This is a genomic window from Pseudomonas sp. Teo4, from assembly GCF_034387475.1.
In the GTDB taxonomy this organism is placed as follows: Bacteria; Pseudomonadota; Gammaproteobacteria; order Pseudomonadales; family Pseudomonadaceae; genus Aquipseudomonas.
The window spans coordinates 1707956-1823298 of record NZ_JAXCIL010000001.1; the positions used below are offsets into that span (position 1 = coordinate 1707956).

Below are 115343 nucleotides of genomic sequence, written 5' to 3' on the forward strand. Positions count from 1 at the left end.
GCGCGCTGGCTGGCGTGCCGATGCTACTCAAGGACCTCAACACTTACCTGACTGGCACCCGCACCACCAACGGTTCGCGCTTGCTTGCACAGGCGCCTGTGGCCGAACACAGCAGCACCGTCACCCAGCGCTACGAGCAGGCCGGCATGCTGATTTTTGGCAAGACGGCCAGCCCGGAATTCGGTTTGACCACCACCACCGAATCGGCGCAGTGGGGGGCCACCCGCAACCCTTGGAACCTTGCCTACAGCGCTGGAGGGTCGTCCGGTGGCGCCGCCGCGGCGGTAGCGGCGGGCATCGTGCCTGCTGCCCACGCCACCGACGGCGGTGGCTCGATCCGCATTCCGGCGTCGTACTGCGGGGTGTTCGGCCTCAAGCCCACACGCTATCGAACCCCGCAGGGGCCAAGCAGTTACGAAGGCTGGTTCGGCGCCAGTTGCGGTCATGTGGTGTCGCGCAGTGTGCGTGACTCGGCGCTACTGCTCGATATCAGCCATGGTCACGAGCCGGGCAGCCCTTACTGGCTGGCGCCGCTGCAGGGAAGTTTTGTCGAGCAAATGAACCGTGACCCAGAGCGTTTGCGCATTGGCCTGATCAGCCGTGGCATGACCGGGGTCGCACTGGACCCGGACGTGCAGCGTGTACTCGATGAAACCGTGGCGCTTTTGTGCAACCTGGGGCACGAGGTTGAGCTGGTCGACCTGCCGATCGACGCCGGCCAGGTGTTCAGCGCCCATGGCGCGGTGACCTCGACCACGCTGTTGACCGCCGTCAAGGACCGTGAAGCCGCCATGGGCTGCAGCATGGAAGAAGAGCATTTGGAGCCGATCAGCCGTTTTCTGCTGGCCAACGCCCGCAACACCACGGCGGAAACCTTGTTCCGTGCCCGGCGCGCCTTCGAGAGCATCGGCCAGCAAATGGAGCTGATGCTCAGCCGCTACGACCTGTTACTGTCGCCGGTCACCGCCAGCCTGACGCCGAAGCTGGAGCTGCTCAGCCTGCAGAATAGCTACGAAGACTACACCCGCGAGATCGTCGGCAGCGTGGCCTACACCGTGTTGGCCAATGTCAGCGGGCAGCCCTCGATGTCGGTGCCATCGGGCCTTGGTCGCGAGCGTTTGCCGATCGGCATGATGTTCACCGCCGGGCGTTGCCGTGAAGGGTTGCTGCTGAGCCTGGCACGGCAATTGGAACAAAGCCGACCTTGGGCGCATTTGCGCGCGCCGTTGTAAACCCGTGAGGGCGTCGTCCGTGAAGGGCGGCGCCCGCCGCTTGAGCCCGATCATTTGCGAGATTGCACCGATGAATACGCCACTCGGACCGTTGCGCCGACACTACACGTTGTTCCTGTTGTTCGTGGTATCCGCTGTAAGCCTGATCGACCGCCAGATCATGGGCGTGGTGATCGAGCCGATCAAACAGGAGTTCAATGCCACCGACACGCAGATGGGCCTGCTCACCGGGCTGGCCTTCGCCGTCGTCTACTGCCTGTTTTCCCTTGGCATGGGACGCTATGCCGATCGCAATAACCGACGCAACCTGATCAGCGCCTGCTGCGCGGTGTGGAGTTTCATGACCCTGCTGTGTGGCATGGCCACGGGCTTCTGGACCCTTGCGCTGGCTCGCTTGGGCGTGGCGGTGGGCGAGTCTGGTAGCGGCGCGGCGTCGATGTCGGTGATTGCCGACCTCTACCGCCCAGCCCAGCGGCCCAAGGCAATCAGCGTGTTCATGCTGGCGCCGCCGATTGGCACTCTGTTGGGGCTAAGTGTTGGCGCCTGGATCACTTACTACCATGGCTGGCGCGAGGCTTTCATCTGGATGGCGGTACCTGGATTGGTGGCGGCGCTTCTGCTGCGCCTTACCGGTAGCGAGCCTTTGCGCGGCCACTGGGAGGCCATGCGCGGCACCGCGCACGAGGGCCAGGGTGAAAGTGCTTGGCGGGTGATCCTTGACGCTTGCCGTAATGGCCCCTACCTGAGCATCGTCGTGGCCGGTGCCTTGCTGGCGTTCGCCGGTTACGCCTTTGGTATCTGGAGTTCGGCGTTTCTGGTGCGCAGCCACGGCCTGTCGATCAAGGATGCTGGCGCGATCATGGGGCTGGCGGCCGGGCCTGGCGCGATCATTGGTTCGCTGTCCAGCGGCTGGCTGACCGCTCACCTGGCCCGTCGCGACGTGCGTTGGCAATTGGGCATTCCGATCATCGGTGCCTTGCTCGCCATGCCGTTGGCCATTGCCTCCGTGCTATTTCCGGCAACCGACCCCTGGACCCTTGGCAGCCTTGTGGTGCCAAGGGCCACACCGTTCATTTTCGGTATGTCGGTGTTCGGCATGTGGTGGATGGCGCCCAGCTACACCGCCGTGGCGCAGATGGTTGCGCCGGGCCGGCGTGCCACACTGATCGCCTTTTTCAACTTCGGCATCATGGCCCTGGGGGCTGGTCTGGGGCCTTTGGTTACCGGCATGCTCAGCGATGCCTTGACCCCAAGCCTGGGTAGCGACGCGCTGCGCTGGGCGCTGGTGGCAAGCACCGGGGCCTATGCACTGGCAGCTTTGTTGCTGATGCGCACGCTGGGAGGGTATGCCCGCAGTTCCCAGGCACAGATGACGCAGGCGTTGGCCGGGTAGAGGTAAAAAGAGATTTGGGCCGCTTTGCGGCCCAATGACACCGAGCTCAGGCGCTCTTGCCCACTTGCTCCAGCGCTGTATCCAGCGTGGCAAGCATTTCATCTGCCTCGGCTTTACCCAGGGTCAATGCCGGGCTCAGGCACAGAGTGTTGTTGAAGTTGGCAAACGAGCGGTTGGTGCGGCTGATGATCAGCCCCCGGGCCATGCACGCCGCGGCAACCTGCATGGCGACTTTCTCGTTGACCGGCTCGCGGGTCTCGCGGTCGGCGACCAGTTCCAGTCCCAGGAACAGCCCCTTGCCACGCACATCGCCAATCAGCGGGTGCTTTTCTTTCAGCGCCAACAAGCCGGCCATGAGGTATTCGCCCATGTGTGCGGCGTTCTCCAGCAGGCCTTCCTGTTCGATGATGCGCAGGTTCTCCAGTGCCGCCGCCGGCCCTGCGGTGCAGCCACCGAAGGTGCTGATATCGCGGAAGTAGGCCGCACGGTCATCGCTTTCACCCCGGAACAGCTCGAACACCGCCTCGGTGGTGACGGTGCAGGAGATGGCGGCGTAGCCCGAGGCGACGCCTTTGGCCATGGTCACGATATCCGGTTGGATACCGTAATGCTGGTAGGCAAACCAGGTGCCGGTGCGGCCCAGGCCGCAGACCACTTCGTCGATGTGCAGGAGGATGTCGTACTTGCGGCACAGTGCCTGTACCGCCTGGAAGTAACCGGCAGGGGGCGGAATTACACCGCCGCCTGCGGTGATTGGCTCCAGCACCAGGGCGCCGATAGTCTCGGGGCCTTCGCGCAGGATCACGGTTTCAATGGCCTGGGCAGCCAGTTCGCCGTAGTTGTCCACCTCGCCAAACTGGCTGCGGTATTCGCAGCAGTGGGGCACTTCGACGAAGCCTGGGGTGAACGGGCCGTACTGCATGCGCCGCTCTTCCTGGCCAGTGGAGCTGAGGCAAGTGATGGTGGTGCCGTGGTAGTCGCGCTCGCGGTAGAGGATCTTGGTCTTCTGCCCGCCATATTTGCGGTGGGCGATCTGGCGCACCATTTTGTAGGCTTTTTCGTTGGCTTCGGAGCCGGAGTTGGAGAAGTAAACGCGGCTCATGCCCGGCATCTTGGCGATCAGGGCTTCGGCGAAACGCGCTGCCACTGGCGTGCCGGCGGTGCCGGCGAAGTAGTTGAGCTGTACCAGTTGGTCGCGCACCGCATCGGCGATGGCCTGCCGACCATAGCCGACATTCACGCACCAGACGCCACCGGACGTGGCATCGAGGTAGCGGCGGCCTTGGGCATCCCATACGTGCAGGCCTTCACCGCGCACCATCATCGGTGGCGCGGCAGTGTCGAAGTTCTGGTGCTGGGTAAGGTGGTGCCAGACATGCTGGCGGTCGAGTTCCTGCAGGGAGGCGAATTCGGTCATTGACGGGCTTCCTTGGTGGGGTAGGTGGGGCTATTTATTGGCGGTGAATGGCGAAGTTGTTCCAGGCCTGGGTAACCGGCATCAGTTCAAGGCTGTTGACGTTGAGGTGGGCGGGCTGGTTGAGGATCCACAGGATGGTTTCAGCGATATCGGCTGGCTGTATGGCATGGGCGCCTTGATAGATGCTGTCGTAGCGGGCCTGATCGCCGCCGAAGCGCACCAGCGAGAACTCGCTTTCGCACAATCCGGGTTCCAGGTTGGTGACGCGCACGCCGGTGCCTTGCAGGTCGCAGCGCAGGTTCAGCGAAAACTGGCGGACGAAGGCTTTGCTGGCGCCGTACACGTGGCTGCCGGGGTAGGGCCAGTTGCCTGCGATGGAGCCGAGGTTGACGATGCCGGCGCCTGCGCCGTGGGCAATCAACCGCGGCAGCAGAAGGCGGGTGCTGTAGAGCAGGCCTTTGATATTGGTGTCGACCATGGTGTCCCACTGGTCGAGGTCGCAGTCCTGGGCGGCATCGGTGCCCAAGGCCAGGCCGGCGTTGTTGACCAGCCCGCGCAGACGGCTGAAACGCTCGGGCAAGCTGGCGATGGCGGCTTGCATGGCGCTGCGGTCGCGTACATCGAGCACCAGCGGCAGCACGTCGGTTTTCGCCGACAGTGTGTCGGCCAGATGCAGCAGGCGTTCCTGGCGGCGGCCGGTGATGATCAGCGACCAGCCAGCCTCGGCGAAGCGCCGCGCGCAGGCTTCGCCAAACCCTGAGGTGGCACCGGTAATGAAAACGGTAGGTTGCATCGGTAGTTCTCCATTTGGGTCAGTATTCGATGGGTCAGTGTTGCCACCAGCCGAGCAGGCCCAGGCTGGCGAGAATCAGCAGCAGCCACTGAGTGCCCAGGGCTGCGGTATGCGGGGTGACAATGCGAAACAGGCGCTGGCCGAGCAGCAGGCCGAGGGTGAGGGCGGGCAGCAACCACAACGCCTGACTGAAGGTGGCGTACGACAGCGAGCCGTGCACCGCCAGGCCGGCCAGGGCGGCCAAGTCGACAGCGCAGAAGAACAGGATCAACGTTGCCCGCAGCACGCTGGGGCTCAGACGTAATTGGCTGAGGCAGGCCACCAGTAGCGGCCCACCGATGGAGAAGGCCGCGATCAATGCTCCACTGATGCCACCTACCAGGCTGAGCGTGAATGGGCCTCGACCGATAGGCAGACGAATGCGGGCCAAGCCGACAAGGGCTAAACCACCCACCAGCAGATAGACGCAGAAGGTCAGCCAATGCGGGTCGCTGTCAGCAAGCAGAAGCAAGCCGCAGGGAACGCCGAGCATCGCGGCCAGTAGCAGGCAACGCAGTAGTGGCAGATCAGCCTCTTGCCAGGCACGCCCCAGCAACAGGGCACTGCTGGCTATTTCCAGGCAAAGGATAAGCGGGACTGCCTGCTCCAGCGGCATCAGCAGGATCAAACCGACCACCGACACGGCGGCAAAGCCGAAGCCGGTGAGCCCTCGCACGATAGCGGCGAAGAACACGCACAGGCTGGTCAGGACGAGGGGCTGTTCAGCGATCACGGGCGACTCCAGTGGGCGGTTGCCGCCACTCTAGTCGTGCGCCCGAAACGTCCCTAGGTCCAGATCGCCTTGGTCATGGTGCCAGTTGCAAGCGGCGCATTTCCTCCCAGGCCGCACCCAGGGCGGCGATTCCCGGCTCGATCTGCGCCTCGTTGATGGCGCCGTAGCCGAGGCGGAAGAAGCGCGTTGGCGGTTGCGGGCCGAGGAAGTGGATGTCGCCCGGTTCGATCAGCACACCACGTTTGGCCGCCAGCCGCTGCAGTTGCCAGGCGTTGAAATCGGCAGGGCCTTCGACCCACAGCGCCGAACCGCCGGCCAGGCCGCTGGTCTGGCAGTCCGGCAAGTGTTCGGCCAGCGCACGACTGATGCGTTTCCACTTGCGCGACAGGCTCTCGCGCAGGCGGGCCAGGTGCGCGTCGTAATGCCCCATGGCCAGAAACAGCGCCAGCATGCGCTGGTTGTTGGCCGGCGGGTGGCGGTACTGGTAGCGGCGCAGCGCACGCAGTTCGTGAATCAGCTCGGGGGCGGCGACGATGAAGCCAAGACGGATTCCGGGCAGCAGGCCCTTGGTCAGGCTACCCAGATAGATGACGCGACCGCTGTCATCGAAGCTCTTTAGTGCCGGGTGATTGCCGCCGAGGTGATTGTGCTCGCTGTCATAGTCGTCTTCGATGACCAGCAGGTCCTGCTGACGCGCCTGCTCCAGCAGGGCCATGCGCCGATACACGGGCATGGTCACGCCGGTGGGCGACTGATGGCTGGGGGTGCAGAAGATCATCTCGCAGCCTTGCAATTGCTCGTCCACCACCAGCCCCTGACGGTCGATACGCAGCGGGCGAAGCGTGCAGCCGGCCAGTTGCAGGATGTTGCGGGCATCGACATAGCCTGGGTCCTCAAGCCCGACCACTTGCCCTGGCCGCCCCAGCAAGCAGCTGAGCATGTACAGCGAGCTTTGCGTTCCGACAGTGATGAGAATTTCCCCTTCGCTGGCCTTGATGCCCCGTCGGGGCAGTACGCGCTGGAGGATCTGCTCCACCAGCAGGGGGTCGTCCATCATCACCTGGTCGTCGACCCAACTGCGCATGTGTGCGCCGCTGGCTGCAATTCGCCCGCAGTCGCGCCAGCGGGAGGCGGTTTGTTCGTCGTGCTCGACCTGGCCGTAGATGAAGGGGTAGCGGTAGTCACGCCAGTTACGTGGTTTGACAATCGCCTTGAGCGCGGAAGGTTGCTGTTGCAGCCGAGTTGCCCAGTCTGGTGCGTGTTCCGGGCGTTCGACATGCCCGTGTGCGCGCGAAGAAAGGCTGACATTGAGCTGCTGACGGAGGAATTTTTCGTTGATGAAATAGCCGCGGCGGTCGGACGGGATCAGGAAGCTGTCCTGCACCAGATTGTCGTAGACCAACACCACGGTGTTGCGCGACACCTTCAACAGCTTGCTCAGCGCGCGGGAGGAGGGGAGTGCATCACCGGGCGGCAAGGCACCGTCGAGGATCGCTTGCAGCAGGTTTTCCCGAAGTTGCTCCTGCAGGCTTCGGCCACTGACGAAAGGGCGGAAATAGCGTTCCAGCATAGGGCAGGGTCCATGGTCGTTGCACTAATGGGGAGCGGCGGCGAACACCAGAAAAGCTTCCGTCACCATGGCGGTGCGCACGCGCGCTGCCATGGCGGAACTGGCTCTACGCTTCCCGCTGTCTGGATCTAAAGCAAGGTCCGGGCCGGCACTAAGATCGCATGGCACCTCACTGCACCTTTCTGGAGAAACCGCCATGCTGAAGAACCTGCACCGTTTGTTGTTGGCGCCTGCCGTGGTCTTGTCATTGGGGCTGTCCGCCGCAGCCCACGCGGAAACCGTCACCATCGGCATACAGAGCATGTATGCCCCATGGAAGAACGCGATTGCCGAGCAGGCATTCGAGAAGGCCACCGGCTGGGATATCCAGTGGCGCAATTTCGACAGCGGCGGTGATGTGATGATGGCCATGGCGTCTGGCGACGTGCAGATCGGGGTGGCCGGCAGCAGCCCGATTGCCTCGGCGGTCAGCCGTGGCGTTGGCATCGAGGTGTTCTGGGTGCTCGACAACATCGCCAACGCCGAAGCGCTGGTGGTGCGCAACGGCAGCGGCATCAACGCGCCGCAGGACCTGGCCGGCAAGACGCTGGCGGTTCCCTTCGTTTCCACCACCCACTTCCATACGCTGTTTGCCCTGGAGCAGTTCGGCCTGGTCGGCAAGGTCAAGGTCATCAACCTGCAACCTTCAGACATTCCCGCCGCCTGGGAACGTGGCGACATCGACGCAGCGTTCATCTGGGACCCGGCGCTAGGCAAGCTCAAGCAAAGCGGCAAGGTGCTGATCAGTTCCGGCACCCTCAGCAGCTGGGGCAAGGCGACCTTCGAAGCACTGGTGGCAGACAAGAACTTTGCCGCCAAACATGCCGACGGCATGGCCGCGTTTACCAAAGTACTGCAAAGCAGCACTGCCGATTACGTGAAAGCCCCTGAAACCTGGGATGCAGCCTCGCCGAAGGTTGCCAACGTCGCACGCATTTCCGGCGGCAAGCCCGAAGAAGTGCCGTCGGTGCTCGCGCTTTACGAGTTTCCGCTAGCCGCCGACCAGGCCAGCCCCACGTGGCTTGGCGGCGGCAAGGATGGCGGTGCGGCCAAGGCCTTGGCGGCCACCGCCGAATTCCTCAAGGCACAAAAGAAAGTCCCGGCAGTGCTGCCTGACTACAGCGTTGCCATCAATGCAAGCTTCGTCGACGCGGCGAAGTGATAGTCGAGGCTGCCTTCACGCGAGGGCAGCCTTCACTTTCCAAGGGGAATCCTGATGAGCCATAACCTGAAAATTCATGATGTGTCCGTGGTCTACCCAAGCCAGCAGGGCGGCCAACCGGTTACAGCGTTGTCCGGCGTCAACCTGACTATCGAACGCGGCGATTTCGTCATGGCCCTGGGGGCTTCCGGTTGCGGCAAGACCACCTTGTTGAACCTGATGGCGGGGTTCATCCGTCCGAGCAGCGGTGTCCTGACCTTGGGCGAGTATCACGGCCAGGTACCTCAGCAGATCGAGCCTGGCGCTCAGTTGCGCGACCAGATTACCGGGCCCGGCGCCGAGCGAGGTGTCGTATTCCAAAAGCACGCCCTGATGCCCTGGCTCAACGTGATCGACAACGTTGCTCTGGGCCTGAAGTTTCGTGGCGTTGGCCAGCGGGAGCGGGAGGAGAGGGCGATGCACTTTCTGCAGCTGACCGGCCTGGCGGATTTTCGCAACCATGCCATCTATCAACTGTCGGGCGGTATGCAACAGCGTGTTGGTATCGCCCGGGCGCTGACCAACGACCCGCACATGCTGCTGCTCGACGAGCCGCTCGGCGCGCTGGATGCTCTGACGCGCGAACGTCTGCAGGAGCTGCTGCTGGATATCTGGCAGAGCACCGGCAAGATGATGTTCTTCATTACGCATGACGTTGAGGAAGCGCTGTTCCTGGGCACGCGCCTGATCATCATGTCGCCACGCCCTGGGCGGATCACCCATGAATTCAAGCTGGACTTCGGCCGACGTTTCCTGGAATGCCGTGATGCGCGACAGGTTAAATCCATGCCTGATTTCATCGCACTGCGTGAGCAGGTGCTGGGCATCATCCACGGCGAAGAGGAAGCGGCATGAGCCAGTTCAACATGAATCAGCACAAGGCCGTTCAACGCACCTTGCAAGCGTTGCGGCGCGGACAATCGGCCAAACCGGGCGAACAGTATGGCGCGCCGGGCAATGGTTCGAGCCTCGCGCTCAGTTGCCTGACGGTGGCGGCGTTCATCGCACTGTGGTTTGCCGCCACCAACCTGGGTTGGGTCAAGCCGTTGTTCTTGCCGAGCCCACAAGCAGTATGGGACCAGCTGGTCGCAGTGTCGCAGGACGGCTTTGCCGACGCGTCGCTGGCGACCCATATCGGCTGGAGTGCGCTCAGGGTATTCAGCGCTTTCGCGCTGGCAGTGGTAACGGCGATTCCGCTGGGTATCCTGATGGGGGTTAATCGGGTAGCGCGGGGTATCTTCGACCCGTTGGTGGAGTTCTACCGGCCGCTGCCGCCGCTGGCGTATCTGCCACTGGTGGTGATATGGATGGGCATTGGCGAAGGTTCAAAGGTGCTGCTGATCTACCTGGCGATGTTTGCACCGTTGGCGCTCAGTGCCAGAGCAGGGGTACGCTCGGTGGCCATCGAACAGATCCATGCCGCGTATTCGATGGGAGCCAGCCGGGGCCAGGTGTTGCGGCATGTGATCATGCCAGCGGCGCTACCCGAGATGCTCACCGGCATGCGCATCGCAATTGGTTTCGGTTGGACGACCCTGGTGGCCGCTGAAATGGTTGCGGCCACGGCGGGGCTGGGGTTCATGGTGCTCAGCGCGTCCAAGTTCATGGTCACAGAGGTGGTGATCATGGGTATTCTGGTGATTGGCTTGATGGCGTTGCTGTTCGACTTTGGCATGCGCTGGCTGGAGCGCAGACTAGTGCCTTGGAAAGGCCGGGTGTGAGGCGGTGAGGGCGCCTGAGTACCGCACCATAATATAACTAAACTAAATGAATATTTAGCATAGTTATGCGTAAATCGCATATTGTGCAAGGGGAAGGTGACGAGCTGACCGTGCCATCAGACCAGCGCATTCCTTGCCTTTTACGCTGTGCTCCAGAACCTCAAAGCCATGGTACTGCAACTATGTGTAGTGCCATGGCCAGTCCAGGCTGGCATGGTACAGGGGTTTGGCTCTGGCATGGGCCGCTGGTGAAAATCATTACTGCTCCAAGTGGTGCATGTCTTCGGAACGAAGCAAACACTCAACGCGGGTCGTCGGGTTTTAGAGGGAAAAGCTACGCCAGGCCAGCATGCCTGCGAACGCTTGATCAAGGGCTACCGTACCGATGCCTGCCCAAACTCATTGTGGCTTTCCTTGACGTGTGCTTTGCACGAGGCAATCGTTCGTGCAAGCGCGTCCACGCAACGGGCTTGTCAGTAGCACAACCCAAATCAAGTGCATGCGAATTGGGTTGTAGCCGCGCATGGAATTGTTCAAACGAACTACGTTCGATGTGCCGTGTAGCTGAGCACGGGTCGAAAGGTTGGCGTCGTACAACGAGATGGTCTGATCCGCTGACAGGTGATCAAACATTCTTCGATGCCATTGCATGTGAAATAGACGCAGCGCCTAACATTGACTGACCCGGGTTCAGTATGAGGTGGTTTCTGGAGCTCCTGTCTGCAAATCCATCCATGCACGGCTCCGCTAGCTCCATACGAAACTACGCATAATGCATATTATGTTAAATGACGTATTATCAGAGACGGCGCTTCCCGCCATCCGCTCCACTAAAACCGTCATCAGCCAATAAGCTCCTCGGCAATCTGCACCAATTGCCCTCCAACCCTATCCTTCAAAACCTCGATGAACCGAGTGATCTTCGCATCGACAAACTGTCGCGATGTGTACACCGCATACACGTTGCGCTCCTGGGTAAAGTAATCGGGCAACACGCGCACCAGTTTTCCCGACCGCAAATCATCGATGGCTGCGAACCCCGCCAACAAGCCAACACCCGATCCACCCCTGACGGCGACAGCCATGGCCTCCATGTCATTCACGCTGAAACTCGGCCCGCTTGGGATGAACGTTGCATCGCCTAGTCGACTCTTGAGCTGCCATTCGTCCCGCGCGTAATCCACGGTACTCAGCAAAAGACAGTGATGATCCACAAGGTCTGCAGGTGTCTCGGGCGCTCCATGGCTGGCGAGGTAATCTGGCGATGCGACCAACACGCAGTGACTGACTCCGATTTTCTGGCTGACGTAACTGGAGTCCGGCAACACCCTGGCGATCTGGATCGAGACGTCCAGTTGGTCTTCCAGCAGGTTTGGCATGCGCTGGGACAGCATCAAATCAACGGTCACCTCGCCAAATGCCTTGCGGTACTCCAGCGCCGCTGCAGTCACAAGGTGTCGGGCGAGCCCCGGCACACAATGTACGCGTAGCGTTCCGCGCGGTTGGAGCAATGCGCTGCTCGCTTCGGCCTCGGCATTTTCCAGCTCGGCCAGGATGGCCGTGCAGCGTTCATAGAAACGCTTGCCCGCATCGGTGACCGACAAACGCCGGGTGGAGCGCTGTAGCAGGCGCGTATCGAGCATCTGCTCCAGCGCCGACACTGCTCGCGACACATTCCCGACCGTGGAGTCGAGGTGGTTGGCCACCGCCGTGAAACTGCCCATCTCAACCACCTTCACGAACACCGACATATTAGAAAACTTGTCCATCGCCCTCTTCCCAGGTGTCGGCTCATTCACCCGCCACTGTGTGCAAATGGCTGCTCTTTGGGAAGCGATTTTACCTCTGGCCACAACAATCATTCCCTCATGCTGGGCTAAATCCACACAGGCGACCTCCATAGACTGGATTGCACGGGCCAAAACCCAAGCCCAGTGCAGCCCAACCAGAGACTCCTATGAAGGCCAAAGCCATGAACACTCCCTATGACGCGCTTTATCTCTTTATCGGTGGCGAATGGATCGACGCCGAAGGCCGCAATACTGCGACCGTGACCAACCCGGCAACCGAAGAAATCATTGGCCTGGTTCCGCTGGCCACAGCTGCGGAGCTGGACCTGGCACTCGATACGGCGCAACAGGGCTTCGAGCGTTGGCGCAACACGGTTCCAGCAGAGCGTGCGCGAATCTTGAAACGCGCTGCCGATCTCATCCTGGCGCGTGCCCCGCACATTGCCGCCCAGATGACGATTGAGGAAGGAAAGCCGATTGGCGAGGCCATGGACGAGGTTACCCGGGCGGCGGAATATTTCGAGTGGTTCGCCGAAAGCGCCCGGCGCATCGATGGCCGTGTGGTACCAGCCAACCGCCCCGGTGTGCTGCAACTGGTCAAGCGCCAGCCTGTAGGCCCCGTGGCTGCTTTCACCCCCTGGAATTTCCCGGCAATTACGCCGGCGCGCAAATTGTCTGCCGCGCTTGCCGCCGGTTGCAGTGTCATTCTCAAACCTGGTGAGGAAAGCCCCTCCACTGCCCTTGCCCTTGCTCGTGCCTTGGATGATGCTGGGCTGCCGAAAGGTGTGCTGCAGGTCGTGTTTGGCGTGCCTGATGAGGTCTCAAGTCAGTTGATCGCTTCGCCGATTATTCGCAAGGTCACCTTCACAGGCTCCGTGCCGATTGGCCGTCTGTTGTCCAGCCGTGCAGCCGAAGGCGTGAAGCCGATCACGCTCGAGCTGGGTGGCCATGGCCCAGTGCTGGTGTTCGACGATGCCGACGTGGAACGGGCCGCTGTGGAAGGTGTGGCCAACCGGTTCCGCGGTACCGGCCAGGTCTGTATTTCTTCAACCCGTTTCCTGGTTCAGCGTGGCGTCTACCCGCAATTCGTCGAACAGTTCGTGGCCGCGACCAAAGCGCTGAGGGTTGGCAACGGCATGCACCCTCATACGCAAGTCGGGCCACTCGCCAACCTGCGGCAGCTGAACAAGATGGAAGAACTGGTGGCAGATGCTGTCGCCAAGGGTGCGCAGGTACTGGCCGGCGGTGAGGCCTTGCCAGGGCCGGGTTTCTTCTTCGCGCCGACGGTATTGGCCGACGTGCCGATGGAGGCTCGAATCATGCACGAAGAACCGTTCGGCCCTATCGCTATCCTGATGCCGTTCGACGGGCTGGCTGATGGCTTGGCTGAGGCAAATCGCCTGCCCTATGGCCTGTCGGCCTATGCGTTCACCACCAACGCGCGGACAGCCATCGATGTTGCCGATGGTTTGGAGGCCGGCATGATCGGGATCAATCAATACCGCATCGTCGCCACAGAGCTTCCCTTCGGCGGCATCAAAGAGAGCGGTCACGGTTCGGAAGGCGGCATCGAAGGTATCGAGCACTACCTTACCAACAAATTCATCAGCCAGGTTTGAGGAACAGCCCCCATGACAGGTCTCAACTTTACAATCCCTCGTGAGGCGGCCAGGGCTTTCACGCCGAAACTCTCGGAATTCATTGACTCGACGCTTTACCCGCAAATCTGGGGCGACGCCTCTTTGTCACCACGCGACCGGAGCTTCATCACCGTCGCGGCACTGATTGCTGGTGGTCACTCCGATGAGTTGCCGGCCCATCTGCGGCGCGCTGTTGCCAACGGCATTACGCGTGAGGAGCTTGCTGGAGCCATTACCCACCTCTCCTTCTATGCAGGATTTCCTGCAGCGATCACTGCATCTGCGATCGCCCATTCCACGCTCGTCGACTCGGAGCCTTTGAAGCCATGAAAGCGATCACCTTTGAAACCTTTGGCGGCCCTGAAGTACTCCAGGTGAGTGATGTGCCCGTGCCGGAAGCCCGCCCCGCCGACCTGTTGGTACGCGTCCACGCTGCCGGCGTCAACCGAGCTGATTTAACTCATCGTACCGGTGGCTATGGACGCCCCAATTTCGGCGACTCGCTGATCATCGGCCTGGAAATATCGGGTGAGGTTATCGAGGTTGGCAGTGAGGTGTCAGGCTATCAAGTCGGCGATCGCGTGATGGGGGTTGTGGGTGGCGGCGCCTATGCAGAAATCGCGCGTATCGATTACCGTATGGCGATGCCGATTCCTGCCGATCTCGACTACGTGCATGCTGCAGCGATCCCGGAGGTCTTTGTGACCGCTCACGAGGCGATGATCCACCTGGCGAAGCTGAAGCCAGGCGAGTCGGTACTCATCCATGCCGCTGCTGGCGGCGTTGGTTCGGCAGCTGTGCAGCTTGCTTACGCCACAGGCGCCAAGGTCTTCGCCACCGCCGAGGTTGGAAAACTGTCCCGGGTGGAGAATCTGGGTGCTGATTTCAGCATCGATTACAAAACGCAGGACTTCGCCCAGGTCGTCGCGCAGCACACGGATGGGGAAGGCGTGGATGTCATTATCGACTTCGTCGGGGAGCCGTATTTCACCCATAACCTTCAGTCACTCGCCAAAGGAGGTCGCCTGGTACAGGTCGGCATCCTGGGTGGAGGCGGTGAAGTGAGCCTCAAGCTGGAAGACGTTCTTTACCGCCACTTGCAGATCATCGGCACGGTGATGAAGTCACGCACGCAGTCTGAAAAGCATGCGATGGTCAGGCGTTTTCGCGAACATTGGCTCGATCGTTTCGAGGGAGGAGGCAGTCTCGAGCCAGTGGTCGATAGCACCTTCCCATTGGCACGAGCCGCGGATGCTCATCGGAAAATGGAGGCATCACTCAATGTCGGCAAGATCATTCTGACAATGCCGTCAGTCACCTGATTCGGTTTCCTTCACTCAGCTTTCACGGAGGTTGGGAGACTCTGCAGCCATCCCTACGTGTGATAGAAGCTCCATTGCCCGCCGCAGCGGGCTTTCTTTTGTCCGCAGGCTCTACCTGTCTGATCTTACTTATCACATTGATGCACGCTTGAGCAGGTCGGCCGACACCGCCCTACATGAGTACCACGCCCCGCCTGTGACTCGTGACGACACTAAGTGCGGTTGCAATGAGCAAGAACACGGCACTCGCAATGAAGGTAGCCTGATAACCCATCCCGTCGTACAGAACCCCGCCTGCAGTTGCACCAGCAGTAATCGCCAGCTGAATTGCCGCGACCATCAATCCTCCACCGGCTTCTGCATTGTGCGGCAACGCTTTGGCCAACCAGGTGAACCACCCAACAGGTGCACAAGTCGCGACCAGCCCCCACAGCCCTAGAAGTGCGGCCACTGGAACGACCCAGCTACCAACCGAGATGACGGCAAATGCGATAGCGGTCATGATCAAAGGTATCCCCACCAAAAGCCGGTTCAGGTTTCGGCTAACGAAAGAGCCGACCAACATGGTGCCTAGTAACCCTGCGGCACCGATGATCAACAGCAGAAGCGAGAGCGTGGGCACATCGACATGCGTGACCGTTTCAAGGAAGGGTCGCAGGTATGTAAAGAGTGTGAACTGACCCATGAAGAGGAAAGCAACTGCAGCCATGCCGAGAGCGACTTTGCTGTCTCCCAGCAAACGCAACGAGCCGGTGGCCGATACTTGAGTCCGCTCACTTGGCATGGCCGGCAGTGTGAGTGCTTGCCAGATCAACGCCAATGCGGCCAATGGCACGACGCAAAAAAATGCCCCTCTCCAGCCAATCATGCCGCCCAGGTAGCTTCCAACAGGCGCCGCAATTGCCGTAGCCAACGCAGTACCGCCTTGCATAACGGCAATGGCCTTCGGAACGAGCGTTTCAGGTGCGATGCGCATCATTACTGCAGTGGACATCGACCAGTAACCACCAATGGCAACCCCAAGTACGGCGCGCCCTACCATCAAGGTGAGGTAGTTCGGAGCAAAGGCCACCATCCCACCCGAAACCAGCATGAGCACCGTTGTGGCCAGCAGGACAGGCTTGCGGTCGATCCCCTGAGTCATGGTGGCCAGCAATAGGCTGGTGATTACAGCAAAGAATCCCGAGATGGAAATGGCCTGTCCGGCCTGGCCCTCAGTCAGAGACAAGTCGGATGCAATCGGCGTGAGCAAGCTCACCGGGAGGAACTCAGACGCCACTAAAGCGAATGCACAGAGTGACATCGCCAGAACAGCGCTCCAGACCTGACGACTTGAGTGTTGAAGGGATATTGCCGGGCTGCTCATGGTGGTTCTCGTTGTACCGATTTCAAAAGACACGGATGCCCAAGCCCAACGTGCGGCAGCTGAGCCTGATAAACGACATCAATTACTTGAGGTTTTCGCGGAAGAAAGTCGTCAGCTTGCTGAAGGGGATCAGCTCGACGCGGTCGTACAGATCCACATGGCCAGCACCTGGGACGATCACCAGTTCCTTGGGTTCACCGGCAAGGCGATAGGCCTCTTCGCTGAACTCACGGGAATGAGCGTCTTCCCCGGCGATGAACAGCATGGGGCGTGGCGAGATCGTCTCGATGTCATTGAACGGATAGAAGTTCATGAACCTGACATTGCTGGTCAGGGTGGGGTGCGTGGTCAGAAGCGGCGACGACCCTTTGGGGGTGAACTCACCACGTGGTGTGCGGTAGAAGTCGTAAAACTCCCGCTCGATGGCATTAGAGCTATCCGTCAACTGATCAACCGTGCCACTGGTGTATTGGGTTTCACCACCTGAAAACTCGACATCACGCTGGGCAACTGCTGCGGCGATAGCCTGCTTGCGCTGCTCGACTGTGACAGCATGCTTGAGCCCATTGCGATTCGCGGCGCCCATGTCGTACATGCTGACTGTGGCAATCGCTTTCATGCGTGGATCGATTTTCGCCGCACTGATGGCAAAGCTGCCGCTGCCGCAGATACCCAGCACGCCAATACGGTTGCGATCAACGAAACCTTTGGCACCGAGATAGTCGACCGCTGCACTGAAGTCTTCGGCATAGATGTCCGGCGATACCAGGTTACGCGGGCGGCCCTCGCTTTCCCCCCAGAACGACAGATCAATGGCCAAGGTGATAAAGCCCTGCTCCGCCAGCTTCTGCGCGTAGAGATTCGAGCTTTGCTCTTTGACCGCTCCCATGGGGTGGCCGACGATGATGGCGGGATATCGAGTGTTGGGGCTCATGTTTTTGGGAACGAACAGGTTGCCGACCGTGTTCATCTGAAACTGGTTTTTGAAGGAAACCCGTTCGAGTGAAACCTGTTCACTCTTGTAGAAATTGTTGGCCCCATGGGACATGTCAGCGGCTCCCGCAGTGAGTGAGCTGGCCATCAAGGCAAACGCTACGAACAAAGATTTCATGCACATATTCCTGTCTGCTCGAAATGGAAGTGGTACGAGAAGCCTTCGCAACTGAAAAGTCTGGCCATCTCGATTGCCACCCATCTTCCTCGCGAAAACCGGTGCATCAGTAGAGCAAACGGGTAGTTTTCTTGCCTAAACATCCAGCTCTTCCCACCGGACATGGACAGATAACGCGACGTGGAAGTAGTGTTCTCGCACACGATGATCGGAACCTTTGCCATGACCATCACTGCACCAGAGAGCTCAAGCCCGCACCCAATGGCCACGCTATGCAGGGTCATCGGTGCCTACGCGCCCACTGCTGGAGATTTCTCGACAAACATTGCAGACCTGAGTGTCTACCGGCGCATCGCTCCAGCCCTGCCGATCACCTGCATCGTCGAGCCGAGCATCGTGCTAGTCGTGCAAGGCGCCAAGGAAATGGTCATTGGCAGCGACGTTTTTCCCTACGACACCACCCGTTTCCTGGTCACCTCACTGAACATCCCCGCCAACTCGGCGGTGACGGTGGCCAGCGATGCAGCGCCCTGTCTTGGCTTGGTGTTCAAGCTTGACTTGCGCACGCTGGCGGAACTGATCGCGCAAGATGGGCGTCTTCCCGTAAGCGGACAGTCCTTCCACACCAGTGCTGGGGTTGGTGAACTGAGTCCAAAATTGTTGGAGAGCTTCGCCCGTCTGATTCAGCTGCTAGAAGAACCGGAGGCGATTCCCGTTCTCTGGCCGCTGATTCAGCGAGAGATCCACTATCGGTTGCTGTTGAGCGACCAGGCACCTCTGTTGCGCTATATCGCCTCCGTAGGCAGCAAGGGGCATCGAATTGCCAAGGCTATCGACTGGATGAAGCTGAATTACGCCGCGCCTTTACGAGTGGACGAGCTGGCCTCCCGGGTACAGATGGGGCTCTCCACCTTCCATCAGCATTTCCGCCAACTCACCGCCATGAGCCCGCTGCAGTACCAGAAGTGGCTGAGATTGAACGAGGCAAAAAGGTTGATGCTCAACGAGCACATGGATGCTGCGACTGCCGCCTTCAGGGTCGGCTATGAGAGCCCCTCGCAGTTCAGCCGCGAATATGGACGCCAGTTCGGCATTCCGCCCAAACGCGATATCGCGGAGCTGCGACTAAGTGCAGAAAGATCAGCTGCCACTACCCCTGGCATGCTCTGAACTTCAACTCACATGAAGTCGACCAATCGGCAGAATTGATAACCCCAAAGGACTGGGTCAGGTACTCGGAACCAGTAACGTCCAGATTCAATTTTCCGAGCCCTGAGGAGCCGGAGACGAATCTGAGGTTGAACTGGTACGCCTCGCAAAGAGCGCCGCCAACGCTGGCGAGCCCGCCAGGGATCACGCAAGCATCCCTTTGACGTCAAAACGCCTGGAGCAGGCCCAAATGGTCCGGCATATCTCGCCACGCAGCACCCGAGCAGAGCACCCAGAGCACGCCATCAAGCATCAGACGGTCGCTTAAAGGTACCAACCTGTATCCGACACATGCTCATTCGTCTGTTGTATATTCGCCGATAACATCCATGACTGTGACCTTATGAGCCAATCAGAGAACCGTGCAACCGTACTAGCGCGATTTCCAGAGGATTCCCGCGAGGCGGCAAACCTGCTCAAGCAAGCTGTACCACTAATGGTTCGTCACAACATTCCACCTAACCCCGTGCACTATGCGCTCTGGTACACCTACAGCAAGGGCCAGGATCCAGAGCTCATTCGCCGCCTGGATCACACTGTCGAAAATTTTGACAGTTTCCCACCTGATTCTGCTGCTCAGCTTTTCCGTGAATACATCATTCGCGATGAGCTGGAGGACGCGCGCGCGGGGCAGCAGCAAGCCATTGATCTGGTTGACGACATGGAGCGCGATGTCTCGCGCAGTGTGAAGGGAAGCCTCGATTTTCAGGAGAGCCTCGGGCACTGCCGGAGAAAGCTTGACGATCCGTTCAGCGAAAGGTTGCCAGACATTCTGAGCGAGTTGCAGCACAGCACTCAGCTTATGCAGGATCAGCAAGCACTGTTCCTCTCCCAGCTACGCACTGCCCAAAATGAAATCCAGAGCCTGAGAGACAAACTCGAGCGTGCACAACTGGCCGCGACTCAGGACAGCCTGACACAACTGCTCAATCGAAGCGCTTTCACGCGGATGCTAGAGCATGCCCTGACCGACTCTCCGCAGCATCTCGCCCTCGTCATGCTGGATATTGATCACTTCAAGCAGTTCAACGATCAATACGGCCACCCACTGGGAGACCGGGTTCTCCAGCATGTCGGCCAGGTACTGCATAACGCACTGCCTCCTCAGGCCGTTGCGGCGCGCTATGGCGGTGAAGAGTTCTGCATCATTCTGCAGAAATGCACCGACATCACTACCGCCCATACCTTCGCGGAGCAATTGCGGCTGAAAATCCAGAAGTTAAGAATCACCGTGCGTAACACCGACAAGGTACTCGATACAGTTACCGCATCCTTTGGTGTTGCTTTTGCCGAGATGGGTGACACTCTGGAAAGCCTGCTGACTCGTGCCGATGACGCGCTTTACCAGGCCAAACGCAACGGGCGAAACCAAGTCAATTGGTAGCCTGAAATGTCATTCGCAGTGCCATTGGCAGAGGTCAATGGCCTCGTGCTGGTTGAGTCATGAGGGCATTTATCGCACCCTGTTTACTCCCTCCTGGGCCGAACAAAGCCTACTTCGCAGAGTACATCTTGCACGTACCCTGCTCCACCAGCATTGCCGACAAGGGAGAGCCAGAACGCCTGTTGGCCATGTCATTTATTTGAATTACGCTTGCAACCCAAGCAAAGCTTCTATTGCTCTCGACAGAGGCGTGGTTGCCGGGAACTGTAATGGCAACCACCGAGGGCACGGTGCTCAGTGCGTGAAGTGAGGCAGCCCCTCATGAACTGCCCGTGCAGGCACGTGGCAATTCGAACAGGTCCGCCAATACGCCGCTGCGCTTCACCTTGCGCCCTTCTGCGGCAGCGTCGTACACCACCAGCAGCCCAGGTTCCTCTCCTTTCCCCGTCACCAACAGGGTCATGCCTTCGGCATGATCACTGCCGTCGCCGTATGGTATGTCCAGTACCCGCTGCAACTCGCTGGAAGGCACTAGCGCCTCGTCGTTGGGTGAGCAACCGCCGCGCCAGCGGAACACGCTCACGGGCCCATCCAGATCCAGGGTAGGCCCTGCAAGTATCAGTAGATCGCCACCCTGCACGCACAGCTCGCGGATACCCAGCCCGCCAAGCTGGAGAAAGTGCTTGCGGTAGCGCCGCGCGTTCGGCCCAATGGCCTTGAGGCTCAAAGAACGACCATCCTCCTTGACCGCCAGCTCCAGTACCACCGCCCAACCACGCAAAACTGGTCCACGCAGGCCGAGGAAGATTCGCCCATCCACCACGGCGAGGCCTTCGATGTCGAAGCCATTGTCCTTGCCCGGGATTGCCAGGAATGGTCCAAGATGCTTGTCATTTCGCAGTGCTTCGGTCAGTTCGTCGCCCAGTTCGTTACCTTGCAGCCGTGCGGCATGCAGCATCTTGCCGTTCCGATTGACAGTTTTTTCCAGGCTGCACCCTTTGTCGTCGCCCATGGGAATGCGCGCCAACAGGTAGCGATTGCCGTCTCGACTGACCTTGGCCAGTTGCTTTCTGGCTTTGCCCTGTCCGTCCTTCAGTTTCGGGTTCTTGCGCTTGCGGCTGTGCGAGCCCACCAACCACAGGTATCCGCCATCTTGCCTTTGGCCAGGTCATTGAGATCGGTATCGAACTGCAACATTACGGATGACGACTTGCCCATGATCTATGGCCTCGATTGCCAGCCCCTTATGGAGATGCCTTCGCCACCAACCGCTCCAGGGTGTCCTGATCCAACTGACCAGTGTAGACGCTCTGCCCTGCCGCCTTGCGCCTGCGAAGCTCCGCCAACACGCTCCTTATTGCTCCCAACCGCTGCTTGGACGGAAAAGACCACTGGCGCTATCGAAAACCTGTTTGCCAAGTGAGCCATTGCGCTGGGCCTCTTTCAATGCGCCCTGTAACGCAAGACACCGCTCCGGGTACTTATCGGCCCCTATCTTGCAGAGCAGCTCAAGCTGGTCCTTGACCGCCCCCGCTCTGGCAAGCGCGTCTTTTACCTGCGGTTTGGTGCCCCGCCCCTGGTGGTGAATATCAGCGATAGCTGCGCAAATCAGATCCGAAGCGCCATTGAGGCCGTACCACAGGCTATAGGCATTGCGCATGCGTCGCATGAGGATCTGTGCTGCCAGATTCACCTGGAGGTGGTTGAATGCATCGTCGCTATTAGCCAGATGGACAAGACGGGCCGCCGCGTTCAGCTCGGCATCGTCCACTTTCGTGGCGTCGGCGTTCAGGTACTGCATGAAGTCCCTCAGGTTCAGCTCGCTCGGTCTGGCCGGGCGCGGATACTCGTTTTCCAGGTTCATGCGGTGCTCGCCCACCACTTTATGCAACTTGCCATCCACGACCTTGAGCTCCGGAAACAGCGCCTGGAATCCAGGATGCTCGGCTGCCAGCCGACGTAGAAGCAAAATCAGATTGTCCCGCGGCGTGTGCGCCGCCATCTGGAAGAAGCCAAACGTGAAAGCCGCCCGATCGTAACTGTTCAAACGGTTGAAATATCCATCGCTTTCTCCGGCAGCAATAATCCCCAGGATTGCCGCGACCGATCCGTACTCCTCGATATACTTGCCCGTTTCATAGCGCCGTCCGTAGACTTTTGAGGACGGCTGAGTCAGACCGCGCAATCCGCCATACCGAGTTTCCCGTCCAAGGTAGAATTCCGCTTGGCCAGAATAGGTCACAAAATAATCGTTGCGGGTTTCGCTCACCGGGACCTTGCGCAGCGTGAAGGTTGCGCCAGCCGGCACTTGATGGGCTGCAGGCAACGGTGGTGCCAGCGCTAGCCCTTGCTCGATCTCAGGCGCCTCGGCCCCCGGAGGAAGGCTGCCAAAGTACAATGCCTGGTTGCCACCGTAGGTTGCCTTGAAACGATCGAGAAAGGCCGCCGGCTCCTGCTTGACAACCTTGTCCGCGACGTTGGAGTAGTTGTAGATGAATCCGTTGCTGAAGATTCCGACATGTTTCTTCGGTACGTTGCGCATGACATGTTTGCTGAAGTCGACATTCGCCCGATCAGTGACAAACACCAGGCACATCCCCTGAGGTTGATGGCCCCACGGACCCACTTGCGGACACCGTTCAAAAAGCTCCTGCACGCGCAGGCAGGCACCGCGCTGTTTACCGCGCATGTGATCACGACAGGTATATCCACTGTCGATGTTCAGTACGTGGCAGACAAAATGGGCACAGTGGTTGTCATCCGAGTCGGTGAAGCCATTGCGACAGAAATCAGAGATTGTCATGCCAAGCGTTGTTTCAAGCTTCATGAAAAAATCTCCCGCTGATGAGTTTGACTGAACGAGTTGCGGGCGCGGATTTCGTGTTCGATCTTCAGCCGGACGATCATCCGCCGCCACGCACGGTGGCGGTCCAGCCAGGGGCAACACGAGACATCGGCATACCTCAGATCTGGTGTTTCTCGGCTCCTTCCCTGCTGCGATGCTGGCGACACGCGACAACCGAGGGCACTGCGGATGAGGTATTTAAGTAATGGCAGGTTACAATTACATGTGGGGAAAATAGCGTGGCGCTGGCACAGCCATTGGCGTCGACAAATGAGACAAGCGAATGTTCAGAAACTGCCACGGTGCAGGGAATGGATTTAATTCTGGCGCTCGACTGCCTGCACGTCTGCCACGTTTGATGCTCTATTTCATATTGATAGATTGGTAATCGCTCGGGATTGAGAAGTTGCTCGATAGGCCAGCCCAACACACTGGCGGGCAAGTATCGTAGTGGGATCAACAAGTGCCACGGTATTTCCATTCAAATCGTAGGCATCACAGTGGCTCAGCACGAGGGGTAGCTCGGTACAGCCTAAAATCAACACTTCAGCCCCTGCCTCGACGAGATGCTCCGCAGCTAGCTGCAGTTGCTCTCGACAAAGCCCATCCGTGAAGCCAGCCTTGATACCGCGCTCACCATAGATGGAGTCCATAACCAACTTCTGATAGTCCGGAGCGGGCACCATGATCTGCAGGCCGGCGGCGTTCGCAGCACAGTGATAGACCTGGCTTTGCACCGTGCCAGACGTCGCCAGCAGTCCGATGACTTTCTTTGAGCCGTAGGATTTCTTGATCCAGGTGACCGTCTCGGTGAGCATGTTCACGATTGGAATCCGCAGATGTCCCTGAATGCGCTCGACAAACGCGTGAGCGGTGTTACAGGGAATCGCGATGGCATTAGCACCGGCGCTCTCCAAGCGTTTGCACGTCGCGTACATGGCCATTGTCGGATCAGTTTCATCGCGTAGCAGGTGAGCAGTTCGATCTGGGATCTGAGGATTTTGCTCAACCACCATCTTGATGTGGTCCTGATCTCGCCCTGCCGGTGTGTTGGCGACCACCTTCCCCATAAAATCAACAGTCGCAGCTGGGCCCACACCGCCTACGATCCCGAGTTTGAACGGCAGGATGGGAGGATGGCTTCCTTCCTGAGTGGCGTACGATGCGTAGATCTCGTTTACATCGAGCACAGCAACACCTCGCCGTTGCAAATCTGCGCACACTAGCGAGAGTTCTGTCATCCCTGGGATTACGATCGAAGCGCCTTGCCCCTGCACTGAAAGACACGCTTGGTGAACGGACTCCAGTGGCAATCCCTCAAGGTAGCCGTCCTTGATGCCGTTGACGCCGTACATTGCCTCCATCAACGCAGCCTGCGCGTGGTCATCGGGATAGACCACAGTGAAATCGGCCCCCAGTGCACGCTCAAGCAATCCAGAATGCCTCACGTAGTCCGAAGCCAGCACGCCAAGTGTACTGCCAGCCGGGGCGACTCGGTGGATGTGCTGCACCAGTGCATCCATCATGTCCAACACTGGAATGCCAATTTCTTCCTGGATCTCCGCCCTGAAAGTATGGCTCGCGAAACACGGCAGCAGGATTGCATCGACCCCACTTTCCTCAAATGACTTACAGACCTGGTACACGTAGAACTTCCGAGAGGTCATGTTGGCCTGGGCATCCAGGGGCAACAACACATCCTTGAACGGGTGTTGCTCGAAAATGAAATGGAAACGCCCTTGGTTTTCCAGTACCGCGCGGGATTTCACAAGCTTATAGAAGAGATCGCCGCCGGCAAGCATCCCTAGACCGCCAACGATGCCCAGCTTTCGAACGACGGTATTTTGATCTGCAGTCATTTTGGCTTTCATGGACAAGTCTCTTAAGCAGCGGTCGCAGGGCGGTCTGGAGCAAGGTGGTGGCTGGAGGTATCTTCATTTCCTTCGGGGTCGTAAAGAGGTTCAGACTTCGCAATTACTGCTGTCGCGATACTGTTGCCTACGACGTTGGTCGCGGTGCGGGCCATGTCGAGGAACTGGTCGATACCGATAATTAGCAGCAGCCCAGCTTCGGGCAGGTTGAACATCGGCAAGGTCGCGGCCACAACGACCACCGAAGCACGGGCCACACCGGCCATACCTTTGCTGGTGATCATCAAGGTGAGCAAAATCAACAATTGTTGTGTGAAGCTCAAGTCGATGTTGTAGGCCTGGGCGATGAACATGATGGCGAACGCCTGGTACATCATCGAACCATCGAGGTTGAACGAGTAGCCCAGGGGCAGCACGAAACTGGAGACACGCTTCGGTGCACCAAATTTCTCCAACGCTTCCATTGTCTTGGGGTAAGCAGACTCGCTACTTGCGGTCGAGAATGCCAGCAGAATGGGCTCACGGATAAGCTTGCCGAGGGTGAAGACTGATTTTCCCAAGAACAGGTAGCCGGCGCCGAACAGCACGGCCCAGAGGATCAGAATGCCCAGGTAAAACTCAGCGATGAGTTTGCCGTAGTCGACCAACAGGCCCAGTCCCTGGGTGGTGATGGCAGAGGCTATCGCTGCAAAAACCCCAATCGGTGCAAAAGCCATCACATAGTCCGTTATGCGGAACATTACTTTTGCCAGTTCATCAATGCAGTCGACGATCTTGGTGTAACCCGCTCGCTTGACGCCGGCCAGCGCAAAGCCGAAGAACAGCGAAAAAACAACAATCTGCAGGATCTCGTTATTGGCCATTGCCTCCGCAATACTTCGTGGAAACACATGACTGATAAAGACCTTCAAGCTGAAGTCACCTGTGTTCACAGGAGCAGCTGTCGCTGAAACGTGCTGTGCAGCATCCAAGTTGAGACCAACGCCAGGGCTGAAGAGGTTGACCAAGCCCATACCGATTATCAGCGAGATAACCGAAGCTGTTACGAACCAAGCCATGGCGCGCATGCCGATACGCCCAACTGATCGCGAACTGCCCATGCTCGCAATACCACCAACCAAGGTCGCGAATACTAATGGCGCGATGATCATTTTGATCAAGCGCAGAAATATATCCGTAATCATGGAAAAGTACGATGCAATGTCCTTTGCCGCCTGCTCGCTTCCTGCGAACTCATGACACGCCCACCCCGCTAGCACACCCAACACAATGCCAATAGCGATACGACGCGGAAGCTTGTTTTTCTTCACGAAGATTTCCTCAAGTTATTTTTTACTTTTTCTACTTGGCAGGAGACAAAAGATTGAAAGTTAACCCTCTTATGGGGTTGGCTTAAAGCTTACAACTCATTTGATATCGACTTGATGAGTATTCAGGCTGGGGTTATGCGTTTTCGGAATAGTTTTGAAGCGTGCGCTCCGAAGCGATGCGCATTTGCTTAAAATGCTATCGGGAAACGGAGGAAAAAATGCAGATCAAGTGGTTCGAAGACCTGATGGCAATCGCCGAATGGAAGAATTTTTCGCGCGCTGCTGAGGTTCGCTGCGTCACACAGTCGGCGCTGTCCAGAAGAATTCGTTCACTTGAAGAATGGGTGGGCGTCGAACTGGTCGATCGGGGCACCTACCCCGTGCAGCTTACCCCCGCAGGGCAGGTGTTCTGTGACGAGGCACGCCATGTGCTAGATGGGCTGCTGGCTGTGCGCGCCAATCTGAGAAATGTCGAACGGATGCCAGGGCGTTCGATTCAAATCACCGCAGGGCACAGTCTCTCCATGACCTTCCTGCCCAAATGGCTTACTCAATTTCAGAGGCACAACGAGCGGTTCAATGCCCGGGTCGTGGCAGCCAACATCCATGATGCTGTGATAGCGCTTGAGGAAGGCAATTGTGACCTGATGATCGTCTACCATCACCCGCTAGCGCCCATATCACTGGATCCCCAGCGGTTCGGTAGCCTTACCCTCGGCCACGATGCCTTTATCCCCCTTAGCGCCCCTGACACCGACGGCAAGCCACTTTATCAGCTGGGTCAGCAGCATCAACCCGTGCCCCACCTGGCTTACACTGCCACCACATTTTTGGGGCGAGTGGAAGACGTGGTCATTCAGAATGCCCCTCAGAAAGCTCAGCTTGAACGATGCTATGAAGCGGATATGGCGATGCTATTGGTAAGAATGGCTGTTGAGGGTTATGGCGTTGCCTGGCTCCCGCACAGCGCGGTCGCTGACGAGCTTGAGCGTGGACTTCTTGTGCCGGCAGGAGGGGCGCAGTGGAGCACGCAGTTGGAGATTCGCTCCTATTGCTCCAATGCGAATCAGAACTCAACCATGCGCAGCTTGTGGAGCACACTTGAACTGGCATCTCGGAACTCCGCCAGCTCGTAAAAATGTCCACCGACTTCCCTCCTCCATCAGGATGGCCAAGGCAAGACCGCTAAAGCTGGCACTTGCGCAGACCAGCCCCGTCGCCCCCATCAACGACGAGCCCAGCGCTGCCCTCTCAGGCGTGAGGAAGGGGCGTTGTCCCTTCCTTTCGCAGATCGACAGGGTCAGATCTGTGCCTGCCCACCATCCACGAACAATTCAGCTCCGTTCACGAAACTTGAGTCGTCACTGGCAAGGAACACTGCCGCGTTGGCGATCTCGATAGGCTCACCTACTCGCCCCAGCGGCACCTGCGAAGCCAGGTAGTCGAGCAACCCTTGCTGCTGTGCCGCATCCGGGCCGGCCAAATCGACCAGGCCAGGGGTGCGGGTCGCACCCGGGCTGAGGGTGTTGACCCTGACTGCGCGATCCTTCAAGTCCAAAATCCAGCTACGGGCAAAGGCGCGTACAGCTGCCTTGGATGCCGAGTAAACGCTGAACGCGGCAGTACCGGAACTGCCAGCAGTGGAGCCCGTGAGGATGATAGAGGCGTTTTGTGCCAGCAACGGCAAAGCCTTCTGCACAGTAAACAGCACGCCTTTCACATTGCGGTCGAAAGTATCGTCGTAGTGCGCCTCGGTGATCTCACCCAAAGGCAGCATGGAGCCTCCGCCGGCGTTGGCGAACAGCACGTCGAGCCGCCCATGGTTCTGATTGATGCGAGCGTACAAAGCATCGAGCTGTTCGAGTTTCGTGGAGTCGACGGCAATACCGGTGGCGTTGCCCACCAGCTCCACCGCCTTGTCCAATTCAGCCTGGCGGCGGCCGGTGATGTAAACGTGGGCGCCCTCTTCAGCAAAGCGTTTAGCTGTCGCCAGGCCGATGCCAGTGGTGCCACCAGTGACCAGTGCGATTTTGCCTTCAAGTTTCTTGCTCATGATGTTTCTCCCGTCGGGGTTGCGATTTGGTGTGGGAGAAGCGTATCGACTGCCGCTGACTTTCAAAATAGAATCATTTGAAAGCCATCATTGCAGAAATGAAATGCCAAGAATTCCAGATTTTGAAGGCCTGGCGATGTTCGCCAAAGTGGCTGAAGAGGGCTCTTATGCGGCTGCCGCCAGGGCCATGGGCGTGTCGGTGCCCACCGTGTCACGAGCGGTGGCGCGCCTGGAGGAACGTCTGGGTGGTCGCTTGTTCAACCGTACATCACGCCAACTCTCAATGACCGAGTTTGGTCAGCGAATGGTTGATCAGGCCAGTGCGCTGTATCGCCAGGCCGAAGAAATGGAAAGCGAAGCCCAAGAACTGTCGGTACAGCCGCGAGGGTTGGTGCGGCTGGCTGTGCCCATGTCGTTCGGCTTGCGCTGGGTTGCACCGTTACTCCCTGATTTGCTGGCGCGCTACCCAGGATTGGAGCTCGACCTGCACCTGTCGGATTCAACCGTCGACCTGATCGCCGATGGCTTTGATGCGGCATTGCGCATCGCTGCCCTCCCCGATTCTTCGCTGGTGGCTCGGCGGATTTGTTCGGTCACTCAGTACCTGGTGGCCGCCCCATCGTATCTGGCCCAGCATGGTCATCCAGCCCATCCACGTGAATTGCTCGCTCATGGGTGCATGAGCTACGCCTATCGAGCGCGCAGTCAGGTATGGCGCTTCACCCACGGTGATGGCAGTGAGCAGGATGTAACACCGCGCGGCCCGCTACGTGTCACCAACGCTGATGCCTTGATCGCGCCGTTGCTGGCCGGGGTGGCGATCGCTGAGCTTCCGGAGTTCATCGCCGCCGAATATCTGGCCGATGGACGATTGGAGCACATCCTGCCTGAGTGGCAAATGACGCAAGGCGGTCTGTATTTCTTGACCCCATCAGCGCGCGCACGACCAAGAAAGGTTCAAGCCCTTTCTGACTTCTTTGCTGAACGCCTTTCAAACCCAGGCTGGCGGGAGTAAGCCCTAAACTGGTGCTTGAAGAGCCCCACGCCCCCTCACTAACGTGCTAAGCACTTGGTAATAGAACGAATTTTAGCGACGCAACAGTGCTATCGAACGACGTGCACACCGCAAAATATTGCCTATCGTAAACAGTCTCCACCGGACGAGGAGCGCTTTGCCATGGACATCGATAACCTGTTTGCGCAGCTGCACAGTCTACCCAGCATTCCCCAAGTTGCCCTGGAACTGCTCCAGCAGTTCGACAACCCTCACGAAAGCCTGGAAAAGGTGGCGCGCAGCATCGAGCGCGACCCGGTGATCGCCGCCAAGGTGCTACGCCTGGCAAACTCGGCGCGCTTCAAGGGTGCGCGCGAATCGGCCAGCATCGAAGACGCCGCCATGCGCTTGGGCTTGAACGTGCTGCGCACCCTGGTGCTGGCCTCGGCCGTGACCGGGGCGTTCAAGTCGGCGCCGGGCTTCGACCTCAAGGTGTTCTGGGGTCGCAGCTTTCAGGTTGCCAGCATCAGCCGCCTGCTGGCCCGTCAGTGCGGGCTCGACGGTGAAGTGGCGTTCACCTGCGGGGTCATGCACAACATCGGCGAGTTGTTGATCCAGACCGGCGCCCCGGACTACGCCGCGCGCATCAAGGGTGCCAGCGGCACTGCCAGCCGTGCTGCCAGCGAAACCCAGCAACTGGGGTTTGGCTACCCGGAAGTCGGCGCGGAACTGGGCAAGCGCTGGAACCTGCCGTTGACCATCCAGTCGGCCATCCGCTACCAGGCCCACCCGCACCAAGCCCCTGCTGGCCAGCCCTATGCGCGGATCATCGCCCAAGCCATGGAAATCTGCGATGCGCTGGAGCAACACGGCGGGCCAAATGCCGAGGCGCACAGTTCCCTGGGTGGCCCTCTGTTCGAGGGCGTCGACCTCGACGCGTTGTTCGACAAGCTGCCCCAGGTGCTGGAACAGGACAAGGCCTTCGCCGACTTCCTGGCCTGAACGTCCTGGGTGCTGCACACCTGGCTGGCCCCATGCCGGATGTCCGATCGCTACACCATCGGTCACCTGCGGCATGAAAATACATCGACGGTGTTAACAGCTACGGGCGTGGCCCCACACCACGCCCAACACCCCAGAACCAGGAGGGACCAGTACCATGACCGCCGTTAAGCTACACCCAGCGATCGACCGAGGTATTCAGGCGGAGCAACCTGGCTTCAGCGGAGGCACTCTGCAGTGCCTGTGCCCGACCGACAAGGTTGAAGTCGCCATCAACGCGCAAACGCTGCACAACCATGCCTGTGGCTGCACCAAGTGCTGGAAGCCTGCAGGCGCGACCTTCTCGGTAGTGGCAGTGGTCCCACGCGACAAAGTCAGCGTGCTGGCCCATGGCGAGAAGCTCCAGGTGGTGGACCCCAATGCAGTGATCCAGCGCCACGCTTGCCGTGACTGTGGTGCACACCTGTTCGGCCGCATCGAGAACACCGGCCACGCCTTCTACGGCCTTGACTTCGTGCATACCGAGCTGTCGCCGCAAACCGGCTGGTCTGCGCCCGCCTTTGCCGCGTTCGTGTCCTCGGTGATCGAAAGCGGCACGCCGCCGACACAGATGGCAGCGATTCGCGGACGCCTGCGCGAACTGGGCCTGGAGCCCTATGATTGCCTGTCGCCCCCACTCATGGATGCACTGGCCGCTCATGCCGCCAAACAAAAAGGCACCTTCCGCGAAGCCTGACGCCCTGCCCTGGCGTCGATGCGACCACCCGCCTCGACGCCAGCCATGGTGCTATCGCTGCTCCCGAACGAACTCGATGAATGCCTTCAATGCAGCAGGTACCTGACGCCGGCTTGGGTAGTACAAGTGCAGTCCCGGATAGTAATGACACCAATCATCGAGCACCTTGCGCAGCTGGCCGCGTTCCAGGTGGTCCTTGACCATGTCTTCGAACACATAGGCCAGGCCAAGGCCGTGCAAGGCAGGCTCCAGCATCAGGCTGACATCGCCGAGCACCAGAGGCCCCTGCACATCGACGTCCAACCGAACGCCGCCACGCTCGAACTCCCACCGATAAAGTGCGCCACCGGCAAAGCGATGACCGATACAAGGTAACTGCTTCAAGTCCTGTGGATGCTGCGGTACGCCATGCCGATCGAAGAACTCGGGTGACCCCACCACGACCGATCGCAGGTAAGGGCCAATGGGCAGTGAGACCATGTCGGCCTGCAGCCGCTCCCCCAGGCGCACGCCTGCATCGAACCCGGTACCCACCATGTCCACCAGCGCATCGTCACTGACGATTTCCAGGCGCACGTCCGGGTAGGCCACCAGAAAACGATTGGCCAGTGGTAACAGCGCAAGCTCAACCGCCGCCCGCCCAGCCGTTATGCGCAGGTTACCCGACGGCTTGTCGCGAAAACTGTTGAGGTCTTCCAGTGCGTCGGCTATGTCACGAAACGCAGGCTCAAGCCGCTGGTAAAGGCGCTCCCCGGCCTCGGTAAGCGCCACGCTGCGTGTGGTGCGGTTGAACAGGCGCACATCCAGTCGGGTTTCCAGGGTTCGCAGGGCATGGCTCAAGGCCGAAGGCGTCAGGCCCAGTTCGACCGCCGCACGGCTGAAGTTCAGGTGGCGGGCGATGCACAGGAAAAGCGACAGGTCGGCAGTGCTGGTCGGCTTCATTGCTGAAATTCACTCAAAGGCCCATGTCATATTCTTGGGATTATCACAGGAATGCACAGATCTTAAAGTTTGCTCACCCCATCGAAAAGGCCCGCATGGTGCAGGCCCGATACAGGAGGAGTTGACATGCGTACCTGGCTCATTACTGGCGCTTCCCGTGGTTTCGGCACCCTCATCGCCCAACAGGCCCTGGCCGCTGGCGACGCGGTCATCGCCACCGCGCGCAATCCGCAAGACATTGAAACTCGCCTCGGCCAACACCCCAACCTGCTCGCCGTGCGCCTGGATGTCACCCGCGAAGACGAAGCCCATGCGGCGGTCAGTGCCGGCATCAAACGCTTCGGTCGCATCGACGTGCTGGTCAACAATGCAGGGTTTGGCGTGCTGGGCGCTGTCGAGGAAACCAGCGCCAGCGAGACCGAGCGCCTGTTCGCCACCAACGTGTTCGGCGTGCTCAACGTGACACGTGCGGTATTGCCCCATATGCGTCGCCAGCGCAGCGGGCATGTGATCAACATCTCGTCGCTCGGTGGCTACCAGGCTTACATGGGCTGGGGGGTATATGGCTCGACCAAGTTCGCCGTCGAAGGCATCAGTGAAGCGATGCATCAGGAACTGGCCCCGCTGGGGATCAAGGTTACCGTGGTCGAGCCGGGCTTTTTCCGGACCGACTTCCTGGATGACCAATCGCTGGTGAAGACCGCTCTGGAGCTTGCGGACTACGACGCCACCGTCGGCGCCATGCGCAACCATGCCGAGGCTGCCAACCATGCTCAGCCCGGTAACCCCGAGAAGTTGGCAGAGGCCTTGCTGACCTTGGTCAATGCATCCAATCCCCCCCTGCGCCTGGCCCTGGGCAGCGACGCGGTCGCGCGTATCGAAGCCAAGCACCGTGTGGTCGAGCAAGAGTTGGCGCAATGGCGGGCGCTGTCCCTCTCCACCGACTTCGCTGCGTAATCGTTGCAGGCCCACACAATCTGAACCGGGACACCGGTTCAGATTGTGTGCTTACCGGGGTCGCCGACGAGCGGGCTGGAACACGACATCCTAGTAACTTGCATAATGAAAGTTACAGTGGAATAGTATCTCCATCCAGACACCGCACCCCAAGGCCGCCGTCATGAAAAAAGCCAGCTTTCAACCCATGCCCTGCCCTGTGGCACGGGCGCTTGAGCAGATCGGTGATGGCTGGAGCCTGTTGATTCTGCGCGACGCGTTCTACGGCCTGCGCCGTTTCGACGAGTTCCAGCACAGCCTGGGTATCGCCACCAACACCCTCACACGCCGGCTCAACGATCTGGTCACGGCAGGCTTGCTCGAACGCTGCCCCTACCAGACCAACCCTCCCCGTTTCGAGTACCTGCTCACCGACGCCGGTCGCGACCTGCGCCCGGTGATCCTGACCTTGATGGCCTGGGGGGCCAAGCATGCTGCCGGCTCGGAGAAGGTCTATCTCGCCGATGAGCACACCGGCTTGCCCGTCGCACTAACGCTGATGGACGCCAATACCGGCAAACCCATCACCGTTGAAGACCATCGAGTACGCATCAAACCCGATGCCGACCCACTGACCCACTGGCGCGCCGAAACCGGCAAGGCCCACCGCCAGGGCAGCACTTCGGCAAGCCCCCTCCCCACCCTGACCTCATCCGAGGGCTGACCATCATGAACGCTCGCGTCGACATGCCGCCCGGCCCGGTCGAAAGCACCGACACCGTCGCCAAAAGAACCCTGGGTAGAAAGACAGCCCTGCGCATGGCCGCATTGCTGCTCGCGGTGATGGGCGGTGCGGCCTATGCCAGTCATTGGTGGGCCAGCGGGCGCTTCATCGAAGACACCGAAGATGCCTACGTAGGTGCGGACGTAACGGTGATCAGTGCCAAGGTTCCCGGCTACATCACCGAGGTCGCTGTCGCCGACAACCAGTTCGTCAACGCCGGCGATCTCCTGGCCCGCATCGATGCCCGTGACTACAAGGCAGCACTGGCAAAAGCCGATGGCGCCGTCGCGGCGCAGCGCGCCCGTCTTGCCAATCTGGACGCGGTCGAACAGCTTCAGCATGCGGTCATCAGCCAGGCCAAAGCACAGATCGATGCACGCAGTGCCGAGGCACAACGCGCCTTGAACGACAAAGTCCGCTACCAGAACCTGGTAAACAGCCAGGCGGTTTCGGTGCAAAGCGCGCAACGCGTCGAGGCGGACTGGAAAACCGCGCAAGCTGATCGTGTGCATGCCCAAGCGGGCTTGCAGGCCGCGCATCAACAGCTGGCGGTGATCGACACGCAACGCGAGCAAGCCCGGGCGGCATTGGCCCAGGCAGAAGCGGACAGGGAACAGGCCCAACTCAATATCGGCTACACCGAACTGCGCGCGCCGGTGGACGGCTACGTCGGCAACCGCAGGGCCAAGGTCGGCGCCTACGCCGCAGCCGGCAGCCAGTTGATCTCGGTAGTGCCCGCCCATGGGTTGTGGGTGGATGCCAACTTCAAGGAAGACCAGCTTGCACGCATGCAAGTGGGTCAGGCCGTCAGCGTGTCTGCGGACATTCTGCCCGGTCGCACCTTCCACGGCCGTGTCGAGAGCATCGCCCCCGCCACCGGCGCACAGTTCAGCGTACTGCCGCCGGAAAACGCCACGGGCAACTTCACCAAGATCGTCCAGCGTGTACCGGTGCGGGTTCGCCTCGAAGGCAGCGATGCCGACTTCGGCGCGTTGCGCCCAGGGCTTTCGGTGATCGCCGAAATCGACACCAAAGCGCAACCACAAGCAAACGTTGCAGCGGCAGGCCGGCCGTGAACAGCGAACTGCCGGTGTTGACCCCTGCCCAGAAGGTGGCCGCCTTCGCCACCATGTGTGTCGGAATGTTCATTGCCCTGATCGACATCCAGATCGTTTCGGCTTCGCTCAAGGACATCGGCGGCGGGCTATCTGCCGGCGTGGATGAAACCGCCTGGGTACAAACGGCCTATCTGATCGCCGAAATCATCGTGATTCCCCTGTCCGGCTGGCTGTCGCGGGTGATGAGCACGCGCTGGTTGTTCGCCGCCTCGGCTGCAGGCTTCACCCTGACCAGCCTGCTGTGCGCGATGGCCTGGAACATCCAGAGCATGATCGCCTTTCGTGCGCTGCAAGGGTTTCTGGGCGGGTCGATGATCCCGCTGGTGTTCACCACGGCGTTCATCTACTTCACCGGCAAGCAGCGTGTGATCGCCGCTTCGGTGATTGGCGCCATCGCCTCGCTTGCACCGACCCTGGGCCCTGCCGTGGGCGGCTGGATCACCGACGTTTCGTCCTGGCACTGGTTGTTCTACATCAACCTGGTGCCCGGCATTTTCGTCACCTTTGCCGTGCCGATGCTGGTCAAGGTCGATCACCCCAACTTCAGTTTGCTCAAGGGCGCCGACTACCTGGGCATGGCGCTGATGGCCGCCTTTCTGGGTTGCCTGGAATACACCCTGGAAGAAGGCCCACGCTGGAACTGGTTCAGCGATGCCACGATTACCACCACCGCCTGGGTGGCGGGCTTGTGCGGCGTACTGTTCATCTGGCGCAGCCTGAAAATCGCCGAGCCGGTCGTCGACCTGCGTGCCCTTCGCGACCGCAATTTCGCGTTGGGCTGCCTGTTCTCCTTCATCACCGGGATCGGCATCTTCGCCACCATTTACCTCACACCGCTGTTCCTGGGCCGTGTACGCGGCTATGGCGCACTGGACATTGGCCTTGCCGTGTTTTCCACCGGTGTGTTCCAGCTCCTGGCTATCCCGGTGTACGCCTTTCTTGCCAACCGTGTGGACCTGCGCTGGATCCTGATGCTGGGCCTGGCGCTGTTCGGCGTGTCGATGTGGGACTTCTCGCCCATTACCCATGACTGGGGTGCCAAGGAGCTGCTGCTACCGCAAGCCATTCGTGGCTTTGCCCAACAGATGGCCGTTCCGCCAACCGTGACACTCACCCTGGGCGCGCTCGCGCCAGCACGGCTTAAACTCGCCTCGGGCCTGTTCAACCTGATGCGCAACCTGGGCGGCGCACTCGGGATCGCCGCCTGCGCCACGATCCTCAACGACCGCACCAACCTGCACTTTCAGCGCCTGGCCGAGCACCTGAACACGCGCAACGAAACCATGAACACCTGGCTCGAGCAATGGAGCAGCAACGCCCAGGCGCTGGGCCAGAACAGCCTGGACGCCGAACACACCGCGCTACACCAACTCTGGGCATTGACTTGGCGAGAAGCGCAAACCATGACCTACGCCGACGCGTTCCTGGTGATCATGGTGTGCTTCATAGTCGCAACGGTGCTGGTGCCTTTGATGCGCAAGGTCCAGCCGCCACCGCAACCTTCCGCCGACGCCCATTGATACGTTCTCTCACTCGAGCGTGCGCTGGCCATGCAGGCTGGCATTGGCAGTAGCCGGCCGGCTGTTGACCATGCAGTACAACGCACCGGCCAGCACCAGGCCCATCGCCCAGCTGATATCGGCACCCAACCAGTTGGCAACGAACCCTGTGTAGAACGAAAGCTTCATGAACGGAATCGTACCGATGATGGAAACGGCATAGACTGCCAGGGTCCGCCGGTTGAACCGCCCATAGCGCCCTTTGGGGTCGTACAAGTCACCCACCACATAATGGCCGCGGCACACCCAATAGTAATCCACCAGGTTGATCGCGCTCCAGGGAATCAGCAGGTACAACTGACCGATCAGAATGTCGGCGAAGAACGTGTCGAAGTGGTACTGGGTGGCAATCGCGATCAGTGTTGCTGCAACGCTCAATATCGCCATCACCAAGGCCTTGGCCGATGCGGTGACCTGTTTGAGCTCACCGAACGCACCGAAGATGGTCACCGTGGACATGTAGGCGCTATACAGGCAAAGCACGTTGTACTGAATCACGCCCAGCGCGATCACTGCCAGCGCCAGCGGTGCCCAAGGGCCGAACAACGTCGCAATGGCGGTTGCCGGGTCGTGGCCCAGCGCGGTAGGAATCGCCACGGCGAGCAAAGCACCGAGCGCCATCATGGCGAATGAACCCAATGCGCAACCGCAGTACGTCGTCCAGAAGGTGTCGCGGGTGCGCACGTTGGCCGGAAGGTAACGCGAGTAATCGGCCACGTAAGGGCCGTAACCAAGCGTCCAGGAAGCTGCCTGGGCGATGACCAGGTTGAATGCCGCAAAGGTGAAGCCTGTGCTTGGCGCCGTCGCCGAAGCGGCATCCGCCGGGTGCAGCAGGATCAGCACCATGGCAGCGGCAAACACCAGCGTCGACAGCACGCTCATCCACGCACCCAACCGATGGATCAGTTCATAGCCCACGAAACCGATGACGAAGGTCAGTACCCCGACCAGGACAATGGCCTGGTTGTCGCTCATCGGTATCAGCGCCTTCAGGGCATCGCGCATGAGCACGCCACTGGCGGCCAGAAACAGCACCGCCGCAACGACCATCACCAGCAAGGGAATGGCCGCGCCAAAAACCCCGAACTGCGCCCGGCTCTGGATCATTTGCGGAATGCCCAGGTGCGGCCCCTGGGCCGAATGCGCGGCCATGAACACGGTGCCGATCAGGTTGCCGATCAACAAGCCCAGCAATGTCCAGCCGAAACTCAACCCCGAGGCAATACCCAGGGTGCCGACCATCAAGGCAGTGACCTGGAAATTGGAACTGAACCAGATAGTGAACAAACGCCGGGGGGTGCCGTAACGCTCGTTATGGGGGACAAACTCGATACTGCGCTTTTCCAGCTTCACGACCGCCTCCTGATTCATTTTGGTGATTATCAGTTGGCTTCCGATAGCTTTTCGGCCTGTTAACGAACGTCTCATAGCTAGTAGCGCCATGCACCGACGCAATGACCAACGGCTACTACGCCTTGGCGCCGATCCTCGACGGTTTGGCCGCGGATTGTCTAAGATGCAACCTTTACCGTTTCAGCATGTTTCAATAAGGAACCCGATGTCTGTTCACCAAGCGCCACCGCTAACACCCAGCAAATCCACGGCTGCCAAGATGGAAGCCGCTCTGGCACTGGGGAGTTTCGCCATTGGCACCGGCGAGTTCGCCATCATGGGGCTGATGCCCGATATCGCCAGCAACCTGCAGTTGAGCGAACCCCAGGTGGGCCACGCCATCAGCGCTTACGCCCTTGGCGTGATGGTCGGTGCACCGACATTGGCCATTCTGGGTGCCAAGCTGCTGCGCAAGCACATGCTGCTGTGGCTGATGGTGCTCTATGCCATCGGCAACCTGGCCACGGCATTTGCCCCATCGTTCTCCAGCCTGGTCGCCTTCCGTTTCATCAGCGGCCTTCCCCATGGCGCGTATTTCGGTATTGCGGCGGTAGTGGTTTCCAGCATGGTGCCGACCGACCAGCGTGCCAGTGCGGTGGCGCGGGTCATGATGGGGCTTACCTTGGCCATGTTGCTGGGCAACCCCGTCGCCACATTCCTCGGGCAATTCTTCGGCTGGCGCTCTGCTTTTGTGCTGGTCGGGCTGATCGCCCTGTGCACCATCGCCATGGTCTGGCGCTTCGTGCCCCAACGTCATGATGAGGTACGCAGCGACCCACGCAAGGAACTGCAGGCCTTCCGACTGCCTCAGGTATGGATGGCACTGGCCATCGCCTCGATCGGCTTTGCCGGCATGTTCTGTGTGTTCAGCTACCTGGCACCGACCATGCTGGAAGTTACCCGCGTGGCGCCGCAGTGGATTCCGTTTGGCCTGGCTGCATTCGGCCTTGGCGGCATCATCGGCAACATCGCTGGCGGCAAACTGTTCGACCGTTTGCAGTTCCGCGCCGTGGGGCTGGTGCTGGTGTGGTCGATGGCGGTGCTGGTGTTCTTCTCGTTCGCCGCAAGCTCGCTGTGGTCGTTGCTGCTGGGCATCGGCCTGGTCGGCACCATGATCGCATTGGCCGCGCCGCTGCAGATCCGCCTGATGGATATCGCCCACGAAGCGCCAAGCCTGGCGGCGGCGTCGAACCATGCAGCCTTCAACCTGGCCAACGCCCTCGGCCCCTGGTTTGGCGGTATGGCGATCACGGCGGGGCTGGGCTGGACGAGCACGGGCTATATCGGTGCGGCTGCTGCACTGGCTGGCTTGGTGATCTACCTCTGTGCGCGTCGCATGAAAGGCGGGCACTGAAAGGGAGTACAGATGGCCGTGGGGTTTCCCACGGCCTTTTAGGTATACTCCGGCGCCCTAGAGTCAACGTACCTTGCGCCATGAAAAAACTGTTGTACGTCATAACCTTAGCCTTCTCGGCCATCCCCAGCGCCTTCGCCACTCCCCCGGCGACTTTCACCGAAGCCAAAGTCGTCGCCAAGCAGAAGGTCTACCTTGACCAGGCCAGCAGCGCCATGGGTGATCTCTACTGTGGCTGCAAATGGACCTGGGTCGGCAAGTCCGGCGGTCGCATCGACGCCGCCTCCTGCGGTTACGAAACCCGCAAGCAGCAAAACCGCGCCGAGCGCACCGAGTGGGAACACATCGTCCCGGCCTATACATTCGGCCATCAGCGCCAGTGCTGGCAAAACGGCGGGCGTGAACAGTGCGTGGACACCGACCCGATCTTCCGCGCAATGGAGGCCGACCTGTTCAACCTCTACCCGGCGGTGGGCGAAGTTAACGGCGACCGCAGCAACTTCAACTACGGCATGGCTTCGGGGGTCGCCCCGCAGTATGGCCAGTGCACCACCAAGGTCGACTTCCAGCAAAAGTCCGCCGAGCCCCGCGACGAGGTCAAAGGCCTGGTTGCCCGCACCACCTTCTACATGTTCGATCGCTACAAGCTGAACATGTCGCGTCAGCAGCAACAGCTGCTCATGGCCTGGGACAAACAGCACCCGGTGTCTGCCTGGGAAAAAGAGCGCAACGCCCGCATCGCACGGATCATGGGGCACGCCAATCCCTTCGTGACGGGCGAGCGGACATGGTCGCTGGGCTACAAGCCGCTCGGTGATGGTGTGGTCGCGTCAGGTGCCCCGAAAGCCGCCCCCGCCAAGGCCGCCGAGCGCACGGTTGCCAGCGCCGCAACTGCCGGCGCGATCCTTGGCAACCGCAACAGCCATGTGTATCACCTCGCCGCTGGTTGCCCTGGCTACGCTCAGGTCTCGCAGAAAAACCAGGTGTCGTTCGAGTCCGAAGCCCAGGCACAAGCTGCCGGGTATCGCAAAGCGGGCAACTGCAAGTAACCGCAAACACCTTGAGGCCGTGCGCAGGCATTGCCTCAAGGTGCTTTATGCCAACTGCAACAATGCCTCTTCCACCGCGGCCACCGTCTGGTTGCCTGCTGCGCCCGACAGCCGCCATGCCGCGATGGTCACCCCCAACGGCACCACCTGGCCGAGTGGCGCCACCAGTTCACCGCGATCGAGAAAAGGCTGAACAAGGCTCCTGCGCCCGATCAGCACACCCGCCCCCAGCAAGGCCTGCTGCACCGCAATCGAATACAGTGAAAACCCCGGGCCCTGGGCCACGAACTGCTGCTCGGGCATGACCGCGCCCGACCACACATCCCAGTCGCGCCAACCCACATCCTTGATGCAACGTACCTTCATCAGGTCGCTGGGTGCGCTGATCTGAGCCGCCAGCGCCGGCGTGCAGACCGGGAAGATATCCTCCTGCGCAACCACCCTTTGCCCGCGCAGCACCTGCTCGGTATAGAACAGGCAGAGGTCGTAAGGGCTGCGCTTGAGGTTCGGTGGCTCATCGATTGCCGTGACCGAAATTTCGACTGGCGCCAGCAATTCGGTCAGACGTGGCAGGCGCGGGCCGATCCACAACTGCGCCAGGGCCGGTGAAGTGACGATATGCACCCGCTGCGGCGCCGCCAATCGACGAAGGCTTCGGGCGGCTTCTTCCACGGCGTCGAAGGCCGCGGTGAATTGTGCCTTAACGCTTTCGCCCAACGGCGTCAGCCTCACGCCCTTGGCATGACGCTCGAACAACGCCGCGCCGTACTGGGTTTCCAGGGTCTTGACCAGCGCGGCAATCGCACCAGGCGTTACCTTCAACTCATGGGCTGCCCGGGCGAACCCGCCAAGACGCGCCGATGCTTCGAACGCACGCAGCGCATTGAGCTGCAGGGTGTGCCGGGTTGGGGAATCAAGTGACATGTCATGAGCCTTATTTTTTCTAGGCCTAATATTCCAGAAAACTGCGTTGTGACCAAGCCCCTCGGGTTTTACCTTGGCGTTACGGACGGCAGCACTTCCCCGTCCAGGCCACAACAAACAAGGACTTCACATGCACTATCAAAGTGGGAAGCAGGCGTTCCTCCAGGGCGCCCACAACGTTCTCCCATTGACCACCGGCGTCATTCCGTTCGGCCTGATCACGGGCGTGACCGCTGTCGAGATGGGTATGTCGCCCCTCGATATCATGGGCATGACCCTGCTCTTCTATTCAGGCTCCGCGCAAATGGTGGTGCTGCAACTGATCCAGAACAGCGCGCTGCCATTGACCATGGTGGTCACGGCATTGGTGATCAACCTGCGTTTCCTGATGTACAGCGCCGCGCTCGCGCCCCATTTGAGCAGCCTGCCCCGTCGCCGCACCTGGCCCCTGTCGTACCTGCTGTCCGACCAGTCGTTCGCCCTGTGCAGCCTGAAGCTGGCGTCGGGCGAGTTGGGCCCGTTCGCCTTTCCCTATTACGCCGGCACCGCGATCACCATGTGGTTCGGCTGGAACCTGGCGGTGTTGGGTGGCGTGTTCCTCGGCACCGGCATTCCCGACTCTTGGTCGCTGGGTTTTGCCATTCCGTTGTCGTTCCTGGCCATTCTGGTCCCCAGCATCCGTAACCCGGCCACGATAGGCGCGGCAGTCGCCGGCGGGGTATTGGCGGTGCTGGCCATCGACCTGCCCTACAACCTCGGTTTGCTGGTCGCCTCGTTGGGTGGCGTGCTGTGTGGGCTGGCCATAGAGCATCTGCGTAAAGAGGCCCCCGTTGCCCAGGCAGATCACGTAAAACCGGAGGCACAATGAGCGAATTGGCGATGTGGACCACCTTCGTGCTGGTCGGCGCAGGCACCTTTGCGATTCGCCTGTCTTTCATCGAGTTCTATGGCGCCTTGCGCATTCCCCCGCTGTTCAGACGTGCGCTGGCTTATGTGCCCGCCAGCGTGCTGGCCGCGCTGGTACTGCCGGCCGTGGTCTACCAGGACCGACACGCACCGCTGGACTGGAGCAACCCGCAAATACCGGCGGCGGTGGTCGCCGGCCTGGTCGCCTGGCGCACGCGCAGCACATTGCTGACCCTGGCCGCAGGCATGGGGGCGTTGTGGCTGTTCAGGAATTGGGGGCTGTAGCCTGGCGCAGGGTTGCCATGACCGCGACCACCAGCGCCAGGTTGACCAGTGCCAGGCTACACAGGGTGATCAATATGCCCATGGCGCCGAAATGCTCGAACAGGTAGCCGCCCACCAATGGCGTCAGCGCCTGCCCGATCAGCGAAGGCCGGGACATCCGCCCCATCAGCAGTACGTATTGTGAAGGCGGCAGCAACGCCAAGGGCAGCAACCCACGTACGATCGCCCGCAGGCCGTTGCCGCAGCCGAAAATCAACAAGCCCAGCGCCGTCGCCCCAGGCGCCAGCGCCACCAGTATCAGCCCCAGCGCCACCAAGCCCGAGCTGAACAACGCGGTCCAGATCGGATGGCGCTTGCCGGCCAATATCTGCAGCACCCGCGAGGCCACCTGGCTGGGCCCGAGCATGGCGGCCAGGCCAATGGCGGCGGTCAATGAATGGCCCAGGCCCTGGAGTATCGAGACCAGTTGCACCGCCACCGCGGTCATGATGATTGCGCCAATGGCGAAAATGGTGGTCAGCAGCAGGTACAAACGCCGATCAACCGCCGTGTCGTCTGCTGCGGCTGTTGCCTTGCGCTGCTGTTGCTGCCCGCCGGCTGGCAGCACTTTCCAATACAGCGGGGCCACCACCAGGAGCAACAACATGGCATAGGCCACGCAAGCCTCCCGCCAGCCGAGCTGCTCGATGAGCACGGCCACCGCTGGCCACGACAAGGTCGAGGCAAAGCCTGAAATCAACGTAATGCCGGTAATTGCGCGCCCTGCCCGTTCGCCATACAACGCGCCCAGGGTCGCGAACAGGGTTTCATAAAGCCCCATGGCCATGCCAATGCCAATCACCACCCAGGCTAAAAGAAATACCCACAGTGTGTGGCTCGCAGCCATGACCAACAGGCCCGCCGCAACCACGGCACCACTGCCGGCCAACTGCACTCGCCCACCATGGCGGGCCACCAGCCGGCTGGATATCGGCGCCAGCAACGCGGCGACCATCAGGCCCAGCGACAGCGCACCATAGACCCACTGGCTGGCCCAGCCGGTTTCCCGCATGATCGGCTCGCCCATGACGGCCAGCAGAAAGAAAGACCCACCCCAAACCAGAATCTGCAGCGCGCCCAGGCAAAAAATGCCCCAGGCGCCAGGCAATCGAGCATCCGCGTTCACATCAAGACCTTGTACAAAAAAACAGAAAAGCGTCGGGCCTAAAGCATGTGGCCAGACCAGATACCTTTATCGACCAGTTCGGCCGCAAGCGCCACGAAGGTGTCGCCGACATAGCGCGTTGCCGGGCTGACCCGGCGATCTGCCGGCGACACCATTACCAGTTTGCGCATCGGTAGCGGGTCCACCAGGGGCGCGGCGCAGAGGGTTGCGTTCTGCACATGCCCATAGATGGACGCCAGCGGCAACGCGGTCAGGCCAAAGCCATTGCGCACCAGGTCGATCATCGCGCCGAAGGAGTCCGCTTCGATACTGGCCGAGATCTCGATCCCCGCCTGTGCGGCGCAGTCATCCATGATCTTGCGCAAGCCATGGCGCGCGCTCGGCAGTACCAGTTGCGCATCAGCCAGGGTCTTGAACGCAACCGGCTGGTCCATCGTCAAACCCGCCTCGGGCGGCCCCACCAGCACCAGGTTCTCCATCATTACCGGCACGATGCGCAAGGTATGACGCGGTTCCAGGTCATAGGAAATCGCCAGCTCCAGCTCGCCGCGCTGCAACCAGTCCAGCAGGTAGCCACTGAAGGCCGATGAGAAACGAATGGAGAGCTCCGGGTGGGCTTCGCGGATGCGCTTGACCAACGGCACCGTGACGATCTCGGCAATGGTCGGCGTGGTGCCGATGGCCACTGCGCCCCGGAAACGGCCATCGCCACCGCCCACCGAACTGCGGATCGCCTCCAGCTCCTGCATGATCCGGCTGGCGTGCTGCAGCACTTCACGACCGGCCTCGGTAATCACCATGCCCCGCCCGTGGCGTTCGAACAGGTAGACGCCAAGTTCTTTTTCCAGCTGGCGGATCTGCCGGCTCAAGGCCGGTTGCGCAATGTGCAGACGGTCCGATGCCTTGCTCAGGCTGCCCAGCTCGGCCACATGAATCAGGGTTTTGAGTTGAACAACGTCCATAAACGCCATCGGTTGGTTGCCAGGAAACAGCAGTCTAAACAGACCGCCCCGCATCAGCTATAGAATCTCGGCATATCAGGTAGTGCACCAGCCCTCTTATTGCAGCGCCAGCGCTGGGGTAGCGTGAACACAGGTCGAGCGCTCGACGCTCGATCCCCTTACAACAATAAGACCAGAGGGCTACACCATGTCACCGCAACCCAACCGTGCTCGTGCCATTCTGGGAGCCTGCTCGGGCAACCTGGTCGAGTGGTACGACTTCTTCATCTATGCCTACACCGCGATCTACTTCGCCTCATCGTTCTTCCCCAAAGGCGACACCACCACACAATTGCTGGCCACTGCGGGCGTGTTCGCCGTCGGCTTCTTCATGCGCCCGCTGGGTGGCTGGATCTTCGGCTGGCTGGCCGACACCCGCGGGCGCAAGGTGTCGATGATCATTTCGGTGTTCATGATGTGCGGCGGTTCGCTGCTGATCGCACTGATGCCCACCTACGAAACGGTCGGCATCGCCGCGCCGATCATGCTGGTGGTGGCGCGCCTGATCCAGGGCCTGTCGGTTGGCGCCGAATACGGCACCGGGGCCACCTACATCAGTGAAATCGCCACGCCTGGGCGTCGCTGCTTCTATGGTTCGTTCCAGTACTTCACCATCATCGCCGGGCAATTACTGGCGTTGTTCACCGTGGTGGCACTGCAACAGACCCTGAGCGATGAGGAACTGCGTGCATGGGGCTGGCGCATACCGTTCTTCATCGGCGCCCTGAGTGCAGTGGTGGTGGTATACCTGCGCCGTTCGATGCACGAAACCGCCTCGAAAAAAGACATGCACCGCGAGGGCGCGGGCTCGCTGCGCGGGATGTTCAAGCACAAGCGCGCCGTCGCCCTGGTGCTGGCCTTCACCATCGGTGGCTCGCTGTACTTCTACACCTACACTACCTACATGCAGAAGTTCCTGGTGATCTCCGCCGGCTTCGACGCCGAAACCGTAAGCTTCATCATGACCTCGGCGCTGATCGGCTTCATGTTGTGCCAACCGCTGTTCGGGCTGATGGCCGACCGCCTCGGCATCAAGACGCACATGTTGCTGTTCTCCGGGCTCGGCATCCTGGTCGTGATTCCTTTGCTGTTCGCCCTGCAGCGCACGAACAGCCCGTGGATGGCGTTCGCCCTGGTCTTCGGCGGCTTGCTGATCGCCTCGCTGTACACACCCATCGCCGGTATCGTCAAAGCCGAGCTGTTCCCGCCGGCCGTGCGCGCCCTGGGGGTCGGTTTCCCGTATGCCATCGGCAATGCGACGTTTGGCGGCACAGCGGAGTACGTGGCGCTTTCTTTCCGCGCCGAAGGCGTGGAGAGCTACTTCTTCTTTTACGTTGCGGCAGTGCTCTGCGTGACCTTCATCGCCTCGGTACTGATGCCCAACCTCACCCGTCACGGCTATATCAGTGGCGATGGCAAGGTCGAGGAACACACCGGGCTACCGGTGGCCAAGTCGGCAGTCGCCCAGGCCTGATCCCCTCTTTCTCAGGATCTGCGCAATCCCTGTGGGAGCCGGCTTGCCGGCGATGCAGGCAACCCGGTGCATGGCACCGGCCTCGCCGGTGATCGCTGGCAAGCCGGCTCCCACAAAAGCCCCCGGTAATTCAATTTTGAGCTATGCCGAGCAGGCATATCTCAAAGAGAAAAAAGGTAGTCGTCCTGCCCCCGCTTCGCCCCCATGATGGCTGAAAACAAAAGCAACACGGGAGACACCCATGTCATCGCAAGAAGTTGAACAATCCTGGCAAGAAGACGTGTTCCGCGTCCTCAAGGCCCACGATGTGAAACACGTCGTGTTCGTTCCGGATGCTGGCCACAGCGCAGCCATCCGCATGTCGTACCAAGACCCCGACATCAAGGCCGTGGTCCTGACCACCGAAGAAGAAGGCATTGGCTACCTGGCCGGCGCCTGGCTCGGTGGCGAGCGCGGCGCCCTACTCATGCAGTCCAGCGGCGTCGGCAACTGCATCAACACCCTGGCCTTGCAGAACTGCGCCGGCTTCCCCTTGCTGATGGTGGTCACCATGCGTGGCGACTGGGCCGAGTTCAACGCCTGGCAGAACCCCATGGGCCAGGCCACCGAAGCCTCGCTGCAACTGATGAAGGTGATGACCTGGCGCGCCGACAAGCCCGAGGACGTTGCCCCGCTGCTGCACGGCGCCGCCACCATGGCGTTCAACGGTGATTCCGCCACTGCCCTGCTGCTTGGCCAGCGCCTGATCGGAGAAAAGAAATGGGTCAAGTAAGCGCCAACCACACCCTCTGCCGCCGCGAAGTGGTGCGCACCCTGCTGGCCGATCGCGACGACCTGTTGGTGGTCACCGGCCTGGGTTCGGCCTCCTACGATGTGATGGCTGCCGGCGACCATGACAACAACTACTACCTGTGGGCCGCCATGGGCAGCGCCATCACCGTCGGCCTGGGCCTGGCCAACGCCCAGCCGGACAAGTCGGTGGTGGTCATCACCGGCGACGGCGAACTGCTGATGGGCTTCGGCGCGCTGGCCACGGTCGCCCTGCAAAAACCGCAGAACCTGACCATCGTGGTGCTGGACAACGGCCACTTCGGTGAAACCGGCATGCAGGTCAGCCACGCCGGCTTCGGCATCCAGCTCGACCAGGTCGCGCACACCTGCGGTTTCAGCTGGACCAACGAAATACGCGACATCGAAGGCGTGCACGACCTGCGCGAGCGCTTCGCCACCCGCCAGGGCGTGAAGCTGGCCACGGTCAAGATCAAGGCAGAAAACCCGCCGCGGGTGCTGCCGCCACGTGACGGCCACTACATCAAGAATCGCTTCCGCGCAGCCCTGGGCTTTCAGCCGACCTGACCGCCCGCCTGGAGAACAACAATGAGCGACTACAACAGCGAAGAACTCAATGCCATCCGTGAAGGCGTGCGCGCCCTGTGTGGCGACTTTCCTGCCGAGTACTGGCGCAAGATCGATGAAGAAAAGGGCTTCCCCGAGGCCTTCGTCAAGGCTATGACTGAAGCGGGCTGGTTGTCGGCGATGATTCCCGAACAATACGGCGGCTCGGGCCTTGGCCTGGCCGAAGCGTCGGTGATTCTCGAAGAGGTCAACCGCTGCGGCGGTAACTCCGGCACCATCCACGGCCAGATGTACAACATGTTCACCTTGCTGCGTAACGGCAGCGACGAACAGAAGCGCTACTACCTGCCAAAACTCGCCAGCGGCGAGCTGCGCCTGCAGTCGATGGGCGTCACCGAACCCACCACCGGCACCGACACCACCAAGATCAAGACCACCGCCGTGCGCAAGGGCGACAAGTACGTTATCAATGGCCAGAAAGTGTGGATCTCACGCATCCAGCATTCCGACCTGATGATCCTGCTGGCCCGCACCACGCCGCTGGCCGAGGTCACCAAGAAGTCCGAAGGCATGTCGATCTTCCTGGTAGACCTGCGCGAGGCCATCGGCAATGGCCTGACCGTGCAGCCCATCGCCAACATGGTCAACCATGAAACCAACGAGCTGTTCTTCGACAACCTGGAAATTCCGGCCAGCAGCCTGATCGGCGAGGAAGGCAAAGGCTTCCGGTACATCCTCGACGGCCTCAACGCCGAGCGCACGCTGATCGCCGCCGAATGCATAGGCGATGGCCGCTGGTTCATCGAAAAGTCCGCCCAGTACGCCCGCGACCGCGTGGTGTTTGGCCGCCCGATCGGTCAGAACCAGGGCGTACAGTTCCCGATCGCCGAAGCCCACATCGAGATCGAGGCCGCCGACCTGATGCGCTGGCAGGCCTGCGAGCAGTACGACAGCGGCAAGAACGCAGGTGCCGCCGCCAACATGGCCAAGTACCTGGCGGCCAAGGCCAGCTGGGAGGCGGCCAACGCCTGCCTGCAGACTCACGGTGGCTTCGGCTTTGCCAATGAATACGACGTCGAGCGCAAGTTCCGCGAAACCCGGCTGTACCAGGTGGCGCCGATCTCGACCAACCTGATCCTGTCCTACGTCGCCGAGCACCTGCTCGAACTGCCACGTTCGTTCTAAACACTGCACATGACTTATTGAGTTGGCAGAGACCTGTGGGAGCGGCTTTAGCCGCGAACACCGGCGTAGCCGGTGCCAGCCACCGCGTCGCCAGCTTCGCGGCTGAAGCCGCTCCCACAAGGTACGCGACAGCATTGGAGGCTTTATGCCAGATCCCATACGCCCCCTCGACGGCATTACCGTCATCAGCCTCGAACACGCCATAGCCGCGCCCTTCTGCACTCGCCAGCTTGCCGACCTGGGCGCCCGGGTAATCAAAGTCGAACGGCCAGGTGTCGGCGACTTTGCCCGTGGCTACGACCAACGCGTCAACGGCCTGGCCTCGCATTTCGTCTGGACCAACCGCTCCAAGGAAAGCCTGTGCCTGGACCTGAAACAGGACATCGCTGCGGACATCCTCGACCAGTTGCTGGAGCAGGCCGATGTGCTGGTGCAGAACCTGGCACCGGGCGCAGCGGCGCGCTTGGGGCTTTCATTCGACACCCTGCACGAACGCTTCCCGCGCCTGATCGTCTGCGACATTTCGGGCTATGGCGCAGGCGGGCCGTACGAACAGAAGAAAGCCTACGACCTGCTGATTCAGAGCGAGGGCGGTTTCCTGTCGGTGACAGGCGGCGCGGGTGACGACCAGATGGCCAAGGCCGGCAACTCCATCGCCGACATCGCCGCTGGCATGTATGGCTATACCGGCGTGCTTTCGGCCTTGTTGCTGCGCGAGCGAACCGGCCAAGGCAGCCGGGTCGAAGTGTCGATGCTCGAAAGCCTGGCGGAATGGATGAGCTACCCGCTGTACTACGCCTACGACGGCGCCAGCCCGCCGCCTCGCGCCGGGGCGGCCCATGCGACCATCTACCCTTATGGCCCCTTCCCTGTGGGTGACGGCAACACGGTAATGCTGGGGCTGCAGAACGAGCGCGAATGGCGGGCTTTCTGCGAGCGGGTGCTACACCAGCCAGCATTGGCTGACGATGAGCGCTTCGCGGCCAATTTCAAGCGGGTGGCAAACCGCGAAGTGCTGCGTGCGCTAATCATTCAGGCCTTCGCTACGCTGGACTTCGACACGGTCATCACTCGGCTCGACGACGCGGGTATTGCCAATGCTCGGGTCAACGACATGCAGGGCGTCTGGCAACACCCGCAGTTGCAGGCGCGTGAGCGCTGGCGGCGGGTCGAGACGGCCCAGGGCAGCATTCCAAGCCTGCTGCCGCCAGCCTCCAGCAATGCCTTCAGCCCGCGCATGGACCCGGTTCCGGCCCTGGGCCAACACAGCGCCAGCATTCTTTCGGAGCTGGGGCTGTCCAACGAACGCATTCATGAACTGCGCGCTGACGGGGTTATCTGACCCCACTCTCTGAAAAAGGACGCCAACAATGACAACACAAGACGTCAACGCCTGGGTGGGCCGCAGCGAAACCTGCAACGACCGCATCACCCACAACCTGGTCAAGCGCATCGCCGCCACCTTGGGCGAAACACCGCCCGCCCCTGGCGAGGCCTTGCCGCTGCTTTGGCACTGGGCGTTTTTCCAGGACCCTGTCGAAGCCGCAGGCTTGGGCAGCGACGGTCACCCCGCGCGCGGTGGTTTCCTGCCGCCGGCGCAGAACCGCAACCGCATGTGGGCCGGCAGCCGTCTGGAATTCGTCACCCCGTTGCGTGTGGAAGCCGAGGTCTCCCGGCAGTCCACATTGCTCAAGGTGGAAGAAAAGCAAGGCCGGACCGGTTCCCTGCTGTTCGTCACGGTACGTCACGAGTATGTCCAGGATGCCCGCACGGCATTGATCGAAGAACAGGACATCGTCTACCGCGAGCCGACCCCACCCAAGCTCGGCGGCACCGATACCGCACCTTCAGGGGACTGGCAGGAAACGGTGACGCCGGATGCCACCCTGCTGTTCCGCTACTCGGCCGTCACCTTCAATGGCCATCGCATTCACTATGACTGGCCCTATGTCACCGAAACCGAAGGCTACCCAGGCCTGGTGGTCCATGGCCCACTGATCGCGACCTTGAGCTTGCGCGCTTTCCAGCGCGCCAACCCAGCAGCGCTGGTACGCCGCTTTGCGTTTCGCGGTCTGCGCCCGCTTATTTCGCCAGCGCCCTTCGCGGTCGGCGGACGTCTGCTGGAAAGCGGCAAGGCTCAGGTCTGGGCAACTGCTGCCGAAGGCATGGCGCAGGCCGGCGAAGTCGACTTCGACCTGGAGTGTTCACAATGACCAGTACGCTCGTCAGATCTGCCCTGTTCGTCCCTGCCACGCGGCCGGAACGCATTCCCAAGGCCCTGGCCAGTGGTGCCGACCGGGTAATCGTCGACCTGGAGGATGCCGTCGAGGAATCGGCCAAAGCTCAGGCACGTGACAACCTGGCCGCCTTCCTCACCGAGTATCCGGATGCCAGGGTGCTGGTTCGGGTCAACGCTCCCGGGCACTGGGCTCACGAGACCGACCTCGACCTGTGCCGTCAGCACGCGGCTGTTGCCGGGGTTCTGCTGCCCAAAGCAGAAACTGCCGAGCAGATACGCCGAGCACATGCCACGGGCAAACCGGTTTGGCCGATCATCGAGAGTGCCCTTGGCTTGGTAGCCCTGTCCCAGCTGGCCTCCACTCAGGGCGTCGAGCGGTTGTCGTTCGGCAGCCTCGACCTGGGCCTGGACCTGAATCTGCGTGAAGGCAGCGAAGCCGCCGCCCAAGTGTTGGGCCACGCCCGTTACGCCGTGCTGCTGCACAGCCGGGCCGCCGGCCTGGCGGCGCCACTGGATGGCGTATACCCAGCCATCCAGGATGTCGAAGGCCTGTATCGTCATACCCAGTTCGCCCGCGACATGGGCTTTGGCGGCGCGCTGTGCATTCATCCGAGCCAGGTTGCTGTCATTCACCAAGCGTTGCGTCCCTCGGCGGCCGAGCTGGACTGGGCACAGCGCGTCATCGCCGGCGCAGCTGCCGGTGCTGGCGTGTTTACCCTGGACGGGCAGATGGTCGACGCCCCGGTGATTCTGCGCGCCCGTGCACTGCTGGCGTTTGCCGACCCGAAAAACCAGCCTCAGGGCTGATCGAGGAGCATAAATGCCTAGCTTGACGCCCCCCAGGCTCTGCCGGCCAAAGCCTGAAACCACGAGCGCCAGCGCCGACGCCCTGTTGCTTGTGGCAGGCGAGTTGATGGCCGAAGTGGGTTATGGCGCCATGACCATGCGCCAGCTGGCCGCACGGGTGGGCGTGCAGGCTGGCAGCCTCTACCACCATGTGGCGAGCAAGCAGGACCTGTTGCTGGATGTATTGCTGGCGGTGGTTGCGCAGCGCCTGGACGCCTGGCAGCGAAGTCGATACTCACGGAGCCTGCAGGGTTACCTGCGCTTCATGCTGGCGCGCCAGCGCTCACACCCTGCCGAGGAACTGCTGCTGCGCCATGAGTCACGTCACCTGCAAGCGCAGCAACGTCCATGGCTGAACGAAGCCCTCGAGCGCCTGCACCAGCCCTTGCGACAGGTCATCGAAAAGGCGCATCTGGGCACACGGGATGCGGGATGCGTCACCCAAGCGATCCTGAGCCTGCTCGATACCGCCGATGGTTTGCGACACCGCGAACCCCAGGTGCCGGAAACCTGGATAGAAGCCTGGGTCGTGGGCATGAGCCAGGCCGTGCTGCACGCGCAAGCGCCACGGCCGCTGCCTGCATGACCTGGCGCTTCGAAAAATGCCATCCGTCGCCTGCCTGTATCAGCCATGAAACACGTCAAGCACGGGGGTTTGACAGACACACGAGCGCTGTCTAGACCCACAAGGACCGATCCCCCATTTTGCTGTTGGCCGATCCTCAATTCACCGAGGTAAACGCCATGCTCGACATCATCGATTGTCCCAATTCCCTGACTTCCAAAATACCGACCCTGCGCACCAACGGGGTCAAGGTCGTCATTCGTTACTACAACCACAAGAACTCAAGAATATTTCCAACCAAGTGCCTCGAACCGGCTGAAGCCGCTGCCCTGGATGAAGCAGGCATTGCCCTGGCAACGGTATTCGAGCAGCGGGCGGGCGCTGGCGGGCATGTCGAGGATTTTGGTACCGCCAACGGCACACGCGATGGCACACGGGCCAAGGAACTTGCCAAGCGCCTGCGCCAGCCTGAAGGTTCAGCGATCTATTTCGCCGTGGACTGGGATTTTGTGAAAGCGGCAGAGCTGAGCGAGGTTGAAGCCTATTTCCATGCGGTCAACGGGGCCCTCAATGGCGATTACCGCGTCGGTGTGTACGGCTCCGGAAAGGTAGCGGCACATTTGCTCGACAATTCGCTGGCCTCGCTGGTTTGGCTATCCGGGTCGCTTGGCTGGTCGGGAACACGACAAATGCTGGCGACCGACCGTTGGGCGCTGTTCCAGAAGGCACTGGAGCGCAACGAGGCCGGCATCAGCCACGACGGAAACATAGCAAGCCCGGCATTCAGCGACTTCGGGCAATTCCACCTGGGCGGCGCGAACGCGCCTGAGATCGGCCAACCTGCCTCCACGCCGTTGGCGCTCATGCGTGTAACAGCCCGCTCGGGACTCAACCTGCGTCGAGGACCTGGGCGCGAATTCACCGACATCGACACATTACCGCTGAATACAGTCGTGCGGGCATTGGGCCGAAACGGGGACTGGATCAAGGTTGATCGCGAGGGTGACGGTGTCGCCGAAGGCTTCATGTTTGCCGAGTTCCTCGCGCCTGTCGCAGGTGGCCTACCGCTTCCTGCGCCCACGGGCAGCCAACCACTCGACATTGCCCTCGCCGAGCTGGCAGCTGGCATCGCAGAGGTCCCGGGCCCCGGCAACAATCCCCGCATACTGCTTTACCACTCCACCACAACGCTGCACGCCACTCAGGACAGCGTGGCCTGGTGTTCTTCGTTCGTGAACTACTGCGTCACCCAGGCAGGCATGCACGGCACCAACAGCGCGGGCGCCCAGTCGTGGCATACCTCGGATTGGGGCATTGACGTCACCCAATCACCCCACAAAGGCGACATCGTCGTCTTCAGTCGCACCGGGGGTGGCGCTAGCCCCGGAAGCGGCCATGTCGGATTCTGGCTTGACTCAGGTGGCGGCATGATCAAGGTGCTGGGAGGCAACCAGGGGGACCGGGTATCGATAGACACCTTCCCCGAGAAAGGTAAAAAGGGCCCCTTCACCTACAAGCTGCTATCCATTCGCAGAGGATAAGCGGCAGCACAGGCATGTAATCATGCCGCGGAGTACATCTGTACTCCACGCGCTACAAGCAGGCAGTGAAGCCCTCAATCGAAAGTTACGAGCACATCAGCGCTGCGTCCAGAAGTCTGCCTTTGTCATACCAGGCATCGCGTTGGTAAGCGGAAAACTGATGCTGAGTTCCAGACGGGCGAATTTCGACGAGTCCGGTGGACTGCTTGGGATCGGTACTTTCGAGGAACAGTGCCAACGCGTTGTTTTCTTCGCGCATGAACGCCTTCTCACCTGCCGGCAGCTCACTCTGCACACACTTAATGTAGTCGGGCGGGCTTTTCGTCGTGGTGCCGGCCACATTGTCGTGCCCCATGCGAATGTCCGGATCATGGGCGCACCCCGTCACCAGCAACGCTGCAAACAGCGGAACCAGTGCACGGCGGGTAATTGAAAGGGATGGGCGAAGGCTGGACGTGCGTTTCATGTGGCAATCTCCGACGCGCCCCGATATGAAGGTCAAAGTCCGGCGGATACAGCCCTTTTTTGTTGTGGGGTCATCAAGCTCAGCCGGGTCAGTTTAGCCCCGCGCACAGGCCGGCCATAGGCAGGTTCGCTATAGGGGTTATGCAGGTCGTCGGCCCAAGCCGAGCACACATTGATCCGTATTGATCATTAATGCATGCGAACAATGCACTTATCATATCAATGACCCTGCCGCACCATGCTCCTCAATAAGAACCGTGCGCCGCGTCCAGGCGGTGCACGTCATAAAAGCGGTGGAGTACAGGTAATGACAGCAGCAATCCCCTCCGGGCGCTCACGCGCCAGCGCAATCTTTCGGGTGACTTCGGGCAACTTCCTCGAGCAGTTCGACTTCTTCCTCTTCGGCTTCTACGCCACCCAGATCGCCTCGGTATTTTTCCCTGCCAGCAGTGAATTCGCTTCCCTGATGATGACCTTCGCCGTATTCGGCGCAGGCTTTCTCATGCGTCCGCTGGGCGCAGTGGTGCTGGGCGCCTATATCGATGAGGTGGGCAGGCGCAAAGGCCTGATCGTCACCCTGTCGATCATGGCCAGCGGCACGATCCTGATCGTGCTGGTCCCCGGCTACGAAACCATTGGCCTACTGGCCCCGGCCCTGGTGCTGGTCGGCCGCCTGCTGCAAGGCTTCTCGGCAGGCGCCGAACTGGGCGGCGTATCGGTGTACCTGGCGGAAATCGCCACGCCGGGCAACAAAGGCTTTTTCACCAGTTGGCAATCGGCCAGCCAGCAGGTGGCGATCATTGTTGCTGCAGCCTTGGGCTACGCCCTGAATCAATGGATGGCACCGGCCATGATTGCCGACTGGGGCTGGCGGATTCCGTTCTTCGTCGGCTGCCTGATCGTGCCGTTCATCTTCCTCCTGCGGCGTAACCTGGAAGAGTCCGAAGAGTATGCAGCGCGTAAACACCGCCCGGCCATGGCCGAGGTATTCCGTACCCTGGTGCAGCACTGGACGACCGTGGTCGCCGGCATGCTGATGGTGGCGCTGACCACCACCGCGTTCTACCTGATCACCGTGTACGCACCCACCTTCGGCAAGACCGTGTTGCACCTGAGCACCTCCGACGCCCTATTGGTGACGTTGCTGGTGGGGGTGTCGAACTTCATCTGGCTGCCGCTGGGTGGTGCTTTGTCCGACCGCATCGGCCGCCGGCCGGTGCTGATCGCCATGACCCTGCTGACCCTGGCGACGGCCTACCCGGTGCTCACCTACCTGGTGAACGCGCCAAGCTTCGCCCACATGCTGGAAGTGCTGTTGTGGTTGTCGTTCCTTTACGGCCTGTACAACGGCGCGATGATCGCCGCGCTCACGGAAATCATGCCGGTCGAAGTGCGGGTCGCCGGTTTCTCTCTGGCCTACAGCCTGGCAACCGCTGTCTTTGGCGGCTTCACCCCGGCCATTTCGACGTTCCTGATCCAGTACACCTCGGACAAGGCCGCCCCCGGCTACTGGATGAGTTTCGCCGCGCTCTGCGCGCTGTGCGCGACGCTCTACCTGTACCGCCGTTCGTCCGGCCGCCTGCAACCGGCGATGTCCTGAGCCAGCCCTTTTCGCGAGCGAGAACATGAACAGACTATTCAAACAGGCAGCCTTCGCCTTGCTGGCCACCTTTGGCCTTGGCAACGTAGCTCAGGCTGAAAACCTACGCGTCATGACCTCCGGTGGCTTCACCGCCGCCTACAAAGTGCTCGGCCCGACTTTTGCCCAGGCCAGCGGCAACACCTTGGACACGGTGCTGGGCCCGTCGATGGGCAAAGCGCCCGAGGCGATCCCCAATCGTCTGGCCCGTGGCGAAAAGGCCGATGTGGTGATCATGGTCGGCTATGCGCTGGACGAGCTGATTCGCCAAGGCAAGGTCGACCCGGCTTCGCGGGTGGAACTGGCCGACTCGCGCATCGGCCTGGTGGTGCGCGCAGGCGCACATAAACCCGATATCAGCACGGTGGAAGGCTTGAAGAAAACCTTGCTGGACGCGAAATCCGTGGCCTATTCGGATAGCGCCAGTGGCGTGTACATCGAAAACCAGTTGTTCAAGCGCCTTGGGATCGAGGACCAGCTCAAGCCAAAAGCTACGATGGTGCCGAAAATTCCAGTGGGCACCGTGGTTGCCAGCGGCGACTATCAACTGGGCTTTCAGCAGGTCAGCGAATTGCTGCCTGTGCCAGGCGTAAGCTTTGTGGCCAAGCTGCCGGAAGCGGTGCAGTCAGTCACCCGTTTCGCCGCCGGTATTCCGGTCGACGCCCAACACCCGACGCAAGCCAAGGCCCTGCTACAGTACCTCGCCTCCCCGGCCGTCCAGGCGCAAGTGCAGGCCACCGGCCTGGACTCGGTCAGCCGCTGACCTGAGCCTTCATTTCCACCACCAGGCGCTCAAGCGCCAATGCCGCCGGGGTCAGCGTGCGACCCCGGCGTTTTATCAGCCCGACACTGCGCATCACCTGGGGTTCGATCAACGCAACCCGTGTCAGGATCGGGTGATCGGTGGCCGGCATGGCCATCAGCGGCACGGCGGCAATGCCCAGGCCGGCCTCCACCAACCCGATCATCGTCGTCACGTGCCGGGTCTCGCAGATGCTCTGACGTTGCGGCACGATGCCGCTGAGCGCCTGATCAAGCAGAAAGCGATTGCCCGAGGTACGGCCCAGCGAGATGTAGTCCTGCTGGTAAAACTCCTCCCAGGTCACACTGGCGCGTCCCGCCAACGGGTGATCACGGCGACAGGCCAAGACATAGGTTTCCTGCACCAGCGGCTCGAACTCGACATCGGCCTCCAGCGTACCCATGAAACTCAGGCCGAAATCCGCCTCGCCATCGACCACGGCGCTCAATACATCGTGGGCGCTGGCATCCAGCACCTTGACCTTGATGCGCGGAAATTGCTGGTGGTAGTGCGCGACCACCCGCGGCATGAAGTAATAGGCCGCTGACGGCACGCAGGCGATGGTGACGTGGCCAAGGCGGTTCGACGCCACTTCGCTGATGCCCAGCAAGGCGCTGTCCAGGTCGTCCAACAAGCGCTCGACACTGGGCATGAAGCCACGCCCGGCCTGGGTCAGGCTGACTTTGCGGGTAGTGCGTTCGAACAGCCGGACACCCAGCGCGTCTTCAAGCTTCTCGATGCGCCGGCTCAGGGCAGGCTGGGAGATCCGCACGGTTTCGGCGGCTTTGCGGAAACTGCCGTGGTCCACCAGCGCGCGGAAGGCTTGCAGGTCGTTGAGGTCGAAATTGATGGCCATAGGCACGCACTCAGGAACAGGCAGATTGATACGCCTATTCTATGAGTGCAGCCAATTAATGCAAAATGTAACAGAGCAGAATCAGTCCAGGCCTTCAAGCAGGCCGTCGGCGCGCAGGACCTCGGCAATCACCGAATCGTCGACCGCATACACCCCTCGCGACGCCTTCCACACCAGTTTCTTCTGCTGCAGCGCGATCAGCGCCTGCTGCACGCCGGGCACCTCGACCTGAACGTCGTCCGCTTCGATGCCCGCCAGTGCCATGGCCTTGCCATACAGCGCCATGGTCGGCGCCTCGAAGGGCGCGTAGTCATCGCCCTTCACACTCATCACCCGAATCACCGCCGACTGGATCGGGGTCAGGCTGTGAATCACCTTCCTGAGGTTCGCATTCAGCTCATCGGCCTGGGCACGCACAAGCTCGGCAAAGCGCGCGGGTATCGCGTCGGGTTCGATGACGAAATCGAAGCGGATCTCGTCTGCCGCCGCTCCCAGCAGCTCGGGGCGAAAGCCGCTTTCCTTGAAGAGCTGGAACACGTGCGCGGGGTCGAGCGCTCCAGCAAGGTCGACGTTGGCGCAGAACCAGTCGATGAAGTCTTGGTCCAGGGTCGGGAACTGCACCATAGATGCGCCGAAAAATGCCTGGTCCTTACTGTTACGCAGCATCGCCAGCTTGTCCCGGTTCGAGCCTGTGCAGACTACACGCAGGCCATGGTGCCGGGAGCTGTTGAGCTCGTCCCTGGCCGCCTTGAGCGCAAACAGCGCGGCCACGCCTTCGTCCGTGGTGATCGCATGCTGCGCTTCGTCGATCATCAGGACGATGATCTTCTTCGACTCGTCGGACAGTGCCACCAGCGCGGCGGTCAAGTCGATGTCCTTGCCCAGGCCAATCTTGTCCAGGCTGAAATTCAAGCCGCCAACCACCACCTTCTCCATGCCCGACGACCTGGCCAGCCGGGTGATGAACCCCTCGTTTCGCCCGACGGCTTCGCGCACTGCCTCGACGATGACAAGCCCCGGGTCTTTTTTCAGGTCTTTCCACAAATCGGCATACAGAACGATCGCCCCGGCTGCCTCCAGGGCGGGACGCAGGTCTTCACGGGCGAAGGTGGATTTACCGGTCCGCCGTGGCGCCGCCAGGAATACGCCCGAGCTGGCCGCACTGCCCACGGCGACCTGCAAAATCAGCTTCGAGAGCCGCGCAGCCAGGGCTGGGCGATGGTAAAGGGTTTCGCTCATTTCGGTCCTTGAACACAGGCCTATAGGAAATTATAGAGCGATTATAGAGCAATTATATAAACCTGTGTTTCGTTCTATAGCCAATTATAGAGCGACTATAGAAAGCATTGCCGCGACAGATAAGAGTACATTCGTACTCCTGCAATATCGACGCTGCAAAAATGGATCCAAAGCGTTAAGGTAGACGCCAGGCAATTCCAACCGCCATGGAGCCCGTCATGACTACCCTCTCCCGCCTCAGCTTGCTGATCCTGATCGTCGGCATGGTTCTGGGCGACATCATCGTGGCCAGTGTGGGCCTGGTGGGACTGTGCGGCGCCGCAGTCTACTTCACACTGCAGCAGGACGCCGAGGTTGAGGCCACCAAGCCCGAGTTCCTCGCTTAGGGAACCGTGTTGCCGATCAAGTTCGCCGGCCCCACGATTGTCGGGCTCTGGTCATACCCCAGGTCGGCGAGCAGCTTGCCTGTCTGGCGAATCAACGCCTTGAAGGATGGTCGCTTTTTGGCTGCGCGCAGTGTCTGGGCCAGGGTGTAGGTGAAGGCGCCATACGAGGTCACACCGTGACGGTATTCGTATGACAGCTGAGACTCACCGCATGCATACATGAGAATGGGCAGGTAGGGGCCGTCGTGGTCGTAGGCCTTGCGGCGTTTATCGTAAAGCTTGTCATCATAACCACGCACCGCAATCGACTGGCCGAGGCGACGAATACCCAAGCGGTTGCTGATGGTATTGGCGCTCTCGGCCAAATGCGTGTTCTTGCGCGCCTTCTTCACCCAGTCACGCTCGACCCACATCTGCAGTTCAGGCTCCCAGCGCAGCGCACGATGGCGGATGTCATCCGGCGGCACCAGCCCTCGGGCACGCCGGGCCCCATCGCGGGTCATGCCACCGGAGTGGCAGCAGTCGAAAATCGTGATGAACTGCGTGCCGTAGGGCAACTGGATATAGAGGTCGCGGAAATCGTTGTCGAGAATCGCGTGTTCCGGCGTCCAGTCGAAATCCCACGGGCACAGACATTCGTCGATGCGATCCGCCTCGCCGGTCGCGTTGGTATTGGGTATCTGTGCACCATGCCCGGAATAGAAAAGCACCCGGCGGTCGCCGTCCTGTGCGTCATCCAGCAGCCAGTGCAGGCGCTCGCGAATGCCTGCGGCGGTAGCTCGCTCATCCAGCACCACACGAATGTCATCTGCAGCGAACTTCGACTCTTGCAACAACGCACTCATCAGAAAGACGTCATTGACGCAGCCTTCAAGGCGGTCCTCGGGGTTGGGGTAGTTGTTGATGCCAATCAGCAGCGCCTTGTCTTTCGTGCGACGCACCGCACGCCCCTTGGATACGGCAATGGACAGTGACTTGTCGACGACGGCGAGCCGCTTGTCGAAGCCTTTGGAAACGCCGGTCTGCAACAGCGGCCCCCACACATTGGCCACGGTTTCGCTCTGGCCCAGGTAATACGTGGCATCGTGGTTCAGCACGTCACCCGGCTTGTCGAACGGCGTCATCACTTGAGTGAAATTCGTATCGCGCAAGAACAACGGTGCCGTGAATACGTGATCATGTTCGTTATAAAGGTGGTACCACTTGCGTGCCCCGGGGATACCTTCGATGCGGCCACCAAAGGTCTCACGCACCGCAGGGTTGCCAATTTGCGAACCAAACGTGATCAGCACCCGCTTGTTCATCAGCGATGAATTTCTGCGGAATGTATCGTAAGCGACCAAAGACCCCAGGCTGTGCGCACAGACAATGTCGGGTTGCGAGCCCTGTATATGGTGGGTCAAATCGTTGCGCAGCCTGGTCCGCAGCGCTTCGTCCGCAGCCCACTGGGCCACCATGCCAGCGGTCCAGCGCAGTCGATCAGGGAACTGGCCAATGCCACGGCTGCGTCGAAACAGATCACCCACCGAATGGATCACCGAACTTGTGAGCAGGCGCAGCGTCGCATCGGCAATTTCCGGTGCGCCGAGATTGGCGGCGGCAAAGCGCGCGTCATATTCGAAGAAGTCCAACTCGATGTCGGCCCCCGGCGCCACCCGAGACACCGCATCGGCAATTGCCCGATGCCAGGAGGATTCAAAATTATCGTCTGCTTCTTCGCGGCCGATGCCATGCACACACAGAATCTTGATTGTCATAGCCGTTGCTCTTCAGTGGCGTATTCGAAATATCCAGTTCCGACATTCGCTGCTGTTCTGTTTAGCAACCTACGGCCACGTCGAACCTTGCGGCGACGTCTGGTGCACCCGACAAACAACTCCACTACAGCAACTTAGAATCCACGATAGAACAAGAAGCTACGACGCTCATATTGTTTGGAAATAAAAGACCTACAGCCAATTCTTCACGCCAAAACTTGAATTTCACGACATCAACCATCGATGTGTTGAACAATTACAAACTTGCGCAACACGCGGCAAAATCCGGAAGCACCCCGCTAGTCGATATGGACGATCCGCACACCCACGGGCACCGGTATCGTCGCATACAGGCAGGCACCCCGCCCGCCTCCCCAAGATGCCTATGACTGGAGGGCCTATGAAGGTACTGGTAAGCATCAAGCGTGTGGTCGACTACAACGTCAAGGTTCGCGTCAAGGCGGACAGCAGCGGCGTCGACCTGGCCAACGTCAAGATGGCCATGAACCCCTTTTGCGAAATCGCCGTTGAAGAAGCGGTGCGGTTGAAGGAACAAGGCGTCGCCACTGAAGTGGTCGTGGTCAGTGTCGGTCCGGCCGCCGTCCAGGAGCAGCTGCGTACCGCACTAGCCCTGGGTGCCGACAGCGCCATCCTGGTCGAAGCCGCTGACGAGCTGAATTCGCTGGCTGTGGCCAAGGCGCTCAAGGCCGTTGTCGACCAGGAGCAGCCTCAGCTGGTCATCCTCGGCAAGCAGGCCATCGACAGTGACAACAACCAGACCGGCCAGATGCTGGCCGCGCTGACCGGCTACGCCCAAGGCACCTTCGCCTCCAAGGTCATCGTTGCTGGCGACAAGCTGAACGTCACCCGTGAAATCGACGGCGGCCTGCAGACCGTATCGCTGAACCTGCCGGCAATCGTCACCACCGACCTGCGCCTGAACGAGCCGCGCTACGCGTCGCTGCCGAACATCATGAAGGCCAAGAAGAAGCCGCTTCAGAGCGTCACTGCAGACGCGCTGGGCGTATCGCTCGCCTCCACCAACAAGACCCTGAAAGTCGAAGCGCCTGCTGCCCGCAGCGCTGGTATCAAGGTCAAGTCGGTGGCCGAACTGGTCGAGAAGCTGAAGAACGAAGCGAAGGTAATCCAATGACTATCCTGGTTGTCGCTGACCTTCTACAAGGTCCTGAAAACGCTGCCGTAGCCCCGGCCACCCTGAACACTGTCGCCGCTGCTGCCAAGATCGGTGGTGATGTGCACGTGCTGGTCGCAGGCACAAACGTCGGTGGCGTTGCCGAGGCTGCCGCCAAGATCGCTGGCGTGGCCAAGGTGCTGGTGGCCGATAACGCTGCCTACGCCCACGTGCTGCCGGAAAACGTCGCGCCGCTGATCGTTGCTCTTGTTGAACAAAGCGGGGCCTCTGGTTATAGCCACGTGCTGGCACCGGCCACCACCAACGGCAAGAACATCCTGCCACGCGTTGCCGCGCTGCTGGACGTCGACCAGATCTCCGAGATCATCTCGGTGGAATCGGCCGACACCTTCAAGCGCCCGATCTACGCCGGTAACGCCATTGCCACCGTGCAATCGAGCGCTGCGGTCAAGGTCATCACCGTGCGTACCACTGGCTTCGACGCCGTATCTGCCGAAGGTGGTTCGGCTGCCGTCGAGGTCGTCGGTGCTACCCATAACGCTGGCATCTCCGCTTTCGTTGGCGAAGAGCTGGCCAAGTCCGACCGCCCAGAGCTGACTGCAGCCAAGATCGTCGTTTCCGGCGGCCGCGGCATGGGCAACGGTGACAACTTCAAGCACCTGTACAGCCTGGCCGACAAGCTCGGCGCTGCCGTCGGTGCCTCGCGCGCTGCGGTCGACGCAGGCTTCGTGCCGAACGACATGCAGGTCGGCCAGACCGGCAAGATCGTCGCGCCACAGCTGTACATCGCCGTCGGTATCTCCGGCGCGATCCAGCACCTGGCGGGCATGAAGGATTCCAAGGTGATCGTCGCAATCAACAAGGATGAAGAAGCGCCGATCTTCCAGGTGGCGGATTACGGCCTGGTCGCTGACCTGTTCGAGGCCGTGCCCGAGTTCCAAGGCCAGCTGTGAATGTAAGGGCCTCATCGCCGGCAAGCCGGCTCCTACACCTAACCTTGTGGGAGCCGGCTTGCCGGCGATGAGGCCACTCAGAACACCCCCTCAGGCTTCAACGCACCCCAGGCCAACCCTGAAAGCTCGGCATGATGCTCATGCACCCGGGAATATGCCTGCACGCCTTGGCCCCGGCAGACTCCGGCGGTGCCGATGCCAACAACGTCAGGCCAATGATCAAGGCCACGGACAACGGCACGCAGTACATCAGAACGCTCTGTATCTTCATCTCGACCTCCGCCCCCGCCAGGCGAGCTGGCGGGGTGCTGCGTCACTCAACGTTCATCCACGGTGACGATCTCACGGCGCTCGGCCATGCTCGCCGGCACCTGGTCCTCATCGGTGAAGAACTGCTGGTACCACTCGCGCAGCTGGTACACCGGGCCGTCGTTCTCGGCCAGCACCGGTTTGTCGATACGGGTCTTGTGCTTCCAGATGTCCACGTCCTGGTAGAACGAGGTGCGGTTGCCCATGACGTAGGCCTTGGCGATTTCAAGGTTCTGTTCTTCGGTCCAGCCCGGCACCCGCTTGACCATGCAGCCAAAGCGCAGCACGAAGCTGTCCGGCGTCACCGGCACGTGGCTGTTGAGCAGAATCGCGTGCACCCGCACATCGCCGAACATCGAACTCAACTCGGTAAAGTGCGTGGCCGGCCCGTAGTAGGCCGACGGCGCAATCAGGTCGCCCCCAGGCGCTCGAGTCGCCATGGAAGATCTGCCGGCCGATGTGCCCTTCGAACACGTTGGCGAAGTACTTGGTCGGCGTACCGTGCACCGGCCCGAAATGCTGGGCGTCCACCAGGTTGTCGACCAGCTCGCGGGGGTTGGTGTCGATCAGCATGGTGTCGATGTTCCACTCGTGAATCCACTCCGGGTCATCCATTTCCGGCAAGTGCGGAATCACCACGCCTTCCTTCGGCGGTCGGCCCTCCGGGTTGTTCCACACGAACAGCAGGTTATTTTCCTCGCAAGTCAGCCAGCTACGGGTCTTGGCCTTGGGCGGAATGCGCTTGCAGTACGGGATTTCAACGCACTTGCCGCTGGTGTCGTACTTCCAGTGGTGGAACGGGCAGACCACGGTGTCGTTTTCGATGGTGCCCTGGGACAGGTCGGCACCCATGTGCGGGCAGAAGGCATCGAGAATGCTGATGTCGCCGGTGCTGCTGGCAAACGCCACCAACCGCGTGCCGAAGATGTTCAGGGTGTGCAGCTTGCCATCACGGTAGTCATCGGCCACGCCCAGGCAGTGCCAGCCCTGGCGTAACGGTGGGTGCGCTGGGCGCTGTCGATGGAGAGTTCGGCGAGTTTGGTCATCTTGTTGTTATTCCTGTGTTGGGTACGCCATTCACCGGCAATACCCCTGCTGAGTCAGGGTGTATTCCTGGCGAACATCTTTGAGCAGAGCTGCCGGGCCCTCATCCCCCAATTGGACTAGGTGGAGCCCGGCCGGGCACTACTGGCCGAAGCGCCGCGCCGCTTCCGGGCCGAAGTCGCGAGGGCTGAAGCCTGGGCGGTTGAGCTGGTAGCCGTTGCGCTGCTCGTTGATCAGGTTGAATGCCAGGTAGCTGCCGGCGTTGAGGTCGTGGTAAAGGCCCACACCCGCCTGCGGACGCTGGGTTTCATAGGCGTAGAAGTAGTTGACCATCGAGGTGCGCCACAGCTCGCCACGGTTGTCGTAGTTGTCGGCGAGCATCGGGTACCAGGTGTCCTCGTCGATGTACAACTTGCGCTTGCCATACAGGTGGCGATAACCAGGCTTGAGGGTGCCTTCCAGCTCCCACACCCGGTGGCGCTCGTAACGCATCGCGTCGGGGTTGAGGTGGCCAGGCATCAGCAGGTTGGCGTACTTGAGTTCCGGGGCATGCACGCGGTAGGCGTTGTAGGGGATGTACATCTCCCGCTTGCCGACGATTTTCCAGTCGTAACGCTGGCCCGAGCCGTTGAACAGGCGCACTTCGTCGACGGTGATCGAGCCGCCGCTACCGGGGAACGACATGTCGAAGCCATACCCCGGCGATTGCCGCACCCGGCGTGTGCCCGGGTCGTAGCGCCAGGCCTGGCGCGGTTCGGTCTTGTCGTTCCAGAACTCGGTACCGGTGTTGATCTCGCCCTTGTCACGCTGCGGCAGCATCGTTTCGTTGAGGTAGAACGACGAGTTGCCAACGGTGTCGCCCACCTTGCCTGGCTCCAGCGCGGCGCCAGGTTGCGCGAATGCACCCGGCCCCAGTTGATGTTGCCATCCTTGAGCACGTAGGCGTTGTCGGAGACGTATTCCTCGGTCCAGGCCCGCAGGGTGAAGGTCGACGCGTTCTTCAACAGCTCCAGGCCACTGCGCGGCACCGGGAACGGTGTGCCGCCGGTCTTGCCGACCACGCCTTCGCCGTCGTCCACCAGCTTGGCCAGCTTGGCATTCTCGCGGGTCGCCTGGCACACCGCATCGTCGAAGCGAAAATCACGGTGGCTGGGGTAGATCGGCATCTTGAATGTCGCCGGGTACAGCTTGAACAAGGCCTTTTGCCCGTCGGAAAGCGCGTCGGCGTACTGGGCCAGGTTGTCGGCAGTGATCACGAACAGCGGTTTTTCATCGGGATAGGGGTCGACCGGATGATGCCCGGTGCCTTTGAACGTCACCTGGGGCGGCGTGCCCAGCCACTGGCCGGAGAACGGCGGGATACTGCCGTCGGCGTTGCCCTTGGGGTCGGCGCCCAGGCAGGTCAGGTCCTTGCCCAGGCGCTCGACATCCTCAGGCGCGGCCTGCACCGCGCCACTGGCCGCGCCCAGCAGCAGCGCCAGAGCCAGACCTTGCGGGGCAAAACCGCGGGCAGCGAGCAGGCGACGGCTGGCCGGTTTACTGTCGGTCATTCTTGTTCTCCTTGGTTACCGATAGCGGTGGCCCAGTATCGGCAGGCCCTTGGGCCAGGAGCATCGTCCGCTCGGACTAACGCATTTTTACCCCGCCACGGCAGGGCTGCCCGGTAGCGGCAAGGGCCCCGGCTGCCCCAGCGCGACCACGCTGTTGAGCATGATCCGCACCAGCTCGGTCTGGCGCCGCACCCCGGTCTTGGAAAAGATCGAACGCAGGTGGGCACGCGCCGTGTTGCGGCGAATATTGAGCCGCTCGGAGGCCTCTTCCAGCGACAAACCGTTGGCCAGCTCAAGGGCCAGGCCGGTTTCCGCAGGCGTGAGGTTGTACAGCTGCGAGGTCACCACGTTGCTTACCAGCGATTTGCCCACGGCGTCGCGCACATACACCACCACCGTCGGTTTGCCCTTGCCCTCCACCAGTTCCTGGGACGGAATCAGTTCGACCACCACGCCCAGGTTGACCTGCCCGGACGGCCGCGACACCGACATCGCCTCGGCGCCCTGCTCTTCCACGCCCTGGCGGCTGCGCGTGAACGCACTGCGCACCAGGCGCGTCAGCTCGCGGTTGTCGCTGGGGTAGGTCGCCTCAAGCCGGCCGCCCACCAGTTTCAAACCATCGTTGCTGTCGAGTATTTCCCGGGCCACCGGGTTGAGCTGCAGCACGCTGCCGTTTTCATCCAGCACGATGGTCGCCACCGCCAGGCGGTTGATGGTCTGCGAGTACAGGCTGCCCAGCGAGGCACTGCGGTCGAGCAGCGTGTGCATGTGCAGCGCCCGGCGCAGGTGCGGAATGAGCATGGCGCACAGCGCCCGCTCGATCTCGCCGAAGCGCGGCTGCTCACGCGGGCGGTTGATGCGCAGGCGCAAGGTACCGCCATCGGGCATGCTGATGTCGACCCCGAGCATGTGATAGCAACCGTAGGGCTGGCAGTACAGCAAGTAGAACGCAGAACTCAACCACTCGGCATCGCTGATCAGTTCATCGATGGTGAACACCTTGTCGAGCGGCAGACGGTCGAACAGCGTGGACTTGTCGTGGTAGGCATAGTGATTGACCCCACCCTCCCCGGCTCGACATCGCCCGCCACCATCATCGGCGACAGGAACGGCTCGTCCAGCACCCGCAGAATCAAGGTCACGTAGCTTGCCCCGAACAACCCGCGCAGCTGTTGCAGTGCCTCGTTCAGCCGCCGGGTGTCCAGCGCCGCGTCGTACATGTTGCCGAGCAGGCGCTCGTAATCGGCCAACTCGATTCCCAGGTGTGCCAGCACCTGGGCATTGGACAGCGTGGTATGCATTCACAGCCCCAAAGCGGGCCAATGGGGCCGGCCCGCGTTTATTGTCGTTGTAATGGGTCAGCCGGCGCGTGCGGCCAAGGCGGCGGACAGTGCATCTTTGCCTTGGGCCACCAGCGGCCTGTCGCGGTTGAACCAGGCTGCCAGCGCAGGCAGCAGGAAGATCGCCCCGAACACGTTCACCAGGAACATGAAAGCAAGCAATATGCCCATGTCCGCCTGCAACTTGAGCGGGGCGAACGCCCAGGTGCCCACGCCGATCGACATGGTCAGCGCGGTGAACACTGCCGCCGTGCCGCGCTGACACATGGCGCGGTAGAAGGCGTTGCGCAGGTCCTGGCCGTCGGCCATTTCATGCTGGATACGCTCGTACAGGTAGATGCCGTAATCCACCCCCACCCCAACCCCCAGCGCCATCACTGGCAGAGTCGCTACCTTCAGGCCAATGCCCAGCAGCGCCATCAGCGCGTTACAAAGCACCGCGACGATACCCAGCGGCACCAAAATACACAGCACCGCACGCAGCGAACGGAAAGTCAGTAGGCAGAACAGCGCCACCGAACAGAACAGCGCCGCGAGCATCCACACCTCGGCATGCTTGACCGCCTCGTTGGAAGCCGCCATCACCCCCACGTTGCCCCCGCCAGGTGAAACGACACCTGCGGTGCCTGCAGGGTGGCGATCACCCGTTGCGCTTCCTTGACCACATGGGCCACGGTCGCGCCCTCATGGTCGTTCAAGAACACCAGCACCTGCATGCGCTTGCAGCCATCGGTCACCAGCCCCGCGTCCGGCGAATAGGCCATCGAGCCTTGCTGCAGTCCTCGCGAGGAACCCGGAATGGCGGCCCAGCGCGGGTTGCCTTCGTTGTTGCCGGCGATCATCTCCTTGCCCATACCGGCCACGCTCTGCACCGACTGCACCCCGGCGACATTGCGCATCTGGAAGTCGAACGCTTCTACTGCGCGCATCACCGCCGGGTTCAGGCAGGCTTCATCGATGCCGTGGGTCTGCACGAACACCGAAAGCACATCCAGGCCTATCGAATAGCTGCCGACAATACGCTGGTTGTCCTGGTTGTAGCGCGAGTCCGCACGCAGCTCCGGCGCTCCCGGGCCGATGTCGCCCACCGCCAGTTCCCGCGCCTTGACCACCCCAAACCCCAGTAAAACAAGGCTGGCCGCGAATACCAGCAGCGCCGGGCGCGGTTCGGCCACCACCGAAAGACGCCACCACAGGCGATGACGCGGGGCGTTTTGTGGCTGTGGCTCCGGCTTGCGGTGGCCAAGCTTCAGGTACGACAACACCAGCGGCAGCAGCATCTTGTTGGTGACGATCATCAGCATCACCCCAAGGCATGCAGTCACCCCAAGCTCGTGCACGATCGGGATGTCGATCAGCATGATCACGGCAAAGCCCAAGGCATTCATCAGCAACGCCAGAGACCCGGGGATGAAGATCTTGCAGAACGCCGAGTGCGCGGCCTGGCGTGCCGAGGCGCCGGCCTGCACGTCCTGCTTCCAGGCATTGGTCATCTGTACGGCATGGGACACCCCGATGGAGAAAATAAGGAACGGCACCAGCACCGACATCGGGTCGATCCCCAACCCCAGCAACGGCAACAGCCCCAGCAACCAGACCACCGGCAACAGCGCCACCAGCAGGGCCACCAACGTCATGCGCAGCGACCGCGAATAGCCCCACAGCAGCAAGGCGGTGATGACAAAGGCCACCACGAAGAACATCAACACAGTGTTCAGCCCTTCCACCACATAGCCCACCAGCTTGGCGAAACCGACGACGTTGATTTCGATGTCCGCGCTGTTGTAGCGGGTGCGGATGTCTTCCAGGCGCTTGGCAACCTCGACGTACGACACCGGCTGCCCAGTGCGCGGGTCGCTGTCCTGCAGGTCGGCGCGCACCAGCGCCGAGCGCTGGTCGTTGGCCAGCAGACGCCCGACCTGGCCGGCCCTTGCCGCGTTGCTGCGCACCTTCTGCAGGTCCTCGGGCGTGCCGGCGTACTGGGGCGGTCCACCAGGTCACCGACGAAACCGTCCTCGGTGACTTCCACATAGCGCACGTTGGGAGTAAACAGCGAGGTGACACTGGGGCGACTGACGCCGTTGATGAAAAACACATCGTCGGTGACCTGCTGCAACACCTTGAGGAACTCAGGGTTGTAGATGTCGCCCTCGCCTTTCCAGCGCACATTCACCAGCAAGCGGTTGGCCCCGGTGAACACCCGGCTGAAATCCAGGAAGTTGAGCATGTACTCGTGGCGCACCGGAATCTGCTTGTTGAACCCAGGGTCCAGGCGCACTTGCGTGGCGCTGTAGCCCAGCGCCAGGGTCACCAGCAGAAACACCGCCAGCCACGCTTGGCGACCCTTGAACAGCCCATCTGCGCAAGCCTGCACGCTGCGCTCGGTCCAGCTTCTGCTCATGGCTGGCGCTCCTGGCCGTTGCCAGCTACCCGCTGCTCGGCGCCCTGGAACACACCCCGCTCGCCTGCGACCACCAGATGGCGCGGGTTGAGCCCCACCGCCGAGGTCAAGGTACCGAGGCCCTTGCGCTGCTCGATGTCCACCAGGTTGCCCTGGGCGTCCAGGCGGATCAGCCGGCTGCCGGCGCCCACCAGCACCAGGCCTGCACCTTCCGGCAGGCGTGCATGGCCATAGATCGGCTGGTTGCTGCCCACGTCGATGCGCTGCCAGGTTTCGCCAAAGTCGCCACTGCTGAACACATTGCCGCGCATGCCATAGGCCAGCCAGCGGGTTGGCGAAAGCCGCACGACGCCGAACAGAGAGCCGTTGTAGAACGACGGCAATTGTTGCCAGTGCTGCCCAGCATCGCTGGAGCGCAGTACCAGGCCCTGCTCGCCCACCAGCATCTGGCGCCCGTCGCTACCGCCGTCCAGGCCGTTGAAGTGCGCGCCGTCGCCGGGCATTTCCCGTGCGCTCCAGTGCTCACCGGCATCGTTCGACACCAGGAACTTGCCGTAGCTGCCGTAGGCCACCACCTGCTGGCCATCGGCGCTCCAGACCCCAAGCAACGGCTCGCCCAGGGTGGCGTCGTGGTGCATTTCCTGCCAGCGCTGGCCGCCGTCGGTGGAACGCAGGATCCAGCCATCGTGCCCGACCGCAACCAGCACCTGCGGGCTCAACGCGATGACACCGGTCAAGGTGGCCTCACGCCCCGCGCCCACCTGGCTGGCATGCCAGGTGCGCCCGCTGTCCTGGCTGCTGAGCAACGTCCCCGCTCGCCCACGGCGATCAGCCGGTCATCGGTGCTGAGCAGTGCATTGACCTGGACACGGTCGGCCAGGATCTGGGTCACGGCCAGCGGCGCGGGTTGGCGCGGGGCGAAGGCGAAGGCAACGGCCGCGATGACAAGGGCACTCATGGCGAATCCGGTCAGCTGGCGCATGGCGGACTCCACGGCAACAACGGCAGGCACGGGGCAGGCTTCATCGGATCATCCTCTTGGTGTTGTGCAAGGGATGATCCGGCGGCCCTGACCCGGGCTACATCGTCCAAATGGCTTAGCTGGTCCAGGTACAACTCGGTGCCCACAGGGCTTGACGAGGTCCGTGGGAGCTGGCGTTAGCCTGCGATCGAGTGCGAAGCGCTCGCAGCTGTCACATTGGGGCCGCTACGCGGCCCTTCGCAGGCTGACGCCAGCTCCCACAGGGATTACGCCGGCTTTTAGATTTTGAGCAAGACAGTTGCTCCAGCAGGGCTGCGGCAGCAGGCGTATCAAGGCAGCTCGAACAACCCCGCCGCGCCCATCCCGCCACCAATGCACATCGCCACCACCACATAACGCACACCACGCCGACGCCCTTCGAGCAGCGCATGCCCAACCATCCGCGCCCCCGACATGCCGAACGGGTGGCCAATGGAGATAGCCCCGCCATTGACGTTCAACCGTTCAGCCGGAATCTCCAGGGCGTCACGGCAATGCAGCACCTGGCAGGCGAACGCCTCGTTGATCTCCCAAAGGCCGATATCCGCCACCGTCAGGCCGAACCGCTTGAGCAGCTTGGGCACCGCCAGCACCGGCCCTATGCCCATCTCCTGCGGTGCACAGCCGGCCACGGCAATCCCCCGGTAGATCCCCAGTGGCGTCAACCCACGCCGGTTCGCTTCGGCACGGCTCATCAACAGGCTGGCCGAAGCACCGTCGGAAAATTGTGAGGCATTACCCGCAGTGACGAACTCGCCCTGGGCGATCCATTTACCGTCCTTCCACACCGGCTTGAGCGCAGCCAAATCCTCGAGCTTGGTACCAGGCCTGTTGCACTCGTCGCGCTCCACCCGCGCCCGCTCATGGCCAGAGGGCTGGCCATCCTTGTCGAACAGCAGCTTGCTGACTTCCAGCGCCACGATTTCCTGGTCGAACAGCCCATTGCGCTGGGCGGCCGCTGTGCGCAGCTGGCTCTGCAGCGAGTACTCGTCCTGGGCGGCCCGGCTGATGCCGTAGCGCCGCGAGACGATTTCGGCGGTTTCCAGCATCGGGATGTAAGCATCCGGCATCACCTCCAGCACCGCCTGGGACTGTGCGCGGTAGGTGTTCTTGTGCTTGGTCTGGGTCAGCGACAGCGACTCCACCCCACCACCAATGGCAATGTTCAATTCACCGCTGACGATGCCCTTGGCCGCCAAGCCGATGCTCATCAGGCCCGAGGCGCACATGCGGTCCACCGCCATGCCCGGCACGCTGTGGGGCAAGCCCCGGTGTAGGCGCACAGACGGCCGATGTTGTAGGCCTGGGTGCCCTGCTGCACGGCGGCGCCCATGATCACATCGTCGATGGCCTCGGCCTCGACCCCGGCACGCTCGAGCACCGCACGCACCGCGTGCCCGCCCAGCACGGGCGCCTCGGTGTCGTTGAACGACCCACGGAACGATTTGGCCAACGCGGTACGCGCGGTGGCAACGATGACGGCTTCATTCAGGTCCATGACAGGCTCACTCGCTAACAGGGTTGAAGGTGTAACGGCTGATGGTGTCCACCACGCAGCCTGGGCGTGCTTCGCCCTCGATTTCGACGGTGACCCGCACCACCAACTGCACGCTGTCGCCCAGCCGCTCGGCACGCAGGATCTGCCCGCGGCCACGCACACGGGCGCCAACCCGCACTGGCGCCGGGAAGCGCACCCGGTCGCAGCCGTAGTTCACCCCCATCGCCATGTTGTCGATGGTCAGCAGTTGCGGCAGGAACAGGTTGACCAGCGACTGCGTCAGGTAACCGTGGGCGATGCACGCGCCAAACGGCCCGCTGGCGGCGCGCTCAGGGTCGACGTGAATCCATTGGTGGTCGCCGGTGGCCTCGGCGAACAGGTCGATGCGCTGCTGGCTGATGGTCAGCCACTCGCTGCAGCCCAGTTCCGTGCCTTCGGCTGCCAGCAACGCCTCGGCACTGTTGAAGGTATGGCTCATGGCAATCTCCTCAGGCCTGCTGCGAACTGACCGACAGCACTTCGCCGACCATGTAGGAGGCGTAGTCGCTGGCCAGGAACATCATCACGTTGGCGACTTCCCACACTTCGGCCGCACGGCCAAACGCTTCGCGGCTGGCCAGGCTTTGCAGCAAGGCTTCGCTGGAGGCCTTCTTCAAGAAGTCGTGCAAGGCGATGGAGGGCGATACCGCGTTGATCCGCACACCGTGTTCGGCGGCCTCCAGCGCGCTGCAACGGGTCAGCGCCATCACCCCGGCCTTGGCCGCGGCGTAGTGCGCCTGCTCCTTCTGCGCACGCCAACCCAGCACCGACGCATTGTTGACGATGGCGCCAGCACCACGGCGCTGCATGTGCGGCAGCATGGCGCGGGTCATGCGGAAGGTGCCGGTCAGGGTCACGTCCAGCACCCGCGACCATTCCTGGTCGGTCATCTCGACCACCGCCTTCTGGCCGCCGAGGCCTGCGTTGTTGATCAGCACATCAACACCACCCAGCAGGCTTTCGGCGCGGTCGACCAGGGCTTGGACATCGGCCTCCACAGTCACATCGCACAACTGGCCATGAATGGCCTGCAGGCCGGTTTCGGCCTTCAGCCGCTCCACGGCCTCTTCCAGCCGACGCGGGTGCACATCGGAAATCATCAAGGCACGGCAACCTTCCTCGGCACTGCGCCGGGCCGCCGAGTAGCCGATACCGGCGCCAGCGGCGGCGGTGATCAGCACCGATTTGCCGGCCAGCAACTGGTGGCCGGGGACATAAGCAGGGGCTTGCTTCACGTGGGGTTCTCCTGAGGTCTGTGGTGAGGTCGGGCGGCGCTTTAGCTGCCCCAGACCTTCTGCGCGGCGGGCGCCTGCGCCAGAATCTGTGCGATGGCCGGGCCGATTTCCTCCACCTGCCAGCGCCGCCCGTGGTCCTGGGTGATGCCGGTGCGCCAACCATCGGCCAGCGAAATGCGCCCGCCCTGGCTTTCGAACACCTGCCCGGTCACCTGCGCGGAGGCTTCACTGCCCAGCCAGACCACCAGTGGCGCGACGTTCTCGGGTGCCCAGGCATCGAAACTGCCATCCTCCGGCGCCTTGACCACATCGGGCATGGCGCTTTCGGTCATGGCGGTGCGCGCAGCCGGTGCCAGTGCGTTGGCGGTGACGCCGTAACGGGCCAGTTCCGCCGCCTGCACCAGGGTCAGCGCAGCAATCCCGCCCTTGGCCGCTGAATAGTTGGACTGGCCAATCGACCCCTGCAACCCGGCCCCGGAGCTGGTATTGATGATGCGCCCGGCCACCGGCGTGCCGGCCTTGGCCAGGTCGCGCCAGCGTCGGCCAAGGATATTCGCCAGGCAGTAATGGCCCTTCAAATGCACCCGCATCACCAGGTCCCAGTCCTCTTCCGAGAGGCTGATGAACATGCGGTCGCGCAACACCCCGGCGTTGTTCACCAGCACATGCACCTCACCGAAGGCCTCCAGCGCGGCATCGACGATGCGCTGGGCGCTCTCCAGGGTGGTGATGTCATCGCTGTTGCCGATGGCCTGGCCACCCGCTGCGCGGATCTCGCCCGCCACGTCTTGCGCCGCGTCGGCGCGAATGTCGTTGACCACCACCTGCGCGCCCTGCTCGGCGAACGCCAGCGCATAGGCGCGGCCCAGCCCGCCGCCAGCACCGGTGATGATCACCGTGCGGCCTTCACATATCGCCATGTCTGACTCCTTTGACTGCTTGCTTGTAAGGTGCGCGCTACAGGCGCTCGATGATCGTCACGTTGGCCTGGCCGCCGCCTTCGCACATGGTCTGCAGGCCATAGCGGCCACCGCTGCACTCCAGTTCGTTGAGCAGCGTGGTGGTCAGCCGCGCACCCGTCGCGCCCAGCGGGTGGCCGAGGGCGATGGCGCCGCCGTTGACGTTGGTGCGTGCCGGGTCGTAGTCCAGCTCCTTGCTCCAGGCCATCACAACCGAGGCGAAGGCTTCGTTGATTTCCACCCGGTCGATGTCGGCCATGCGCAGCCCCGTGCGCTGCAGGGCGCGGCGCGTGGCGGCGATGGGCGCGGTGAGGTGCCAGATCGGGTCGTCGCCCAGCACCGTCAGGTGGTGGATTCGCGCCCGGGGCGTCAGGTCGTAGCGCTTGAGCGCAGCTTGCGACACCACCAGCAACGCCGCCGAGGCATCGCAGGTCTGGCTCGACACCGCCGCAGTGATCGATGGAAACTGCGGGTCCACCGGCTGCAACTCGGCCATCTTCGCCAAGGTTGTCTGGCGCGGCGTTTCATCGTGGGTCAGCCCCAGATAGCCGACGATCTCGCGGGCAAAACGCCCACTTTCCATCGCCGCCAGCGCCCGCCGGTGGCTTTCCAGGGCAAACGCCTCCATGTCCTCGCGGCTGATCTGCCAATGGTCGGCAATGCGTTGGGCTGCGTAGAACTGATTCACCGGCTGGCCGCCGAAGCGCTTGTGCCAGCCTTCGCTGCCCGAGAACGGGTCGGCAAAGCCCAGCGGCTGCCCGGCCAGCATCGCCGAGGAAATCGGGATACGGGTCATGGTCTGCACCCCGCCCACCGCAACCACATCCTGGGTGCCACTCATCACAGCCTGTGCGGCGAAATGCAGGGCCTGTTGCGACGAGCCGCACTGGCGGTCCACGGTGGTGCCGGGCACCGACAGCGGCAGCCCGGCGGCCAGCCAGCTGGTGCGGGCGATATCGCCGGCCTGCGCACCAATGGTGTCGACGCAGCCGAAAATCACGTCGTCATAGTCCTCGGCCGGGATGGCATTTCGCGCCACCAGCGCCTTGAGCACGTACGCCCCAAGGTCGATGGCATGCACCTCGGCCAGCGCGCCCTTGCGCTTGCCGGTAGGGCTGCGCAGCGCGTCAACGATATAGGCTTCTGGCATGGCTTACTCCTCGAAGGTATGCCCGGGCCCAGCCGGGCGCCGTCGGCGAACAAGTAGGCGCCGACGCGGGACTTGTGGAAACCGCGGTCGCCCCACGACGCATCCAGCGCCCAGGCCCGCTTCATGAACATCTGCAGGTCGACCTCCCAGGTGTACCCCATGGCGCCATGCACCTGGATACCTTTGCGGGCTGCCAGCCAGCTCGCCTCACAGCAGGCCAGACGGGCTTGCGACACCCATACCGAAGCGTCTGGCTCGTCATGGGGGCCAGGCCATGGGCGGCGCGGTACAGCACAGGTTTTGCCTGTTCGATCTGGCGCGCCACATCGGCCAGGTGGTGCTTGACCGCCTGGAAGCTGCCGATCGGCTTGCCGAACTGCTTGCGCTGAGCCACGTAGTCCACCGACAGGTCGAGCATGCGCTGGGCCAGGCCCAGCAGCTGCCCGGCCACCGACAGCGCGCCTCGGTCAAGCAGTTGCGCCTGCAGGCGGCGGCCTTGTTCGCCACTGGCCAACAGCGTTTGCGGGGTGGGGTTCCAGCTCACCTGGCCGAGCCGCCGCGAGGCATCGATGCTTGGGTTGGCCACCACATCTGCCGCTGCGCGCGGTACCAGGTGCAGGTCATCGCCATCGGGCAAAATCAGCACCTCGGCCAGTTGTGCATCACTCACCAGCGGGTTGATCGGGTGGCTGATCGCCAGGCGCACGCTGCCTTCTGCGATGCGCGGCAACAGCGCGGCGCGGGCCGGGTGCGCCGGGTCGAGGCCGGTCAGCAGGCCGGCGGCCACATAGGCCGTGTCGGCCAGCGAGTCTGGAATGGCGTAGTAGCCTAGCTCTTGGGTCATCAAGGCCCACGCCACATCGTCCATGCCCAGGCCGCCCTCGGCCTCGGGCACCGACAGCGCGGTCAGGCCCTGGGCGGCGATGCGGTTACGCAGGTCGGGCGAGCGCCCGGCGTCGGTTTCCCAGATTTCCCGGAGCATTTCCGGGGCCGCCTCGGTCATCAGGAAACGGCTGATGGCTTCGCGAAACGCCAGCTGGTCATCGGTAAAAGTGAAGTCCATGGCCTGTTCCTTACTTGGGCAGGCCGAGCATGCGCTCGGCGATGATGTTGCGCTGGATCTCGTTGGTGCCGGCATAGATCGGCCCAGACTGGGCGAACAGGAAGCCTTCCAGCCAGCCCGTCGCATCCCCGGCCGCCGGCGCGCAGGCCAGCAGCTCGCCACGGGCGCCGAGCAGGCGCATGGCGGTTTCGTGCATCTTCAGGTCAAGCTCGGACCAGATGATCTTGTTGATGCTCGACTCGGCGCCAATCTGCTCGCCCCGGCCAAGCCGCCCGACCGTGTGATAGGCCGACAAGGCATAGGCTTCGGCGCCCATCCAGCAGTCGAGCACCGCGTCCTTCAGGCCCGGGTCGCGCGCGGCGCTTTCGGGGTTGGCCTTGAACAATTCCACCAGCTTGCGTGCGGTGTGCTGGAAGCGTGCCGGCGAGCGCAGCAACAGGCCGCGCTCGAAACCAGCGGTGGCCATCGCCACATGCCAGCCCTGCCCTTCGGCACCGATGCGGTTGGCCACCGGCACGCGCACGTCGTCGAAGAACACCTCGGCGAACGCGTCCTTGCCGTTGAGCGCCTTGATCGGGCGAATGCTCACCCCCGGCGCGTCCAGCGGCACCATCAGGAAGGACAAGCCGTGGTGGCGGCTGGAACCCGGTTCGCTGCGGAACAGGCCGAACAGCCAATCGGCGAAAATCGCCCGGGTCGACCAGGTTTTCTGGCCGTTGAGCACATAGTGGTCGCCATCGAGCGACGCCTTGCTGGTGATCGCCGCCATGTCGGAGCCGGCATTGGGTTCGGACCAACCCTGGGCCCACATGTCGAGGCTCGCCGCCATGCGTGGCAAGAACCTGCGTTTCTGCTCGGCCGTGCCGAACTCCATCAGGGTTGGCCCGAGCAGCAGCTGGCCATTCTGGTTGACCCGCATCGGGGCACCGGCGCCGTAGTATTCCTCTTCGAAGATCAGCCACTCGGTCAGGTCGCAACCACGCCCACCCAGGTCGGCGGGCCACATCACCATCGACCAGCGGCTCTCGAACAGCTTGGCCTCCCAGGCCGGTGCTGTTCGAAACCCTCACGGGTGTCGTAGCTGGCCAGCGGCTCGCGGGCATGTTGTGCGCAAGCCAGGCGCGCACTTCGGCGCGAAATGCCTGCTGTTTGGGGGTATAGGTCAGTTGCATGGCGTTCCCTCAGAACTTCGCGTCGCGTTTTTCGACGAAGGCCCGGCGGGTTTCTGCCGAGTCGGGGCTGGTGTAGGCCTGCAGGGTAAAACCCTGCTCCCAGCGGTATTTGTCTTCCAGGTTGCCGTCCTCTATGCCGTTCAGGGCCTCTTTGGCCAGGCGAATCATCGCCGGGCTCTTGGCGGCGATACGCGCGGCAATCTCAAGCGCGGTTTCACGCAATTGCGCTTTGGGCACCACCTGCTCGATGAAGCCGTAAGCCTGGGCCTCCTTTGCGCCGATGGCGGCGCCGGTGAAGAACAGGTAACGGACCTTCTGCACCGGGAACAGGCGTTGCAGGTGCGCACCGCCGCCCATGGCGCCACGGTCGACTTCCGGCAAGGCGAAGGTCGCGCAGTCGGCGGCGACGACGATGTCAGCCGCGCCGGTGATACCGATGCCGCCGCCCAGCACGAAGCCATGCACGGCGACGATCACCGGCACCGGGTTGCGGTGCACGGCCTTGAAGGTTTCGTAGTTGCCGGCGTTGACCTCGACGATGCGCTCGGGGTGGGCATCCAGTTCCTTGATATCGACCCCGGCGCAGAAGCCTCGGCCTTCGGCACGGATCACGATCACCCGCACTTCAGGGTTGGCGCCCAGGGCATTGATGTGCGCCGCCAGGGCGCGCCATTGCTGGCTGTCGAGGGCATTGACCGGTGGCTTGTCGATCACAAGCTCCGCGACCCTCTGGTCGATCTGTGTGGTAAAGGCCGAAGTCATGAACGTGCTCCACTGAGGACGGGTTGGTCGTTGGGGGTTGCCTGCACAGGCTCCGGGCAACGGGCAAGCAAGTCATCCAGGCACTGCGCGGCTTCGGCGGCGATGCCTTCGATCACTTCGCGGCAGGTCAGCAAATCGCCAATGGCCGCCGCCACCTGGCCGCTGGGCAGGATGCCGTCGTCCGGCAGGCCGTCGACCATCGAACGTTGCAGCAGCACCGGCTGGTTGGCGGCCATGACCACCTGGGACAAGGCCGACGGGTCTTCACGCAGCGAACGCACGAACACCTTGCCCATGTGCGCCAGGCTCATGCCGGTCTGTTGTTTCCACTGCCAGGCACTGCCCAGGGCAATGCGCAGGCGGCCGAACGGCCCGGCCTGCTCCAGGCGGTTGATGAAGCGGTTTTCGATCATGCGGTGGCGCATGCCGTCCACCGCCGTGGTCACCCGCACCTGTTGCGGGTCGTTGACCTTCAGGTAACGCGCCAAGGTGGCCGAGGGCGTGGGGGATTCGCGGGTCATCAGGAACCGCGTGCCCATGGCGATACCGCTGCCACCGGCGGCCAGCACCGAGGCAAGGCCGCGCCCGGTGGAATGCCCGCCCGCCGCGATCACCGGCACCCGCACGGCGGCCAGCACCTGTGGCAACAGAATCGTGCCGGGCACGCCACCGGTATGGCCACCGCCCTCGCCCGCTTGCAGAGTGATCAGGTCGGCGCCCAGTTCCTGGGCCTTGAGCGCATGCTTGACGGCGCCGACGGTGGGTATGCAAAGCACCCCGGCCGCCTTGAAGCGGGCGATGGTTTGCGCATCCGGCCCGCGCCCGTAGCTGACAGCGCGCAGGCGATAACGAATGGCCAGGTCGACGCATTGGTCCGCGTTGTCCTGGAACATGTGAAAGTTCAGGCCAAAGTTGCTGCCGCCGGTGGCCTCGATCACCTTGCGGATCTCGCCTTCCAGCGCATCGGCGGCAATGGTTGCCCCGGCCAGGAAGCCAAAGCCCCCGGCCTGGGTGGTGGCGATCACCAGGTTGGCGTCGGACACCCAGCCCATGGCGGTCTGCACGATGGGGTAGCGACAGCCCAGCGCCTGGGTCAGTGGCGTGTTCATCCAGCGGTTCATCAACGGCCCCTTCAGGCTGCGCCGCCTGCTTGTTGGCCTGGGCCATGCCCTTGGCGTCGAAGCCGCCGAGCTTGTCGCCGGACAGCAGTTCGTTGTGGGCATGGGCGAAGTGGTGCCAGGCGAATGCCGCATCCATGGCCGCACGCTTGCCTTGCAGGTCTTCGACGTGGTTGATCGCCTGCTTGGTCAGGGCCAGGCCCATGCGCGGCTGGCGTGCGATACCTGCGGCCAGCGCGTAGGTAGCGGCCTCCAGCTCATCGCGCGGCACCACGCGGTTGACCATGCCCATCTGGTAGGCGCGCTCGGCGCTCATGCGGTCGCCACAGAACAAAAATTCCTTGGCGATGCGCGGGTTCAGCTCATACGGGTGGGCAAAGTACTCGACGCCAGGAATGCCCATGCGCACCACCGGGTCCTGGAAGAACGCGTCGTCGCTGGCGACGATCAAGTCGCATACCCAGGCCAGCATCAAACCGCCCGCCACGCAGGCGCCATGGACCATGGCAATGGTCGGCTTGGGCAGCTCGCGCCAGCGTCGGCACATGCCCAGGTACACTTCCTGCTCGCGGGCATACAGCTGCTCGCCGCCCGGTTTGTTGGTGTGGTCCCACCACAAATGCGCCCGTTCGAACGGCTTGTTGATGTCGCGCCCGGGCGTGCCGATGTCATGGCCTGCGGAAAAATGCCGGCCATTGCCGCGCAGCACGATGACCTTGACGCTGTCGTCGTCCACCGCCTGGCGCAAGGCGGCGTCCAGGGCGTAGGTCATCTGCGAGTTCTGTGCGTTGTTGAAGCCTGGGCGGTTGAGCGTGACCGTTGCAATGCCGTCGGCCACCTCGTACAGCACCGGCTGTTGGGTTTCATAGACTGCGTTGTCTTCGCGGGTAACGAACTGGCTGTCGCTGCTGTGCATGGTCGCCTCCTCAGGCCGGGCGGATGCCGGGCGGGTTGCCCTTGATCGCGGCGGCGCGCAGGCCGTGGGGGTCAAGGCGACGGATCAGCGCCAGCTGTTCGGCCGTTGGGTGGGCGGTTTCGCGCACCTGTGCAGAGCGCAACAACGGGAAGCCGGTCTTGTCCTGAACTTCGTCGAAACTCACGCCTGGGTGCAGCGTGCGCACCTGCACGGCGCGCTCTGGCCCTTCAAAGTCCAGGGTGCAGAGGTCGGTGATGACCTGGCGGATGTCCATCAGGTCACGCCGCGCCCCCTCAGGCCAGCGCTCGGCCTTGAAGCCCACGCCGGACACCATGTCCACTTCGCCACTGACGAACACCCGGGTGTTGTGGTTGGGCACGAAGAACGAGTTGATGTGGTTGATGCTGTTGCCCGGCAGCCCGCGCACGCCCAGGATTGCGGTTTTCGGCTTTTGGTAGTCGCCCACGCAGGACAGGTTGGTCTGGCCCCAGCGGTCGATCTGGGTCGGCCCGATCATCGCGTGGCGACGGCCACCCCAGACGCACTCGAACACCCGCTCGAACGACATGTAACCGCTGTAGCGCGCAACATGCTCGCCGCGCGGGCCCAGTGGCAGCGGCTCTTCGACCAGAAACGCCTCGCTGTCGGTCATCAGCAGTTCCGGGCTATGGGTAAGCTTGGCCAGGCTCGCGCCCAGGCGGGGAATCACGCCCAGGCCCGAGGCGATCACCTCGCCATTGCCGCGCCACGCTTCAGAGGCGGCGACGATCATCAGCTCGGCCAGGGTGAAATCACAGGTAGCAGACATGCTTGGCACTCCTCAGAACACGGGTAAAGGCAAGGCGCCCATGCGCGCGGCACCGCCGTTTTGCGCTTGATAGGCCTGCTCGCCGCCGGCCACGCAGGCCTCGAAATACTGTTGCCAGCCGTTCTCTTCCTGGCTGCTGGCGACGTAGCGCTTGAGGTGTTCCAGGTCCCAGCCGTAGTCCGACGGGCACGAGGTCGGGTGAGCGCCCAGCGGCGCGTGCACAACACCCGTCACCAGGTAACGCTCGAAGGTGTTGAAGCGGGCCTGGTCGGCATCCAGCGACAGGCGCTCTTCCAGCCGTTCGCACGAGACGAAGCACTGCTGGGCGGCACGGGCGAACAGGTGGTCGAAGTACGGGTCCGGGCCGGTCACCAGGCAGTTGCCCAGGCGGTCGGCGACGTTGACGTGCAGGAACGCCACATCCAGGTTCAGCGCCGGCATCGCCAGCAGCACCTCGCCGTCGTCATAAGGTGAACGCACGGTCTTCAGCGAAGGGTTCAATCGCGTCACATCGGTGGCCAGGCCACAGCGGGTCGGCAGGAACGGCAAGCGCATGCCGGCGGCCCGCAGGCCCCACTGGAACATGCCCTCGTCGAGTTCCATCAGCTCCAGCTCGCCGGCCTCACGTGCCTTGCGGTAGTAGGGTTCGAGGGGGATGGCGTCGAGCGTGGCGAAACCGAACACCAGTTTGCGCACCTTGCCGGCGGCGCACAGCATGCCCACCTCCGGGCCGCCATAGGCCACCACGGTCAGGTCCTTGACTGGCGAGCGCAATATCTCGCGGACGATCGCCATCGGCTTGCGCCGCGGGCCCCAGCCACCGAAGCCGATGGTCATGCCGTCGCGCAACTGGGCGACCGCGTCGGCTGCTGTCAGTTGTTTGTTCATGTGCTAGTTGCTCCTTACTGGCGGCCGACGGAGAAGTCGTGGCCCCAAATGCTCACGCGGGTGAACTCGAACGCCGAGTGCTCGGCCCAGTCGACCTGCAACCCGCCAAAGCCGTATTCCAGGTCAAAGCCGGACGGCGTCTTCATGTAGAAACTGGTCATGCGGTCGTTCAGGTGCTGGCCCAGGGTGGCCGACAGCTGCCCGCCATGGGCTTGCAGACGGTCATGGGCGCGGCCGACCTCGGTCATCGAGTCGACCTCCACCATCACGTGCACGCAGCCCGATGGCACCGGGTACTCGGCCAGGGCCAGGCTGTGGTGACGGGCATTGCGGCAGTGCAGGAAGTGAATGCGCACGGGCGGCGCCGCCGGGTCGGGACGGAAGTTGAAGATGTCCGACAGGCCAAAGCCGAGCACGTCCTTGGCGAAGGCCAGCGTCGCGTCGAAGTCCGGTGCGGGCAGCACGGTATGGCCAAGCCCCATGTCCCCGGTGATGAAGCGCGGTACCCCCTGGGGCGACACGAACGGCAGACAGTCGGAGCGGTGCCCCAGCTCAGCTCATGCTGGTTGCCGGACGGGTCGGTCACCGTCACCAGCGCCTGCACGCCACGCTGCTCGATGGCGTCGGCAGTGCCGACCTGCCAGTGCACGCCACGGCTTTCAAGGTGTTCCAACGCCTGGTTGAACGCCTGCTCCGAGGCCAGCTCCCAGCCGCTGGCCAGGTAGCGAGGCGAATCGCCCTCGACGACCAGCATGCGGAACGGGCGCTCGTCCATCTTCACGTACAGGCCGCCGCCGGGTGCTGGCTGTACCTGCATGCCGAGCACATCTTCGGCGTAGCGTTGCCACTGGCTGAGGTTCTCGATCTGCGAGACGAAGTAGCTCAAGCCGCGTATGTCGATCATGCCGGTGTTCCTCCTGGCTCAAATCGTTGCCTGGGGAACATTGTGCAAAGCGCGGTGGCGGGGCTCATCGTCCGTTGAGACTACGCACCTTGTGGGCCGCTGCGGGCGGGTGGCCTAGTCCGTTTCAATGATTCGCCGAAAAGACTCTGCTCCCTATGCTCGTTGTGCCGTCTGTAGAGGGGCCGCGGCGCGGCCCATCGCAGGCTTCGCCAGCTCCCACCGACACCACGCCGCAGTTGTTTTCCTGTGGGAGCTGGCAAAGCCTGCGATGGGCTGCAAAGCAGCCCCGACCTACACGCGGGCTCCCTTTCGCCCAGCACCGAGACGCCTCCATGGAATTCACCTTCACCGAAGAACAGTTGATGATCCGCGACAGCGCCGAGCGCTTTCTTGCCCAGGCCAGCGACACCCACGCGGTACGCGCGTCCATGAGCCGTGCCGATGAGTACGACCCCGAGCTGAGTCGGCGTATCGGCCAGGAATTGTTCTGGCCTGCGCTGATGGTCCCCGAGGCCCACGGCGGCATGGGCCTTGGCTTTGTCGAGCTGGCCGTGCTGCTGGAGCAGTGCGGGCGTTTTCTGCTTGGCTCGCCCCTGTTCGCCACCACCTGCCTGGCCACCCCGGCCCTGTTGCTGGCCGATAACCCTGCATTAAAGGAACACTGGCTGGGCGCAATCGGCAGCGGCGAAATCAACGCCACCCTCGCCTGTACCCTCGAGCCTGAGCAGATAGGCATTCAGGCCGAAGCCCACGCCAACGGTTTCCTGCTGAGCGGCGCCCACGCTCAAGTGATCGATGGCGCGCAAGCCGACCTGTTGCTGGTGGCCGCACGCAGCCCCGGCAGCGAGGGTGAACAAGGCATCAGCCTGTTCGCCCTGCCAGCCGACACACCAGGCCTGCTTCGCACCGCCCTGCCGACCCTCGACCAGACCCGCCGCCTGGCGCGCATCGAACTGCGCCACGTGCAAGCCAGCGAAGCGCAACTGCTTTGCACGGTCGGCCAGGGCTGGCCGTTGCTGCGTGATGCCCAGCGCATCGCCGCCATCGGCCTGGCCGCCGAGCAGCTTGGCGGTGCGCAGCAGGCACTGGACCTGACCCTGGCCTACATCAATGAGCGACGCCAGTTCGGCCGCCCGATCGCCAGTTTCCAGGCCATCAAGCACCGCTGCGCCGACATGATGCTGCAGGTCGAGTGCGCACGCTCGGCAGTGTGGTACGCCGCCTGCGTAGCCCGCGAGTACCTCGCCCCGCAAGGCGACCCGGCCGTGCGCAGCGAGTTGTTGGCCGCCACGGCCACTGCCAAGGCCCAGTGCAGCGAGGTCTTCTTCCACTGTGCGGCCGAGTCGATCCAACTGCACGGCGGCGTCGGCTTCACCTGGGAATACGACCCCCACCTTTATTTCAAACGCGCCAGGGCCAGCGAACAATTGCTCGGCACCCCGGCATGGCATCGTGAGCGCCTGGCGGCGCATGTGTTCGGAGAACAGGCATGAAAATCGGGTTCAGCAGTGCGGACGAAGCCTTCCGCCAGGAAATCGCCAGCTGGCTGGCGGCCCATCTGCAGGGCGAATTCGCGCCCCTGCGCTTTCGCGGTGGCCCAGGCGATGAGCACAGTTTCCCGGCAGAGCGCAAAGCCTGGGAGCGGGAGCTGGCCGCGGGTGGCTGGGTGGGCGTGGGCTGGCAACCCGAAGACGGCGGGCGCGGCCTGAGCATCAGCCAACAGGTGATTTTCCACGAAGAATACGCCAGGGCCGGCGGCCCCGGGCGCATGGGCCATATAGGCGAAGGCCTTGTCGGGCCGACGCTGGCAGCGTTCGGTACGCCCCAGCAACGCCAACGCTTGCTGCCGGGCATTCTCGAAGGCCGTGAGTTCTGGTGCCAGGGCTATTCCGAGCCAGGCGCAGGTTCGGACCTTGCCAACGTACAGACCCGTGCGCGCCTCGATGCCAAGGGTGAACACTGGTTGATCAGCGGCCAGAAAGTCTGGACCTCGCTGGCCCACGAAGCCGACTGGTGCTTCGTGCTGGCCCGCACCGAGCCGGGCAGTGTTGGCCACCAGGGGTTGTCGTTCCTGCTGGTGCCGATGGCCCAGGCACAGATCCGCGTGCAGCCCATCCAGCAACTGACCGGCACCAGCGAATTCAACGAAGTGTTCTTCGACCAGGCCGTGACCTCGGTGGACAACCTGGTCGGCCAGCCGGGCGATGGCTGGAAGATCGCCATGGCGCTACTCGGTTTCGAGCGCGGCGTGTCGACGCTGGGCCAGCAGATGCAGTTCCAGAATGAGCTGGATGAAGTGGTGCGCATCGCCAAGGCCAATGGTGCCTCACGCGACCCGCTGCTTCGCCAGCGCATCGCCCAGGCCTGGTCGGGGCTCAAGGTGTTGCGCTACAACTCTCTGCGCATGCTGTCCGGGCCGCAGGACGGCAGCCTGAGCCGCGAAGCGATGATCTACAAGCTGGCCTGGTCGACCTGGCATGCCGAGCTGGGCAAGCTGGCGATGGATGTGCTGGGGGATGCGGCCGAGGTGCTGGACGCGGCGCCGTACGGGCTGAGCCGGTTGCAATCGTTGTTTCTGTTTACCAGGTCGGACACGATTTACGGCGGGAGCAACGAGATTCAGCGCAATGTGATTGCCGAGCGGGCGCTGGGGATGCCGCGCGAGCCGAAAGTTCGTTAAGGCCCCTGTGGGAGCTGGCGAAGCCTGCGATCGAGGGCATCAGCCCTCGCATCTGCATACAGGGACTGCTTTGCAGTCCATCGCAGGCTTCGCCAGCTCCCACGGGCTTGAGGCAGATAGGGCCAGACCTGCTGGCCCGCAGAGCTCAGCGCACCCGAATTTTCGGGTCCCCGCCCCCGCCGCAACCCCGCCAGGAACCCTTCCAACGGCGCAGGCTCCGCTATCTGCGGCAACGCATCCTTGTCCGGCCGCTGGGCCCAGAACGCATCCCACGACGGGAACAACTCATGGAAGCTGCCGGCATAAGGCTCACGCCCCGGCCAGCGCATCTTCAGCCCGCCAATCGGCGGCTTGTTCAGGTCAGTGGCGTACCAGTAGCAGGGCAAGCGGCGACGAAGCACCAGCGCCCGTCGATCCGCTCGTAATCATCCCAGTACAGCATCTGCATGATCACCCACTCCGGCCCGGTTTCATGCTCGTTCTTCGAATACACCACCCCCGTGGCGTGGTCCGGGTCGCTGAACTCGATGATGTGCTGGCCCAGGTGGTGGGACGTGCCGTGAAACTGCTTGCGCATGGTTTCGTCCAGCCATGCTTTGAGGTGCGCGCGGCCGTATTTGTCGCGGCCCACCCGCACATCCTCGGCGAAGCAGTTGGCCATGGCGTCCATGTCGCGCATGTCCAGGGCCAGCGCGTACTTGCCGGCCAGCTGGCGGATCGCATCCAGCGATTCCAGGCGGTCGATGCGCTGCAGCAGCGAAGCATTGTCGGTGTTCATCATTCCAACACCGTGTACAGGTCCGAACCCCGCCCGCCGTCTACCGCCAGGCTCGCGCCGGTCACGTAGGATGCCTCGTCGCTGGCGAGGAACAGAATGGCGTTGGCCAGCTCCACGGGCAGGCCCACCCGGCGCATGGGAATGACCTTCTCGGTGTTGGCGCGGGCTTTGTCATCACTGAGCATGCCTGCGGTGGCGGGTGTGTCGACCACGCCCGGGATGATCACGTTGCAGCGGATGTTGTGCGCCGCCCCTTCACTGGCGGCGGCCCGGCTGAAGTTGATCACCGCCGCTTTGGCCGCCGAGTAGCCGGCCATCCAGGCGGTGCCGAACAGCCCGCAGATAGAGGCGATATTGACGATCGAGCCGCCTTTGCCCTGCATCAGTTGCATCGCTGTGCGGGTGCCCCAGAAGGTGCCGTCGACGGTGGTCGCGAAGTTGGCGTGCCAGTCGGCCGTGCTCATGCTGTCGATGCCACCCCAGGTGTAGGCCATGGCATTGTTCACCAGAATGTCCAGCTGGCCGTGGCGCTGCGCGGTGGCCTGCAGCGCGGCGACATAGGCCTGTTCGTCGCTGACATCGGCCACCGCCACTTCGGCGCGGCCACCCTCGGCCAGAATCCGCTCCTTGACCCCTTCCAGCGGCTGCGCCCGGCGCCCGCACAGCACCACCAGGGCGCCCTCTTCGGCGAAACGCAGCGCCGTCGCCTCACCAATCCCCGAACCTGCGCCGGTGACGAAGGCGACCTTATCCTGCAGTCGTTTGCTCATCAGCTGTTCTCCTGTCAGATGAAGGCCATGCCGCCGTTGACGGCGATGTTCTGGCCGGTGATGAAACTGGCATCGTCACTGGCCAGGAACACAGCCACGCGGGCGATCTCGTCGGTTTCGCACATGCGCCCCAGGGGCACGTTTTTCAGCAGCGCCTGCATGTGTTCGTCAGGGATGCCGGCCATCATCGGGGTGTTGGTCGGGCCGGGTACCAGGGTGTTTACGCGAATACCCTGCCCGGCCAGCTCGCGGGCGATCGAGCGGGTCAGGCCCATCACCGCGGCTTTCGACGCGCAGTAGTGGCTCGGCCCCTCACCGGTCAGCGCGGCGGTGCTCGACAGATTGATCAGCACGCCCTGGCGCTTGCCCTTGACCATCAACTTGGCGCCTTCGCGGCAGCACAGGAAGGTGCCGCCCAGGTTCACGCCAAGCACCCGCGCCCAGCTGTCGTCGGGCGTTTCCAGGAAGCTGTCGAGCGCACCGACGCCGGCATTGTTGACCACGATATCGAGGCCGCCGAAGCGCGCCTCGACCTGCCCCATGGCATCGGCCACGGACGCCGCGTCGGCCACGTTGCAGCCCAGCGCCAGCACCTGCTCGCCCAAATCATCCAGCCCTGCGGCCAACACGGCCTGGTTGAGATCCACCGCCACCACCTTCGCGCCCTCGGCGACGAAGCGGCGCACGATGGCCTGGCCCATGCCTTGCCCGGCACCGGTAACGAAAGCCACTTTGTTCTGCAGTTTCATTGCGTTCTCCTTGGTTGAAACCCGTGAGTACGCACCATCATTGGCCGCCAGCCGGTGGCGAACATCGTCCGATAGGACTAACGCCCCTGGTCTGAATGGACGATGTGAGGTTCGCCCGCACCGCACAGGATCCACTGGCGTGTGCCGGGCCGGCCTGGCTTTCCCCTTCAGGCGGCGTGATGGCCTGCCCGGCATGCAGCCTTCGATCCTGCCTACTGTGGAGAACCAGCATGAATCAACCTGTCGACCTGCCCTTGCCCACCGGGCACTACGCGACCCTGCCCAACGGCCTGCGCCTGCACTACCTGGACGAAGGCAGCGGCCCGGTGGTGCTGTGGCTGCACGGCAGCGGCCTGGCGCCAGCGGCTTCAGCAACTTCAAGGGCAACTACCCGGTGCTGGCGGCGGCCGGTTACCGCAACATCCTGCTCGACCTGCCGGGGTTTGGCCGCTCGGACAAGCCCGACGATGTGCGCTACGAACTGGACTTCTTCGTCGAATGCGTCGCGGCCCTGCTCGCCCAGATTGGCGTCACCCGCTGCACTATCCTGGGCAACTCGCTGGGTGGCGCGATTGCCCTGGGCCTGGCGCTGAAATACCCGCAACTGCCGGAGCGCCTGGTGCTGCTGGCACCCGGCGGCGTCGAAGAGCGCGAAACCTACTTCCAGATGCCTGGCATCGTGCGCATGGTCAGCCTGTTCAACGCCGGCCCCATTGGCCTTGAAGAAATGCGCAGCATGATGCGCCTGCAGCTGTTCGATGACTCGATCCTGCCGGAGGAGCTGCTGCTGGAGCGGGTGGCGGTAGCGGTGACGCAACCGAAGAACCTGTTCAGCACCATGATGGTGCCGAACATGCGCGCGCGGCTGGGTGAGATCGAGTGCCCGATTTTCGGTTTCTGGGGCAGCGATGACCACTTCAACCCGGTGAGCGGCGCCCAGTACATCATCGACGGCGCCCGCCAGGCGCGGTTCATCGTGCTCAACCGCTGCGGGCATTGGGTGCAGGTGGAACACCGTGAATTGTTCAACCGCAGCTGCCTGGATTTCCTGCAGCACGGTTGAGCACCAGGCCTCTTCGCGGGTAAACCCGCTCCCACAGTGGCAGGGTTACCCCTGTGGGAGTGACTGTCTTGTATTGCCTGTACCGGCCTCATCGCTGGCAAGCCAGCTCCCACAGGTACAGCGATAATCACAACCAACCCAAAAAGCCCAGCTCCCTCCCACAGGTACAGCGATGATTTCGAGGTCGGCGCGGTCCATGTGGGAGCCGGCTTGCCGGCGATAGGGCCAGCACAGCCAACCCAATGCCCAGCTCACCCCAGCCGGCTGGCTGTTCAACGCTGCATCTCCCGGCCGTCCCAGCACACAGGATGTGCCCCAGGCGTATACATCATCGCCACGCAACGGTTGCACGCCGTACAAATCGAATTGCGGCTTTGCCCGCGCGCCAGCTTGTTCACATAGTCGCTCTCGGCAATCAACACCCGCCCCATGGCCACCAGGTCAAAGCCCTCGGCCATCACCTGCTCGATGCTTGCCAGGCTCTTGGCCCCACCCAGGTACGCCAACGGCATCTTCACCGCCGCCCGCACCTTGCGCGCATGCTCCAGCAGGTACAGCTCACGAAACTCCACCACCGGGTCCATGCGCCGTTGTATCGCCATTGCCAGGGCAATCACCGGGTTCTTCTGTTGCACGCGGTTTTCCTTGGGGAAGGACGAGCCGAACATGGTGGTGATCGATTCAGCGTTCATCCCGGCACTGAGCACCAACAGGTGGGCGCCTTCCTGCTCCAGCATCTGGGCAATCCGGGCGCCGTCATCGGCACTGTTGCCGGCACGTACGCCCTCGGTGATGCTGTACTTGCAGATCACCGCCAGGTCCTTGCCCACGGCATCGAGCACCGCACGCAGCACCCGTCGCGGGAAGCGCAGGCGGTTTTCCAGGCTGCCGCCGTACTGGTCACGGCGCTTGTTGTACAACGGCGAAATGAACTGGCTGAGCAAGTAGCCATGGCCCATGTGGATCTCCACCGCGTCGAAACCCGCTTCCCGGGCCAGGCGCGCACCTTGGGCGAAATCACGCACTACCTGCTGCATGTCGGCTTCGTTCATTGCCTGTTTGCGGAACATGCCGCTCATCATGCCGATCTTGTTGAAGCCGCCACTGGCCGACAGCGGCCGTGGCGTGGAGCGCTCGCGGATGAAGGTGAAGCAGCCACCGTGGGTGATCTGCGCGCTGGCCAGGCCGCCCTCACGGTGCACGGCGTCGGTCAGGGCCTTGAAGTGCGGCAGGCTCTCGCGCTCCAGAATCAGTTGATTGGGCAGCGTACGCCCGTCACGGCTGACCGCGCAGTAGGCCACGGTGGTCAGCGCCACGCCGCCGGCCGCCAGGTTGGCGTGCAGCTGGGCCAGTTGCCGAGAAGGCACGCCCTGGGTGCTCATGCCTTCGTTGGTGGCGGCTTTGATAAAACGGTTCTTGAGCGTCAGCGGGCCGATGTGCAGCGGGCTGAATGGGGATGGAGGCGTGTTCGGGTTCATGGCAGGCCGTGTCCTCGATTATTGTTCGAAAAACCCGGCCAGCCCCACCGCTGGCAGGCCTTGGCCGGGAAAGGGATGAAACTCAGAAGGTGTACTTGGCGTTGAACGACACGTAATCGCGGTCCGCCAGCAGGCGGCCCTGGGCGACATCTGGCGAACTGAGGTAGGCCACATAGGTCAGGCCCACCTGGAAGTTGCCCAGGTACTTGAAGTCGCCGCCCACGGTCAGGCGTTTTTCATCGCGCCCCAGGCCCTGGTAGGCGCTGCCGTCGACGTTCTGCTGCCACACCACCTTGGTGGTCAGGTCCAGGCCGTTGGCGATGGACGGGTAATCCATGTAGGCGCCCACGCCCAGCAGGGTCGAGCCGCGGGTCTGGGTGTCGGACTCGAACTCGTCGAAACGGCCGTCCACTCCGGCGCCACCGCCAGTGACCACCAGGGTGTCGACGCCGGCGATGTGCTGATGCACCACCTCGCCCATGAACGTGGTCTGCTGAGCCAGGAAGCTCGGGCCCAGGATGTACGAGGCGTTGAGGTTGCCTTGCCAGATCTGCCCGGTGGTGGGTGCACCGTTGTTGAGGTAGACCGAGGCACCGTCGCGGTAGCTCAGGTCGCCGGCATACTGCACCGCATCGCCGATCTTGGAGCTGAAGCTGACCCCGGTCAGCTCGACATCCTCGAAGTAGCCCATGCGGTAAGACGGCGCAACGCTGGTGTTGGAACGCTGGCTGACCCGCGAATTCGACGAGTACTGGGTCTGCCCGGTGAAGTCGAAGAACAGTGAACCAACCCGCTCGTGGTAGCGGTAGTGGAACAGGCCGACCTCGGTGTTTTCGGTGATGCGATAGCGCACACCCATGCCCCACTGGCCGCTGTCCCGGGTTTGACCTCGCCGGCATAGTTGACGCCGGTAAAGCTCTTGTCCGGCAGGCTTTCGATCACCCCGGCGTTGAGGCGGAAGAACTCCGCCCCCGGGCCAAAGGTATCGCTGCCGAAGTAGTCGCCCACCGGGTTGAGCTGGGTCTTCTCCCATTCGTACTGGTAGAAGCCCACCAGCGCCAGGTCTTCGTTCAACGACCAGGACGCCGACACCTGCCCCACCGGCAGGTAGGCATCCTTGGCTTCGGTGCCGGGCACGTTGAACTTGGTGGCGTCCACCGGGGCCTGGCCCTGGCTGATGTTCGCCCAGAACAGGCTCTCGCCCCAGGCCACCAGGTGGCGGCCGGCCTTGAGCGACAGATACTGGGTGTCGCCCAGCTGGTAGTTGCCATACACATAGGCGTCCAGCAGCCGCGCCCTGCTGCCGCTCAGGCGCCGGGTGTCCTCGACGAAGCCATCGCTGCGGCCAACCTTGTTCACCGTCTGCGGCGAGTCGTTGTCGTTGCGCTGGTGGTAGACGTCATCGTAGAAATGGCTGCCGCGCAGCACCGCGCCGACGTTGTCGTGGCGCAGGCGCAATTCGCCGAACAGGCTGACCCGGTTGGTGATCAGCGAGCCGCGCTTGAAGTTGCGCGTGCCGTCGTCATTGTTGATGTCGTTGAGGTACTGGTTCGCCTGCTTGGCGGTGCGCATCGAGGCGGTGTAGTTGACCGTCAACGACGACTCCAGGGTGGTGTCCTCGCCCAGCTCCAGGGTTGGCCCGGCACTGGCCGCGCCACTGGCCAGGCCAATGGCCACGGCCAGCCAGCTGCGCCCCCAAAACCCTTGGCTGCCCCGTGCGCCAACCGGTTCGACATAGACATGCTGCTCTCCTTTGTTGTTATTGTTGCGGTGTGCCCAGGCAGACTGGAACACCGCGTACCGGCGCACATCGTCCGTTTGGTGAAACCGCCAAGGCTCTCTCAGGCCTGGGCCACCGCCGCTCGCAGGTCGTTCTTGGCCACTTTGTTCGAAGGGTTCAACGGCAGCGCGCTGAAGAACCGCACCTGGCGCGGCACCTTGTAGTTGGCCATGCGCTCACGGCTCCAGCCGATCAGCTCCTGCTCGTTAAGCTGACGCCCGTCGCGCAGCACCACACAGGCGCAGCCCACCTCCCCCATGCGCGCATCGGCCACGCCGATCACCGCCACCTGGGCGATGGCCGGGTGGGCCAGCAGCGCCGCCTCGATCTCGGCGGGGTAACAGTTGAAACCGCCGACGATGTACATGTCCTTCAGGCGGTCGGTGATGGCCAGGTTGCCGTCCGCATCCAGACGCCCGACATCACCGGTGTGCAGCCAACCCTCGGCATCGATGGCCTCGGCGGTGGCGGCCGGGTCCTGGAAGTAGCCCTGCATGATGTGGAAGCCGCGCAGGCAGATTTCCCCGGTCTGGCCCTGGGGCAGGCTTTGGTTGTCGGGGTCGCGAATACTCACTTCGGTGCCCGGCAATGGCCGGCCACTGGTGCTGGCGATCACCTCGGCCGACGCCCGTGGGTCGCACAAGGTCGCCAGGCCGCCGCATTCGGTCAGGCCGTAGGCGGTGGTCACCACGCTGAAGCCCAGCTCGTTGCGCATGCGCTCGATCAGGCTCGGCGGAATGCTGGCCGAGCCGGTGACGGCAACGCGCAGGCTCGACAGGTCGGTTTCGGCCAGCCGTGGGTGGGCCAGCAACGACAGGTACAAGGTTGGTGCACCCGGCAACACGGTCACCCGCTCACGGGCAATGCGCTGGAACACCACCTCGGCATCGAACACGGCATGGGGCAGGATGGTCGCCCCGGCGATCAGGCAGGTCAGCCAGCCGGCCTTGTAGCCGAAGGCGTGGAAGAACGGGTTGACGATCAGGTAACGGTCACCCGGGCCCAGGCCCAGCACCCGCACGTACTCGCCGAAGGCGCGAAGGTTCTGGCCGTGGGCACTCATCACGCCCTTGGGCTTGCCGGTGGTGCCCGAAGTGAACAGCAGGTCACAGACCGCTTCGGGCGCGATGCACAAGGCGCGGCGCTGGGCGGTAAGTTTCTCGATGGTCGCGGCGCCGACCAGGAACTGCGTGTAGCTCAGGTCTTGGCCAGGCAGTGCCTGATCGCAACCGAACACCACCTGGTGCTCCAGAGTCGAGGGACGGTGGGGCGCCAGCAACGCGGGGTAGTCGACGTCCAGGAAACGCTGCTGCACGAATAGCACCCGGCAGCAGCTGCGGGCCAGTACATCGGCCGCCTCGACGCCCTTCATGCGGGTGTTGATCGGCACCAGCACCGCACCGGCACAGTGGATACCCAAGGCGGCGAGAATCCACTCGCGGCTGTTGGGCGCCCACACGCCGACCCGGTCGCCTGGCTGGATTCCAAGGGCCATGAGGCCTCGGGTGACCTGCAAGGCCCGCTCGGGCAGGTCGGCGTAATCCAGACGTTCGCCGTTTTCCTCGATGGCGGTGTGGCCGGCGAAGCGCTGTGCGCTGTCGAACAGCAGGCGGGCAATGCTGGTATGGGTTGGCGTCTGGTTCAGGCTTTGTTTCATGTAGGGTTCGCTCATCGGCGTCACTCCGGAAAGCGGATACGCAGGTGGGGGCTGGTCGGCACGGCCTGGCAGGCCAGGATCCAGCCTTCGGCCAGTTCGTCGGCATCCAGGGCATCGTTGTGCAGCAACTCGACGTCCCCGCTTTCAAGGGTGCACATGCACGAGGCGCATCCCCCTACCCGGCAGGCACTCGGCGGGTTGAGGCCGGCGCGCTGCATGGCGTCGAGCAAGGTTTCGCCGCTGTCGCAGGCCAGGGTGTGCTCCTCGCCATCCAGGCGCACCGCCAGTTGCGCGGCCACGGCGGCGTCGCTGTGGGTGACCGGCAACGCTTCGCCCTCGCCAGGCAGCGACACGAAGCGTTCCACATGCACCCGCGCAGGCGGCATGCCGAGGCTCTTCAGTGCCTCGACCGCAGCATCCATGAACGGCCCCGGCCCGCAGATGAAGGCCTGGGCATCGATGAACGGCCGCGCCAGCTCGGCCAGCTGGCCCACCGCCGGAATACCCTGCAGCGAGTCGAGCCAGTGCACCACCTGCAGGCGTTGCGGGTGCACCGTGGCCAGCTGGCGCAGCTCATCGCGGAAAATCACCGACTGCTCGTCGCGGTTGGCGTAGATCAACAGGATGCGCCCCTGCCCGGCCAGCAGCGCCGAACGCAGAATCGACAGCACCGGCGTGATGCCGCTGCCGCCACCGAACAGCAGCAAATCGCCCTGCAGGTCGCGGGGCACGAATACCCCAGCCGGGGGCATCACCTCCAGGGTCTGGCCCTCCTGCAGCGTTTCGCACAACCAGTTTGAGGCGCGCCCGTCGCGTACCCGCTTGATGGTGACCCGCAGCGGTTCATCCAGCAGCGGCGTGCTCGACAGCGAATAGCAGCGTGGCAGCCAGCCGCCGTCGAACGGCACGCGCAAGGTCAAAAACTGCCCCGGCTGGTAGCGAAAGCGCTCGCTGAGCGCCTCCGGCACGTCGAACACCAGGGAGCGGGCATCGGCGGTCTCTTCGACCACCCGCGCCACGCGCAAGGCTAGGTAGTCGGTCATACGAATGGGTCCGGGTTGGGCAGGCCCAGCTGCACCGCGCCGAAGCTGCGTCCGTAGTGAAGTTGTTGGCGATATGCCCACGCGCCTGATGCAGGTCGCGGAACAGCCGTGCCACCGGGTTGGTGCTGTAAAGCCCGAGGCTGCCATGCTGCGCAGCAAGTCGCTGACCCGCTCGGCACAGATGTTGGTGACGTACGAGGACTGGTAGCGGTACAGCAGGCGCGTCTCGGTGTCGGGGTATTCGCCGGCACGGGCCAGGGTCATGAGGTGTTCGTAGTTGCGTTCGAGCACCAGTTTCAGGCAGTCGACAGTGATCACGGCCTCGGCCACGGCGGTTTGCGCGACTGGGTCATCGGCCGTGCGCGCGCCATGCTTGCCGATGTGTTGGGCGGCGTTCTCGCGGAAAGTGTTGATCGCCCCTTGCAAGGCGCCGATGGCCGAGGTCGATACCGCACGGGAAAACACCTGGGCAAACGGAATCGCGTAGATCGGGTTGGTGTTCACCAGCCGCCCCGGGGTGGCTTCGATCTGCCAGTTGTTGGTGCGCTGCACGCGGTGAGCCGGCACGAAGGCGTCTTCGACCACGATGTCATGACTGCCGGTGCCGCGCAGGCCCAGCACGTCCCAGTTGTGTTCGATGCGGTAGTCGGCGCGCGGCAGCAGGAAGGTGCCGTGTTCGCTGGCGAAGTCGCCGTCGGCCGGCAGGATGCCGCCCAGCAGCACCCATTGGCAGTGCTCGCTGCCGCTGGAGAAGCCCCAACGCCCGCTGATGCGATAGCCGCCGGGCACCACGGTGACCTTGGCCGACGGCATGTAGGTGGAAGAGATCAGCGCATTGTGGTCCTGCTCCCAGACCTCGCGCTGGGCCTCGACCGGGTAGCGCGCCACCTGCCAGGGGTGCACACCCATCACGCCATACACCCAGGCGGTGGACATGCAGCCCTCGGCGAGGATCATCTGGATTTCAAAGAAGGTTCGCGGGTCGACCTCGTAACCGCCGAAAGCGCGGGGTTGCAGGGCACGCAGCAAACCTGTCGATTGCAATTCCTCGATGGTCTGGTCGGGGATCCGCTGGTCACGGTCGGCCTGCGCCGTGCGTGTCTTGAGCAGCGGCACCAGGCGCCGCGCACGTTCGATCAGTTCGAGTTCTTCCTGGGTCTTTTCTCGCAAGCTGTGCATCACTCATCTCTCCCGATCTCGCTGCGCCACTGCGCGAGTTGAGGTCGATGATCGGGTTGGGCGAGGCGGGATTCATCGTCAAAGCGGACTAGGGGGTGGTAGGTAGCCTTGGCGAGACCCTGGAGGAGATTACCGAGCCCTTTCCGGGCTGCGCTGTCGCGCAAAGAACAGTGGCCACTGTGGGAGCGGGCGTGACCACGAAAAGGCCTGTGCAGGTGCTGAAAATGCAGACTGCCCCCATCAGTGCTGGGTATCCCACGCTGAACTACGTGAACAAGTAACTGGCCTCAGCCAACAGCTTCTTTTTTCATATGGATTTTCGTCAGCCTTGTCTCACGTCCATAGCCTCGATGGAAGTAGTAGATGGAACGTCAACAGTTGGTAAAACGCTAGCAGGAAGTTGATCGTAATCAGGAGGTGGCTCGTAAGCAGGAGGTAGACCGTTACCACTAACTTCCGGAATTCTTCCATTACGATTAAATACGTTCATTTGCATAGACCGGGAACGACTTGCGGCCTGCGAGCTGGGGCCAAAATTCCGGCCACCTTGGGCCATCGCCGATCTTCGTTGATGTGCACCACTTTGCAGCCAGAACGAGAGACTTCGTGAGTCTAGACTTGGAAGTTGAGGAAGTAAATACGATCGCCGTGCAGCGCGTAAAAATAACAAACCACCGCTTCCCAAAAATGCACCTGCTAAACCTGTAGCTAGCGAAGCTGCGGAGACTAAAGCAAATAAAGCTACGCCGCTCTCCTTCTTTGCTGCCTTGAATGCAACTGCTGCTGCCCCTGCTGCCGCGGCTCCTACTCCCGTGAACAATAGCCCAATCCGGAATAAGGGTACTTGTCCCGTGGGATCAATTCTATTTACCGGGTCCCCGAACAGTACGCATAAGCGTTCAAGCCACCCTTCTCAAACGGGCTTAGATTATCTGGGCTACAGAACCTCTTGAGCGTGGGGCTAAACAGGCGATAACCATTGCCCAGCAAGTAACCGCCGGTTATCGTGTCTAGCTGCTCACCGTTGAACGCGAAGGGGTTATACGATTCGTTCTGGTCTGGGCGTCGGCCATAGGGGGTATAAGCGAACTGCGCCTTGCTGTCATGTCCAAGTTCGCTTATGACGGTGTTGGAATCGTTCACCGTCATGATCGAACGCGATACTTGCGCACCCGATGTGAACTGCGCCAACAGGTTACCCTTACACTGAAAAACAGACCGTGTCACAGATCCATCAAGTACGGTGGAAACACGGCTGTGCTGGTAGAAGTGGCGTGAGCTTTTTGCAACGACCATGGGGCCTCCGAGGGTTCAATGGGGCAAAGAGAAATGCATCTCTGTGGTGCCACTATCTGAGGTGGCCCGGCTGGGCACACTATGCAATGTCTTGGAGACACTCAGCTACTGGCAGAAATACCAGTTATTCACTGATCAAATTTCGCCAAACCGCGCTAGTCCATTAAGACGATGCCAACCCCGCCCACCCAGCGATAGTCGGCAGCATCCCCATCCCTGAGGAAGCACAGCCATGAGTATCCTGCAGCGATTCCGTATCGACGGCAGCGTTGCCATCGTCACCGGCAGTGGCCGTGGCATCGGCCGCGCCATCGCCCTGGCCTATGCCGAAGCCGGCGCCGATGTCGTCTGCGCCGCCCGTTCGCTGGACGATGTCCAGGCGGTGGCCGAAGAAGTCCGGGCCATGGGCCGCAATGCCCTGGCCTTTGCCTGCGACGTCAACGACAGCGAACAGCGCCAGGCGCTGGTCCGCCACAGCCACGAACACCTGGGCCGCATCACCCACCTGGTCAACAATGTCGGCGGTGGCGGCCCCAACGACCCGCTTAGCCTCAGCCCTGAGCAGTTCGACGAGGTGCTGCGTTTCAACGTCTCCAGCGCCTATGCCTTCTGCCAGCTGTGCGTGCCACTGATGCGCGAGGCCGGTGGCGGCAACATCGTCAACATCAGCTCAGTAGCGGCGCGTTACTCGCAGCGCCATTTCAGCGCCTACGGCACCGCCAAGGCCGGGCTCAGCCACCTGACCCGCCTGCTGGCCCAGGACTTCGCGCCGCAGGTGCGGGTCAACGCCGTCGCCCCCGGCCCGACGCTTACCGCCGCGTTGCAGGGCGTGATGCCGGCCGCGATGCGCCAGAGCATGGAAGCCAACACCCCGCTCAAGTGCCTGGGCAGCCCCGAAGACATTGCCGCCGCCGCCCTGTACCTGGCCAGCCCCGCCTCCGCCTGGGTCACCGGCAAGATCATCGACGTCGACGGCGGCGCCGATTCCAGCGTCTGGGTCGGCTGACACCTTTCTCAGGCCGGCGCTCACCACGCTCTAGCCGGCCTTTTTATTCCCTACTGCAGAGAGCCCCGTCATGGACGCCCATCTGATCACAGCGCTCGGTGACGAGCTGTTCAACGCCCTTCGTGGTCGCCAGACCCTGTCACCGCTGACCCGCCGCTACCCGGCCATCACTCTCGACCAGGCCTACCGCATCTCGCTGGCCTTCCTGCAGCGCCGCGAGGCACTGGGTGAGCGAGTGATCGGCAAGAAGATCGGCGTAACCAGCCGCGCCGTGCAGGAAATGCTCGATGTCCACCAACCGGATTTCGGTTTTCTGACCGACGCCATGCAGGTCGAGGACGGCAGCGACGTCAGCCTCTCGGCCCACCAGCTCATCCAACCCCGTGCCGAGGGTGAAATCGCCTTCGTGCTGGGCGAAGACCTGCACGGCCCCGGCATCAGCGCCGACGACGTGCTGGCCGCGACCGAGTGGGTGATGCCCTGCTTCGAGATCGTCGATTCACGCATCGACGCCTGGCAGATCCGCATCCAGGACACCGTGGCCGACAACGCCTCCTGCGGCGTGTTCGCCTTGGGTACGCAACGCGTCGACCCACGTTCGCTGGACCTGGCCCGGGTCGAGATGCAACTGCTCAAGAACGGCCAGCCGGCCGGCAGCGGCCTGGGTTCGGCGGTCCAGGGCCACCCCTGCGCAGCGGTGGCCTGGCTGGCCAACACCCTCGGCGAGCTGGGTATCCCGTTCCGCCGTGGCGAAATCATCCTCTCCGGCGCCCTGGCCCCCTGGTGCCGGTAGCCGCTGGCGACCGAATCAGCCTGAGCATGAGCGGGCTAGGCCAGTCCAGCCTGCGCTTCGTGCCCTGACCCCTTCCCCTGGAGCCTTAGACATGAGCAACAAGATCCGCTGTGCGTTGATCGGGCCGGGCAACATCGGCACCGACCTTTTGTACAAACTAAAACGCAGCGAGGTGCTGGAACCGGTGTGGATGGTCGGCATCGACGCCAGCTCCGAAGGCCTGGCGCGGGCCCGCGAATTGGGCCTGAAAACCACCGCCGAAGGCGTCGACGGGTTGCTGGCGCATGTGCTTGAAGACCGTATCCAGATCGCCTTCGACGCCACCTCTGCCTATGTGCACGCCGAGAACTCACGCAAGCTCAATGCCCTGGGCGTGCTGATGATCGACCTCACCCCGGCGGCCATCGGCCCCTACTGCGTACCACCGGTCAACCTCAAGGCCAACCTGGGCCTGGGCGTGATGAACGTCAACATGGTCACCTGCGGCGGCCAGGCGACCATCCCGCTGGTGGCCGCGGTGTCCAGCGTGCAGCCGGTGGAGTACGCCGAAATCATCGCCACCGCCGCGTCGAAATCGGTCGGTCCTGGCACGCGCAAGAACATCGACGAATTCACCCGCACCACCGCCGGCGCGGTGGAACAGGTGGGCGGCGCCCGCCGTGGCAAGGCGATCATCATCATCAACCCGGCCGAGCCGCCGCTGATCATGCGCGACACCGTGCACTGCCTGACCGAAGGCACCCCCGACCAGCCGGCCATCCGCGCCGCGATCGACGCCATGATCGCGCAGGTACAGCGCTATGTGCCGGGTTACCGACTGGTCAACGGCCCGGTGTTCGACGGCAACCGGGTATCGATTTTCATGGAAGTCGAAGGCCTGGGCGACTACCTGCCGCGCTACGCCGGCAACCTCGACATCATGACCGCCGCCGCGGCGCGCACCGCCGAACTGTTCGCCGAGGAAATCCTCAAGGGCGAACTGGTGCTGCGCCCTGCCCCTAACGCACTGGCCTAAGGAGCCGACCATGGACCTCACTGGCAAACGCATCACCGTACACGACATGTGCCTGCGCGACGGCATGCACCCCAAGCGCCACCAGATCAGCCTGGATGAAATGCAGCGCATCGCCTGTGGCCTCGACGCCGCCGGCGTGCCGCTGATCGAGGTGACCCACGGCGATGGCCTGGGTGGCAGCTCGGTGAACTACGGTTTTCCAGCACACAGTGACGAAGAATACCTGTCGGCGGTGATTCCGCTGATGAAGCAGGCCAAGGTGTCGGCGCTGCTGCTGCCGGGCATCGGCACCGTCGAGCACCTGAAAATGGCCCATGAACTGGGCGTCAGCACCTTGCGCGTGGCCACCCACTGCACCGAGGCCGATGTCAGCGAGCAGCATATCGCCTATGCCCGCCACCTAGGCATGGACACCGTCGGCTTCCTGATGATGGCGCACATGAACAGCCCCGAAGGGTTGGTTACCCAGGGCAAGTTGATGGAAAGCTTCGGTGCCAACTGCATCTACCTGACCGACTCGGCCGGCTACCTGCTGCCCCACCAGGTCAGCGAACGCGTTGCGGCCATGCGTGCTGCGCTGCGGCCAGAGACAGAAATCGGCTTCCATGGGCACCACAACCTGTCGATGGGCGTGGCCAACTCGATTGCCGCCATTGCCGCCGGTGCCAGCCGCATCGACGCTGCCTGCGCGGGCCTGGGCGCCGGGGCGGGGAATACGCCGATGGAGGTGCTGGTGGCGGTGTGCAAGCGCATGGGCATCGAAACCGGGGTGGATGTGTTCGGCATCCAGGATGTCGCCGAAGACCTGGTGGTGCCAATCATGGACTTCCCCATCCGTAGCGACCGCGATGCGCTGACCATGGGCTACGCCGGGGTTTACGGGTCGTTCCTGCTGTTTGCCAAGCGCGCCGAGCAAAAGTATGGCGTGTCGGCGCGGGAGATTCTGGTGGAGATGGGCCGACGCGGGATGGTCGGCGGCCAGGAAGACATGATCGAAGACACCGCGATGACCCTGGCGCGCCTGCGCGCCTGACTGAAGGGCCTGTCGCCAGCTGCATGTGGGAGAGGTTGATTCAAACCTGCATTTTTATTGGGCTTGCCACACCATTTTCGGTGCTTTGCAGATCGAGCGCCGCCCGCGCGGCGCATCGCGAGCAAGGCTCGCTCCTACGTTTGTTTCGGGCCAGTTAGGCCTGTGGGATTTGCGCGCGAACGCCTTGGCGCATGGCTTGATATCGAGTCGTACACACAAGGCGGTCGCGCGCGCCTCCACAGGCGTTATTGGCCGTAAACAAACGTAGGAGCGAGCCTTGCTCGCGATGCGCGCGCGGGCGGCGCTCGATATACGCATCACCTACAAACCCAGGACAGGCACTTCGAAGCCCCTCCCAACATTCCGTGAAGAACCATTTTTATCGCCAATCCGCCACAATCCCATGCTCAAGCGCAAATGGCTGCGCAGCCGGGGTCCGGCGCTGATAATCCACCGCCCGCGCATCTTCGGCCAGCCACAGCATCACCGCCGCTGGCACCTCGGGCGGTGCACTGCCGGCGCGCAAGGCAATCACGCCCTTCTCGCCAATGGTCGCCTTCAGCGCCTCGGTGGTCACCACCCCAGGGTTGAGGGTGTAGGCGCGAATACCGCGCTCGCCCAGCTCCACCGAGAGCATGCCCGACAGCCGCGACACCGCTGCCTTGCCTGCGCCATACGCATACCCCCAGCCACCTTTGTCGGCGGCCACGGGCGGGTCGCTTTCGCCCGCCCCGGAGGTGACGTTGATCACCACCCCGCCGCCCTGCCCCAGCATCCGCTCCACCACCGCCTGGGTCAGCAGGAAGGGGGTGAGGATATAGCCCTTGAACATCCGCTCCAGGGTGTCTGGCTGCAGCGCCATGAACGTTGAGTTGAGGTCATTGCCCTGGTAGATCGCGTTGTTCACCAGCACATCGATCCGCCCGAACTCGGCCAGCACGGTCGCGCAGGCCTGTTCGGCGGTGGCGCTGTCGAGCAGGTCCATCGGCACCACCAGCACCCGGCCACCCAAGGGTGCGATCGCCTCGGCGGTGCCGTTGAGGCTGCCCGTCAAGGGCCGCCACTGGCATCGCGCAGGGCATGTGGATGCTGCTCGCCTTCTTCCAGGGTGCGGGCGCTGATCGCCACGTCATAACCCGCCCGGGCGAAGGCCAATGCCGCCGCCCGACCGATGCCACGGCTGGCACCGGTAATGAATGCCACTTTATTCATGCCAAGTCCTTAGTCAGAAACGCGGCGCACGCACCATCGCGTCCATGCCGCCATCGATGAACACCACGCTGCCGTGGATGAAAGCCGCCTGACCGGACTGCAGGAACGCCACCAACTGAGCAATCTCATCGGGCCGACCAGCACGCCCCAGCGGCGCGACGAACTCACGCACCGCCTTGCCAAACCGGGCGTCGTCCAGCGAAGCCTGGTGCAAAGGCGTCTCCACCGCGCCCGGCGCCACCACGTTCAGGCGAATGCCGCGTTTGGCCCAGGCCGGCGCCAAGCGCCGGGCCTGGTGGGTCACCGCGTATTTGGAGCAGGCATAGGCCACATGCGGCTGGCCCAGTTCGTTGGCTAACGCCAGTGCCTTCGCTTCGTTGCCTTCCAGCATCGCCGCGGTCATCGGCTGCTGCTCGGCACCGGGCTGGGTGGACGCCACCGAACCAATCACCAGGGCCGCCGGCGCCTGGCCACGGGCCAGTGCATCCTGCAAGCCATCGAGCAATTGGCTGACGCCAAAATAGTTCACCGCAACGATCAACCCGCAGGACGGTGCGGTCACGCCAACCCCGGCACAACAGACCAGGCCGTCGAGCACACCGCCACTGAGCTCGAGCACCTGGGCGATGGCCGCCTCGCGCCCTTGCGCGGTGGACAGGTCGGCGATGACCTCGGCGTCGCTGCGGTCGATGCCGATAACCTCGTGCCCTGCCGCACGCAACGCGTCGCTGACCGCCGCGCCAATGCCCGAGGCACTGCCACTGATAGCTGTAACAGACATAGTGATTCTCCATGATGGGAAGGCCCAGTATCGGCAGGACCTGCGCGCGCCGGCATCGTCCTGGCGGACTAAAACCGGCGCGATATGACTGACTTCAGGCCCGACGCGGGACGGCCATCGCCAGTTGGGGTGGAGGGACTTTCAGACGGTCGACGGCCTTGAGCGCAACCTTGGGCTTGCCAATGCCACCACGCTGTTGAGCAGAATGCGCACCAGCTCGGTCTGTCGACGCACACCGGTCTTGGAAAAGATTGAACGCAGGTGCGCACGTGCAGTGTTGCGGCGGATGTTCAGCACCTCGGCGGCTTCTTCCAGGGAAAGGCCGTTGGCCAGCTCCATGGCCAGCGCGGTTTCGGCGCGGGTCAGGTTGAACAGCTGCTTGGTCACCACGTCGCTGGCCAGGGATTTGCTGGCCGCATCGCGGATATACACCAGCGCCGCCGGCTTGCCTTTTTCCTCGGCCCAGTCCAGTGACGGAATCGACTCCACCACCAGGCCCAGGTTGACCTGCCCCGAAGGCCGGGTCACCGACATCGCTTCGGCGCTTTTCGGCGCATCCGGGGAGAACGCAGCACGGATCAGGCGCTGCAGCTCGCGGTTGTCACTGGGGTAGGTCGCCTCCAGGCGCCCACCCACCAGCTTGAGGCCATCGGCGTTGGCCAGAATCTCCTGGGCAACCGGGTTGACCCGCAGCACGCTGCCGCTTTCGTCCAGCACCAGCGTGGCCACCGACAGGCGGCTGATGGCCTGGGAGTACAGCTCGCTCAGCGACTCGCTGCGGTCCAGCAGGTTGTGCACCTGCAACGCCCGGCGCAGGTGGGGCAGGAACATCGCGCACAACGCGCGGTCATGGGTCGAGAAATTGGGGGCATGCTTGGGGCGGGTGATGCGAAAACGCAACTTGCCGCCGTCCGGGGTGGAGATGTCGGCGCCCATCACGTGGTACACCCCTTGCGGGCCGCAGAACATCTTGAAGTAGGCGCTGTGCTCCCATTCGGTCGAGGTCATGATGTCATCGACGGTGAACACATGGTCGAGCGGCTGGTTGGCGAACGGCGTGTTGGTCTGCGGGTAGGTCATGTAGCTGACATCGCCCGCCCCTTCGATATCACCGGAAATGATCATCACGCCCATGTCGGGCTGGTCGGGTACACGCAGAATCAGGGTGACGTAGTTGGCCCCGTAGAGGGTGCGGAAGCTGGTCAGTGCCCGGGCCATCAACTTGGGGTCGAGAGCGCCTTCGTAGACCTCGCCGACCAGGCGGTCGTAATCGGCAAGGTTCAGGCCGAGGGCGGCCAGTGCTTCATGGGTCAAGACAGCTTTGTCCACAGTCTTCTCCTAGCTCGGGTAAGGCTTGGGCCTTCCCTTGTTATTTTTATAATTTCGGCTTGGGGGCTCGAAGCCCCTTCGTTGCATCACATGCCCGCGCCACAGTCTCGCTGGCGGCCCCGGTGCCGACAATAGGTGCAACCGAGTTTATTTTTAGTTACCAGATGCGTCAGTGTTGCTCTCCTGCCAGCGCCGCACGGGCGTCGCCTGCCTGGCCACCAGCGGCCGGCCGCGGTTGAACCAGGCGGCCAGCGCCGGCAGCAGGAAAATCGCGCCAAGCACGTTGACCAGGAACATGAACGACAGCAGCACGCCCATGTCGGCCTGGAACTTCAGCGGCGCGAAGGCCCAGGTGCACACGCCAATGGACATGGTCAACGCGGTGAACACCGCAGCCGTGCCGCGCTGGCACATGGCGCGGTAGAACGCCTCGCGCAGGTCCGCCCCGTCGGCCATTTCGTGCTGGATACGCTCGTACAGGTAAATTCCATAGTCCACACCCACGCCAACCCCCAGCGCCATCACCGGCAGTGTGGCAACCTTCAGGCCAATGCCCAGCATCGCCATCAGGGCGTTGCACAGGATCGCGACGATGGCCAGCGGCACCAGGATGCACAGCACCGCCCGCAGCGAGAAGAACGTCAGCCAGCAGAACAGCGCCACCGAACCGAACAGCGCCGCCAGCATGATCACTTCGGCGCGCTTGACCGCCTCGTTGGAGGCCGCCATCACACCGACGTTGCCCCCGGCCAGCAGGAAGTCGACCTTGGGCGTGCGCACGTCCTCGATGATGCGCCGGGCTTCGCCGATGGCATGGCTGATGGTGGCGCCTTCATGGTCGGTGAGGAACACCAGGATCTGCATCTGCTGGCAACCTTCGGTCACCAGGCCATCATCGGGCATGTAGGCCCGCGCGCCCTGGCTAAGGCCCCGGGACGACCCCGGAATGGCCGCCCAGCGTGGGTTGCCTTCGTTGTTGCCGGCAATCACCCGCTTGCCCATGCCCGCCACGCTCTGCACCGACTGCACACCGCTGACAGCGCGCATGCGGAAGTCGAAGGCTTCCACCGCACGCATCACTTCCGGCGACAGGCACCCTTCCTCGATGCCCTTGACCTCGACGAACACCGACATCACGTCCAGGCCAATCGAGTAGCTGCCAATGATGCGGGCATTGTCCTGGTTGTAGCGCGAATCGGCGCGCAACTCCGGCGCACCGGCGCCGATGTCGCCCACCGCCAGCTCCCGCGCCTTCCAGGCACCTGCCACCAACAGCGCCAGGCTCAAACTGAACACCACCAGCGCAGGGCCAGGTTCGGCCAGCGCCGACAGCCGCCACCACAGGCGATGGCGCCCACCCTGGCTGGCCTGGGCCTGGCGCAAGGATGCAGGCTCCAGACGCAACCACGACAGGATGATCGGCAGCATCAGCTTGTTGGTGATGATCATCAGCATCACCCCGATGCAGGCGGTCACCCCAGTTCATGCACGATGGGGATGTCGATCAGCATGATCACGGCAAAGCCCAGGGCATTCATCAGCAGGGCCAGCGAGCCTGGAATGAAGATCTTGCAGAAGGCGGTGCGCGCCGCCTGCAACGAATCGGCGCCGGCCACTACATCCTGCTTCCAGGCGTTGGTCATCTGCACCGCATGGGACACGCCGATGGAGAAGATCAGGAACGGCACCAGAATCGACATCGGGTCGATGCCCAGCCCCAGCAGCGGCAGTAACCCCAGCAACCACACCACCGGCAGCAACGCCACCACCAGCGCCACCAGGGTCAGGCGCCACGAGCGGGCGTACAGCCACAGCAGCAGCGCGGTGATGGCAAAGGCGATCACGAAGAAGCCGATCACCGTGTTCAGCCCTTCGACCACATCGCCCACCAGCTTGGCGAAGCCGACGATGTTGATCTCGATATGCTCGCTGGCGTACTTGTGCCGGATCGCCTCCAGCCGCTCGGCCACCTCGGCGTAGTCCACCGCCTTGCCGGTCTGTGGGTCGATGTCCTGCAGGTCGGCGCGGACCATCGCCGATTTCAGGTCATTGGCCAGCAACCGGCCAATCTGCCCGGAGGCGGCGGCGTTGCTGCGCACCTGGGCCAGGTCTTCGGCGCTGCCACTAAAGCGCGGTGGCACCACCACATCGCCATAGAAGCCTTCCTCGGTGATTTCGATGTAGCGCACGTTGGCGGTGAACAACGAAGTAACACTGGCGCGGTTGACCCCGGAGATGAAGAACACATCGTCGGTGACCTTGCGCAGGGTGTCGAGAAACTCCGGGTTGTACAGGTCGCCCTCGCCTTTCCAGCGCACGCTGACCAGGAAGCGGTTGGCGCCGGTGAAGTACTGGCTGAACCGCAGGAAATTGACCATGTACGCATGGCGCACCGGAATCTGCTTGTTGAAGCCTGGGTCCAACTGGGTGTGCGTGGCGCTGTAACCCAGCCCCAATGTCAGCAGCACGAACAGCAGCAACAGGCCTTTGCGCCCGTTCATCAAGCCGTTGGCGGTGGCCTCGACGCAGCGCGCCACTCGAGTCTGAGCCTTGTTCATCTCTCGCCCCTCATTTGCCCAGCGTGGCAAGGTTGCCCGCAGGTTCAACGAAAACCCCTTGCTCACCGCCCAGCAACAGCCGTGAACCCACCATTGCCGCCGACGTGAAGGTGCCGCGCCCGGCCACCCGCGTGGCACTTGCCAGCTCGCCGCGGGCGTCCAGGCGCACCACCGAACTGCCGGCGCCGACAATCACCAGCCCGCCACCGGGTAGCCGGGCATGGCCATACAGCGGCAGTGCATTGCCGATCTCCACCTGGCGCCAGTGCTCGCCGAAGTCATGGCTGACGAACACATGCCCGCGCATGCCATAGGTCACCCAGTCGTTGGCCGTCAGGCGCACGATGCCGAACAGCGAACCGTTGTAGAACGCCGGCAGCGTCTGCCAGTGCGTCCCCGCGTCCTGGCTGCGCAGCACCAGGCCCTGCTCGCCGACCAGCATGCGCCGGCCATCGGCGCCGCCATCCATGCCATTGAGGTGGGCGCTGTCGATGTCCAGCGCCAGGGGTTGCCAGGTCAGCCCGGCGTCGTCGGACTGGTAGAACTTGCCGAAGCTGCCGTAGGCCAGCACCCGCTCGCCACCGGCCGCCCACACGCCCAGCAGCGGCTCGCCCAAGCTGGTGTCGTAACGCACCTCGCGCCACTGCCGGCCTGCGTCTTCCGAACGCAGGATCCAACCGTCATGGCCCACCGCAAGCAAGCGCTGCTCATCGAGCGCCACCAGCGCGGTCAGGGCGACCTGGCGTTGCGGTTGAACCTGGGCTTGCTGCCAGCTGCCGCCTTGGTCATCGCTCAGCAGAATGCTGCCGCGCTCGCCCACCGCCAGCACGCGGCGGCCGACATCGAGCAAGGCGTTGATCTGTACCCGGTCGGGGCGCAGCGGCTCATCGGCCGGCACCGCCTCGGGGCGGGGAAGGAAGGTGAAAACGATGGTCAGGCCAACGAACAGGCAGACCAGATAGCCGATCACCGAGCGCATGGGCAGCGCTCCTGATCGTGACACACGAACAAAAAAGCCATGGAGCCATTCCTCTTGTTCTTGTCAGGCGCCGGGCCTGCGGGCAAGGCCGCAGGGGTAGTGGGATAGTCGGCTGGAGGGCTTGGCGAAACATCGTCCAAATGGCTTAAGAATCGATGAACAGCCCGGCCACACACGGCCGTGGGAGCTGGCGACAGCCTGCGATGGGCCGCACAGCGGCCCCCACTGCGGCAACCGTCGTGTCGCTGCGAGCGCTTCGCGCTCGATCGCAGGCTTCGCCAGCTCCCACGGTTACCTCACCAAATCAATGCGATAGCTTTTGTTGGATGAGAACCGGCCAGCAAAAGCGATCAACGCTGGTACAGAATCACCAGGTCATTGATCACCGAAGGCCGCTCCTGACCGACCACATGGGTGTTGATCTCCAGGGTCAACTGGGTGCCCCGCTCGCGCACCTCCACCGCCTTGACCCGCGCCCGGGCATGAATACGCGAGCCGGCCGGTACCGGCGCCGGGAAGCGCAGGCGGTCGGAGCCGTAGTTGATCTGCGTGGTAAAACCGGTGATCTCGAAGCCCAACGCCAGTTTCAACCGCGACTGCAGCACCTGCACCAGCGCGCCGTGGGCGATGGTGCCGCCAAACGGCTGCTGCGCCGGGCGCGCTCGGGGTCGGTGTGAATCCAGTAGTCGTCGCCCGACAGCTGGGCGAAGGCGTCGATCAGGGCCTGGTCCACCAGCACGCTGTTGCTCCAGTCGCTGTACTGCTCGCTGACCAGCGCCTGCAACGCCGCCTGGTCGTTGCAGTCGACCTGCAACTGGCTGTTTTGCTCTGGTGGCGCTGTTTCCTCCTCGACCGCCAGGGCCTCTAGACGGCTTACGTCCTGCTCCAGCCCGGTAAAGCGCAGCAACCGCCGGCCTTTGCCATCGACCTGTGCGAACACCGGCTGCAACGGCATGCCTACGTGGATTTGCGCCTCGTCCAAGCCAACCAGGGTGGTATTGATGCGCACCCCTTCGGCCAACTCCACCACCGCCAATTTCTGCGGCATCTCGTCGATGAAGTCCGGCAGGGTCGGAATGCGCGTCAAGGTGTAGCTGTACAGGGTCGCCTGCCCCGCCACCTCGCGCCAGCTCAGGTCATGGGCCAGGCAGGCCGGGCAGTGCCGGCGCGGGTAGAACAGCCACTGCGCGCAGGCATTGCATTGCTGAATCAGCAGCCGCCTGGCTTGCAGGCCCTCCCAGAACGGTGCGGAGATCTCGGTCGCCACGGGCATCGGTTTGTTGTTGGACATACTGGTTATGCTCCTGGAGGATCAATGCGCCCTGCTCGCTCATCACGCCGCCGGTCCCGGAGACGTAGACGCTGTCGCAGCGTTGCAGCTGGCGCTCGCCAGCCGTCCCGGCGATCTGCGTGACCGCCTCGATGACCTGCGACATACCACCGGCCGAGCCGGCCTGGCCGAAGCTGAGCTGGCCGCCGTGGTGTTCATGGGGAAATCGCCACGCCAGGTCAGGTCATGCTCGCGCACGAACGCCATGCCCTCGCCCTTGCCGCAGAAGCCGGCGTCTTCCAGGGTCAGCAAGGCGGTGATGGTGTAGCAGTCGTAGATCTGCGCGGCATCCACATCCGTCGGTTTCAGCCCGGCCATGGCGAACGCGCGGCTCGATGCCGGGCCGATTGGCGTGTGCAGCATGTCCTGGGCATAGGACGGCGACTTGAAGGCCAGGTGTTCGCCAAAGCCTGTGATGAATGCCGGGCGCTTGCGTGCCGGGCCGCCACTTCCTTGGAGGCGATGATCATCGCGGCGCCGCCGGCCACCGGCATGACGATTTCCAGCACGTGCAGCGGGTCGGCGACCATGCGGCTGGCCAGCACTTGTTCGACGGTCAGCGGCTGACCGAAGAACATCGCCTGCGGGTTGGCCTGGGCATTGGTGCGCTGGTCCACGGCGATCTTGGCCAGCGCCTTGGGGTCGTAGCCGTACTGCGCGGCATAGCGCTGGGCGATCATGGCGTAGCCGGTGTTCTGGCCCATGTGGCCATAGGGCAGGTCGAACTCCGCCTCGGGTGCGCCGAACGCCGTGCTGTGGCCACCGAAACGCATGGCCCTGGCCATCCAGCTGGGGTCTTCATCCGGCCCCAGCGGCGCCATGCGCGCCGGCAGCACGCACAGCACAGCCTGGCACAGGCCCAGTTCGATGGCGGCGGCAGCGCGCCAGACCATGCCCACCGAGGTGCAACCGCCCAAATCGACCACTTCGGCGAAGTTCAGCCGCAAACCCAGGTATTCGGCGGCCATGGCCGGTACGAACACCGAGGCTTCGTGGAACTGCGGGCCGTTGATCACCAGGCCATCGAGGTCCGAGGCCTGCAGGCCGGCGTCGCGCAGGGCCTGGGCGGCCAGGTCGGCGACCTGTTCGAGGTGGAACATTTTTGGTGCCGTCGCGTACTTTTCCGGTTTGTACTGCGCGGTACCCACTATTGCAGCGTGGCCTTTGAGCCCCATGGTGCCTCCATTCCAGGGCCCGCAGGCCCCGGCGTTGTTCAGGTCAGAAGGTGTATTTCATCGAGAAGGTGGCGTAGTCGCGGTCGGCGTACGGCCGCTTGATCGGGTCAGGCGAACCCAGGTAGCCGACGTAGTTCAGGCCGACTTCCAGGTTGCCCAGGTACTTGAAGGTGGTGCCTACGCTGATGCGTCGGTCGCCCTGCACGCCGGAGATGCTTCCGGCCATGGGTGTCGAGCCGCTGAACACATTGGAGAAGCGCACTGGCACTTCCAGATCCCAGCCCTGGAAAACCCCGGATAACTGAACGATGCGCCCACGGTGTAGGCACTGGCATCGCGGCTTTTCCAGCCAGTAGCGGTCTTGTAGGTGTAGTCATCGGAGGCTCCGACCAAGGGCGCCAGGCTGGGCAGCAGCGCAACGCCTTGCAGGTTGCTGGCAGCGGAGGTGGCGTCGACGCTGTCCACCCGCACATGAATGATTTCGCCGGTCAGGGTGGTCTGGCTGGCCCACGGCCGGTCGCCCAGCACCCGCATTGCCGAGAGCTGGAACTGCTGGCCCTTGCCCTTGGCCGGTGTCGGCCCAAGGCCGGTGTTGACCATCACTGGCGCACCGTCGCGGTACGACCACTCGGCACCGATCTGGGTTTCGCCGAGCTTGGTCGAGGCGCTGATGCCGGTGAGCTTGATGTCTTCGAAGTACTTCACCCGGTAGCCGTTGGCAGCGAAGGCGTTCAGGCCGCCACCGATGGGTACCGCGCTGTAGCCTACCTGCGCGGTGGCCGGGTTCTTGTCGTGGTAGTTGACATGGAACAGCGACAGTTCCAGGGCCGGCACCGGCCGGTAGCGCAGCTGCACGCCCCATTGGCCGCTGTCGCGTGGCTCGTCGGTGCCACGGTAAGGCACGTTGCCGGTCGGCGTGATCAGGAACTCGCGGCCCGGCCCGATCACATCGGTGCTCGACAGGTAGCTGCCTACCGGCGCCAGTTCGGTGCCCTTCCATTCGTACTGGATGTAACCGCCGAGGGTGAACTGCGGGTTCAGGCGGTACGAGGCCGACACCTGCCCCACCGGCAGCAGCACTTCCTTGACCTCTACCCCTGGCTGCGCGGCCTTCACCGCATCCGACGGGTTTTGCACACCGTTGACGCCGGGGTAATACAGGCTTTCGCCCCAGGACTCGATATGCCGCCCGGCCTTGACGTCAAGCATCGAGTCGTTGTCGAGCGCCAGCCGCCGAACACGTAGGCGTCCAGCAGGCGGGTACATGGCCACCGCTGTAGTAGCGCGCATCGCTGGTGAACTTGTCGTTGTCGCCGTCCTTGTTCACGGTGGCAGGCGAGTCGTTGTCATTCTTGCGGTGGTAGACGTCATCGTAGAAGGTACTGGCGCGCACCACGGCGCCGTAATTTTCCATGCGCAGGATCATCTCGCCCAATGCGCCTACGCGGTTGGTGGTCAGGCTGCCTTCGTTGAAGTTGCGGTTGGCGTCATCGGCATTGACCCCGAGCAGGCGGTCACTGGGCTTGCCCAGGCGCACCCCGACGCCGTAGCTGGTGGTCACCGACCAGTCGATGGTCGCGCCATTGTCGAACTCGATGGTTTCCCGGACCAGGCCGGCGTGGACGCCAGCGCAATCGCCGCCGCCAGGCTGGCAAGCTGGAAGCTGCGGCAAGCAAGGGCAGTACCGTTGTTGTTGTTCTTGTCGATCACACGGACTCTCCTGTCAGGCAACCGGCTGGTCGCCTGGAATGTGCAACGTTGCCATCGGGCCGGGCGCCGCCCCGTCCGCACTCACCTGCAGGGCACGCCGATAGCGGTAGTGCGCCTGATGGTGTTCGCGGATGAGCAGCCCTTCGGCCATGAGGTAGTTGGCATGGGCCAACGTTTCGCCAAGGGCCATCAGTTCGTCGAAACGACCGGAAAGCCTGGGAACAGCACGGCCATCAGCTCGAGCGCGCTGCGCGGCTCGTCGCAACTGGCCAGCAACCGGGCCAGCTGCGCCTGGTGATGGGCGTGAAGCTGGTCCAGGCGGGTATGCAGGTTGTAGAACGGCCGCTCGTGGGCGGGCAGCACCAGCACGCTGTCCGGCAGGCTGCGCAGGTGTTCGAGCGAGGCCAGCCATTCACCCAGCGGGTTGGCCTCGGGCTCGGTGGCATGCACGCCCACCGTCGGGGTGATGCGCGGCAGCACCTGGTCGCCAGCGATCAGCAAGCTGCCGTCCTCGGCATACAGGCAGGCGTGCTCGGGGAATGGCCACGGCCGATCACCACACGCCATTGCCGGGCACCGATGCGCAGCCGGTCGCCGTCTTGCAGGCGCCGGTAGCTGTTGAAGTGCAGCGGGCGGAAATGGCCGTTCTGGATAACCCGGTACAGCTCACCCGCCTGCTCGTCGCTGAAGCCGGCCTTGCGGTAGAAATCGATGAAGTCCCAGCCCGGCGGCTGCTCGGCCGGTACCGCGACGTACAGCGAGCGGTACTCGGCGGCGGTCATGTACACCGGGCAGCGGAAACGCTCGGCCAGCCAGCCGGCGACGCCGGCATGGTCGGAGTGGTAATGGGTGCAGATCACCGCCAACACGGGCTGGCCGGCGAACACTTGCTCGAACACCTGCTCCCACACTTCACGGACTGCACGGTGTTCATGCCCGTGTCCACCACCACCCAGCCGCTGTCATGGCGCAGCAGGTACAGGTTGATGTGGTCCAGGCGAAACGGCAGCGGCATGCGCAGCCACCAAACGCCGTCCGCCACCTCGCGCACCTGGCCGCTGTCCGGCACCTGCGGCCGGGGAAGCGCAAGCCGGCGTACAGTTCGTGGCCGTTGCCGTCGCGCTTAGCCATGTTGGCCACCGACGAAGGCTGGCAGGCCCACCTGGTCGAGCACCTGCGGCGAATACGGCTGGTAGGTCTGGTTCAGCTCGTCGCGGATGAACAGCGGGTCGGCGCAGGCGGCCGGGCAATAGCCCTGGCGCTGCAAGTCGACCTTGCGCAGCTTGAAGGTGCTGGTCAGGTCTGCCGCCGCGCTCACCCGCACGAACACCGGTGCGGCGTAGCGCGGCAGGCGGGCTTCGGTCAGACGGTAGAAGGCCTGCGGGTCGAAGGCCTGGCCAGCCTGCATCAGCACCGCAGCCATGCCTGCCCTGCCCTCGTGCTGCGGCACCTGCACGCCGTAGATGTTGATCAGTTCCAGGCCTGGCAAATCACTCAGGGCGTCGGCCACTTCCTGGGTGGAGACGTTCTCGCTTTTCCAGCGGAAGGTGTCGCCGATGCGGTCGACGAAGTAGCAATAGCCATCGGCGTCCTGGCGCAGCAGGTCGCCCGAGCTCCACCAGGCATCGCCCTCGCGCAGCACGTTGCGGCGGATCTTGCTTTCGGTGGCCGCAGCGCTGGTGTAGCCCTCGAAACGGCCACCACCGATGTCTGGGTGGTCGACGATGAAGCCCATGGCCTCGCCCACCTCACCGACCTCGCACAGCTGGTAGAAGCCGTTCTCGTCACGCGGGTGGCAGTCGTTCTCGACGTCGAAGCGCACCAGGCGCAGGTTGGTGCGGTTCCAGTCCGGCACCCGGCCACAGGAACCGAGGTAATTGTCGACATTGATCAGGTTGGTGTTGGCCTCAGTCGCCCCCCAGCCCTCGTACACCTGGATCGGCCCGAAGCGCTCGATCCAGCGTTGCCAGGACTCGCTCGACAAGCCAGCACCGAGCATGCAACGCAGGCTGTGCTCGCGCTCGCCGGCCACCACCGGGCGGTTGAGCAGGTAGCGGCAGATTTCGCCGATGTACTGGAACACGCTGATGCGGTGGCGAGTAACGTCGCTCCAGAACTCGCGCACGCTGAACTTGCGCCGCACCACAATGCTTGCCCGGCCCGCAGCGCGGTAGAGGTCACCGAGGTGGCGGCGGCGCCGTGGTACAGCGGCAGGCAGCAATAGAACACGTCGTCGACGCTGGCATTGAGCGTGACCTCCATCACATCCCCGACGACAGCCAGCGCATGTGGCTGTAGCGCGCGGCCTTGGGCAGGCCGGTGGTGCCGGAGGTGAAGATCAGCAACGTCGGTGCCTGGGCTTCGATCCCTGCACGATGCTCACGCGGGAACGGGGAACGTGGCGCGCAGGCCAGGTTGTCTGCGAACTGGCGGTCGAGGCCCTCGGGCCATTCACCGGCCCAGGGGTTTTCAGGATCGTTGACCAGCCACAGCGGCAGGTCTGGCAGGCCTTCGGTGGCCTGCAGGTTGGCCAGGCACTCCTCACCGACCACCAGCGCCTTGGCCCCGGTCGTCTCCAAGGCATGCAGCAGGGGGCTTGCCTGACACTTGGGTGTTGATGAATGCCACCACCACGCCAAGCTTGACCAGGCCAAACCAGCTGGTGAAGAACGCCGGGCGGTTCTCCATCAGGATCGCGCACACATCACCGGCCCGCAGGCCTGCGGCTTGCGCGGTGTGGGCCATCTGGTTGGCCTGGCTGTCGATTTCGGCGTAGCTCAGTATCTGTTCGCCATAAATGAGGAATGGCCGCTCGGCATGACGGGCCACCTGCGCTTCCAGCCGGTCGGCCAGGGTGTAGTGGTCACGCGGTTTGATCTGCCCGCTGGCCTCGGCGCGCAGGTCGAGCAGCGCCTGGGTCTGTTCGCGGCTGACGGGGTTTGTGGCAGTGCGCTCAAACTGTGCGGCAGGCTCATTGCGCCACCTCCGCTGTGTCTTGCCAGCTGGGGTAGTCGCTGTATCCCCGGGCGCCGGGGGTGTAGAGCGTCTTGCGGTCGAACCCGGCCAGTGGCCGGTGGTGGCGCAGGCGCTCGACCAAATCGGGGTTGGCGATGAAGTGGCGGCCGAACGA

The 115343-nt window shown here is 62.8% G+C and carries 82 protein-coding genes and 26 pseudogenes (2 of these 108 running past the window's edge); 43 read left to right on the forward strand and 65 right to left on the reverse strand.

Annotated features, from left to right (window positions below):
• Positions 1-1232: the 3' portion of an amidase gene (locus tag PspTeo4_RS07845; RefSeq protein ID WP_322363136.1), read on the forward strand. The gene continues 244 nt to the left of window position 1, outside the view; the window shows 1232 of its 1476 coding nt (coding positions 245-1476); its start codon lies beyond the left edge, outside the window; it ends in the stop codon at positions 1230-1232.
• A 70-nt stretch (positions 1233-1302) separates the two neighbouring features.
• Positions 1303-2625, forward strand: a complete 1323-nt coding sequence (locus PspTeo4_RS07850; protein WP_322363137.1) for an MFS transporter — start codon at positions 1303-1305, stop codon at positions 2623-2625.
• A 46-nt stretch (positions 2626-2671) separates the two neighbouring features.
• Here PspTeo4_RS07850 and PspTeo4_RS07855 read toward each other — a convergent pair whose 3' ends face one another.
• From PspTeo4_RS07855 to PspTeo4_RS07870, 4 genes are all read right to left on the reverse strand, one after another.
• A complete protein-coding gene (locus PspTeo4_RS07855; RefSeq protein WP_322363138.1) occupies positions 2672-4042 on the reverse strand; it encodes an aspartate aminotransferase family protein in 1371 nt (456 codons plus the stop codon).
• 34 nt (positions 4043-4076) lie between these two features.
• Entirely contained in the window at positions 4077-4835 is a 759-nt protein-coding gene (locus PspTeo4_RS07860) for an SDR family oxidoreductase (RefSeq protein ID WP_322363139.1), read from the reverse strand.
• A 34-nt stretch (positions 4836-4869) separates the two neighbouring features.
• Positions 4870-5607: a sulfite exporter TauE/SafE family protein gene (locus tag PspTeo4_RS07865; RefSeq protein WP_322363140.1), complete on the reverse strand. Its 738-nt coding sequence runs from the start codon at positions 5605-5607 to the stop codon at positions 4870-4872.
• 73 nt (positions 5608-5680) lie between these two features.
• Positions 5681-7177, reverse strand: a complete 1497-nt coding sequence (locus PspTeo4_RS07870) for a PLP-dependent aminotransferase family protein (protein WP_322363141.1) — start codon at positions 7175-7177, stop codon at positions 5681-5683.
• A gap of 196 nt (positions 7178-7373) precedes the next feature.
• On the opposite strand from PspTeo4_RS07870, the gene tauA reads away from it, so the two are divergent.
• Genes tauA through PspTeo4_RS07885 form a run of 3 tightly spaced genes read left to right on the forward strand, consistent with a single transcriptional unit; the run spans position 7374 to position 10138 of the window.
• Positions 7374-8378 (forward strand): taurine ABC transporter substrate-binding protein, encoded by a 1005-nt coding sequence (gene tauA, locus PspTeo4_RS07875; protein WP_322363142.1) that lies wholly within the window; start codon positions 7374-7376, stop codon positions 8376-8378.
• 54 nt (positions 8379-8432) lie between these two features.
• The gene (locus PspTeo4_RS07880) at positions 8433-9272 is read left to right on the forward strand and encodes a taurine ABC transporter ATP-binding protein (RefSeq protein ID WP_322363143.1); all 840 of its coding nucleotides are present in this window, start codon (positions 8433-8435) and stop codon (positions 9270-9272) included.
• Positions 9269-10138: an ABC transporter permease subunit gene (locus PspTeo4_RS07885; protein ID WP_322363144.1), complete on the forward strand. Its 870-nt coding sequence runs from the start codon at positions 9269-9271 to the stop codon at positions 10136-10138. The genes PspTeo4_RS07880 and PspTeo4_RS07885 overlap by 4 nt, the downstream gene beginning before the upstream one ends.
• 842 nt (positions 10139-10980) lie before the next feature.
• Here the strand turns inward: PspTeo4_RS07885 and PspTeo4_RS07890 are convergent.
• Entirely contained in the window at positions 10981-11907 is a 927-nt protein-coding gene (locus PspTeo4_RS07890) for a LysR family transcriptional regulator (protein ID WP_322363145.1), read from the reverse strand.
• Between the two features lie 203 nt (positions 11908-12110).
• On the opposite strand from PspTeo4_RS07890, the gene PspTeo4_RS07895 reads away from it, so the two are divergent.
• The 3 genes from PspTeo4_RS07895 to PspTeo4_RS07905 are packed head-to-tail and all read left to right on the forward strand — an operon-like array spanning position 12111 to position 14890.
• Positions 12111-13547, forward strand: coding sequence for an NAD-dependent succinate-semialdehyde dehydrogenase (locus tag PspTeo4_RS07895; protein WP_322363146.1), 1437 nt, complete (start codon positions 12111-12113; stop codon positions 13545-13547).
• Between the two features lie 12 nt (positions 13548-13559).
• The gene (locus PspTeo4_RS07900; RefSeq protein WP_322363147.1) at positions 13560-13898 is read left to right on the forward strand and encodes a carboxymuconolactone decarboxylase family protein; all 339 of its coding nucleotides are present in this window, start codon (positions 13560-13562) and stop codon (positions 13896-13898) included.
• Positions 13895-14890: an NAD(P)H-quinone oxidoreductase gene (locus PspTeo4_RS07905; RefSeq protein WP_322363148.1), complete on the forward strand. Its 996-nt coding sequence runs from the start codon at positions 13895-13897 to the stop codon at positions 14888-14890. Before PspTeo4_RS07900 ends, PspTeo4_RS07905 begins: the two co-directional genes overlap by 4 nt.
• Positions 14891-15062: 172 nt before the next feature.
• Here the strand turns inward: PspTeo4_RS07905 and PspTeo4_RS07910 are convergent, their stop codons facing one another.
• Positions 15063-16256 (reverse strand): MFS transporter, encoded by a 1194-nt coding sequence (locus tag PspTeo4_RS07910; RefSeq protein WP_322363149.1) that lies wholly within the window; start codon positions 16254-16256, stop codon positions 15063-15065.
• Between the two features lie 82 nt (positions 16257-16338).
• Positions 16339-17367 carry an alpha/beta hydrolase gene (locus PspTeo4_RS07915; protein ID WP_322363150.1) on the reverse strand — a complete coding sequence of 343 codons (1029 nt, stop codon included), beginning with the start codon at positions 17365-17367 and terminating at the stop codon, positions 16339-16341.
• A gap of 222 nt (positions 17368-17589) precedes the next feature.
• Here PspTeo4_RS07915 and PspTeo4_RS07920 point away from each other — a divergent pair, with 222 nt between their 5' ends.
• Positions 17590-18537, forward strand: coding sequence for an AraC family transcriptional regulator N-terminal domain-containing protein (locus PspTeo4_RS07920; RefSeq protein WP_416196943.1), 948 nt, complete (start codon positions 17590-17592; stop codon positions 18535-18537).
• Between the two features lie 223 nt (positions 18538-18760).
• Here PspTeo4_RS07920 and PspTeo4_RS07930 read toward each other — a convergent pair.
• Positions 18761-18838 (reverse strand): annotated as a pseudogene (locus PspTeo4_RS07930) (IS5/IS1182 family transposase); the annotation flags it as partial.
• An 81-nt stretch (positions 18839-18919) separates the two neighbouring features.
• On the opposite strand from PspTeo4_RS07930, the gene PspTeo4_RS07935 reads away from it, so the two are divergent.
• The gene (locus PspTeo4_RS07935; protein ID WP_322363151.1) at positions 18920-19960 is read left to right on the forward strand and encodes a GGDEF domain-containing protein; all 1041 of its coding nucleotides are present in this window, start codon (positions 18920-18922) and stop codon (positions 19958-19960) included.
• A 319-nt stretch (positions 19961-20279) separates the two neighbouring features.
• On the opposite strand, the pseudogene PspTeo4_RS07940 reads toward PspTeo4_RS07935, so the two are convergent.
• The 4 genes and pseudogenes from PspTeo4_RS07940 to PspTeo4_RS07955 all read right to left on the reverse strand — a co-directional run.
• Positions 20280-21104, reverse strand: a pseudogene (locus tag PspTeo4_RS07940) (DUF3616 domain-containing protein); the annotation flags it as partial.
• Between the two features lie 210 nt (positions 21105-21314).
• Positions 21315-22787 carry a hypothetical protein gene (locus PspTeo4_RS07945; RefSeq protein WP_322363152.1) on the reverse strand — a complete coding sequence of 491 codons (1473 nt, stop codon included), beginning with the start codon at positions 22785-22787 and terminating at the stop codon, positions 21315-21317.
• 386 nt (positions 22788-23173) lie between these two features.
• Complete coding sequence (locus PspTeo4_RS07950) at positions 23174-24676, reverse strand: aspartate/glutamate racemase family protein (RefSeq protein ID WP_322363153.1); 1503 nt, start codon at positions 24674-24676, stop codon at positions 23174-23176.
• An 11-nt stretch (positions 24677-24687) separates the two neighbouring features.
• Complete coding sequence (locus tag PspTeo4_RS07955; RefSeq protein WP_322363154.1) at positions 24688-25986, reverse strand: dicarboxylate/amino acid:cation symporter; 1299 nt, start codon at positions 25984-25986, stop codon at positions 24688-24690.
• Positions 25987-26204: 218 nt separating this feature from the next.
• Here PspTeo4_RS07955 and PspTeo4_RS07960 point away from each other — a divergent pair, with 218 nt between their 5' ends.
• Positions 26205-27122, forward strand: a complete 918-nt coding sequence (locus PspTeo4_RS07960; protein ID WP_322363155.1) for a LysR substrate-binding domain-containing protein — start codon at positions 26205-26207, stop codon at positions 27120-27122.
• A 164-nt stretch (positions 27123-27286) separates the two neighbouring features.
• Here the strand turns inward: PspTeo4_RS07960 and PspTeo4_RS07965 are convergent, their stop codons facing one another.
• On the reverse strand, positions 27287-28039 hold the full coding sequence (locus tag PspTeo4_RS07965; RefSeq protein ID WP_322363156.1) for an SDR family NAD(P)-dependent oxidoreductase: 753 nt from the start codon (positions 28037-28039) through the stop codon (positions 27287-27289).
• Positions 28040-28142: 103 nt separating this feature from the next.
• Between PspTeo4_RS07965 and PspTeo4_RS07970 the strand changes: the two genes are divergently transcribed.
• The 3 genes from PspTeo4_RS07970 (at position 28143) to gfa (ending at position 30771) form a co-directional block, all read left to right on the forward strand.
• Positions 28143-29054 (forward strand): LysR family transcriptional regulator, encoded by a 912-nt coding sequence (locus PspTeo4_RS07970; RefSeq protein WP_322364814.1) that lies wholly within the window; start codon positions 28143-28145, stop codon positions 29052-29054.
• Positions 29055-29216: 162 nt separating this feature from the next.
• Entirely contained in the window at positions 29217-30035 is an 819-nt protein-coding gene (locus tag PspTeo4_RS07975) for an HDOD domain-containing protein (RefSeq protein ID WP_322363157.1), read from the forward strand.
• A 157-nt stretch (positions 30036-30192) separates the two neighbouring features.
• The gene (gfa, locus tag PspTeo4_RS07980) at positions 30193-30771 is read left to right on the forward strand and encodes an S-(hydroxymethyl)glutathione synthase (RefSeq protein WP_322363158.1); all 579 of its coding nucleotides are present in this window, start codon (positions 30193-30195) and stop codon (positions 30769-30771) included.
• A 51-nt stretch (positions 30772-30822) separates the two neighbouring features.
• On the opposite strand, the gene PspTeo4_RS07985 is transcribed toward gfa, so the two are convergent.
• Positions 30823-31713, reverse strand: coding sequence for a LysR family transcriptional regulator (locus tag PspTeo4_RS07985; RefSeq protein ID WP_322363159.1), 891 nt, complete (start codon positions 31711-31713; stop codon positions 30823-30825).
• Positions 31714-31839: 126 nt separating this feature from the next.
• Here PspTeo4_RS07985 and PspTeo4_RS07990 point away from each other — a divergent pair, with 126 nt between their 5' ends.
• The 4 genes from PspTeo4_RS07990 (at position 31840) to PspTeo4_RS08005 (ending at position 36071) form a co-directional block, all read left to right on the forward strand.
• Positions 31840-32670 carry an oxidoreductase gene (locus tag PspTeo4_RS07990; protein WP_322363160.1) on the forward strand — a complete coding sequence of 277 codons (831 nt, stop codon included), beginning with the start codon at positions 31840-31842 and terminating at the stop codon, positions 32668-32670.
• 163 nt (positions 32671-32833) lie between these two features.
• Positions 32834-33373: a helix-turn-helix domain-containing protein gene (locus PspTeo4_RS07995; protein WP_322363161.1), complete on the forward strand. Its 540-nt coding sequence runs from the start codon at positions 32834-32836 to the stop codon at positions 33371-33373.
• A 95-nt stretch (positions 33374-33468) separates the two neighbouring features.
• The gene (locus tag PspTeo4_RS08000) at positions 33469-34509 is read left to right on the forward strand and encodes an HlyD family secretion protein (RefSeq protein WP_322364815.1); all 1041 of its coding nucleotides are present in this window, start codon (positions 33469-33471) and stop codon (positions 34507-34509) included.
• A 53-nt stretch (positions 34510-34562) separates the two neighbouring features.
• A complete protein-coding gene (locus PspTeo4_RS08005; RefSeq protein WP_322364816.1) occupies positions 34563-36071 on the forward strand; it encodes a DHA2 family efflux MFS transporter permease subunit in 1509 nt (502 codons plus the stop codon).
• Between the two features lie 9 nt (positions 36072-36080).
• Here the strand turns inward: PspTeo4_RS08005 and PspTeo4_RS08010 are convergent, their stop codons facing one another.
• Positions 36081-37463 (reverse strand): purine-cytosine permease family protein, encoded by a 1383-nt coding sequence (locus tag PspTeo4_RS08010; RefSeq protein ID WP_322363162.1) that lies wholly within the window; start codon positions 37461-37463, stop codon positions 36081-36083.
• Positions 37464-37668: 205 nt separating this feature from the next.
• On the opposite strand from PspTeo4_RS08010, the gene PspTeo4_RS08015 reads away from it, so the two are divergent.
• Together PspTeo4_RS08015 and PspTeo4_RS08020 are read left to right on the forward strand one after the other, a co-directional pair.
• Positions 37669-38856: an MFS transporter gene (locus tag PspTeo4_RS08015; protein WP_322363163.1), complete on the forward strand. Its 1188-nt coding sequence runs from the start codon at positions 37669-37671 to the stop codon at positions 38854-38856.
• Positions 38857-38936: 80 nt separating this feature from the next.
• Complete coding sequence (locus PspTeo4_RS08020) at positions 38937-39905, forward strand: endonuclease (RefSeq protein ID WP_322363164.1); 969 nt, start codon at positions 38937-38939, stop codon at positions 39903-39905.
• A 45-nt stretch (positions 39906-39950) separates the two neighbouring features.
• Here the strand turns inward: PspTeo4_RS08020 and PspTeo4_RS08025 are convergent, their stop codons facing one another.
• Positions 39951-40829, reverse strand: coding sequence for a LysR family transcriptional regulator (locus PspTeo4_RS08025; protein ID WP_322363165.1), 879 nt, complete (start codon positions 40827-40829; stop codon positions 39951-39953).
• 130 nt (positions 40830-40959) lie between these two features.
• Here PspTeo4_RS08025 and PspTeo4_RS08030 point away from each other — a divergent pair, with 130 nt between their 5' ends.
• Positions 40960-41697: an AzlC family ABC transporter permease gene (locus PspTeo4_RS08030; protein ID WP_322363166.1), complete on the forward strand. Its 738-nt coding sequence runs from the start codon at positions 40960-40962 to the stop codon at positions 41695-41697.
• Positions 41694-42020, forward strand: coding sequence for an AzlD domain-containing protein (locus PspTeo4_RS08035; RefSeq protein WP_322363167.1), 327 nt, complete (start codon positions 41694-41696; stop codon positions 42018-42020). Before PspTeo4_RS08030 ends, PspTeo4_RS08035 begins: the two co-directional genes overlap by 4 nt.
• Here PspTeo4_RS08035 and PspTeo4_RS08040 read toward each other — a convergent pair.
• Complete coding sequence (locus PspTeo4_RS08040; RefSeq protein WP_322363168.1) at positions 42001-43185, reverse strand: MFS transporter; 1185 nt, start codon at positions 43183-43185, stop codon at positions 42001-42003. The two genes, PspTeo4_RS08035 and PspTeo4_RS08040, sit on opposite strands and share 20 nt — an antisense overlap.
• A gap of 38 nt (positions 43186-43223) precedes the next feature.
• Entirely contained in the window at positions 43224-44147 is a 924-nt protein-coding gene (locus PspTeo4_RS08045; protein ID WP_322363169.1) for a LysR family transcriptional regulator, read from the reverse strand.
• 187 nt (positions 44148-44334) lie between these two features.
• Here PspTeo4_RS08045 and PspTeo4_RS08050 point away from each other — a divergent pair, with 187 nt between their 5' ends.
• The 9 genes from PspTeo4_RS08050 (at position 44335) to PspTeo4_RS08090 (ending at position 53392) form a co-directional block, all read left to right on the forward strand.
• Positions 44335-45660, forward strand: coding sequence for an MFS family transporter (locus PspTeo4_RS08050; protein WP_322363170.1), 1326 nt, complete (start codon positions 44335-44337; stop codon positions 45658-45660).
• A 241-nt stretch (positions 45661-45901) separates the two neighbouring features.
• On the forward strand, positions 45902-46432 hold the full coding sequence (locus PspTeo4_RS08055) for a thiamine pyrophosphate-binding protein (RefSeq protein WP_322363171.1): 531 nt from the start codon (positions 45902-45904) through the stop codon (positions 46430-46432).
• Positions 46420-47016, forward strand: coding sequence for a thiamine pyrophosphate-dependent enzyme (locus PspTeo4_RS08060; protein ID WP_322363172.1), 597 nt, complete (start codon positions 46420-46422; stop codon positions 47014-47016). The genes PspTeo4_RS08055 and PspTeo4_RS08060 overlap by 13 nt, the downstream gene beginning before the upstream one ends.
• A gap of 21 nt (positions 47017-47037) precedes the next feature.
• Positions 47038-48201: an acyl-CoA dehydrogenase family protein gene (locus tag PspTeo4_RS08065; RefSeq protein WP_322363173.1), complete on the forward strand. Its 1164-nt coding sequence runs from the start codon at positions 47038-47040 to the stop codon at positions 48199-48201.
• Positions 48202-48346: 145 nt separating this feature from the next.
• Positions 48347-49543 carry a CaiB/BaiF CoA-transferase family protein gene (locus PspTeo4_RS08070; protein ID WP_322363174.1) on the forward strand — a complete coding sequence of 399 codons (1197 nt, stop codon included), beginning with the start codon at positions 48347-48349 and terminating at the stop codon, positions 49541-49543.
• 28 nt (positions 49544-49571) lie between these two features.
• Complete coding sequence (locus PspTeo4_RS08075) at positions 49572-50414, forward strand: FAS1-like dehydratase domain-containing protein (RefSeq protein WP_322363175.1); 843 nt, start codon at positions 49572-49574, stop codon at positions 50412-50414.
• Positions 50411-51247, forward strand: coding sequence for a CoA ester lyase (locus tag PspTeo4_RS08080; RefSeq protein ID WP_322363176.1), 837 nt, complete (start codon positions 50411-50413; stop codon positions 51245-51247). Before PspTeo4_RS08075 ends, PspTeo4_RS08080 begins: the two co-directional genes overlap by 4 nt.
• Before the next feature lie 13 nt (positions 51248-51260).
• Positions 51261-51872: a helix-turn-helix domain-containing protein gene (locus tag PspTeo4_RS08085; RefSeq protein ID WP_322363177.1), complete on the forward strand. Its 612-nt coding sequence runs from the start codon at positions 51261-51263 to the stop codon at positions 51870-51872.
• A 158-nt stretch (positions 51873-52030) separates the two neighbouring features.
• On the forward strand, positions 52031-53392 hold the full coding sequence (locus tag PspTeo4_RS08090) for a TIGR02594 family protein (RefSeq protein WP_322363178.1): 1362 nt from the start codon (positions 52031-52033) through the stop codon (positions 53390-53392).
• Between the two features lie 85 nt (positions 53393-53477).
• On the opposite strand, the gene PspTeo4_RS08095 is transcribed toward PspTeo4_RS08090, so the two are convergent.
• Entirely contained in the window at positions 53478-53858 is a 381-nt protein-coding gene (locus PspTeo4_RS08095) for a hypothetical protein (RefSeq protein WP_416196910.1), read from the reverse strand.
• Positions 53859-54164: 306 nt separating this feature from the next.
• Here PspTeo4_RS08095 and PspTeo4_RS08100 point away from each other — a divergent pair, with 306 nt between their 5' ends.
• Both PspTeo4_RS08100 and PspTeo4_RS08105 read left to right on the forward strand, forming a co-directional pair.
• The gene (locus PspTeo4_RS08100) at positions 54165-55457 is read left to right on the forward strand and encodes an MFS transporter (protein ID WP_322363179.1); all 1293 of its coding nucleotides are present in this window, start codon (positions 54165-54167) and stop codon (positions 55455-55457) included.
• 25 nt (positions 55458-55482) lie between these two features.
• Complete coding sequence (locus PspTeo4_RS08105) at positions 55483-56259, forward strand: substrate-binding domain-containing protein (protein WP_322363180.1); 777 nt, start codon at positions 55483-55485, stop codon at positions 56257-56259.
• Here the strand turns inward: PspTeo4_RS08105 and PspTeo4_RS08110 are convergent.
• On the reverse strand, positions 56249-57154 hold the full coding sequence (locus PspTeo4_RS08110) for a LysR family transcriptional regulator (RefSeq protein ID WP_322363181.1): 906 nt from the start codon (positions 57152-57154) through the stop codon (positions 56249-56251). The genes PspTeo4_RS08105 and PspTeo4_RS08110 overlap by 11 nt on opposite strands.
• A gap of 81 nt (positions 57155-57235) precedes the next feature.
• Positions 57236-58393, reverse strand: coding sequence for an ATP-binding protein (locus PspTeo4_RS08115; protein WP_322363182.1), 1158 nt, complete (start codon positions 58391-58393; stop codon positions 57236-57238).
• A 218-nt stretch (positions 58394-58611) separates the two neighbouring features.
• Between PspTeo4_RS08115 and PspTeo4_RS08120 the strand changes: the two genes are divergently transcribed.
• Positions 58612-58779, forward strand: coding sequence for a hypothetical protein (locus PspTeo4_RS08120; protein WP_322363183.1), 168 nt, complete (start codon positions 58612-58614; stop codon positions 58777-58779).
• Here PspTeo4_RS08120 and PspTeo4_RS08125 read toward each other — a convergent pair.
• Entirely contained in the window at positions 58776-60536 is a 1761-nt protein-coding gene (locus tag PspTeo4_RS08125; protein WP_322363184.1) for a caspase family protein, read from the reverse strand. The genes PspTeo4_RS08120 and PspTeo4_RS08125 overlap by 4 nt on opposite strands.
• Before the next feature lie 400 nt (positions 60537-60936).
• Here PspTeo4_RS08125 and PspTeo4_RS08130 point away from each other — a divergent pair, with 400 nt between their 5' ends.
• Both PspTeo4_RS08130 and PspTeo4_RS08135 read left to right on the forward strand, forming a co-directional pair.
• Positions 60937-61689 carry an electron transfer flavoprotein subunit beta/FixA family protein gene (locus tag PspTeo4_RS08130; protein WP_322363185.1) on the forward strand — a complete coding sequence of 251 codons (753 nt, stop codon included), beginning with the start codon at positions 60937-60939 and terminating at the stop codon, positions 61687-61689.
• Entirely contained in the window at positions 61686-62642 is a 957-nt protein-coding gene (locus PspTeo4_RS08135; protein WP_322363187.1) for an electron transfer flavoprotein subunit alpha/FixB family protein, read from the forward strand. Before PspTeo4_RS08130 ends, PspTeo4_RS08135 begins: the two co-directional genes overlap by 4 nt.
• A 97-nt stretch (positions 62643-62739) precedes the next feature.
• On the opposite strand, the gene PspTeo4_RS08140 is transcribed toward PspTeo4_RS08135, so the two are convergent.
• The 21 genes and pseudogenes from PspTeo4_RS08140 to PspTeo4_RS08240 all read right to left on the reverse strand — a co-directional run bounded on the left by PspTeo4_RS08140 (position 62740) and on the right by PspTeo4_RS08240 (position 82819).
• Complete coding sequence (locus tag PspTeo4_RS08140; protein ID WP_322363188.1) at positions 62740-62913, reverse strand: hypothetical protein; 174 nt, start codon at positions 62911-62913, stop codon at positions 62740-62742.
• A gap of 46 nt (positions 62914-62959) precedes the next feature.
• Positions 62960-63920: pseudogene (locus PspTeo4_RS29810) on the reverse strand (Rieske 2Fe-2S domain-containing protein).
• Positions 63921-64136: 216 nt separating this feature from the next.
• A pseudogene (locus PspTeo4_RS08155) lies at positions 64137-65545 on the reverse strand (DUF1329 domain-containing protein).
• 87 nt (positions 65546-65632) lie between these two features.
• Positions 65633-66846, reverse strand: a pseudogene (locus PspTeo4_RS08160) (helix-turn-helix transcriptional regulator).
• 57 nt (positions 66847-66903) lie between these two features.
• Positions 66904-69286 (reverse strand): annotated as a pseudogene (locus PspTeo4_RS08165) (efflux RND transporter permease subunit).
• Complete coding sequence (locus PspTeo4_RS08170) at positions 69283-70092, reverse strand: sialidase family protein (protein ID WP_322363190.1); 810 nt, start codon at positions 70090-70092, stop codon at positions 69283-69285. The pseudogene PspTeo4_RS08165 and the gene PspTeo4_RS08170 overlap by 4 nt, the downstream one beginning before the upstream one ends.
• Positions 70020-70268: a hypothetical protein gene (locus tag PspTeo4_RS08175; RefSeq protein ID WP_322363191.1), complete on the reverse strand. Its 249-nt coding sequence runs from the start codon at positions 70266-70268 to the stop codon at positions 70020-70022. The genes PspTeo4_RS08170 and PspTeo4_RS08175 overlap by 73 nt, the downstream gene beginning before the upstream one ends.
• A 329-nt stretch (positions 70269-70597) precedes the next feature.
• Positions 70598-71805, reverse strand: a pseudogene (locus PspTeo4_RS08180) (acetyl-CoA C-acyltransferase).
• A gap of 7 nt (positions 71806-71812) precedes the next feature.
• On the reverse strand, positions 71813-72283 hold the full coding sequence (locus tag PspTeo4_RS08185) for a MaoC family dehydratase (RefSeq protein WP_322363192.1): 471 nt from the start codon (positions 72281-72283) through the stop codon (positions 71813-71815).
• A gap of 10 nt (positions 72284-72293) precedes the next feature.
• A complete protein-coding gene (locus PspTeo4_RS08190) occupies positions 72294-73079 on the reverse strand; it encodes an SDR family oxidoreductase (protein WP_322363193.1) in 786 nt (261 codons plus the stop codon).
• 41 nt (positions 73080-73120) lie between these two features.
• Positions 73121-73999, reverse strand: coding sequence for an SDR family oxidoreductase (locus tag PspTeo4_RS08195; RefSeq protein ID WP_322363194.1), 879 nt, complete (start codon positions 73997-73999; stop codon positions 73121-73123).
• A 37-nt stretch (positions 74000-74036) separates the two neighbouring features.
• Positions 74037-75188: an acetyl-CoA C-acetyltransferase gene (locus PspTeo4_RS08200; RefSeq protein ID WP_322363195.1), complete on the reverse strand. Its 1152-nt coding sequence runs from the start codon at positions 75186-75188 to the stop codon at positions 74037-74039.
• A gap of 143 nt (positions 75189-75331) precedes the next feature.
• Positions 75332-75424 (reverse strand): annotated as a pseudogene (locus PspTeo4_RS29815) (hypothetical protein); the annotation flags it as partial.
• 86 nt (positions 75425-75510) lie between these two features.
• Positions 75511-76377: pseudogene (locus PspTeo4_RS08205) on the reverse strand (acyl-CoA dehydrogenase family protein); the annotation flags it as partial.
• Positions 76262-77423, reverse strand: a pseudogene (locus PspTeo4_RS08210) (acyl-CoA dehydrogenase family protein). The pseudogenes PspTeo4_RS08205 and PspTeo4_RS08210, both read right to left, overlap by 116 nt.
• Before the next feature lie 9 nt (positions 77424-77432).
• Positions 77433-78185, reverse strand: coding sequence for an enoyl-CoA hydratase family protein (locus PspTeo4_RS08215; protein WP_322363196.1), 753 nt, complete (start codon positions 78183-78185; stop codon positions 77433-77435).
• A complete protein-coding gene (locus PspTeo4_RS08220; RefSeq protein ID WP_322363197.1) occupies positions 78182-79306 on the reverse strand; it encodes a nitronate monooxygenase in 1125 nt (374 codons plus the stop codon). Before PspTeo4_RS08220 ends, PspTeo4_RS08215 begins: the two co-directional genes overlap by 4 nt.
• Before the next feature lie 7 nt (positions 79307-79313).
• Positions 79314-80219: pseudogene (locus PspTeo4_RS08225) on the reverse strand (enoyl-CoA hydratase); the annotation flags it as partial.
• A gap of 10 nt (positions 80220-80229) precedes the next feature.
• On the reverse strand, positions 80230-81027 hold the full coding sequence (locus tag PspTeo4_RS08230) for a ketoacid CoA transferase (protein ID WP_322363198.1): 798 nt from the start codon (positions 81025-81027) through the stop codon (positions 80230-80232).
• Positions 81028-81039: 12 nt separating this feature from the next.
• On the reverse strand, positions 81040-81915 hold the full coding sequence (locus PspTeo4_RS08235) for a CoA transferase subunit A (RefSeq protein WP_322363199.1): 876 nt from the start codon (positions 81913-81915) through the stop codon (positions 81040-81042).
• Between the two features lie 14 nt (positions 81916-81929).
• Positions 81930-82819 (reverse strand): annotated as a pseudogene (locus PspTeo4_RS08240) (VOC family protein).
• A gap of 332 nt (positions 82820-83151) precedes the next feature.
• On the opposite strand from PspTeo4_RS08240, the gene PspTeo4_RS08245 reads away from it, so the two are divergent.
• Positions 83152-84312: an acyl-CoA dehydrogenase family protein gene (locus PspTeo4_RS08245; protein ID WP_322363201.1), complete on the forward strand. Its 1161-nt coding sequence runs from the start codon at positions 83152-83154 to the stop codon at positions 84310-84312.
• Positions 84309-85499 (forward strand): acyl-CoA dehydrogenase family protein, encoded by a 1191-nt coding sequence (locus PspTeo4_RS08250; protein ID WP_322363202.1) that lies wholly within the window; start codon positions 84309-84311, stop codon positions 85497-85499. Before PspTeo4_RS08245 ends, PspTeo4_RS08250 begins: the two co-directional genes overlap by 4 nt.
• A gap of 145 nt (positions 85500-85644) precedes the next feature.
• Here PspTeo4_RS08250 and PspTeo4_RS08255 read toward each other — a convergent pair.
• The 3 genes and pseudogenes from PspTeo4_RS08255 to PspTeo4_RS08265 form a co-directional block, all read right to left on the reverse strand.
• Positions 85645-86277: pseudogene (locus PspTeo4_RS08255) on the reverse strand (nuclear transport factor 2 family protein).
• Entirely contained in the window at positions 86277-87047 is a 771-nt protein-coding gene (locus PspTeo4_RS08260) for an SDR family NAD(P)-dependent oxidoreductase (protein WP_322363203.1), read from the reverse strand. The pseudogene PspTeo4_RS08255 and the gene PspTeo4_RS08260 overlap by 1 nt, the downstream one beginning before the upstream one ends.
• Positions 87048-87061: 14 nt before the next feature.
• Positions 87062-87796: an SDR family NAD(P)-dependent oxidoreductase gene (locus tag PspTeo4_RS08265; RefSeq protein ID WP_322363204.1), complete on the reverse strand. Its 735-nt coding sequence runs from the start codon at positions 87794-87796 to the stop codon at positions 87062-87064.
• Positions 87797-88026: 230 nt separating this feature from the next.
• Here PspTeo4_RS08265 and PspTeo4_RS08270 point away from each other — a divergent pair.
• Positions 88027-88859: pseudogene (locus PspTeo4_RS08270) on the forward strand (alpha/beta fold hydrolase).
• 272 nt (positions 88860-89131) lie between these two features.
• On the opposite strand, the gene PspTeo4_RS08275 reads toward PspTeo4_RS08270, so the two are convergent.
• The 7 genes and pseudogenes from PspTeo4_RS08275 to PspTeo4_RS08300 all read right to left on the reverse strand — a co-directional run bounded on the left by PspTeo4_RS08275 (position 89132) and on the right by PspTeo4_RS08300 (position 97292).
• Entirely contained in the window at positions 89132-90337 is a 1206-nt protein-coding gene (locus PspTeo4_RS08275; RefSeq protein WP_322363205.1) for an NADH:flavin oxidoreductase, read from the reverse strand.
• 82 nt (positions 90338-90419) lie between these two features.
• A complete protein-coding gene (locus tag PspTeo4_RS29820) occupies positions 90420-91370 on the reverse strand; it encodes a DUF1302 family protein (RefSeq protein WP_416196911.1) in 951 nt (316 codons plus the stop codon).
• A pseudogene (locus tag PspTeo4_RS29825) lies at positions 91298-92146 on the reverse strand (DUF1302 domain-containing protein); the annotation flags it as partial. The gene PspTeo4_RS29820 and the pseudogene PspTeo4_RS29825, both read right to left, overlap by 73 nt.
• Before the next feature lie 32 nt (positions 92147-92178).
• The gene (locus PspTeo4_RS08285) at positions 92179-93774 is read right to left on the reverse strand and encodes a FadD3 family acyl-CoA ligase (RefSeq protein WP_322364818.1); all 1596 of its coding nucleotides are present in this window, start codon (positions 93772-93774) and stop codon (positions 92179-92181) included.
• Between the two features lie 20 nt (positions 93775-93794).
• Complete coding sequence (locus PspTeo4_RS08290) at positions 93795-94817, reverse strand: ferredoxin--NADP reductase (protein ID WP_322363206.1); 1023 nt, start codon at positions 94815-94817, stop codon at positions 93795-93797.
• Positions 94814-95996 (reverse strand): annotated as a pseudogene (locus PspTeo4_RS08295) (acyl-CoA dehydrogenase family protein). Before PspTeo4_RS08295 ends, PspTeo4_RS08290 begins: the two are co-directional and overlap by 4 nt.
• Positions 95997-96863: 867 nt before the next feature.
• The gene (locus PspTeo4_RS08300) at positions 96864-97292 is read right to left on the reverse strand and encodes an RHS repeat-associated core domain-containing protein (protein WP_322363207.1); all 429 of its coding nucleotides are present in this window, start codon (positions 97290-97292) and stop codon (positions 96864-96866) included.
• A gap of 232 nt (positions 97293-97524) precedes the next feature.
• Between PspTeo4_RS08300 and PspTeo4_RS08305 the strand changes: the two genes are divergently transcribed.
• The 4 genes and pseudogenes from PspTeo4_RS08305 (at position 97525) to dmpG (ending at position 101139) form a co-directional block, all read left to right on the forward strand.
• Entirely contained in the window at positions 97525-98298 is a 774-nt protein-coding gene (locus PspTeo4_RS08305) for a glucose 1-dehydrogenase (RefSeq protein WP_322363208.1), read from the forward strand.
• 70 nt (positions 98299-98368) lie between these two features.
• Positions 98369-99159: pseudogene (locus PspTeo4_RS08310) on the forward strand (fumarylacetoacetate hydrolase family protein).
• Positions 99160-99182: 23 nt separating this feature from the next.
• Entirely contained in the window at positions 99183-100106 is a 924-nt protein-coding gene (locus tag PspTeo4_RS08315) for an acetaldehyde dehydrogenase (acetylating) (protein WP_322363209.1), read from the forward strand.
• Positions 100107-100116: 10 nt separating this feature from the next.
• Entirely contained in the window at positions 100117-101139 is a 1023-nt protein-coding gene (gene dmpG / locus PspTeo4_RS08320) for a 4-hydroxy-2-oxovalerate aldolase (RefSeq protein ID WP_322363210.1), read from the forward strand.
• Between the two features lie 379 nt (positions 101140-101518).
• Here the strand turns inward: dmpG and PspTeo4_RS08325 are convergent.
• The 12 genes and pseudogenes from PspTeo4_RS08325 to PspTeo4_RS08375 all read right to left on the reverse strand — a co-directional run.
• Positions 101519-102351: pseudogene (locus PspTeo4_RS08325) on the reverse strand (SDR family NAD(P)-dependent oxidoreductase).
• A 13-nt stretch (positions 102352-102364) separates the two neighbouring features.
• Positions 102365-103132, reverse strand: coding sequence for an SDR family oxidoreductase (locus PspTeo4_RS08330; protein ID WP_322363211.1), 768 nt, complete (start codon positions 103130-103132; stop codon positions 102365-102367).
• Between the two features lie 94 nt (positions 103133-103226).
• Positions 103227-104461, reverse strand: a pseudogene (locus PspTeo4_RS08335) (helix-turn-helix transcriptional regulator).
• A 153-nt stretch (positions 104462-104614) separates the two neighbouring features.
• Positions 104615-107019 (reverse strand): annotated as a pseudogene (locus PspTeo4_RS08340) (efflux RND transporter permease subunit).
• A gap of 10 nt (positions 107020-107029) precedes the next feature.
• Positions 107030-107998, reverse strand: coding sequence for a WD40/YVTN/BNR-like repeat-containing protein (locus PspTeo4_RS08345; RefSeq protein WP_322363212.1), 969 nt, complete (start codon positions 107996-107998; stop codon positions 107030-107032).
• A 350-nt stretch (positions 107999-108348) separates the two neighbouring features.
• Positions 108349-109253 (reverse strand): annotated as a pseudogene (locus tag PspTeo4_RS08350) (OB-fold domain-containing protein).
• A pseudogene (locus PspTeo4_RS29830) lies at positions 109135-109691 on the reverse strand (thiolase C-terminal domain-containing protein). Before PspTeo4_RS29830 ends, PspTeo4_RS08350 begins: the two co-directional pseudogenes overlap by 119 nt.
• Positions 109634-110503 carry a thiolase family protein gene (locus tag PspTeo4_RS08355; protein WP_416196912.1) on the reverse strand — a complete coding sequence of 290 codons (870 nt, stop codon included), beginning with the start codon at positions 110501-110503 and terminating at the stop codon, positions 109634-109636. Before PspTeo4_RS08355 ends, PspTeo4_RS29830 begins: the two are co-directional and overlap by 58 nt.
• Positions 110504-110546: 43 nt before the next feature.
• Positions 110547-112213: pseudogene (locus tag PspTeo4_RS08360) on the reverse strand (DUF1302 domain-containing protein).
• Between the two features lie 13 nt (positions 112214-112226).
• Positions 112227-113344: pseudogene (locus PspTeo4_RS08365) on the reverse strand (MBL fold metallo-hydrolase).
• Positions 113337-115150, reverse strand: a pseudogene (locus PspTeo4_RS08370) (long-chain-acyl-CoA synthetase); the annotation flags it as partial. The pseudogenes PspTeo4_RS08365 and PspTeo4_RS08370, both read right to left, overlap by 8 nt.
• 34 nt (positions 115151-115184) lie before the next feature.
• Positions 115185-115343, reverse strand: a pseudogene (locus PspTeo4_RS08375) (alkene reductase) (it continues 923 nt past the right edge of the window).

What these genes read in the sequence shown, in the direction of transcription:
- PspTeo4_RS07850 (WP_322363137.1), top strand. Translation starts at nt 1,303, where the DNA reads ATGAATACGCCACTCGGACCGTTGCGCCGACACTACACGTTGTTCCTG.
- PspTeo4_RS07855 (WP_322363138.1), bottom strand. Translation starts at nt 4,042, where the DNA reads ATGACCGAATTCGCCTCCCTGCAGGAACTCGACCGCCAGCATGTCTGG.
- PspTeo4_RS07860 (WP_322363139.1), bottom strand. Translation starts at nt 4,835, where the DNA reads ATGCAACCTACCGTTTTCATTACCGGTGCCACCTCAGGGTTTGGCGAA.
- PspTeo4_RS07870 (WP_322363141.1), bottom strand. Translation starts at nt 7,177, where the DNA reads ATGCTGGAACGCTATTTCCGCCCTTTCGTCAGTGGCCGAAGCCTGCAG.
- tauA (WP_322363142.1), top strand. Translation starts at nt 7,374, where the DNA reads ATGCTGAAGAACCTGCACCGTTTGTTGTTGGCGCCTGCCGTGGTCTTG.
- PspTeo4_RS07880 (WP_322363143.1), top strand. Translation starts at nt 8,433, where the DNA reads ATGAGCCATAACCTGAAAATTCATGATGTGTCCGTGGTCTACCCAAGC.
- PspTeo4_RS07885 (WP_322363144.1), top strand. Translation starts at nt 9,269, where the DNA reads ATGAGCCAGTTCAACATGAATCAGCACAAGGCCGTTCAACGCACCTTG.
- PspTeo4_RS07890 (WP_322363145.1), bottom strand. Translation starts at nt 11,907, where the DNA reads ATGGACAAGTTTTCTAATATGTCGGTGTTCGTGAAGGTGGTTGAGATG.
- PspTeo4_RS07895 (WP_322363146.1), top strand. Translation starts at nt 12,111, where the DNA reads ATGAACACTCCCTATGACGCGCTTTATCTCTTTATCGGTGGCGAATGG.
- PspTeo4_RS07900 (WP_322363147.1), top strand. Translation starts at nt 13,560, where the DNA reads ATGACAGGTCTCAACTTTACAATCCCTCGTGAGGCGGCCAGGGCTTTC.
- PspTeo4_RS07905 (WP_322363148.1), top strand. Translation starts at nt 13,895, where the DNA reads ATGAAAGCGATCACCTTTGAAACCTTTGGCGGCCCTGAAGTACTCCAG.
- PspTeo4_RS07910 (WP_322363149.1), bottom strand. Translation starts at nt 16,256, where the DNA reads ATGAGCAGCCCGGCAATATCCCTTCAACACTCAAGTCGTCAGGTCTGG.
- PspTeo4_RS07915 (WP_322363150.1), bottom strand. Translation starts at nt 17,367, where the DNA reads ATGAAATCTTTGTTCGTAGCGTTTGCCTTGATGGCCAGCTCACTCACT.
- PspTeo4_RS07920 (WP_416196943.1), top strand. Translation starts at nt 17,590, where the DNA reads ATGACCATCACTGCACCAGAGAGCTCAAGCCCGCACCCAATGGCCACG.
- PspTeo4_RS07935 (WP_322363151.1), top strand. Translation starts at nt 18,920, where the DNA reads ATGAGCCAATCAGAGAACCGTGCAACCGTACTAGCGCGATTTCCAGAG.
- PspTeo4_RS07945 (WP_322363152.1), bottom strand. Translation starts at nt 22,787, where the DNA reads ATGAAGCTTGAAACAACGCTTGGCATGACAATCTCTGATTTCTGTCGC.
- PspTeo4_RS07950 (WP_322363153.1), bottom strand. Translation starts at nt 24,676, where the DNA reads ATGAAAGCCAAAATGACTGCAGATCAAAATACCGTCGTTCGAAAGCTG.
- PspTeo4_RS07960 (WP_322363155.1), top strand. Translation starts at nt 26,205, where the DNA reads ATGCAGATCAAGTGGTTCGAAGACCTGATGGCAATCGCCGAATGGAAG.
- PspTeo4_RS07965 (WP_322363156.1), bottom strand. Translation starts at nt 28,039, where the DNA reads ATGAGCAAGAAACTTGAAGGCAAAATCGCACTGGTCACTGGTGGCACC.
- PspTeo4_RS07970 (WP_322364814.1), top strand. Translation starts at nt 28,143, where the DNA reads ATGCCAAGAATTCCAGATTTTGAAGGCCTGGCGATGTTCGCCAAAGTG.
- PspTeo4_RS07975 (WP_322363157.1), top strand. Translation starts at nt 29,217, where the DNA reads ATGGACATCGATAACCTGTTTGCGCAGCTGCACAGTCTACCCAGCATT.
- gfa (WP_322363158.1), top strand. Translation starts at nt 30,193, where the DNA reads ATGACCGCCGTTAAGCTACACCCAGCGATCGACCGAGGTATTCAGGCG.
- PspTeo4_RS07985 (WP_322363159.1), bottom strand. Translation starts at nt 31,713, where the DNA reads ATGAAGCCGACCAGCACTGCCGACCTGTCGCTTTTCCTGTGCATCGCC.
- PspTeo4_RS07990 (WP_322363160.1), top strand. Translation starts at nt 31,840, where the DNA reads ATGCGTACCTGGCTCATTACTGGCGCTTCCCGTGGTTTCGGCACCCTC.
- PspTeo4_RS07995 (WP_322363161.1), top strand. Translation starts at nt 32,834, where the DNA reads ATGAAAAAAGCCAGCTTTCAACCCATGCCCTGCCCTGTGGCACGGGCG.
- PspTeo4_RS08000 (WP_322364815.1), top strand. Translation starts at nt 33,469, where the DNA reads ATGGCCGCATTGCTGCTCGCGGTGATGGGCGGTGCGGCCTATGCCAGT.
- PspTeo4_RS08005 (WP_322364816.1), top strand. Translation starts at nt 34,563, where the DNA reads ATGTGTGTCGGAATGTTCATTGCCCTGATCGACATCCAGATCGTTTCG.
- PspTeo4_RS08015 (WP_322363163.1), top strand. Translation starts at nt 37,669, where the DNA reads ATGTCTGTTCACCAAGCGCCACCGCTAACACCCAGCAAATCCACGGCT.
- PspTeo4_RS08020 (WP_322363164.1), top strand. Translation starts at nt 38,937, where the DNA reads ATGAAAAAACTGTTGTACGTCATAACCTTAGCCTTCTCGGCCATCCCC.
- PspTeo4_RS08025 (WP_322363165.1), bottom strand. Translation starts at nt 40,829, where the DNA reads ATGTCACTTGATTCCCCAACCCGGCACACCCTGCAGCTCAATGCGCTG.
- PspTeo4_RS08030 (WP_322363166.1), top strand. Translation starts at nt 40,960, where the DNA reads ATGCACTATCAAAGTGGGAAGCAGGCGTTCCTCCAGGGCGCCCACAAC.
- PspTeo4_RS08035 (WP_322363167.1), top strand. Translation starts at nt 41,694, where the DNA reads ATGAGCGAATTGGCGATGTGGACCACCTTCGTGCTGGTCGGCGCAGGC.
- PspTeo4_RS08045 (WP_322363169.1), bottom strand. Translation starts at nt 44,147, where the DNA reads ATGGACGTTGTTCAACTCAAAACCCTGATTCATGTGGCCGAGCTGGGC.
- PspTeo4_RS08050 (WP_322363170.1), top strand. Translation starts at nt 44,335, where the DNA reads ATGTCACCGCAACCCAACCGTGCTCGTGCCATTCTGGGAGCCTGCTCG.
- PspTeo4_RS08055 (WP_322363171.1), top strand. Translation starts at nt 45,902, where the DNA reads ATGTCATCGCAAGAAGTTGAACAATCCTGGCAAGAAGACGTGTTCCGC.
- PspTeo4_RS08060 (WP_322363172.1), top strand. Translation starts at nt 46,420, where the DNA reads ATGGGTCAAGTAAGCGCCAACCACACCCTCTGCCGCCGCGAAGTGGTG.
- PspTeo4_RS08065 (WP_322363173.1), top strand. Translation starts at nt 47,038, where the DNA reads ATGAGCGACTACAACAGCGAAGAACTCAATGCCATCCGTGAAGGCGTG.
- PspTeo4_RS08070 (WP_322363174.1), top strand. Translation starts at nt 48,347, where the DNA reads ATGCCAGATCCCATACGCCCCCTCGACGGCATTACCGTCATCAGCCTC.
- PspTeo4_RS08075 (WP_322363175.1), top strand. Translation starts at nt 49,572, where the DNA reads ATGACAACACAAGACGTCAACGCCTGGGTGGGCCGCAGCGAAACCTGC.
- PspTeo4_RS08080 (WP_322363176.1), top strand. Translation starts at nt 50,411, where the DNA reads ATGACCAGTACGCTCGTCAGATCTGCCCTGTTCGTCCCTGCCACGCGG.
- PspTeo4_RS08085 (WP_322363177.1), top strand. Translation starts at nt 51,261, where the DNA reads ATGCCTAGCTTGACGCCCCCCAGGCTCTGCCGGCCAAAGCCTGAAACC.
- PspTeo4_RS08090 (WP_322363178.1), top strand. Translation starts at nt 52,031, where the DNA reads ATGCTCGACATCATCGATTGTCCCAATTCCCTGACTTCCAAAATACCG.
- PspTeo4_RS08095 (WP_416196910.1), bottom strand. Translation starts at nt 53,858, where the DNA reads ATGAAACGCACGTCCAGCCTTCGCCCATCCCTTTCAATTACCCGCCGT.
- PspTeo4_RS08100 (WP_322363179.1), top strand. Translation starts at nt 54,165, where the DNA reads ATGACAGCAGCAATCCCCTCCGGGCGCTCACGCGCCAGCGCAATCTTT.
- PspTeo4_RS08105 (WP_322363180.1), top strand. Translation starts at nt 55,483, where the DNA reads ATGAACAGACTATTCAAACAGGCAGCCTTCGCCTTGCTGGCCACCTTT.
- PspTeo4_RS08110 (WP_322363181.1), bottom strand. Translation starts at nt 57,154, where the DNA reads ATGGCCATCAATTTCGACCTCAACGACCTGCAAGCCTTCCGCGCGCTG.
- PspTeo4_RS08115 (WP_322363182.1), bottom strand. Translation starts at nt 58,393, where the DNA reads ATGAGCGAAACCCTTTACCATCGCCCAGCCCTGGCTGCGCGGCTCTCG.
- PspTeo4_RS08120 (WP_322363183.1), top strand. Translation starts at nt 58,612, where the DNA reads ATGACTACCCTCTCCCGCCTCAGCTTGCTGATCCTGATCGTCGGCATG.
- PspTeo4_RS08125 (WP_322363184.1), bottom strand. Translation starts at nt 60,536, where the DNA reads ATGACAATCAAGATTCTGTGTGTGCATGGCATCGGCCGCGAAGAAGCA.
- PspTeo4_RS08130 (WP_322363185.1), top strand. Translation starts at nt 60,937, where the DNA reads ATGAAGGTACTGGTAAGCATCAAGCGTGTGGTCGACTACAACGTCAAG.
- PspTeo4_RS08135 (WP_322363187.1), top strand. Translation starts at nt 61,686, where the DNA reads ATGACTATCCTGGTTGTCGCTGACCTTCTACAAGGTCCTGAAAACGCT.
- PspTeo4_RS08140 (WP_322363188.1), bottom strand. Translation starts at nt 62,913, where the DNA reads ATGAAGATACAGAGCGTTCTGATGTACTGCGTGCCGTTGTCCGTGGCC.
- PspTeo4_RS08175 (WP_322363191.1), bottom strand. Translation starts at nt 70,268, where the DNA reads ATGCGCCAGCTGACCGGATTCGCCATGAGTGCCCTTGTCATCGCGGCC.
- PspTeo4_RS08185 (WP_322363192.1), bottom strand. Translation starts at nt 72,283, where the DNA reads ATGAGCCATACCTTCAACAGTGCCGAGGCGTTGCTGGCAGCCGAAGGC.
- PspTeo4_RS08195 (WP_322363194.1), bottom strand. Translation starts at nt 73,999, where the DNA reads ATGGCGATATGTGAAGGCCGCACGGTGATCATCACCGGTGCTGGCGGC.
- PspTeo4_RS08200 (WP_322363195.1), bottom strand. Translation starts at nt 75,188, where the DNA reads ATGCCAGAAGCCTATATCGTTGACGCGCTGCGCAGCCCTACCGGCAAG.
- PspTeo4_RS08215 (WP_322363196.1), bottom strand. Translation starts at nt 78,185, where the DNA reads ATGACTTCGGCCTTTACCACACAGATCGACCAGAGGGTCGCGGAGCTT.
- PspTeo4_RS08220 (WP_322363197.1), bottom strand. Translation starts at nt 79,306, where the DNA reads ATGAACCGCTGGATGAACACGCCACTGACCCAGGCGCTGGGCTGTCGC.
- PspTeo4_RS08230 (WP_322363198.1), bottom strand. Translation starts at nt 81,027, where the DNA reads ATGTCTGCTACCTGTGATTTCACCCTGGCCGAGCTGATGATCGTCGCC.
- PspTeo4_RS08235 (WP_322363199.1), bottom strand. Translation starts at nt 81,915, where the DNA reads ATGAACAAACAACTGACAGCAGCCGACGCGGTCGCCCAGTTGCGCGAC.
- PspTeo4_RS08245 (WP_322363201.1), top strand. Translation starts at nt 83,152, where the DNA reads ATGGAATTCACCTTCACCGAAGAACAGTTGATGATCCGCGACAGCGCC.
- PspTeo4_RS08250 (WP_322363202.1), top strand. Translation starts at nt 84,309, where the DNA reads ATGAAAATCGGGTTCAGCAGTGCGGACGAAGCCTTCCGCCAGGAAATC.
- PspTeo4_RS08260 (WP_322363203.1), bottom strand. Translation starts at nt 87,047, where the DNA reads ATGAGCAAACGACTGCAGGATAAGGTCGCCTTCGTCACCGGCGCAGGT.
- PspTeo4_RS08265 (WP_322363204.1), bottom strand. Translation starts at nt 87,796, where the DNA reads ATGAAACTGCAGAACAAAGTGGCTTTCGTTACCGGTGCCGGGCAAGGC.
- PspTeo4_RS08275 (WP_322363205.1), bottom strand. Translation starts at nt 90,337, where the DNA reads ATGAACCCGAACACGCCTCCATCCCCATTCAGCCCGCTGCACATCGGC.
- PspTeo4_RS29820 (WP_416196911.1), bottom strand. Translation starts at nt 91,370, where the DNA reads ATGGGAGAAGACCCAGCTCAACCCGGTGGGCGACTACTTCGGCAGCGA.
- PspTeo4_RS08285 (WP_322364818.1), bottom strand. Translation starts at nt 93,774, where the DNA reads ATGAAACAAAGCCTGAACCAGACGCCAACCCATACCAGCATTGCCCGC.
- PspTeo4_RS08290 (WP_322363206.1), bottom strand. Translation starts at nt 94,817, where the DNA reads ATGACCGACTACCTAGCCTTGCGCGTGGCGCGGGTGGTCGAAGAGACC.
- PspTeo4_RS08300 (WP_322363207.1), bottom strand. Translation starts at nt 97,292, where the DNA reads ATGGTCGTTGCAAAAAGCTCACGCCACTTCTACCAGCACAGCCGTGTT.
- PspTeo4_RS08305 (WP_322363208.1), top strand. Translation starts at nt 97,525, where the DNA reads ATGAGTATCCTGCAGCGATTCCGTATCGACGGCAGCGTTGCCATCGTC.
- PspTeo4_RS08315 (WP_322363209.1), top strand. Translation starts at nt 99,183, where the DNA reads ATGAGCAACAAGATCCGCTGTGCGTTGATCGGGCCGGGCAACATCGGC.
- dmpG (WP_322363210.1), top strand. Translation starts at nt 100,117, where the DNA reads ATGGACCTCACTGGCAAACGCATCACCGTACACGACATGTGCCTGCGC.
- PspTeo4_RS08330 (WP_322363211.1), bottom strand. Translation starts at nt 103,132, where the DNA reads ATGTCTGTTACAGCTATCAGTGGCAGTGCCTCGGGCATTGGCGCGGCG.
- PspTeo4_RS08345 (WP_322363212.1), bottom strand. Translation starts at nt 107,998, where the DNA reads ATGCGCTCGGTGATCGGCTATCTGGTCTGCCTGTTCGTTGGCCTGACC.
- PspTeo4_RS08355 (WP_416196912.1), bottom strand. Translation starts at nt 110,503, where the DNA reads ATGGGGCTCAAAGGCCACGCTGCAATAGTGGGTACCGCGCAGTACAAA.